Origin of the sequence: Methanooceanicella nereidis, assembly GCF_021023085.1 — an archaeon.
GTDB lineage: Archaea > Halobacteriota > Methanocellia > Methanocellales > Methanocellaceae > Methanooceanicella > Methanooceanicella nereidis.
In genome coordinates this window covers 57672-173014 of the sequence record NZ_PGCK01000004.1, presented here as the reverse complement: position 1 = coordinate 173014, position 115343 = coordinate 57672, and the positions used below count along the sequence as shown (strand labels likewise).

The following is a 115343-nucleotide window of genomic DNA, read 5'->3' as shown; positions in this document are numbered from 1 at the left end:
ATAACCGTCGAAGAAGTCGGCAGGATCATCTAAATATAGTATTCATTCAGGGGATGAAGGCCCTCAGGACTTAAAACACCTGAAGGGCAAGCATCCATCTGCGCGAATGTTTTATATACTACAAGCGTTATTTTAAGTCTGAAAACAGATAATTTGGGCTCTTAACTCAGGGGTAGAGTGCTACGTTCGCAACGTAGATGCCGCGGGTTCAATTCCCGCAGGGTCCACTGCTTATTTTTCATGTTTAAATCACTTTTTACGGAAGAGCTTATGGTCTTTGTCTGAGCGAATGGCGATATTCAATATATTCCCTATTTTAAATAAGCATACGATTATATTATAATAATATTTTTATATATTTATTGTTATATTATAGGTTATACTATTAATTATTCTAATACTGCCGGTTGTCCTGTTTAACCGTCAAACAAGATCAAGGTGTCGATATGTTTAAAACAAATCTTATGCTGCGGTTTATTGGTGATTTGAATTCTCAAGACAAAAAAATTGAGATCAATAATGGATCACAAAAGAACAGAGATATTTTTTTGAAGCGCGGGAACTTGCACAATATTCGAATCGTGCGGCCATGCATCATACTTTTTGTGATCGTTGCGATAATGTTTGCGTCTATCGCTCCGGTATCCGCAAAATCGATAAATAATGAAGTAAATTCAGGGAAGCATATTACTTATAATTTAAAAATGGCACCTATCAACCCTGATCTGGTAAACTATCAAAACAATATCGAATCACAGGGACTGACCGCTGATACGAAACAACCGGGACTTATCGGGCTGACACCGCCTCTTGTAGACTTGAGCCATTTGACAGGCATGCAGATCTCGTCTCCGGCAACATATCCGTCTTATTTTGATCTACGTGATCTCGGGAGAGTCACCAGCGTTGGCGATCAGAAGACTGCAGGGAGCTGCTGGGCATATGCGAGCCTTGCATCGCTTGAGTCCACGCTACTGCCGGAAGAGAACTGGAATTTCTCCGAGAATAACGTAAAAAACCTGCTCTCAAGGAACTACACATGGGGATTTGATCGCGATGCTAACAGAGGAGGAACTCATTTTTTATCAACGGCATATTTAGCCAGATGGACAGGCCCTGTAAAAGAAGTCGAGGATCCTTATGACCCAAATGGATGGTTATCCCCGCAGGACATACCTGAAAGTAAACACGTCCAGGACGTTCTTTTCATACCGGATATGGCGGATGCCCTGGACCTGGACAATATCAAATGGGCCGTGTATAATTATGGGGGGATCTATACCACAATGTACATTGACGTTAACCTGTTACTCCCATATTACAATATATCGGCACACTCATACTATTACGACGGCAGAGAAAACCGGAACTACGGGAACCATGCAGTCATCATAGTAGGATGGGATGATTCGTATAGCAAGAATAATTTTAGGATCATTCCCCCGGGAGACGGCGCTTTCATAGTTAAGAACAGCTTCGGAGCCGGCTGGGGGGAGGGCGGCTTTGTATACATTTCATATTATGATACATATATCGGGACTGAAAATGCACTATTCCTCGGCGAGCCGGCAGATAATTACGATAATATCTACCAGTACGATCCTTTAGGCTGGACATGCCCTGTAGGCTATGAAGTATCCGGCGGCGGCATGGGATATAGCTCCGATACTGCCTGGTTCGCAAATGTTTTCACAGCAGACCCGAACCCGCCTTTAAGAGAGCAGATAGCTGCCGTTAGCTTTTACACTCCTCAGGTGAATAGCGAATATGAAATATATGTATTCCGCGGACCGGAATTAGAGGCCTCTAATGGCATACCGGAAGTTACCGGTCATTCCGCAGAAAAATCGGGTACCATTACTGCACCGGGATACCATACGATAAAACTCGATTCACCGATACCGCTGGCATCCGGCGAGGAATTTTCGATCGTGGTAAAACTTTGGACTCCTGACTATTACTATCCGATAGCGGTAGAGCGCAGGATCACAACCGCCGAGATCCCTGACGGGTACAGCAGTAAAGCGACTGCCGACCCGGGGCAAAGCTACATAAGCCCGGATGGAAGCGACTGGACAGACCTTACAGATCACAGCGGTTATGAAGAGGCTAATGTATGCCTTAAAGCCTTTACAGAATATTCCGCCGTCCAGGTCGGAAAACTACAGTACAGCTCATCGGCTTACGCTGTAAACGAATCCGATCACAATGCGACGATCACTGTAGTGCGGACCGATGGCAGCAGCGGCAAGGTTTCGGTACAGTATGCTACTACGACCGGAACGGCGACCTCGAACTCTGATTATATTCCTGCAAGCGGAACATTGTACTTCGGGAACGGCGAAACGTCAAAAAGTTTTAACGTAACTATCGTCGATGACAATAAAAAAGAAGACAGCGAAACAATAGGACTGACTTTAAGCGATCCCTCCGGAGGAGCGGTTTTAGGGTTAAAAGAAGCTACCATTACTATCAATGACAATGACGGTTTGCAGCCTCATATCGTATATGGCTATATATCTTATGGGGGTACACCGGTGAACGGGGCCATAGTGAACGGGGGAGGCGCCAGTACGGTCACCTCGCATAACCCCGATACAGGTCTTGACGGGTTTTACCAGCTTAATGTGTTAAAGGACATGACCATGCAGGTAGTCGCGACCTACGACGGAAAAACTGCAATGTCAAATAATTTCACGACGACAGGCGATAAGACCCGCGTCGATCTAAATATCATAAAGGATAGCAGGTTTAACATTTCGATGAAGTCCGGCTGGAACATGATCTCCATTCCTCTCGAGAACAATACCATATGGGCAAGTAATTTATCCGGGACCGGTGTAAGCAGCGTAGCGTCGTATAACCGTACGACCGGTTCGTACGACATGTTTCTGGTAGGTATCAGCCCTCCTCAGTACGATATTAATTTGAAGACCGATCACGGGTATTTCCTGTATTGCGACAGGGATACATGGCTGAATGTCACAGGCAAATTACCGGCAGGCAGGAGTATAGACATCTATCCGGACTGGAACATGATCGGCTGGAGCAATATGACCGGTTCGAACGCGCAGGCTGTCTGTCAGGGTCTCACCGATCATCAGACCATCGCAAGATACAATACCAGTAAGGCCTCGTTTGATATTTATCTTGAAGGGATAAGCCCGCCGGAGTTTAATTTTAATGTTGTGCCAGGAGAAGGTTACTTCGTATACTCGGAAGCGTCTGCGGTTAAAAAATTAATATTTTAGGTGATACATGCCCGATATTAGCAGAATATTAAAATCGATGCCGGTATTATTCTTTATCGTTATAGCGATAGCCGGCATTATAATGCCCCTTGCATCATCGCAATTATCCCGGCCTCATGCCGTCTATGGTTACGTGACGGTGAATGGGGAACCCACTGACGGCATATCGGTATCAGGTGGAGGCATGACTGCGACAACATTCTCTAACGGATATTACCAGCTAAACCTCGCCGAAGGAGCTACTATACAGGTAGTCGCCGGGTATGACGGTCATGTCGCATCCTCGGATACATTCACAACGTCCGGGGATAGGACGCGCAGGGACTTAAATATTCTAACGACAGGCACGGATCCTGCTCCTACGCCTGTTCCCTCGCCGACATCAACTCCGGACCCCGCTCAATATCCTGCGATAACGCCAACGCCAACTTCTACTCCGACTCCCGCTCCGACTCTGACCCCGACTTCTACTCCAACGCCCACTCCAACACCTACACCCGCTCCGACTCCTACTCCTACTCCTACTCCTACTCCGACTCTGACTCCTACTCCTACTCCTACTCCTACTCCCACTCCGACCTCCATCCCATCTAATAATCCTATGCAATCGCCCGATTGTGAACTGAAGGTACTGGTATATGTTGATGGCAACAAAGATCACGGGTTCGATGTAAATGAAACGCGCATGGCGAACGTATCCATAAGGCTGTATGATGATAGGGAACATCTTCTGGGATTGAACTTTACAGACCATAACGGGTTTTATAAATTCACGGGCCTTTACCCGGGAACATATATGCTCGCCGAAGACATTCCCGGGAACTATTATAATACGACTCCGGCCATAAGGACGATCTACCTTGATCCCGGCTCGGTTCATGGCGTATGTTTCGGAAATGCTGCCAATGATAGTCAAAGATAACTTACACGTATACTTCTTTTAATTTAATAGGATCTGACTGATCGAATTCAATATTTTTATGTTTTTTTTATAAAAAAGCCATCATTGTCACTACTTCAAAAATAAATCCGTAAATATGGGCGTTTTGATTTAATTTAAATTGATAATCGGTTGGTTAACAATACAAAATATTATAAATGTTTAATATATAATTTATTTATATATAATTTACAAATTATTAATTGATTGGTACATATGGAGGAAAATAATGTTTAGCTTACAAAGTGGAAAAGCCACGTTTGCTCTATTGATCGCATTTATCATTATAGTCAGCGTAACAGCACCAAATGCGATATCCATAGATATACCTCATGCCATCGTAGGGGTAATATCTGTAAATGGCGTGCCTACAAATGGTATAACGGTGACAGCATATATTTCCGGCGAAAGCCCCGTATCCTCAGTGACTCAATATAATCCGACGATGAGCACGGACGGATTTTATCAACTATCAGTAGGAAAAAATAAAGATGTATATGTCGAAGCCTCTTATAATGGTCATTCTGTAGCATCTGACACTTTCAAGGCAAATGGCGTAATGACCACGGTCGACCTTAATATAATAATCGAAACACATCCGGGGCAACTGGAATTCAGTTCGGCGTCCTATTCTGTGAATGAGGGCGACGGTAGTGCCATTATCACTGTGAAGCGTGTAAGCGGGAGTGACGGTACCGTTACCGTAGGCTGTTTAACTAGCGACGGTACTGCTTTTATGGGCTCCGATTATACTTACTGGAGCGGTACTCTGACTTTCGCTGATGGCGAGATAAGTAAGACCTTCAGCGTGAATATTCATGACGACTCTGACGATGAGGTCGATGAAACTGTTAACCTCGCTTTGAGTAATCCGACCGGGGGCGCAATTTTAGGTCTTAGTAACGCCGTCCTGACTATTATTGACAACGACGAGTTTATACCGACTCCGACTCCGACGCCGACTCCAACACCGACTCCAACACCGACGCCAACACCAACTCCGACTCCAACACCAACTCCGACTCCAACACCGACACCGACTCCAACACCGACACCGACTCCAACTCCGACTCCAACACCGACACCGACTCCAACACCGACACCGACGCCAACACCGACACCGACTCCAACACCGACTCCAACACCAACACCGACGCCAACACCAACACCGACGCCAACACCGACACCGACTCCAACACCGACACCGACGCCAACACCGACGCCGACGCCAACACCAACACCGACTCCAACACCGACACCGACGCCAACACCGACACCAACTCCAACACCGACGCCAACACCAACACCGACGCCAACACCAACACCGACGCCAACACCAACACCGACGCCAACACCAACACCGACGCCAACACCGACACCAACTCCGACTCCGACGCCAACTCCGACGCCTACTATAAACCCGATAACTACGCCAACTCCAACACCAAAGCCCACCTGTACATATAAGCCAACATGTACTCCGACTCCGGTTCCAACATGTACATATAAGCCTACATGCACTCCGGTTCCAACTTGCACAACGTATGGTCAATGTCCTTCCGATAGTATACCAGAATGTACTACGGTAGATGAGGCAGATTGTATGAATACGCCTCTAGCGACAGATTCGGAGTATGTTTGTGACCTGGACATGCAGGAAGGTCCCATGGACTCTGTAGAATAGAAATAAATTTTAAAGTAAAGCTTTTGAAGTCAATGATAGGGGGTTCCCCTATCATCCCTATCTTTTAAGATGACATTATCTCTTTTAAAAATTCATTTTATAAAAATATAAATAGTTATATATAAAATTATTATATGATAATAGCCCGGCTAATTATCCTTCGTATACTCAGATTTTGATAGAGTTCGAGTATTCAGGTTTGGGGGTATATAATGAGTGATTTAACAAGACTATTTTCAAGGCTTATTGCGATACTATTAACATTTTTGACCGTAGCATCGATCGCTGCGCCGTTATCCGCAGCACAGGTAACAAGGCCACATGCCGTATATGGATATGTGACTGTTGACGGTATCCCGGCGAGCGGCGTAACGGTATCCGGAGACGGGATTACTGTAACAACTTTAGATAACGGCTATTATCAGATCAATGTCTTCGAGGGTATCACGATGAAAGTCGTGGCGGCCTACGAAGGCTATACTGCCGGATCAGACACGTTCACAACTTCCGGTGATAGGACTCAAAAGGATCTGGGCATTGTGACCTCGGGATGGTCTTCTACTCATATTTCTGCTTCCATAGACAATTCTCCCGGTACTATCACAGCGATCCCGACTGTTATGGGGACTACGACATCATCCCCAGGGCCGGCTTCTCAGGGGACCGGATCAATAACTCCTTCACCTGGTTCATCTCCAGCATGGACAAAGACGGAAAATACGGGGCTGTATATGGTATCGGGAGTCCTGATATTGATGTTAGGAGGAATTCTGGCTTTCTGGTCATTCCGAAAGAATAAATAAAAGATCATTTCAGTCCTTTTTTTAATTTTATTCAAAATACTTTTCACCTAATTATACAACACTCTCATAAAAAGTTTAGATACTATCGAGTATTTTTTAAAAAGTCCTGTCTTAATTTAAAACATTATATCCTAAGTATTATATCATAATACCCTTATTGTAATCAGATTGGTGAAAATTATTCCGGAAGGTCACTATCGTAAGATATTGGTCATTATGGCGGCCCTTGTATTATTGTCGCTCCTGGCGATTTATGCCTGCCCGGTATGGTTGGACCAGGACCCGTGTAAGAGCGGTAATTGTAAATGTGTACCTATATTCCTTATCGCCCAGCGTCTTGATAATGAATCATTAAAAGTATGGGTAGCGGATAGCAGCCATAAGATATGCCAGCTCAGCGATGAGCCTTTTATCATGAAAATGTCTAAGGATGGATCTAATGACTTTATAGAGTTCTCAAACATGAGCGACATTAAAAGTAAGGGTTATAATGTCACAATAACTCCCGAAGAAGGGCTCTTCGCAGCGAAGGATTCATCAGCGGTGATCAAAGGTGAGGATATAAGAGGTATCATTCATATAGCATGTATCGGGTCCTATAAGAATGCGGGTAATGTGTGTGTATTAGAAGCGACGATCTCAATGGATTGACTCCTTCAGGCATGCAGGTATATTCCCGGGATACTTAATATACACAGTCTATAGGGTATATTTATAAGTATAATCGGACTTATTATAAGACTCGCTAAAAAAGAAGAGTGCGTTAATATGGCAAAGAATGTTAAAAACTCGTCAAAAGGCTCTCCGAAGAAAGGCTCCAAATCCAACGGTAACTGGAAAAAGAAGGTCCTGCCGTTGTTCCTGGCAGCCATTATGCTCATATCTATATTTGCTTATGCCGGTTCATCTTTACTCCGTGGCAATGAAAGCCGGAATATTGTGCTTGAGAAAGATTTTAACAGTTTGACCGACGGCCTGAAACTGCTGCCCTCGAACGCCAAATATGTGCGCTATGTAGACCTCGGTGCCAATGAACCGATAGCAGCGTGGGCTTACCAAAACCTGTCCCAGAGCATGCCTTATCCCGGCGATTTTAACGCTTATCCTAAAAAGGACCTTGTCGCGGACTTCCCCAAGAACACGTTCGGTAACTTCACAGAACAGTTCGTTTCCATCACCGACTTCGGCCGCGGCGACCTGAAAATGACCTATAACATGACCGAATATGCCGGTATGCAGATATGCAAGGTCAATGAGAAGTATTACTTCACCCCGGGAACGAACCCTGTAGTGAGCGGCAGGATAGAGGTCGTGGATGACGTGCTGGACACGATGAACGGCGTTAGTCAAGGGTCTTCCTACGACAAATACTCGGACCTGTTCGAGCAGCTAAAAGGATACCCGGTAGACGTGAAGAAGGCAAAACTGGCAGCCGTAGGCACTGGCAGTAAGATCAATATCACGGATAAGTACTTTGCAGGCATAACCCCTGAGGGTGATACGTACCGTTACAACGTGGTCTTACACCTGTCACAGTCATTCAACGAGACCGAAAGATCTCAGATGAAGGACGCATGGGAAAAGTCGGCGTTATTCTACTACGGCTTCGACTATTTCAACGTGAACTTCAAGGATGACTACCTCGTCATAGACGCAAGCGGCTCGCTGGATACCTGCATCAGGGACATGACTGGCGTATGGGGATTCTTATACTCGTAAGATCCCTTTCCTTCTTTATTTTTCATATCCTGGTCTGTGGTTTATGCTGGCTGTTTTACACTTTTAGTGTTCTCAGTATGCCTTTCTGTCGCCGGCTATCAAATATGCCTGATAAGCAATTCACTATGCTCAGAAAAAAGAACTTTTTTAAATTAAAAGTAAAAGGGTAAAGGAGATTTACTCCTTCACTACTTTATGCGCCTTACCGTAGGTGAACCATATCCTGCATGCGCCTTCAGAGGACACCATGCATGCACCCACTGGCTTAAGGGGCTTACATGCCTTACCGAAAAGCTTGCAGTCTGTCGGGTCCCTTATTCCGCGCAGGATCTCGTTACAGAGGCATCCGGTCTCTTTCTTTACCTCTTTAAGCTCGATGTTGTACTTTTTAAGGGCGTCAAACTTCTCATACTGGGGCTTTAGCTTGTAGCCGGAGTCCGGTATGACCGGGAATCCTCTCCACATTATGTCGCAGACGTCGAATACCTCTTCCATCATCTTAAGTGCCTTCTGGTTACCCTGGCACCTGACGGCACGAGTATATGCGTTCTCGACCTCGGCTCTCCCTTCGACTACTTGCTTTACGAGCATGTACAGGCCGTAAAGTATTTCCAGCGGCTCGAATCCCGCGATGACCTGAGGCACCGGGAACTGCTCATAATCATGGCTTCCCGCGATAGTGCAGACATGTCCCGGAAGCAGGAAACCGTGAAGCTTTGCCTCTCCCTGCTGCATGAGCCACTTCATCGCCGGAGGGACAAGCCTGTGCGATACTATCATGGAAAAGTTCTCGGGCGGGCCGTCCAGGACTATGGCCGCAGTGGTAGGGGCGGTCGTCTCGAACCCTACTGCCATGAACACTACTTCTTTCGATGGGTTCTGCCTGGCGATGTCTACCGACTGAGATATGCTCTGCACGATGTGGATATCGCCTACAGTGTCATATAAGGACGATTTAGTCCCCGGGACTCTTAAAAGGTCTCCATATGTACAGATCACCTTTCCCTGTTCTGCGAGCTCCACTATGGCGTCGATCTCTGCCTGCGGCGTGACGCACACAGGGCATCCCGGCCCCATGACGACTTTCACGTTAGGCGGCAGCAGCGACCTTATGCCGCTCTTCGTTATGGCATACTCGTGAGTGCCGCAAACGTGCATGATCTTGATGTCTTTCCCTGCCGCCAGCTTATCTATCTTCGCGGCAAGGCTTTTGGCTATTTGCTCCTGGTCTACGGGCATATTACCTGTCTCCTCGTCCAACTTCTAACATTCTATCTAGGGCTCTTTTCGCTTTAATGCGAATATCTTCCGGAACTTTGATCACCGTTTTCATATCCCGCAGGCTGTCCCTTACCGTTTCCAGGGTGTTGACCTTCATGTTGGGGCAGACGACGAAATCCGATATCGGGTAAAAGTTCCGTCCGGGGTTTTCCTTTTTAAGGCGATGGATCATGCCGATCTCAGTACCGACTATTATATCCTTGCTCGTGGCGCGTGCATATTTTAGCATGCCGTCCGTCGAGAACGCTCCGTCGGCCAGTTCGATGACCTCTTTTCTGCATTCCGGATGCACGATCACATCGGCGCCGGGGTGCTTTGCCTTTGCCTCGAGCACATCGCCCGCGGTTATCTGGTGATGCGTGGGGCAAAAACCATGCCAGGGGTAGATCTTCTTTGATGTGAACCTCTGGGTATAGTTTGCCAGGTTCTGGTCCGGGACAAAAATGACCTCGTCCTCTTCCAGCGAGTTCACCACCTGTATCGAATTAGAGGAGGTGCAGCAAACATCGCTTTCCGCTTTTATCGCGGCGGACGAGTTCACATAGCAGACAACTGCGGCGTCAGGATGCTCTTTCTTGAACAATTGCAGCTCAAGCGGGGTTATCATATCCGCCATCGGGCAGCCTGCCTCAGGCCTTGGCAGCAGCACGGTCTTATCGGGATTAAGTATAGCGGCGGACTCTCCCATAAAGTCCACGCCGCAAAAAACGATAACATCGGCATCGACTTCGACGGCCTTCTTGCTCAGGCCAAGGGAATCTCCCGTATAGTCGGCGATGTCCTGAACTTCGCCCCTCTGGTAGTTATGGGCGAGTATCACGGCATTTCTCTCTTTTTTTAATGTTAATATCTCATCTATAAGGCTCATACAGCATCATTACTTTAATCCTTAAAATTGTGGAATATCCTTTTACGTTTTATTTATTAAAACTATCTCAAACGGTCATAATAAATTAAATATTTTTGGACAGCGCAGGTTATACGCCGCCAAATATCAGGTATAAAAGAGTCCCGGTTATGAACGTCTCGACGAAGGCCGCCACGAAAAGTAACGGCGCTACCCAGAAAATGAATATGAGGAAAGCCTTCTTTACCTCCTCCAGGATGTCCACGTCGCGCTTCATGATCAAGCCCACGAGGGCATATCCCAGCTTAAGGCCCATCGCTGTCGCGATAAATACCATCGTCAGTTCGATGATGCCGTGCGGTAATATGCCTACGGTGACGAATAACAGCCCTTTTTCCAGCGCGGTGGCTCCCACCACGATGCCGATACCGAACCCGTTAGCGATCATGAACAGTATGGGCGCTATGCCGAAAAAGATGCCGAACACCAGCACCAGGAAACATTTAACGGCGTTGTTCACGAATATCCCCCACATCAATCCCAGAGGCGTAAGCTCTTTCATGGGGGAGACCTGCTCTTCGAAACCGGAAACTAACTCTTCCGTGAATCCCGGCGATGTTACCGAAACAGCGTAACCTATCACCGCGAAGAACATGAAGATAATGATCGACGCGAATATGAACATCCTTATGTCATAGACATAGTTCAGGAAGTCCCTGAACCCCGGTATCTTGATATTTAATGCCATCCTTAAGCTTCTCCGCTATATGAACGTAAGCTCGAGCGTGTTCCTGATGCCCGGGCCGAAGCCCAGCACGAGCAGCGCGAACTTAAGCATATAGTACATTTGTTTATCATCATAAAAATATTTTTCAATTATATATATCACTGGTATGAATACCGCCAGCTTTAGAGCGTACATCACAAACGCGGTATTCGTAAACCCTATGAAGAATAGCGGCACGACGTGCTTCTCCGCAAACCCGGTAATGATATCTATCGCGGTGAACGTGGACGAGGCGTCGAACATGTGGGCGAACAGGATGGCTACGTTCAGCGGCATGGTCAGGAACTCAAGCTTAAAGTGCCTGGCTATGAGGTATACGATACCTGTAAACGTGAACGCGAGCGAGAATATGACTATCGGGACCCACCACCAGGCGTTCGCTTCTTTTGTGGATAGTATGCCTAGTATCAGCACGATGCCTGCGACACCCGCGGCGAAGAAAGGCTTTGCGTAGTCCTTTATTATGCCTTTCCTTTCCATCACTATGAAAGTGATAAGCAATCCCGCGGTGATAAAGAACGCCAGGAAGTATACGAGTGGCGTGATGAACATATAGCTCAGTGGCGGAGTCAAAATCTTAACATCTTCAACGACACGGAGTGAGGCTCCTAAAAGTATATAGGGGGATGTAGCGAAAACTAATCGTTCATCTATGTTGACCTTAAGTATCGCCATTAACTTTAATATCGCAAAAAGGCTAATACCTAGGATTAAAGCATAGGTAAGAGTATTAACTATATTATAACCGTCACCATATAGAATAGGGTCGATATAGTACCGGTTGATGAAAGAGCCAATGTCAAATTCCAAGTTTTTCACCTTGGGGTGTTATTACGAGCAATATGAACATAAATGTATCTAAACACAGCGAAAAATGGATGCAATTGCCCAGGAATGTCATCGCAGGCCCGGGCGCCATTGACAGCGTGGGCGGTATCTGCCAGAGTATGCGCCTCAAGGGGAGATCGTTGATAGTTACCGGTAAGAACACAAAAAAGATAGCCGGGGATATTGCCGCGGAGAGCCTCAGGGCCAGCGGCTATGATGTGGATTTCGTCATCGTAGAGAACGCTACTATCGATAACGTCGATAATGCTAAAGCCGTCGCGAAGGAAGTCAACGCTGACTTCCTTGTGGGAGTGGGCGGCGGAAAATCGATAGACATCGCCAAGCTCGCCTCGACTCAGCTGGACACTCATTTCCTGAGCCTTCCGACCGCGGCGTCCCACGATGGAATAGCCTCATCCCGCGCGTCCATCATCAAGAACGGGGAGACCGTTTCGATACAGGCCGAGGCTCCTTTATGTGTCATCGCGGACACCAGCATTATAATGAAATCCCCTTACAGGCTGCTGGCCGCAGGGTGCGGGGACATTATCTCAAACTATACAGCGGTAAAGGACTGGAGGCTCGCATCAAAGCTCAGGAACGTATACATATCCGAATATGCTATCGCCCTGTCCGAGATGACAGCACAGATGGTGCTGGAATCCGCGAGCCTGATAAAGCCGGGGCTTGAGGAGTCGGTAAGGCTTGTGGTAAAAGCCCTGGTCTCGTCAAGCGTCGCAATGAGCATAGCAGGCTCCTCGGCGCCGGCGAGCGGAAGCGAGCATAAGTTCTCGCACGTGCTCGACAGGATCGCCCCAAAGCCAGCGCTCCACGGAGAGCAGTGCGGCGTTGGAACCATCATGATGATGTACCTGCATGACGGCGACTGGCAGAGCATACGCGACGCGCTCAAAAAGATAGGCGCACCCACAACCGCAAAAGATCTCGGGATCGATGACGAGTATATCATCCGGGCTCTTACGGAGGCACACAATGTGAGGCCGGAGAGGTACACGATTCTTGGCGACACGGGCATAACCTACGAGGCAGCGGTCAACGTCGCGCTGGCCACAAAGGTTATCAGCTAATTCTTTTTACCGGCTTTCTTAAGCCTAGCCTTATTTTCAGGCGTCATTTTTTCTGTGGCATACTGGAAAATAAGTCTCGGCGAGGAATCTTTCCACACGAGCAGGAACGATTCTACCTGTACAGGATATTTTTTCCATGTCTCTCTCAGGAACCATCCAAGGCCTTGATGCACAACTCTCTCTTTATCCATCATCATAGGCCTGATGAAATCGAGGAGCTGCACCGGGTCTTCTACTGTCTTCAACAATTTTATCATGGCCACCGGGACCGCCCTTCTCTTCCATTTTGAAGCGTCATATCTCCATGACGACATGTCGGTGTAGGGCATTATACCGTCGGGGAAAACCTCGATAATACTTCGCTGCAGAGAACGTCCGTATGTCCCCAGTTCCTTATCCCTGATGAAAGCCATCCTCCCGGGCGCTGAAAAGTCTCCCCGGTATACTGCTCCCCGAACTGCTTCGCGAAATGTATCGAGAAAGAAGCCTCCTCGTATTTACCGCTTTCCAGCAGCAATTCCCCCAGGCTCAGGAACCCGTCCATGTCGAGTTTGTCACTATATTAGTCTAAAAAATTTGTCTTATATTCATCCCGGACACTCTGACTAATCCCGTAAGCGTCATAGCCTTCTTTGAAATATCTGGCGTACTTTGCTGCCTGCTCTCCATCGGCGTTCTCTCTGCAAAACGCCCTTATTTCCTCTAAAATGGCCTGCAGTTCATTATTATCGTTATTCTTTCCTTTCCCGCTCCCCGTCATATGGATCACCCTTGCTCGTCTACCCTGTCCAGCCATTCGTTCACCAGTTCCTCGAATAGTCTCTGCTGCTCTATCTGAAGATTATGTCCCGCCCTGTCCAGCACTGCGAAAGTGCCCCGGGGATAGTTCTCGATGATCTTCCACCCGTTGCGATATCCGACGGCCGAGTCCTGCCTTCCCATGAGTATGAGGGCCGGCTTCTCGAACGGCCGGGATATCCTGTCGACATCGAATGAAAATCCGTATCCTTGCTTCTGGAAAAAGGCCAGGAAGTCTTCGTCGGCGGATATGATCCCGGGCATGACGTCCCGCTTGAACTTTTCAAATATCCCGGGCGACTGTACTACGGCCATAGCGCAGAACTCTTTGGCTTCCAGGGGGTCCATATCCGCTATAAGTTCCGTATCTCTCACCAGCACGGTCCGCTGCGGAAGGTCCCGGTGAATACGAAGAGGCTCTATCAGGGGACATATCAATAACAGGCCGCCTATCCTGTCCATTGACTTATATACAAGGCCTCTTGACAGGTAGCCGCCGTATGACTCTCCGGCTACCAGAAAGTTTTGCCCTGGAATGATCCTGTCGATGAACTTCAAGACAATGTCCAGCATTATATCTGAATTCTTCACGCGAGGGTCACTCTTTGTCTCGCCCATGCCCGGAAGGTCAAAATAGATGCGCTTCCATCCCGGCCTGTTCTTAAATATGGGTTCCATGCACCCTTTCATGAGATGGCGGTCCACACCATATCCATGTATCATCAGAACGGGCTTTCCATCCCCATATATCTCGTAATGGACGGGTATCCCTTCTATCTCACAAAACATTTTATCATCCGGTCATAAGGTCATTCAATGCTCATGAAGTCCATGTCCATGGGACTTTTAGGGACGTCCTCGACGATTTCGATCTCCATATCGTCCCCGTTCTCGTCGACAAATTTCCATTCTCCGTCCTTTTCGATCAGGTTGTATCCGGGCTCCAGATCCTGGTCGTTTTTTGTTAAGACCTTACCATACCTGCGTATTCCCGCCGGCAGCATACTCGGCAGCATCCCGGCAGAAGTATCGAACTCCTCCTCCGAAGGGCTTATCATGATGTCCATTATAACGCCTCGCTCCCCGGTCAGTATCAACGGGACCTCCGACTCTTTCGCTGAGACTTTAGCCATTTCATAGGCTTCTCTGGTAATTTTCATAATGATCTTCCTATGGTGATATCTCTTTTAAGCGCTATTATATTATCGTTAGTAATTTATACTAATGTGTAAAAATATATTGTAATTTATCACTTAAGGATTAAATAATTATACAAAAAAGAAAAAAATAGTTTTTGAAGTGATTATTCAGTAACTTCGAAGACCTTTACATTTTTCATGACGTCGCCCTGCTTTATCTTGTTGACGACATCCATGCCTTTCTCGACCTTGCCGAAAACGGTGTGCGCTCCGTCAAGGTGAGGCTGAGGGGAATGTGTGATGAAGAACTGGCTTCCGCCCGTGTCCTTTCCGGCATGGGCCATGGAAAGGGCTCCTGTGCCGTGCTTATGCATGTTAATCTCGCACTTGATCGTGTATCCCGGGCCTCCGGTACCGTTGCCTTTGGGGCATCCGCCCTGTATGACGAAGTTGGGGATCACCCTGTGGAACTTAAGCCCGTTGTAGAACCCCGAGTTCGCCAGCTTTTCAAAGTTGGCCACGGTGTTAGGAGCGGCCTTATCAAAGAGAACGAGTTCTATGTTGCCTTTTTCAGTCTCTATTATCGCCTTCTTCATGTTATCACCAGGAATGAAAAGAAGTCTCATCGTATATATACGATGTGCAGTTACGTGCGGAACAATTTTATGCACTAAAGATAAATGAAAATTAGTATAATATGCAGAGGTATCATTCCCGGATCATTTCCATAGCTATCATGTTGCTGCTCTTTACGGGAGCACTGCCCGCCAGCAGCCTGTCCCAGGCTGACGGCTCCGATGACAGCTTCCTCGATCAGGTATTCACTAACGATTCTTTTTCAAAAAGGACGCTGGTCGTAGAATTGATCTCCAGCGACATCTATGATTTTAACGGTGCGAAGGCGAACAGGAATATTTCCCTGACGGTCACAAACCCGGAAAACTCCTATATGGATGTATATCTGGCGTATTATCGAAACGATAAATGGGTAGTGCTGGGAAAACTGGGCAGCATGGGCCCCGGTGAAATGAAGATTTTTAACTATCCAGTGGAATTCTCATATGCGGGCAGGACCACGGAGACGGACAGGTTCGGCGTCATCGGTAAGGTGAACGGAAAGTACCTGAGCAATGTCGTGTCCGTCGAGGAGAACTGGGTACAATATGAAAAAAGCTTAAAACAGACTCTGTCGGTGTTCGGTGTCATATCCGCGGGGACTCTTTTCGGGATATTGATCATAGTCATGGCCGGCGTATATGTTGTGGCAAGCCAGACAAAACATGAAGAGGTGGCGGGCCCCGGAGAATATACGCTCAAGACGCTTTTCATCCCGATCGCGGGGATGAGACCGCTGTCGGAGAAGATCGCGAATATCATAGTCAACCCGTTCTTCTGGGCGGTAGAGCTTGTCGGCGGCGGCATCCTTGTATTCCTGATACTGGCGTATGCCCTGACTGATATAAGGGCTGACATAGGGATACTTGTGTTCATCGTGGGCGGGATGGCAGCACTGTTCATGCCTATCATATTCCTTGTTATCGGATGGCTTGCCGATTACTATGAGCGCGAGCCTTTCAGGTTCATCATATCGATGTTCATGTGGGGCATCCTTGCAACTGTTATCGCATTCTTCATTAACACCGCGTTCTCGCTCTTCACGGGGATGATGGTGAGCGCAGGGCTGTCAGCCTTCCTGCTGGCGGTCTTCGTGGCGCCGGTCGTCGAGGAGATCGCGAAAGGCACGGGCCTGCTGATCATAGCCGGCCATCACGAGTTCGACGACACCTTCGACGGGATATTATACGGGTTCGCCGTCGGCATGGGATTCGCCGCTGTAGAGAACTGGCTATATTTTGCCTCGAACGCCAGCCCTGTGGCGGTCGGGGGCCTGACGGAGTGGACATACAATATCCTGTATCGCTCTTTCCTCTGCGCGCTCGCCCATGGTTGTTTCACGGCGGCCATAGGCGGTACCATAGGGTACCTGAAGGCGCGGACCAAAACAAGGGGCTACGCTTATATCGGGTTCTTTTTAGGTCTTCCGATCGCTATCATCCTCCATGCCACGTTTAACTTTACAGCATACCTGGACGCCATAATGCAGACAGCATTCGGATTGCCGGTACCGGTGTTCGATCCGATACTGACGATCGGCGCTACCCTGGTCTATGTCCTGGTAGGCATAAAGCTTCAAAAGAGAATAAAGTCGAGACGGAATAATGAAAACCCTCCCGGCCCTGAGGGTTAGCGGTATTATCAACATCTTATTCAAGTGACGCGCCGGCATTTTATTCATCGGTACTAAAAAATGCCATAATATTTGAGCCCGCCCGCGACCACAACCTAAATAAACATTCATCTATACTGAAAATATATAGATAAGGTCATTGAATAGGCCTGTTCAGGTGATATCATTTGACGATGAGCAAGAAGCAAATGGAGAGAAAGCAGAAAGAGGCTAAGGCCAAAGCCGAAGAACTGTCAAAGCTCGCGGCGTCGGGAAGCGACTCTGCTAAAAAGAAGCTAAAAAAACTGGAAAAGAAATTAAAATAGCTCGATAATTTCAAGATATATCTAATGAGAACCCTGTTCTCCTCCTTATTTTTTTATCTTTGTAGTCTACAAAAAAGATTACATATAGTGTTAACCATACATACTTAAGAATCGTTCATACAGGATGGTGACGATGCTACTGGCAGCTTTAAACGAGGAATCTCAGAGGGCGATAAAGGGCACTAATCCGCGCGATGTCCTGAAAGACGTCAAGAAGATGAAAAAGGAGTATGGCAGAAAAAGATACATCCCGAGCCCTCAGGAGATGTATCGCGGCGAGATCACGCCGGAGGGAGAGTTCAGCCAGCCGCCTCCGGGAAAGCGATTTATCACCCCGGACGAGAGAAGGCAGCTTGAGCTTAAGCTGCATCGCCTTCTTGTATGGGTAGGCGTAATGACGCCTGAAGAGTTTGAGATCGACCATAAGAAAATCCCCTTGCATGACATAGTATGGGACCTCCTTGAAAAAGAATGCCTGACCGAGGAGGAAAAAGAGCAGGTCAGAAAATTGATATGGAAGCTGAAAGCTCACGTTAAAGCCGACGAAGAGATACTGCATAATAACAAGCTGACGGTCGAAGAAGCCAGGGAGATATTCAGGGAGGCGGCAGGACTTATGCGCGCCATTCTTGACCTCAAGTCGGTTTTAGGCGAAAAGGACTACTGTACAATAAAGCACACAGCCAACAGGCGCAGGATAGAGGATGCGCAGAGCTGGCTGGGCTTCCTGAAGCAGATACTTTAATAGCTGTTTTATGTCCAAATGGCTGGCATAACAAGCAGTTAAATGCTTGTTACCGTTCTTTTTAAAATATTAAGCAAGCTTTTAAACGGTTTCTTCTTTTAAGGCTTTAAATCTGTGTGTTGAAACATTTGTAAAAAATAATATGTAACGGGGATAATACCCCGTAAAAAACTTAAGCCTTCTTTATGGCCTCTTCCGGACGGTCGTAAACGTCGCCCGTGAAGAACGTCATTAAAGAGCCGTCCTTAGCCTTCATTATGAAAGCGCCGTCATCATTGATGTCGATGGCAGTACCCTCGTAGAGGTTATCCTGGTCCTTGACGATGACTCTGCCTCCGAACGGGTACGTCAGGGATTTGTACTCGCCGAGTATAACGTCGTACTGCTCGTTGACGAAATTCGTGTACTGCCTCTCGAACTCCAGGAGAAGCGCGTCTATGAACTCACGCCTTAAGACGGTCTTACCCAGTTCCTCTTTTATCGACGTGGCAGTCTTCTGTATCTTGGTCGGGAACGATAGCATCTCCACGTTCACGTTGACGCCGAACCCGAGCACGATGTACTTTATCGAGTTAACGTCCATCGCCATATCGGTGAGTATGCCGCTCACTTTCTTGCCATGCAGGAGGACATCGTTAGGCCAGTTGATCTTGGCGTCCAGGCCGTAAAGGTCTCTGATAGTCTTGCATACTGCTGTGGCCGCGGCCAGGCTTATCTTCGAGGCATGCCTTGGCGAGACTTTCGGCCTCAGTATGACGGAGAAGCACACGCCTCCGAACGGCGATATCCATTCCCTGCCTATACGGCCTTTGATGCCTCCGCTCTGGGTCTCGGCGAGCACGATAGTGCCTTCCTCTGCGCCCGAGGCTGCCATCTCTTTCGCGATCTTATTAGTGGATGCAACCTCTTCGAAGTAGTGCATTTTCTGCCCTAACAGCTTTGTCTTCAGGCCTTTCTTTATCTCCTTCGGGATCAGCTTATCCTCGTTAAGGATACGCTTCGGAATGAAATTAGTGCTATATTCGCCTTTCCTGAAGTAGGCGTTGAACAGGATCATCTTATGGAACGGTATGGTCGTCTTTACGCCATCTATCGTGTACTCGTCAAGAGCCCTGCGCATACGGTTGATGGCGCCAGACCTGGTCGGGTCCCACACGATGAGCTTCGCGACCATCGAGTCATAATATGGCGGTATCTCGTATCCCTGGTATGATATGCCGTCCACGCGGACTCCCGGGCCTCCCGGCAGGTTATAGGTCGTTATCTTTCCCGGCGACGGGAAGAAGTTCTCCTGCGGGTCCTCGGCGTTTATACGGCATTCTATGGAGTGTCCGCTGATCTTGATGTCGCTCTGCCTGAACGGAAGCTCCTCTCCCGATGCTATCCTTATCTGCTCCTTTACGAGGTCCACGCCCGTGACCATCTCTGTTACGGGGTGTTCCACCTGGATACGGGTGTTGACCTCCATGAAATAGAAGTTGCCGTATTTGTCGAGAAGGAATTCAAACGTTCCCGCATTCTCGTACTTAACGGCCTTAGCTCCCTGGATCGCAGCGTTACCCATGGTCTCTCTCAACACCTGGGTCATTCTCGGTGACGGGGCCTCTTCCAGGAGTTTCTGGTGGCGGCGCTGTATGGAGCAGTCCCTCTCGCCGAGATGGACTACGTTGCCGTTCTTATCCGCGAGGATCTGGAACTCTATGTGCCTTGGCTCCTCAAGATATTTTTCCAAATAAACGTCAGGATTGCTAAAGAACGCCTCGGCCTCTCTCTTTGCGCTGTTGAACGCGTCAGGCACGTCGTCGTCGGAGAAGACCAGCCTCATGCCCCTGCCTCCTCCTCCGCCGGATGCCTTGATTATGCAAGGGTAACCGAACTGGTTGGCCAGGTCTATTGCCTCGCTCTCGCTCTTTAAGGTGGACGGGGAACCCGGTATGAGCGGAAGTCCCGCCTTCTTCATAGTGCTTCTTGCGACGGTCTTATCTCCCAGCTTTTTTATGACGCTGGCCGAGGGGCCTATGAACTCTATACCAGCCTTTCGCACAGAATCCACGAACTGCGCGTTCTCCGATAAAAACCCATAGCCGGGGTGTACTGCGTCGCAGCCCGAATCCTGCGCCACTTCCAGCAGCTCCTCCACGTTAAGATAGCTGCTCTTTGCCGGAGGCGGGCCTATGCAGTATGCCTCGTCAGCATACTTTACATGGAGCGACTTATCGTCAGCCTCAGAATATACTGAGACAGTGGATATGCCCAGCTCTTTACATGCTCTGATCACCCGGAGCGCGATCTCGCCCCGGTTGGCTATCATTATCTTGTTGAACATCTTCCCTCTCCAGGGTTCACTCTATGACTGCGAGGACCGCATTGGCGTCTACGTTCTTACCCTTCTGCATGTATACCGATTTTACTACGCCTGAGCTGTGAGCCACTATGTCGTTCTCCATCTTCATTGCCTCGAGAACAGCTACAACGTCGCCCTTCTTTACCGAGTCGCCCACCTTGACGTTGACCTTCAGGATAGTGCCCTGCATCGGGCTCGTAACAGCTCCGTCCACGTCCCCGGCCGGCTCTTCCTCTATCTGTGCAGCGGGCGCGGAGGCGGGAATGTCTAACGGCAGCCCTGCTCCTGCCGGGCCTCCTATGGCCTCGATACGCATCTCCATTACCTTCCCGTCAAGCTCCACCAGGAACTTGCGGGCGTTCGCCCCGAGCTTTGACTTTACAGGGGCTGCGGCGGATTTCTGCGGTATTTCTTCAGGCTTTATTTCTCCCTTCAGGAACTTTTCGGCGACCTGCGGGTAAAGCGCATAGGTCACGTAGTCCTCTTCCTTTACTTCCTTAAGGCCGAGCTCGTTGACCTTCTTTATTACCTCTTCCATCTCAGGCGGTAACAGGTCTGCTGGCCTTTCGGTTATGGGCTGCTCTTCCCCGATGATCTTCTTCTGGACCGCGGGGTCTATAGGTGCCGGGCTCCTTCCATAGAACCCTTTTACATAGTCCTTTACTTCTTTCGGGACTACCTTGTAGCGCTCTCCCAGGACTACATTGAGGACTGCCTGGGTGCCCACGATCTGGCTCGTAGGCGTCACAAGGGGCGGATAGCCCAGCTCGCGCCTTACTTCAGGCACCTCTTTTAACACGTCACCATACTTATCCATCTTGTTCTGCTGCTTTAGCTGGGAGACGAGGTTTGACAGCATGCCTCCCGGTATCTGGTATACAAGAACGTTAACGTCGATCCTTTCGGCTATCGGGTCGATGACGCCTGCATACTTCTCCTTTATCTTATAGAAGTACTCGGCTATCTCCGCCAGTAGTTTTAGATCGAGACCCGTGTCGTACGGGGTATTCATGAAAGCGCCGACCACGGACTCAGTGGCAGGCTGTGAAGTTCCGAAGCTGAACGGCGATATGGCCGTGTCGAGTATGTCCACTCCTGCCTGCGCCGCCGCATAATAGCTCATCGGCGCTATCCCGTTGGTGCAGTGGCAGTGAAGGTCGACAGGTATGGCGACCTCTTTCTTCAGCCTGGATACGAGCTCGTAGGATTCCTGCGGCATAATAAGCCCTGCCATATCCTTGACGCATATGGAGTCGCATTCCAGCGCAGCAAGCTCTTTTGCCATCTCTACGAATGTATCGTTAGTGTGGACCGGACTGATAGTATAGCATATAGTACCCTGGACGTGTTTGCCTTCTCTTTTTGCCACCTTTATGGACTTCTCCATGTTCCTGATATCGTTCACCGCGTCGAATACCCTGAAAATGTCTATGCCGTTCTTTGCCGCGAGAGTGACGAACTTCTCGACGACGTCGTCGGAATAGTGCCTGTAGCCCACGAGGTTCTGGCCTCTCAGGAGCATCTGTATCGGAGTGTTCTTAGCAGCTCCCTTTATCATCCTGAGCCTTTCCCACGGGTCCTCGTTCAGGTACCTGATACAGGAGTCAAATGTCGCTCCTCCCCACGCCTCCAGCGAGTAGAATCCCACCTGGTCGAGCTTTTCAACTATAGGGAGCATGTCCTCCGTCCTCATCCTCGTCGCCGCCAGCGACTGATGAGCGTCTCTTAGGATCGTGTCCGTTATTCTTACCATACTATCGTTCCTCTTTATAAGGCGGGACCGTCCAAATCCCGCAAGCTAACTTAATTTCGTCTCAACGTTATAGGTTATAAGATATAAGAGTTTCGTAGCCCTTTACAATCTAGCCGAATAATGCCAATTTAATGCCATATTTTCAAAAATTAACCAATAAATACTTATTGTATGTTCGCAACCCCTTAAATATTCTTACTATCGGTATAAAACGCCCTAAATTTAATTTATTCCATATGAAAAGCATCTTCGAATTTTATAGTATATTGTACATATATGTACATAGCACTGATATGAATTCTTGACGTATTATCCGGCCAATTTTCTGCGTGCAGAGAAAATTTACATAGCTTTATGCATATTAGCTTAGAGGTAACAACATGGTCAAAGCTTGTATCGTTTATTTTTCACAGACAGGTAACACGGAGAACGTGGCCTTCACTATCATGGGCAGGCTGACTTCGGCCGGAATAAATACCATATGCCTGCCGCTTAGCGACGTCGTGGACTTCCCCGAAGCTTTCGAAGGTATAGATATACTGGGGATCGGGTTCCCGACATTTTTCGGATATCCCCCACCCATGGTAATGGACCTTATAGACGACCTTAAGGATATCAAAGGTGAGAGCACTTTCGTATTCACCACCTATGGCGGTACTACCGCGGGCGACAGCCTTTATGATGCTGCCTGTGCACTTAGAAGAAAAGGCTTTGGCATACTCGGAGGGTTAAAGTTAGAAGGGGCTGACAGCTACCCGCAGAGCCTGAGCATTAAAAAGAACGCGGGAAGACCGAACTTCGAAGATCTGGCTATCGCCGAGGAGTTCACCGATAAGATCCTGGATGCCTTTAATTCAGGCAGGAGCATTGACCCTGAAAAGCTCGCAAGCTCCACGAAATACTTTGAAGACCGCAGGGAAGCTGACCGAAAATCCACCGTGGCAGAGATGAGAAAGCATGTCGAGGGCAAGATAAAGTTTAACCCGGAACTATGCCTGTTCTGCGAAAGCTGCAAAAAGTCATGCCCTACAAAAAGCATAACGACCGGAGATAAATTCCCGGAGTTCAGCTGGAGATGCATAGGCGGGATGAGATGCTACCAGTGCGTAAGGGTATGTCCGGGCAAAGCGCTGTCAGTGGATTACCCGGGGCCGATCGAGGAATACAAAAAGTTCATGGAGATCGCTGCGGACAGCGAAGAAGAAAAAAGAAGAGTGTATGTCGTGGCCTGAATATATCTAACTGACGTGTCCTGCCGACCAGTTGTTTCATGATATGAAAATAATACTGGTATCTCATTTTTTATCTCTATGGCTCAAAGGGCTTCTCCAAGCACTCAATGATCTTTTTAATTGTAAAGTTGATCAGTAGAATATAAATAAATCATTTCTACATATATCATTAAGGATCACCGGATAAAAAGTCCCGTTTTGCTTAAAGCCTGAAATCTTATTTATAATCGTAACACGTTCTTTTTATCAATATGATAGAGATCACATCCGCTATTATCATGCAGGCCATACTCATGTTCGTTCTGGCATGGATATTGCTCTTTGCGCTGTACTATTTCACGACGCCGTCATATCTCGAGTACGGGGACAAGAACTCGAGGTATATCTACTGTGCGATATATTCACTAGTCCTTGCGCTGGTGCTCGCCGTAGGTTTTGCCATCCTCCCTGAAATATCGCTGGAGTACGGGCTTGTACAGGCGCTTATAGTGGGCCTTGTAATGGTGTTCATCTTTACTTTTATCCAGGCATATATCATAAGGGAGCTTGCTAAGAGGGGCATGATCAGCATAAGGAGAAAGGCTCGCAAGTAAAGATTAAAAGAAATAAAAAATTTGGGAATACTTACTCTGTCTGAGGCAGATAGTAGTATTCACCGATCTTCTTTTGTTCCCTGTCGAGGTTAGATTCAGGCTTATTGACCCTCGGCCTCCTTGTCTCTTCGTCTCGCCTGAACGTGATATCAAGGCTTGACAGGAAGCGGTTCATTCCTTCTCTCATCTCGAACGGGCCGTGGACTTCTCCGCTTACACCAGGCTCGCCGTCGAAAACGAGCAGCCTGTCAGCGAGCAGGTCTATCATGTATATGTCGTGGTCTATGACCATTACTGTGACATCGTTGTTCTCCGCGAACCGTTTTATGACCTTCGTGGCCAGCGTCCTCTGCTCAACGTCCAGGTGCGCGGAGGGCTCGTCAAGGATGTAAATATCGGCTTCCCTTCCGATACAGGCCGCTATGGCGACACGCTGCAGTTCTCCGCCTGAGAGGTCGTTAACGTTACAGTCCATAAGGCGCTCTATCTGTAGCGGCAGCAATATCTCTGTCCTTACATAGCTGGTATCGAACTTTGGAGAGATGCTTCTCAGGAACATCCTTACGCTCATGTCTATGTCGGTCTTGATATACTGTGGCTTATAGGATATTTTTACTTTAAAGTCGAGTTTTCCGGCATCCGGATCCATCACTCCGGCCAGGAGCTTAGCGAACGTGCTCTTTCCTATACCGTTGGGGCCCACTATGCCCACCACTTCTCTCTTCCTTAGCTGGCCGCCTTTAACGTCAAGCCTGAATTTCTCAAAGGTCTTAGAGAACGAGCCGAAGTCTATTAGCTTTTCGACGTCCTTTTGCTCCTTCGGGGCCTTGACGTCGAACTCTATCGGCTGCGGCCTTATCCTGATATTCTCTTCCGGAAGGTATCCCTTAAGGTACTCGTTGATGCCGACACGCACTCCCTTGGGGTGCGTGATCACACCGTATCCTCCGGGCTCACCGTAGGCGACATGTACCATGTCTGCGAGCAGGTCAAGTATGGCAAGGTCGTGCTCGACGACCATGACGTTCTTTTCCTCGCCCATCTTCTTGATGATCTTGGCGACCTTAATGCGCTGGAAGATGTCAAGGTACGGCGTCACTTCGTCAAAGAAATAGAAACCGGCGTCTCTCATGATGCATGCCGCTATAGCGACACGCTGCAGCTCTCCTCCGGAAAGGTCCGATATCTCGCGGTCCAGTATGTTCGTAAGGTCGAGATCTGCGGCCATGCTGTCCAGCATGCCCCTCTCGTCAGCCCTTTTCAGGAGCTGGGAGACCTTCCCCTTGAAAGCTTTTGGTATGAGGTCTACGTACTGGGGTTTTTGAGATGTCTTTATGGATTTGCCGGACACTCTCTTGAGGTAGTCCTGAAGCTCCGACCCGGAGAAAAACTTATAGACGTCGTCCCACGTGGTAGTCTTGCTGCCCAGGTTGGGCATCATCTGGCCCGATAAGATCTTAACGGCGGTACTCTTACCTACACCGTTCGGACCAAGTATGCCGCTTACCCTTCCCGTAGAAGGTATCGGGAGGCCGTATAGCGCAAATCCGTTATCCCCGTACCGATGTGTAAGCTGGCCTTCCAGCTTGTCAGGTAATCCAATGATCATAATGGCCTTGGCAGGGCATTTCTTAATGCAGATGCCGCATCCTACGCAAAGCTCTTCCGATATGACGGGCTTTCCATCCTCTCCCATCACCACGGTCTCGTCCCCGCTTCTTACCTTGGGACAATATTTTATGCATTCTGTGCCGCAGTTCCTTGGCTTGCAGCGTTCTTTATCAAGTATGGCTATTCTCATTTTCATCCCCGGGAATGCTCCCGGTATCTTTTATCATATGTCTTGAAAGAGTGTGAATACTACATGTTAAAAACGTTCAAAAGATGTAAAAATAGCGTTCAGAAGAACGGTCCGAACGCCGGTGCGGGACCATTCAGTATGATGGTCCAGATCACGAACCAGTATGACAGGGACATGAATCCTACGAAGAACCAGTCCTTAAAACCGAATTCCGAGGACTTTATGCCTATCTGGGGGAATATGAATTTTTGAACGTATATCGCTAATGCAAGTATAAGGAATGAAAAATTCGCGTTGCCGGGGCTTAGAAAATACGGGCTGGAAATTATCCCTGCCAGCGATCCCATCAAAGCCGGCAAAAGTACCATCTTTATGCCTCTCTTATGATGCGCGATCCTCTCTTCCCTCGTCGGGGTATTGATCTCCACTATTAATCCTCCGATGGATAAACGACTTATCTTATTATTAATTCTATCGGTACTGATACTTTTCCCGAGTTCTTATGACATCTGTGAATATATTTTTTCGGAACTTAACATTATGCACATGATTTAAAACCTTTTCTTAAAAAAGAGGTTCACCGGCTTTGTCGGGATGATGTTTTCTTTGTGTTTACCTGCCATCCGAAAGGTATAATGAATAATTCCCAATAACTGCAGAAGAACCAAAAACAATGGTCAGGTCGTCCCCTGTTTACCACAATCAAATTTCGATATTCTTTTATAAAAAGCAGATAATCTACTATACGTTTACGGGCCATTTTTCGCCCGTGTTCGGGGTGATATCATTAAAATAGCTATTTTAGGCGGTACGGGCGATATCGGCGAAGGGCTGGCGCTGCGCCTGGCACAAAAGCATCAGGTCATAATCGGCTCCAGGGACGAGGAAAAATCCCGGGAGGCGGCGAAAAACTATAACGAGCGTCTCGTATCCAGGGGATTGAAAGACGAGATACTGGGCATGTCGAACCAGGATGCGGCTAAGGACGCAGAAGCCGTCATACTCGCGGTAAAATACCAGTATGCCATACAGACTCTACAGAGCGTCATCGATGTGCTGGATAATCAGGTCCTTATCTCTCCCATCGTCCCCATGTCAAAGACGAAGCTGTGCGCATACACTCCTCCGGAGACCGGAAGCGCGTCGAAGCAGATATGCTCGGTGCTGAGCCCTGATATTAAGCTCGTCTCGACTTTCCATACACTGCCGGCCGCGAGGCTCTCGGACCTTGACGATCCGCTGGGCTTTGACGTTATCGTGTGCGCCGACGATGAGGACGCCAAAAAGGTCGTAATGGGACTTGTCGAAGACCTCGGGGATGTAAGGGCGCTGGACGGCGGAGGCATCGAGGAATCAAGGCTGATAGAGGCACTGACTCCGTTACTTGTCAATCTCGCGATAAGAAATAAGTTGAAAAACCTCTCCATAAAGTTCGTATGATAAAAACGATCTACGAGCTGCTCGTCGAAGAGTTCGGAGAGGTACGATGGTGGCCTTCAGACAGTGACTTTGAGATGATCACAGGGGCCATTCTCACCCAGCGCACCCGGTGGGAAAACGTGGAGGCGGCCATCGCAGGGTTAAAGAGAGCGGGACTTATGTCCCCTGAAGCAATGTCCCGGGCTTCTTCAGGCAGTATCGAAGATGCCATAAGGCCTGTAGGTTTTTACAGGCAGAAGGCGAGATATATTAAAGGGATTGCCGGCTATTTTTCCGATCATCCTATGAAAGATGTATTCTCTCTTCCCGAAGGGCCGTTAAGGGCGGAGATGCTAAAGCTGAGGGGTGTGGGAAAAGAGACTGCGGATTGTATACTCCTGTATGCTGCACGGAAGCCAGTGTTCGTGATAGACGCTTATACGAAAAGGATGTTCGGGTGTCTCGGCATGGAAGGAGATTACGACGCTCTTCAGGATGCCTTTGAGGGCAGCATGGAAAAAGATCCTTACGTATATGGGCAGTACCATGGCCTGATAGTCGAGCACGGGAAGAGGTATTGCAACAAAAAACGCTGTGAGGATTGTGTCGTAAAAAGGTACAAAAATATCGCTGGCCATTAAAAGAATAAACTATTTAGATTAAAGCCTTCTATTAATTGTCACTTATGGCGAGCCGGGACGTCCATCGGCTATGAATGGAAAAGTTTTAAAGGTCATTGACACCCGGATCACGTGTCAGTAGCACTAGCAAGGAAATATTAAATTCAAATTCAGATCAGGTCGAATTATCATGTCATCAGCTAACGTTGAGGATAAAAAATCAGATTTAAAAGAGCAGGAAGACCCATGTAAATCCTGTTCCGAGAAGAAGGGATCAAGCAAATGCGACAACTGCCCGTCAGCACAATCGTCCGCCGATAAAGCGGCAAAAAAGGCTGAAAGGGACGAGCGCATCATGAAAAGGCTTGAAAGTATTAAATATAAGATCGCCATCGTTAGCGGAAAGGGCGGCGTCGGAAAAAGCACCATCACGGCCAGCCTTGCGCTTAATTTCTCCATGATGGGATACAGGGTCGGCGTGCTTGACGCCGATGTAAGCGGGCCTAACATCCCTCACCTGCTGGGTGTCGAGGGCCATAAGCTCACAGGCTCGGAACTCGGGATCGAACCGGCGATGTCGCGAAACGGCGTAAAGGCTGTCTCTTCCGAGATGGTGCTTTCTACCAGTGACACTCCGATGCTGTGGAGAGGCCCCATGAGGACGACCATGGTATACCAGTTCATCGCGGACGTTAACTGGGGAAGCCTTGATTTCTTGCTCGTCGACCTGCCTCCCGGCACCGGTGACGAGCCATTAAGCGTCATGCAGATGATACCGCTCGACGGCATAGTCATAGTCAGCACTTCTTCAAACCTGTCGGTGCTGGATGTCAGCAAGATAATAAACATGGCCAGGAACCTCGAAGTGCCCATACTTGGCCTCGTGGAGAACATGTCGTACCTGCAGTGCCCTGACTGCGATAAGCAGATAAGGCTGTTCGGCGAAAATAAGGTCGGCCAGCTTTCAAAACACTATGGAGTGGACTTAATAGGCCAGGTGCCTGTCGACCCGCAGAACAGCGGAGTTGACGAACTGCCGGCAGACGGAAGGTCCCTTATTGTGACTTCAGTGCGCGCGATCGCGGAAAAGATAGTATCGATACTAAAGGAAAAGGCATAACCTTTTCATTGCCATCGGGCTTATCGAGTATAAGCCTGATGTATCACTTTTATCTCTCTAAAAGTGATAATATCATTAATTTTAAGTTATTTTTACAAAAAAGCTATAATTTAATATTATTTTTTAATTAAATTTATTTATTTGTAGGTAAATCGTCTATAACGGGCGGAGGTCATGTGCACCATAAATCCTCCGTGAGGATGTTTTTAGGTGTCACGTGGCAAGATGCCCGGCCTCCGTCCGTTAGACAGTTTTTTCCGTTTATATTTTTTCCACCGGGCAGGTGTTTTTCCCGAGAAGCGCATATAGCACGCACCAGCCTGCGATAGATTCGTATACGCTGAAAAGGCCTGCCAGGATCAAAAGCATTCCCGGCAAGCCCCAGACATAGATGCCCATGGCTACTAGAATGAGTCCCAGGATCAATCTGATCATCCTGTCCGCGGTGCCTATGTTCCTTTTCAACGGTCCCCCTCCCTGGTTTTTCGGAAATAGCTGTTCTATGCCATCTTTTTAATAAAAGATAAATTGTAGTGTTTAAAAATAGAATTTTATATATAAAAATCATTACAAATTAAATCGCAGATATAATGAGTTTTACGCTCTTTGATTTTTAAGGATCAAAGTTTTTTTGATATTTGCATTATCTGACTGCTAATGATGTATAATTGCATGCAATTTATGCGCTAACTTAGAAGGATATCCAGAATATTGCGAATAAAATGTAAAAAAACTGTTTATCAGTATCATTTTTGGATTATTATCGTCAGGACGTCCTGGTCCTCAAGCGAATGGTCTATCCCGACCCTCTGGCCTGCATGCTTTGCGGATTCGCCCCATACCTTGGCATACCTGAACTTTCTCCTGAAGTCCTTGTGAAGGCGGTCGCATACGTCGCCCACAGTGCACCCTCTTCTCATGATAAGGGGCTCTTCCATATCTGCGGACTCTCCCTGCGGCTTAAGGTATACGTTAATAAAACCGAGCTGGTCGTATACCACATCCCTCAGGGTTTCAAGATTCAATTCCCTGTCGGCCGATATCTTTATGGAGTCCTTCGGGAACATCTTGATCTGCTCTTTATCCACAAGGTCGATCTTATTAATGACCATTATAGACGGTATATAGACCCTGTTACCGCGTATGACATCTATCATCTGGTCGATGTTGACGTCTTCCCTTATGTTGATCAGGGCATTATGCATCTTATACTCGCCCATGACGGTCTTTATGGTCTCTTCGTCTATGCTAAGCTCCACTGTCGAAGTGATAGTAATGCCGCCCTTGATCTGCTTCGTTATGGTGACGTCCGGAGGGGTCTGGTTAATGCGAATGCCGGCATCATAAAGCTCTTTCTCAAGGACCTGGATATGCTGATAGTTAAAAACGTCTATGATCATCAGGATAAGGTCACAGCTTCTTATGACGGATATGACCTCACGGCCTCTGCCCTTGCCTGATGCCGCGCCTTTTACCAGTCCGGGCAGGTCAAGTATCTGTATCTTGGCGTCTTTATACTCCATGACGCCGGGGATGACATCAAGGGTGGTGAACTCATAGGCTCCTATCTCTGATTTTGCATCCGTGAGCTTATTGATGAGCGTGGACTTTCCGACTGAAGGGAAACCTACGAGCGTGACTGTGGCGTCTCCGCTCTTCTTGACGCTGTAGCCTCCATCGCCGCCGCCTTTGGACATTGCCTTTTTGATAAGCTCATCCTTAAGGCGCGCCATCTTGGCTTTAAGCCTTCCCAGGTGGTGCATTGTAGCTTTGTTTTTCTGGGTTTTATCTATCTCTTCCTGGATTGTCCTTATCTCTTCCTCTATTGTCATCTGACACCTGTTAAGATATTATAAAAACGGGTTTTTCCATAAATACTTGACGAACACTATAATAATGAGGGCCGGGACCGGGATTCGAACCCGGCTCATGGGATCCACAGTCCCGTAGGATGGCCAACTACCCCATCCCGGCAAAAGCATCTCTTGTAAAGATGTTCATTTAAATATAGTTTATGGTCGGTGCAGTATAAAATCCTGTCTTTATCACCTTAAATAAAAACAGGGCTACATCATCCTGTATTCTGTATCCCGCCGAAAAAGCCCTGGATATATCACTAAGAATATGAATGCCATGAGACCTCTTTCGGCTTTACAAAAACAGCATCTTCCTTTACCGTTTACTTATAAATACAATCGCACACGCTCTTACCGCCACGGTATGGTCATTATTGATGCCAAATAATACTGTATATGTTAATAAAACGTTGTTATTTTGCTTTTTTTCTAGATAAAACCCGCATATCTGCTAAGTACCTACAGCTAAAATTTTTTAAGGGGGTAGAAAAGGCGTGGATGAGGAGACCGGGCCAAACATTAAAGACAACGAGGCTATGTATCACATTCTTAAGGCCGAGGTGTTGAGGGAATTCGGCCACCCGGAGCGCGCGGAAGAATCATACGTTAACGCCATAAGCATGGACCCGTGCAATACAAAAGTCAGGGTCAGGTATGGCACTCTTCTTTTATCAATGGGCAGGATCGATGCGGCGCTGGAGGAGCTTTCCGCCGCCGTGAACATTGACCCGTGCAACGTCCAGGCCAGGCTTAATTATTCCATCGCGCTCAGGGAAGCCGGTAAATTACCTGAGGCGGCATCGGAGCTTTACAGATCTTTATGCCTTGAGCCTAACAGTTCGGAGCTTTTATACCAGTATGCTGTGACCCTTGAGATCTCCGGAATGCCTCATGAGGCCGAAAAGGCTTATCTTGCCTCTATAGCGGCATATCCTGATAACCAAAAGGCCCATTACGACCTCGGACTGCTATTATGGCGTCTCGGATGCTATGAGGACGCCTTGAATGAGCTTCTGGAAGCGGTATTATTAGATCCGATGGACATGGCCGCCGCGTATAATTATGGCATGATGCTGGAGAACCTGGGGGTTTATGACGACGTCGAGTCCCGTCTCAGGGACTTTGCCAGATCTGAGCCGGAGAGCCCGACGGCAAGATATCGCTATGGCATCATACTTGAAAGGCTCGGGAGATTCGATGATGCGGAGCTTGAGTATGCAGCAGCCGTAAAGATCGACGGGTCAGGCCGGGACTTTGGTATTGCCTGTGCAGCTATGCTCAGAAGAAGGGGAAAAGAGGACGATATAGAGTCGTACATTGCGAAAGTTTCCGGAGGCGGGATAGACGAAGCTGCCATTGATGACATTGTTTACCTGTCGGGAAACCCCGAGCATCTCCTGAACGCGTACTATTATTCTTTTGAAAATTGCCCGTGAAAATCGGCCTTCCATTCGTGACGGCTAACAGAAGCTATCTTATTAAATTTCACGATCATAACATAAATTTTTGTTAAATGAGAATATTATATTTTTATGAAATAAAGTATATTATTTAATAAATTTTTATTATTATAATATGAAATAAACTATTATAAACTATTTTTATTAATTTATTTTTAATTATTCGTATTGTAATTTATCATATCATAATAAAATATGGATACTTTCAGAGATGCAGTGCAAAACTTACATAGTTTTTACAACCTGGCAAAAAATCCTCATTTTAGCAATATCGAGCAAGCTCTTCGCTAAAAAAACTAAAAATTATCATTAAAATAAAAAATCGCAATATTCCATACACACTTTATATTCAATATTTTGATAAAAAACCATATTTATTACAATATTGTGTAATTTTTTAATATTGTTGGTTATTTATTAAAAATATATGTAATCATCTTATATGTGCTGCGATAAATTATACTGATCGTATAGTATCATTGGGGTTTTAATTTTGCCATTATCCTACGCTGATCACGGGCTTTTAAGGCCGGAGTATTACATCTATCACGTACGCTAGATCAATCCGGTCCAGGATGATAAAATGCCAATATTATTGTCCGATAATCGTTCAGAAAATTATGGACAATGCCTAACATAGGCGAAATGACCATCCTATTTTTATGATTCGTTCAAATAATTAAAATTAAATACTATGTTGCTTAATAACCGTTTGTGGAGCCCGAAACTAAGAAAAGGATAATGGAATGCCCTATCAGCTATGAGCTATCAGACGGGAAGGGCAATACGATGGCAAACGGCGAGGCTACCGCTGCGCTGGAAGAAGATACAGTCACGATCCTTCCTCATCTCGGGGAACCCATACTTTTCTCGCCAAGGGAGATCACCCGGCTATCTGCGAAAGATTACCGGCTGTCATTGAGCCTTGGGGCCGATGAGCTATTATCCCTTTACGATCTCGGTTACGCATACGAGGATTTCACTAAGGCTTTATGCAGGCTGAGGAACGAGGTCCTGCTAAAGGACATGCTCATGCATGAAAAGGTAAGGGAAAAGGGTTTTGAGGCAGAGCACGTCCTTGTAGACGGGGCGGGCAATGAGATAAGCTCAGGGATATGCGAGCCGAGGTTTTTCGAAACGGCACTCGTCATATTGCCAGAGATCGGCGAGCCATTCAGAATGCCTTATAGCCACATCAGCGAGACGAAGGAAGAGAGCTACGCGATAGTCATAGGCACAGAGGACGGGAATAAGGTGCGGCTGTCAGCGATGGGCCACCAGTTCGATCCTTTTAAGTCGTCTCTTTCCAAAGCCATGGCCGAGCTATCTCAAAGGACACAGGCGTGGCTAAAAGAACTTGTACCGGGCCTCGACTCTTCCGGGATAAGGAAGGCCTCGAGGTTACTGAAGGACGGGAGGTCTGCCCGGAAATGTGACCTGGACAGCATATCTCCTCTGATATGGAAGTCGCTGGAAAAAAAGATATCTTCGGCCGGATTAAAGGATGAATATGATACTCTCAGGTCCATGGCAAGGCAGGACCACATCTCTATCGGGATAAAGCGCGGACTGTTCGGCGAAGTTACCGGCGAGTATATCTGGTATCTCATTCCCGTGTACGACACCGATGCAAAAAAGCCAGGTAACGCCGTGATAATGGGCTCTGCTCTGCTTGAGGATAAAGAGGGCGAAGACGAAGGGGAAATAGAGGCAGGCTCCGGGGCCGATGAGGCCGAAAATACCCTGGAAGGGGATGAAGGTAAGAGTGACGGTAAGGCCACCTATGTTTTCAGGATCATGGAAAGGAAAATATACAGTGAAATAAAGGACCTCGAGGAACTGGACCGGGCAGCGGACAGCATGATCAGGACCATTAACGATTCCATGGCCGCCATCAATTTCCGGAGAGAGCCAGTTTACCTCCCCGAGGAAAAGCTTTACGAACCTAAATACGTAAAATATCTTTATTCTATCCAGAGGCTTCCTCAGCTACGCACTTTAAGGAAAGCGTATGTGGGGAGAGTGGTGCATACGTCGCCGGAGCAATGGAAAAAAGGCATCTCCGCGCTATTAAGCTTTAACGTGAGCACCACGGACGATTCGAAGGTATGGAAAAACGGATAGGGATGCATCGTTAGCGTTCATGATTTCATGATAAGATCGAGGTAGATAAGAAATGGCCGGATATAAACATCCATGCGTATATTGTGATAAGCTAGTACCGCCTGACGCCAGAATATGCCCGTTTTGTGGAAAGGCGGATCCGGCAGGGCCGATAAGGTGTCCTGTATGCAGGAATCCTATTGAGAAGGGGTGGAAACTGTGCAGCCACTGCGGTCTTCCGCTGTGGATCACATGCCAGAAATGCGGGAAGGAAACCTTCCTCGAAATAAAATGTGAGAGTTGCGGTGCCCCGTTCATCGAGGTCTGCCCGAATCCAAAGTGTAAGATAGAGCAGCCTCCTTTCGGAGCGAAATGCGTCAAATGCGGAAAGCCGCTAAGATGATCATATTAATAAAACTAAGGTGATACATTATGGCAATTCAGGAATCATCCAGGTTACAGCCGTTTACGAGAAATTTTGAGGATAACAGCACAGAAGCAGGATTCCAGTTCACGTTCTACTGCGACATCTGCCAGGACGGCTATAAGACCAGGTTCATAGAGTCAAAGACATATAAGAAATCCGGGCTTTTCAATATGTTCGGAAAAGCCGTAGCAGTGGGTGCTGACCTCGCGGGTATGTACCGCGTCGGCGGAGCACTGGAGAGAGGTACCGACATCCTTAACGAGCGTCACGAGGGAATGTCTCCCGAATGGCGCAGGGAATGGGAACAGGCCTTCGAAATAGCCCAGAACGAGGCAAAAGGCCATTTCTACCGCTGCCCGAAGTGCAAGAAATACGTTTGCGAGTCTGACTGGAATGAGCAGGATGGCCTTTGTGTCGAATGCGCACCGCGCGAGAATGTGGAAGTCACAGCCGCCAGGGCAGAGAGGATGACCGAGGAGATCAAGGAGAAGGCCAGAGAGTCAAACGTATTCAAGGGCGACATAGAAAGAAGGCAGACGCTGTGCCCCGAGTGTGGAAAGCCGGCAGGAGAAGGCAAGTTCTGCAACAACTGCGGAGCAGCTCTGGGACTGAACAAATGCCCGAAGTGCGGTGCCAAGAACAACCCGGCATCAAGGTTCTGCGGCGAATGCGGCACCAAACTATAAGCTTAATATAAAACCAATTTTTTTATCTTTCTTTTTTGTTATGAATTTTTATGAACTTTTCTTAAATATTATTAAATAATTCTCTGTCCTACAATACTATTTACAGTAAAAAAGAAGCAGGTAGCGCCCTCTTTCAAAGAGGCACTAAGGCGCTTCCTGAGCGAAGAGGTGTAAAGATGAACGGGAATGATGAGCTATTGAGCAGAGAACCCTGCAGGTATTGTGACAAAATGATACCGGCGGATTCCGCGTTTTGCCCGGTATGCAAAAGGGTGAACCCGCTGGGCCCGATAAGATGCCCGATATGCAAGAACATCGTCGACGAGGACTGCAGGATATGCGCACACTGCGGCACTTCCATGGAAATGGACTGCCCGAAATGCGGCAGGACAGTGTTCTACGAAGAATACTGTGAATATTGCGGCGCAAAGCTCAGGGGAGTAAAGATCCCGGAGGAGCGGGCCAGCGTAGGCGTTTGCCTCGATTAGGGGCGATCCTGTAAAAAATCACCCGGGTTTGCGGGTAACCAGTATCATAGTGATCATTTCAGCACCTCATAAAAAATTATATATAAAGGAAAACGGAATCCGGCTCTTCAAATCGCATCGCTTCTTTTGAACATGATCTTGCTCCGGCCTCCCTTAACGACGGGCAAAAGATATCGTCCCTTATCAGCTTTTTATCTGTATACTTACCTGTGTAATAAGGGAACTTTTCACAAACGCGAGGCTTTACTCCGTGTATGGCACATACCTTGATCACATCATCATCGTCTGACAAAAACACGCAATGGCCGTCTTTTCTTTTAACGTATGCCACGTTTTCCAGCAGCATCGTCATATACGATAGCTCTAAGATATGGCCATAATGCACATTTTCTTGACCGGGGAATATACCTGCAGTGTCAAGAACCTTCCTCGCCTCCCATTTTGCCTCTTCTATCGCATCTTTTCCGCATGTGGCAATTAAGGGGGTGACCCTTCTATCGATAACGACCTGGCCAAGAATATCAAATCTATTTCCTGCCAGCCATTTTTTAATATCGCTTAGACATACGGGTATATACTTCACACGGGAACAGCATTCTCCGCAGCACATACAGTTAAAACCGATAAGCTCCACGGCATCAATATCCCTGAGCAGCCTCACCTTATCCGGGAACAGCCTCTGTATCCTTATAAGCTGTTCCAGGTCATCCGCACCGATATTACCGTAAAGCATCGGGTTCGAGCCGAAAAACAGCCTCAGCTCATCCGGAACGAACATCAGCATCACCTATCCGAGTAACGCCTGAAAATGGACAAATCAAATTATAAGACCTGCAATCTGAATAAAGGGCACTATCAAATATAAAAAGGTAGCGATATTTTATATAAGCGCTTATCTGACGACGACGACCGTACAACAGGCGTTACGCACCACATACTCGGACACGCTGCCTATTAGTACCCGGTCTATTACGGTCTTCCCTGACGTGCCGACGATGATAGCCTCGGCGCTGATGCGGTCCGCCGCTTTCAATATGGATTCGTAAGGGCTTCCGGCTTCAAGAAGAGTGGTCACGCTCACGCCATGTTCCATGGCCTTCATTTTAACCTCTTCAAGCACACCCTTGCCGTAAGTGATTATCGTCTCTTTATCCTCTCCGGTCTTGGGGCTGACTACAAAAACAATGAATAGCATCGCTTTATGGAGCATTGCATACTCAATGGCATAGTTCATCGCCTTTTCCGAATGGGGTTTGCCGTCCGTCGCAAGTAGTATGTTCAACAATATCACCCGTATGAATGATCTGCACTGATATTTACGGCGTAATTGGACATATATGTTTGTTAATATAAATGGGAAGTCATTGAGGATATTATGGTTAATTTCAATCTTTTAGTATATATTGTTTCCATACTTTAAATTAGGAAAGTAAAATATTGCTTAATAACCGATAACTTTATAAGCTCAAAACTGTTATTTTTATATATAAAAACAAAAGGGGATTGGATATAGTTTGATAGAATCGCAAATTGGTGCCATATTACTGATAGGCATAGCCATATCGGTAGTACTGTGGTATGTATACACGGAATCGTTAGCATATCACTAAACGCAAAGGATTTTCAGGAAAAATAAAAATTGGACTTTTTTCTTTTTAGTGTACTCGCTTTATAATTTCATTTCGTCTTTCCCGGACCATGCCCGATTTACAGGTTCACGGATATCGCTCGATCCTTCTTCGCGGCGCTAAAACCGTCTATAGCCCAATATTAATATCGCCGCCGCGACGAGATATAAGACCGCGGACTGCGCCGTAATGAAACTGCCCGTGTCAGTCATCCCACCTCATCAGGTAGCCTGACCAGGATATGATAAACGCAAGTAAATAGAAAGATGTGGCCGGATGCCGCTTAACTGCGGATATGATGTCCAGGGCTATCGCTCCTTATTATAATTATACAAGCTATTATCTAAGGATTCATATAATTTTAGAATTGCAAAAGTTACCCGGAATTACCAGTATCTGGTTAAAAATAGCCTGATCAACAGGTCTCAATAAAACAAGATTCAATAAGAAGCGGGCCCGATGGGATTTGAACCCATGACATGCGGATTAAGAGTCCGCCGCTCTGCCTGACTGAGCCACGGGCCCCACTGTAAATGCCGGCCGGTACGGATTCACTAATGTCCGTATGACGAGCATTCCATAAATACTACTCATAATATTTATATTTATTCCTGAGTGTCAGGCTATATCCATTAAGCGATTTTATAATATTTTTCAATAAAAAATCTATGAGTGCCGGTACTTATGCTATGGCTTATTCCCTTTTATGACCAGCATAAGTATCAGACTATAGTAACGAAGCGAAAACAAACGCGCTAAACATGACTTCATTCAAATCCTGATAGATGGATATTGTCTTAGAAGGCGAATAGTGGCTTTATTTCCAAATATATTGCATCGATAGGGATTACTTTTAAATTTTTATGCCTTCCATCGGGATAGAAATGATTATTTCTTAAATAATATAAATATAGTATAATATAAATATTAAACATCGGAGGGTTATGAATGGCCAACTCTATAGAAGCAAATCTTATCACGGGCAGAACTATCTGGCAGGGAGTCGCCATTGAAGGTCATAAACATGAAGAGGCGTACGCAAAGGCATGCGGGATCGTTGAGATGGATGTCAGCGATATGAAGAAAATAAGGGTATTCCCGGGACAGACAGTGAAAGTAAGGTCGGATCACGGAGAAGTCATCGTTAAAGCCGTTAAAACGACTCAGGGACCGCATCCCGGCCTGGTCTTTATTCCCATGGGCCCCTGGGCGAATCAGGTAATAAATCCAAAGACATATTCGACGGGTATGCCCCACTATAAGGGGGTAAAAGTCTCAATTGAGCCTGCGCCCGGTGAAAAGGTGATGAATGGAGTAGAATTGCTGCAAAAGACCACGCTGAAAGCTGTGAGTTGATACTTATGATGAAGACTGAGACTGAAACAAAGGCAGAATCAAAGAAACTACAGGTAGTAACGGATGTCGTTTGCCCCTTCTGCGGCACTCTTTGCGACGATATTAAAATAATCAAGGACGGTAACAGAATAATAGATACCCTTAACGCATGTGCCATAGGGAATGAGAAATTCAAGTCTGCCCAGGACGGCCACAGGATAATGACACCTCTTGAAAGAGGAGACAACTCTGCAGAGTTCACCCCTGTGAGCTACGATTACGCTATCGAGAAGGCTGCGCAGATCCTTGCGAATGCGAAGAGGCCGTTGTTCTATGGCTGGTCTTCCACCTCGTGTGAGGCCCAGGAAGTGGGTAACGAGCTTGCCGAGCTTTGCGGCGGAGTGACGGATAACACCGCTTCGGTATGTCACGGGCCCTCAGTCATCGCTATCCAGACTGTGGGAGCGCCGTGCTGCACTCTCGGTGAGGTCAAGAACAGGGCTGACCTCATTATTTACTGGGGCTGCAACCCGGTCCACGCTCACCCGAGGCACATGAGCAGGTACTCTACTTATCCGAGAGGATTTTTCACAGAGAGAGGCTTCAAGGACAGGACCGTGGTAGTAGTCGATCCAAGGCCTACCGACACCGCAAAACAGGCGGAGTACTTTGTACAGGTCGAGCAGGGCAAAGACTATGAATTACTGGATGCGCTCAGGACAGTGATAAGAGGCGAGGACATACCCGATGTTGTGGCCGGAATACCTAAAGAAAAAATAAAAGAGCTCGGAAACCTCTGCAAATCTAAAAAGTTCGGTTTGCTTTTCTTCGGTATGGGTGTTACTCAGACGACTGGTAAGCACAGGAACATAGACATTGCTATCAGCTTTGTCGCGGATATGAACAAGTACACCAAGTTCAACCTGATCCCCATGAGAGGCCACTACAACGTGTCAGGCTCCGGCCAGGTTATGAGCTGGCAGTCCGGGTTCCCGTTCGCGATGGACTTCTCCAGAGGATATCCAAGGTATAATCCTGGTGAGACTGCCGCCAACGATATTCTTGAAAGGCATGAATGCGATGCCGCATTAGTCATTGCCTCGGATCCCGGTGCTCACTTCCCGGTATCTTCCATGAAGTACTACGCGCAGATCCCGACTATCTGTATCGACCCTCATTACACGCCGACAACCGGTGTATCTAAGATCGTTATGCCATCCACAATAGTAGGTGTCGAGGAAGAAGGCACCGCATATCGTATGGACAACGTCCCGATACGCTGCAGGAAGGTCGTGGTTGCTCCGGAAGGCATACTGTCAGACCATGAGATACTCGAGAGGATATTGGAGAGAGTTAAGGAGCTAAAAGGGAAAGAAAATCAAGAATGATCCAGAAGTAGATATCACCCATATTTTTCTCGTAAACTGAGCTATGCATATCCGATTATCCTATAAATTTCAAAATTTACATTTCGCGTTCGGCGTAGGCTTTTAGGGTCTGCCCGGAGCGAGCGAACGAAGCGAGCGAGTGAAGGGATGCGTAGATGGCAGGGTAATGGACGCGGCGTTAGTCCGCGTCGCTTAGGGCTTGCGAGCGAGCATTCTGCGAAGCAGAAATGCGAGCGGGGTGCAAGCCCGGCCCTGACATCGAAGCACCCTAAAAGCCGAGTAGCGAGGCCGAAGGCCGAGCGTCGAACGGCGTGGATTAAAAAGTTATATGTTGTTATATAGAACGAGTGTCGAACGGCGTGGATTAAAAAGTTATATGTTGTTATATAGAACGAGCGTCGAACGGCGTGGATTAAAAAGTTATATGTTGTTATATAGAACGAGTGTCGAACGGCGTGGATTAAAAAGTTATATGTTGTTATATAGGCCGAGCGTCGAACTGCGTAAGGTCATAAGTACTAACACAATATCCTGATTTAAATCCCATAAAAACAGATCGTGTTCGTGATCATTGGCGGGCCCGATGGGATTTGAACCCATGGCATGCGGATTAAGAGTCCGCCGCTCTGCCTGACTGAGCCACGGGCCCAAATGATTACAACACTCGCGCCGCAGAAAATATGTATAATACTTACCCGCAGCGAACCTTTAATAAGTCATATCTCAGATATATACGTTGTGGTATAACTGACAACAGAAAGTTTATCCGCAATAGACCATTACAATAAAGGATCAACTTACCGGGGTTTTGAACATTCAATCAGAAAAGACCACAGAGAAGCCTTCCAAGAAACACCCGAAGAAGCAGAAGTACCCGTATGTGATACTCGGCGGGGGTAGCATAGGGCTTGCAATAGCCAAAGAAGTAGCAAAGCTAAAGAAAGGGTTTCTTATCGTAGATAGCGAACACACGCGTGTCGAAGCACTCAGGGATGAAAGCTATGAAGCGATAGAAGGCGACATAAACTCATTAAAATCATTAAAGGAGATGCCGCTCGTAGGCTCAGAAGGCGTCTTCATCATGAGCTCGGATTTTGACGCAAATGTGACGGCTCTCAAATATATAAAGAACGTCTCCCCCAAATCCTTTGTAATGGTGAGGGCTATCGACCTGATAACGATAGACGACCTGTATTCCGAAGGGGCGGACATAGTCCTTCACCCGCCGAGCATTGTGGCGGACGTGGCCCTTACGGAGCTCCAGAAGATCGAGATAAGGGGTGCTGCGTGGCAGCTAATGAACTATTTAAAGTCCATAGACCCGTCGCAAAAGATAGGCATCGTCATACACGATAACCCCGACCCGGATTCCATCGCCAGCGGACTTGCGCTGAAGAATATCGCCGACTCGCTGGGTAAGACGGCAGACATACTTTATTATGGCATGATCGGCCATGCAGAGAACCGGGCGTTCGTAAATCTTCTTGACATCCCGCTCATACAGGTAAGAGATCAGATGCTGTCAGAATACAGCATAATAGCGCTTGTGGACTCTAACACTCCCGGTAAGAATAACTCGCTTCCACCCGATACCCATGTGAACATAATCATCGACCATCATATGGCGCATGAAAATACCGAGATAAAGTCCGAATTCGTTGATATCAGGCCTGATGTGGGGGCTACGTCCACCATCATGACCAGGTATGTGCAGGAGCTTGATTTTGAGCTCTCCAGCCATCTCGCTACCGCATTGCTATACGGTATCAGGACCGACACTAACGAGTTTAAGCGCAACACTTCTACATTTGACCTTACAGCTGCCGCTTTCCTCTACTCTTTCGCGGAACACGACCTGCTCTCGCAGATCGAGACGCCGTCGATGTCAGCCGAGACTCTCGAGGTGCTGGGAGAGGCGATACGTAATAAAAAGATCGAGGGAAGCTACCTTCTTTCCAACGTGGGCTTCATATACGACCGCGACACTCTTCCGCAGGCAGCAGACCATCTATTAAAGCTTGAAGGGATTTCCACTGTGCTTGTCTACGGGCTTACGGATGAGAAAATATACGTCTCGGCAAGGAGCAAGGACATCCGTATCAACATAGGCGACATCATACAGAAATCCTTTGGAGACATCGGCTCGGCCGGAGGGCATCCAAAGACCGCGGCGGCGCAGATACCTCTGGGAGTGTTCAGCGGCGTAAAAGACCGTGACATGCTTTTAAAGTTGACAGAAGAGGCAGTGACCAGACGGTTCCTCTCGACAGTGGGAATAGAGACAGAGGACGAGTAAAGTCTATGTATCCCGCCTGAAAGTTCTTTCAATATACGTTCCTCTTTGATAAGATCAACCACAAAGGGCTCGAAGATACACTAGACTGTTAACCACGAAGCGCACGAAGGCGAGTAAGGTACACTAGACTGTTAACCACGAAGCGCACGAAGGCGAGTAAGGTACACTAGACTGTTAACCACGAAGCGCACGAAGGTGAGTAAGGTACACTAGACTGTTAACCACGAAGCGCACGAAGGCGAGTAAGGTACACTAGACTGTTAACCACGAAGCGCACGAAGGCGAATAAGGTACACTAAACTGTTAACCACGAAGCGCACGAAGGCGAATAAGGTACACTAATTTTTTTAAGTATATGATAGTCTTCTAAAAAAGTCCTTTGTGTTCCTTGTTCGCCTTCGTGCGCTTCGTGGTGAGAGCTAGTGTACCTTAGTGCACTTTTGTGGTAAGAGAAAATTGTATAAAATAAAAGAAGTTGAGAGACAGACTGATCAAAATATTAAAAATGGTTATTATTGTCTGTTTTTTCACTTTTTCCTGTATTTCAAGTATTCCAGGACGACTACCATCGATATTATTATCAGGCATCCTGTCAGGAAGAGCACTCCGCTGTGGTGGAGCGGGTCGGCATATGAGAGGCTCTGGCTTATCTGGTCCGTGATCGACGAAGTTACAGTTTCAGGAGCCGGGACCGGAGCGGCCTTAATCCCGATATCAGGGGCATAGCTAAGCCTGTTGGGATCGGCACCTGCTGCCAGCATTTCTTCTCCGCTGTCCATAAGCTGATCCTTGAGCGGGACAAAGTATTCGACTATGATAGACAGGACCGCTGCTATCGGCAGCAATACCAGGTATTTTTTTATGGCGTCTATTACGGCCTGGCTCGGAGTCTTTTCCGGGACCAGTACGATGTACCTCTTGGCCGCGGAATATAGCTTAACTTCTCTGCCTTTTTCGCTATATTTCGTCCTCTCTATCTTGACAAGGCCGGCCTCTATGAGCTTTTCGACATTGTACTGTGCCGTGGTCAGGGGTATATCAAGTTTCTTAGCTATGGCAGAGGTCGACATAGGGCTCTCAGCCAGGAGTTCCAGTATGCTCCTCGCAGTATCGTTAGATATGATCTGGGTAATGTTCTTGGATTCGCTGCCTAGCGGCACAACAAGAAGTTTATCATCGTCTGCCATATAATTTATCCTATATCATCATATCCTTAATCTCTTTTTCTATGACTACGAAACCATTTGCAGTCTTTTTAAAGGTATTTGCCAAATTTTTTGGCTAAAAATGGGAAATTGATGTAAGCGTTAAAAAGCTTACATCTTTCTGACAGTGTATGCCGCGCCTAAGAATGCCAGTAAGGCTGCGACAAGCTCAAATCCGGGCAATCCCGTGACACCCGAGCCTCCTGCGGGGGCGGTTGGTGTCGGGGTCGGCGTGGGGGCTTTTTCCGAGAGAATGATGTTTATGTTCGCGTCCTGTTTGTAAATGACGATGTCCCCCGTGCCTATCATGCCGTTCTTTTCAGCCTCGACTGTATAGTATCCGTAAGGGACTCCTGTGAGGACATATCCCCCGTCCCCTCCTGTCTGTATGGGATTATAGACATAGTTGACCTTGGTCTTTGTATCGTTCACTATGTCCCTTTCATAAAGAGTGACCTGTGCGGACTGCTCAGGATAGAGGTTATTGTTCTGTACGGTCCCGGTGAGGTCGCATTTCCAGGACTCCTGGCTGATGTCGATCTTGACCGGTGCAACTATCGGATCCTGGCTGTACGGGTCGATAATATATACAAGCACATATGCTGTCTTCCCGTCTTTTTCAGCCTTTATGCAAAAGTTAAAGGGTTTTGCGGGGTCGTAAAGCACGCCTGTGAACTTGAATGTTCCTTTGGCGCTCTTTTCTCCGTCACCTGTCTTCCCGCTGCTTACGGTCGCGCCGGGCCTCGAGCCATCCCAGTCGAGCAGGTAGACGTTTGCATCACCCACAGTGGTACCGTAATTATAAACAACTCCGGATATGGTGACCGTCTTTGGCATCTGTGCCGTCGCCTGGGATGCCTGAAGCGGAACGATAAAAGCCATTAGAACAATAGCCGCCATGATCAATTTAGTCAATTTCACACTTATTACCTCTTTTGACCGCATATTTCAATTACTGAAAACCTATCATAAAGTTTCTATCACAATCATAGAACTATATAGGCCTCTGATCATTACCCTTTGGATTGTATATCTAAATAAATTTTTAGGTATCATCGAAATTAATTTTGGCTAAAGGATGTCTTCGTTAATAGCCCCTGTAATGTCGGATATAGTACATGACTGCTTTCCGTTCTTGTTTAAAAACCTGGAAAATTGCTGCGAGTTACCCTGCTCCGGATGATAGACCAGCGTATAGTCGGGATCCATCGAATAGACCATTTCCCTGAGCCCGTTAAAATCAAGATGGTCGCTTATGCATATGGTCTGGTGCTCATAGTATTTCTGGCCCGTCAGCACATACTTTTTCATGTCATAGGGAAGCCTGTTAAGGCTCCACGGGGACGTGATACACATCCTCCCGTCATGTTCGCCAAGCTTCAGCAGTTCCCCGGCCTCGTCTCCCAGAAGGTGTTTTGTGAGCATCAGAGAATTTTTCTCCATCTCTATCGGGCCGTCGAACCCTGCCATCCTTATGAGGCTAACGGCACGCTGTGCCTTTCCGAACGAGTAGGCGCCGAACCCCACTCTTGCCTGGCTGACTGCAAAGTTGAAGGCCTCAAAGTCGTCCTCGAAAATGCATGAAGGGTCCTCAGGGTGGCCATAGGTGGCCTCAGTTATCAGCAGATCGCAATCCGGCAGGTCCTTACAGTCTTTAATGTCCCCCGTGACCAGTATCCTGACGCCGAGGTCATTCTCGAAGAGGAACGCCGTAGAGCCTATAGAGTGATGCGTGCTGAAAGTCTTGATCTTCACGCCTTCCACGTCTATTGTGTCGCCGACCTTGAAAGTCGTACCTTTAAAATACTTATTATGCCTTAGCTCAAGCGCCACCGCTGTCTTGTCCGAAGCGATCGCGTTCTCTGAAAGCATCGCAGAGCTCCCGTAATGGTCGCTGTGCGCGTGAGTGATCAAAAAATGATGCCCTTCATCCTTTGAACGCCCCATCCTTGTCGTGTCCACGCCAAATGTCCTGAGCCTGCCTTCGCACCTGAACGTCAGCGAGAAATGCGGCTTTAACGCTCCGCCGGAACTTTTCCTCCTGAAAGGCATGACACCCATGTCGACAAGTCGTTTAGTAGCGTCCATCCGGTCTTGCTATTCTCATAATACTATTTACCCTTTGTGATACATTGACTTATTTTATTAATGCAGAAAATAATTACGGGCTGATATATACCGTTTTATAATGGCATCATTAACATTTCGCGGGCTAAATTAAAGATCAGCTTACGCAGATTCTTATGATGCTCTGCATGAAAACTAAAACCGGTATGTTAAAAAAAATAGGCTTGAGTACGTGCCTCTACACGTACTCGTATGTGTATTTCTTCTGGACTTCCTTCGGGGTCCCGCCCTTGAAGTGCTCCTTGATGTTCGTATAGTAGTTCGTTACCATGTCGTTCATCGTGGGCTTGACCTTCTTCAGGGCATCCCTGAAGTGTCTCATCTCGACCTGCGTTGTTTCGAAGTTCTCCCTCAGGGCGAGCATAGCAGCCTCGCGGCATACGGACTCGATGTCACCGCCGACATATCCTTCGGACAGTGCTGACAGCTCCTTGAAATCCACGTCCTCGGCCAGCGGCATGCTCTTTGTGTGTATCTTGAAGATACTGACCCTTCCTTCCTGGTTCGGCGGGTTCACGTATACCAGCCTGTCGAACCTTCCCGGCCTCAACAGCGCGGGGTCTATGATGTCCGGGCGGTTAGTGGCCCCTATAACCACTACCCCTTCCATCTCGATGAGACCGTCCAGTTCCGTGAGCATCTGGTTCACGACACGTTCGGCGACCCTTGTGCCCTCGTCGCCTCCCCTGGCCGGGGCAAGCGCGTCAAGCTCGTCGAAGAATATTACGCTCGGAGCCACCTGGCGTGCCTTACGGAATGTCTCACGCACCGCCTTCTCCGACTCTCCGACCCACTTGGACAGCAGTTCAGGACCGCGAATATTGACGAAGTTCGCCTCGGACTCCGTGGCGACCGCCCTTGCCAGGAGAGTCTTGCCAGTACCTGGCGGACCGTATAAGAGGACTCCCTTTGGCGGCTTTATGCCCATTTCCTTGAACCTCTTCGGGTTCTTCAGGGGCCATTCTATGGTCTCTATGATCTCCATCCTGGCCTCGTCAATGCCGCCGACATCTGTCCATTTAGTGTTCGTGGGCTCCAGGAATATCTCCCTCATTGCGGAAGGCTGTATATCCTTCATAGCCGATACGAAATCGCTGTTGTAGACTCTCATCTTATCCAGGAATTCCTGGGGGATCTCCTTATCGAGGTCTATCTCCGGAAGATATCTTCTAAGGGCTTTCATGGCGGCTTCCTTGGCCAGTCCTGAAAGATCGGCTCCTACGAAACCGTGAGTGATCGCAGCAAGGCGATCCAGGTCTACTTCCTCGAGAGGCATACCTCTGGTGTGGATCTGCAGTATCTCGAGCCTGTCATGAGAGTCAGGCACGCCGATCTCAATCTCCCTGTCAAACCTGCCGCCTCTTCTCAGTGCGGGGTCGACGGCGTCGACACGGTTTGTAGCGCCTATCACTACGACCTGGCCTCTCTCCTCGAGACCGTCCATCATGGTCAGGAGCTGGGCGACCACCCTTCTTTCGACCTCTCCGGTCACGTCCTCACGCCTTGGGGCGATGGAGTCCAGCTCGTCTATGAATATTATGGACGGGGAGCTTTCACGAGCGTTCTCGAATATCTCCCTTAAACGCTGCTCGGACTCTCCGTAGTACTTGGACATGATCTCCGGCCCTGCTATGGAGAAGAACTCAGCGCCGCATTCATTGGCGACAGCCTTTGCAAGAAGCGTTTTACCTGTTCCCGGAGGCCCGTGGAGAAGCACGCCCTTTGGCGGGTCGATGCCCAGTCTCTGGAAAAGCTCCGGATGCTTCATCGGAAGCTCTATCATCTCGCGGACTCTCTGCACCTCTTCCCTCAGTCCGCCTATGTCCTCGTAAGTGATACCCGTGGCGCGAACCTGCTCATAGCCCCTTGCGGGCTTGTCGCGCAACTCTATCTCAGTATTCTCGTTGATTATGACAGGCCCTGCGGGGTCTACCTTTACCGCGATCAGCGGTATTGCCTGGTTAGACAGGGTCCTGCCCATGAACGGGTTTGTCATGCTGCTCATCAGGGGTACGACATCCCCCGGCATGATGGGGCGTTTTAAGAGCTGATGTTTTACCATCTCCACAGCGTTACCGCTAAACTGTATGGCCGTTCCTTCCGGCGGCGCGAGAACGATGTACTGTGCGTCTTTGACCGCGGCCTTGGTGACCTTAACGCGCTCCCCGATGCCCACGTCGGCGTTCTGCCTCGTGAAACCATCTATCCTTATCATCTCCTGGCCCCAGTCCTGCTTTTCTGCACGCCAGACTTTAGCGACCGTGGCGCGCTTTCCTTCTATCTCTATGATATCGCCCGGGGAAAGCTTCAATTCCAGGAGGGTGTTCGGGTCTATGCGTGCAATGCCTCGACCAAAGTCGCTCGGCAACGCTTTTGCAACCTTCAAATACAACTCTTTCATTTGATCCCTCGTGTTAAATTGATATGATCTTGATCAATGCCTGGATTCTGGCAAACGGCAAAATGCATTATAGCGTATAATAAGTCTATTAGGGTGTTTACTATTTAATATAACGCTAATGTAATACGGTCCCATCGCAACTTTTTATGACAATGGCCGGCCTGTTCACCGGAATGTAGAATTGTCCAATTAAACTATTCAAATGGATTTATTATTCTATGTACAAAAATTTTCTCTATGTTCAATGTTTATGGCGCTTAAGCCATTCCATACTAGAAGCGCGGGCTGTCCGGTCAATTTTCTAAAAACATAATTATAATTTGTGTTTAAATAATATTCTTACAGCCATATTATCCGTTGCTATGAAAATTAAGAAGGTATAAGGATAATAGCCGCTGATATTCTCAAGGAACGGTGAGATCTTGAAGTGCTTGATATTTGATCCTTATTGCGGGGCGAGCGAGAAGATGATACTGGGCGCGTTGCTCGGGTGCGGGGCAAATGACTGGAGAGTCAAGTCCGCGGTAGAATGGCTAAGCGAGGCACCTGTCCACATATCTGACGAGAACAGGAACGGCATGAAGGTAAAGAATATTTATATCAAGGAACAGGATGCCAAAGAATGGCCCGTTTTTTTATCACGCGAGGATGCCCTTTATAAGCTCAACATCATGCACGAAAAAGAACCCGTTCGTACGGACGCTATGAAAATAGTTAACATGATCCTTGATTCCCTGGATGAGATACACGGTAAAGGATCAAAGATACATATCGCTTCTGTGGCTATGATAGGCGGGATATGCACCGCGATCGATACTCTTGGCCGCCCCGTGATACAATCGACGCCGGCAGCCATGGGCGGGGGCATGGTAGATACCCGATGCGGGCCCATGCCGGTACCGCTGCCAGAGACATTTCAAGTCTTAAAGGGATCGAACGTCATTACCCAGGGCGGGCCCTTCGACGGGGAGCTTTTGACTCATGAGGCGGCAGCAGTCCTATCTTATTATACCCGGTCATCAAGCCGGTATTATCCGGAGCATAAACCGCTCGCTATCGGTTACGGTGCCGGGGATATAGACCTTCCGATACCTAACGTGCTTCGCGTGACTTACTGCGAGGTGGATGATGCGCTGATCGGGGACCGGATAGAGCTGCTGGAGACGAACGTCGATGATGTTACCGGCGAAGTGCTGGGTAACCTTGTGGAAGAGCTATTATCGATGGGCGCAAGGGATGTCAGCATCATACCTGCCATGATGAAAAAGGGGCGAAGCGGCCATCTTATCCGCGTCGTGGCTAAAGCAGACGACGGTCCGGCGATATCCAGGCGGATCATGCTCGAGACAGGCTCTCTCGGGGTTCGCGTGATCCCCGTAAAGCACAGGTACATAGCTAAAAGAGAAATTAACGTTTACAAGATCACAATAGGCGATAATTATTATGATATGCGCTTTAAGGTCTCGTCCGACATGTCCGGGAAGGTCATCGACGTGTCAGTGGAGTACGAGGACGCCAAACTGATATCCCAGGAAATGAAAGTCCCGCTCAAGTCAGTGATGAGAATGGCGGAAAAGCAGGCATGGGAGCGGTTCGAGAAGGGGTGACCTCTATCGTTTACTGTCCATGTCTTTTAAAGTTTAGACGCACAAGAGGCTTTTTTAATAGCTTTAATAGGTCCGGAACTAAAAATGCGCCACTTGAATTGATATTTAATAAAATAAAAAGCTGTAACGGTCAAGCCGTTGCCTGACCGCCCACACCTTTGCCTTTATCCTCATTTATTAGAATCCGCAGCTTCCCAGTCCGAAGCCTCCTAATCCGCAGCTTCCCAGTCCGAAGCCTCCTAATCCGCAGCTTCCCAGTCCGAATCCTCCGAATGGGTATCCGAACCCGCATCCGCCGAATGGTACTCCGCATCCGAATCCGACGCCACCAACAGTGCTAAATGAGCTGGTCGCCTGGAACGCAGCTGTGCTTGTGAACGAGCTTGTCCCGAACGGGAATCCGAACCCGCATCCGCCGAATGGTACTCCGCATCCTAATCCGCCGAACGGGGATCCGAAGAATGCATTTGCGGGCATTACGATCGCTGATATCGATACTGCGAGAACGAGGACTAAAACTAATTTAGATATTTTCACATTATCCCCTCCTTTACTCTTAATTTGAGCCCGGATTTATTTATATACTATTAAAAATAAAAACGCATGTCTGGTCGGCGCACCTAATATTTTACCGAGAATCTGTTAATATTGTCCTAATTTCATAATGCGTTATATTACTACTTAAAACGCTTAATAAAGGCTATTTTGCCATTATTTCAAAATAGCCTATAATATTATGCCGCCGATGAAGAAACAAGCCATTTTTTCTGATGAACGGATATTTTATAGAATTATCCAGTTAATGATGCCTGACAGCTTAAACAATAAAAATATCTGTGATCTCAAACTGGCCTGATATTGTTTTTATCAGTTTAAAATCTATTATAAACTATAAAAACTGTGAAATATGGATATATTTGTTATTTTTGAAGATTTTATCCTGTCCGCATATGACAATGTTTATAGCATAAAAGCTAGCTTTTTATTTTGTATGGCAACTTTGATTGGTAGCAGCGGGGCTGGAGACGACCTTATCCGCAAGTTGCACGACATGGGTGTCTCGCGAAGCTGTACCACCATCCGCGAAGTGATGGAGCGGCGGGAGGCCATAGACCAGTACATCAGTCTTGAGCGGTCAAGACAGGAAAGGCTCATCGAAAGAGAGCTGAGGACGTTAAAGAAGAACATGAGAAAAAGTCTCATCCTCGATTACCTGCTCTTCTTCAATAAGAACAAAAAAAGCGAAGAGTACATGATGAGAATAAACCATCTGCAGGTAAACAGGGAGGCCATCATCGAGAACGGCCTGCTGTACCTGTACCGCGAAAAAGAGGTGCTGGACAGACTGACGAGAGAGTACCGTAGCGAGCTGAAAGGATACTACGGTGAGCTGCTCGTAATGGACGCGCTTAAACAGCTGAGCGATGACTATTACGTGATAAGTGATGTCAAGATAGCCCGCGAGAACGGCCAAAAATTCGATGGCAAAATGCTGAAATCAGCCAGAGTTGACCACATCGTGGTGGGCAGAAAAGGTGTATACTGCGTCGAGACAAAGAACTGGAACTCGAAGTGGAAATACGAGGATAAGCCCACTCCCGGCGAGCAGGCGCGACGCGCCTCTCATCTACTGTATAAATACCTGAAGTACGCCTGTAACCTTAACGGCGTGAAGGTCATGAGCATCGTGCTCTATACGAACAGCACCATTAAGGGGAAGGAAGACTTTGTGCGGTTCCTGAAATATGATGATTTCCCGGAATACCTTTCGTCAAGGCCGGAAATACTGACGGACGATCATGTAAGCAGGATCGTTGATATCTTAAGGGACCGCGAAATAAGGTTTGACGACAGCCTGAAGGAACCCGTCCGGGTCGAACAGACCATTACAGCGGATGAAGACCTGAGGGAATTGGAGATGGATGTGATCACCTCCGGTGATTGAAAATGTGATACGGCATGTATCTTGAAAAAGAAACTGCCGTATCACGATATTTTTTTATGTTTTATCTTCAATGAGATCAAAGCTTATCGATCTTTAATGATTGTGATATTACTGGCAGTACATTACGCTCACGTGCAGCGTTAAATATAGCGATCATATAAGATCATCAGTCAATGACCATATAAATCGAAGAACTAATGGGACACACTACTTAGTCGCTCAGTTTTAGCTCGCCCTTATGTATCGCGATGGCCTCATCGATGGTCAGCTCTCCGCGAGCGACCTGTCTCGCAAGATACCTGGGGATGGTCGCGCGGCCTTCCGACATTGAACGGCTTGATTCCTGTATGACGCGGATCTCGCCCTTGGACGGCTCCACTTCCATTTTGCCTACGGGCACGCCTTTGATCCTGGCGATGTTTATGGCCGCTATTAAGTCCCTCACTGTGCTTGTGTGGATATTCTTGCCAATGTACGGGGTAGTGCCGCTTTCGTCAACCAGCTCGACCTTAAAGCCGCTCTGGAGAAGAGAGTTGATTATCTGTGTCGTGATAAGCCTGGCCCCATGGCCTATTCTCACAAGCGATACTCTTGCGCTATAGTCATGGGCTATTTTCTTAAGAAGGGGCTCGACCTCCGTCACGCCCACCTGATGGACAGCTATGACAATGTCCCCGGACAGCACGGCGATCCCGGGGCGTCTTCCCGGATCTATGCCCACAACAAGAGAAGCTGCATGTATCGTCCCGGTCAGCGCGTTTATAGCCCTGTCGACCGTGGCATGTGCCTCATCATAGACGATAAGGTGCTCGCCATCCCACATTATCTCTTTAGCCTCCGCGGTCGTTGTGATGACAACCTTGACATTAGAAGGGACCGGCTCATCCATCCTTAGCGTAATGAACGGCACGCGCCTGCTTTTCAATTCGAACACGACTTGCTCATATACTGTAAAATCCGACGTGATCAGGGCTACTATGTTTTTCCTTCAAGTCCCTCCTTATTATGTTCAAGAAAAACTATCTAATGATATCGGATATATTTGTCGCTTCAATATTTTATTCGATACAGCCTGTGGGACGGACTTATAATACCGATGGGGTTCCCGGAGGCATTTCATAGCCGGAATATCGGGCTTTCCAACAACGATATAAACAATCACGTTGCATAGGATAGAGGTTAAATCTCGATGAAAGAAACGGTCATTAAAAGGCTACCCACAGGCTCTAAAGCTCTCGACGAGCTCCTCGGGGGAGGATTTGAAGCAGGCACCATCTCCCAGCTTTACGGAGAGCCGGCGAGCGGTAAGACTAATATATGCTTACAATCTGCCATCAATACTTTAAGGTCAGGTAAAAAAGTCATCTATATCGACACCGAAGGCTTTTCCACAGATCGTTTCAGGCAGATAGCGGGTGATAACGCTTTAGATGTCGCAAGGCACATGATCGTTTTCTCGCCGACAAGCTTCGAAGAACAATACGTGGCCATTAAGGACACCGAAAAACTTGTCAGGGAAAATGTGGGATTGATCATCCTGGATTCCGCTACCGCACTGTACCGGATTGAGCTTGAGGCCAAAGACAGCATGCTATTAAAGAGAGAGCTCGCGAACCAGATGACGTTATTGCTGGGACTGGCGAGAAAGCACAACGTTGCTGTCATTATAACGAACCAGATCTACATGGATGTCGATAAGGAGGAGCTTCGCGCCGTGGGCGGCAACATGCTCGAACACCTTAGCAAGGTCATAGTCCAGCTGACAAGGACCGGGATCGGCAAGCGCATGGCGACACTGAAGAAGCACAGGTCTATGCCGGAGGGCGGTTGCGCCGAGTTCACAATAACAGAGAACGGCATAGTATAATTTTTTTATCAGACTAATAAGTGTTAATCATTTAGAGTTCTGTCCAGTAATATTTTTAATTTGAATGCGAGTCCCTCTTTGATCAAGTCCATCACAAAGGTAACTAAGGACCACTGTTTCTCACCACGAAGCGCACGAAGGCGAATAAGGACCACTAATTTTTTTTAAGTATATGATATAAATCTTCTAAAAAGTCCTTTGTGAACCCTCGAGCCCCTTGTGCGCTTCGTGGTGAGAAACAATGGTCCTTAGTTACCTTTGTGCGATATATAATGATAAAGAATATAGACAAAACAGGGATCAAAGGACTTATGACATTTAAGGACCGCTCCCGGACTTAAAATATTTCCAGCCTGTCTTTGCCAGTTTCATTCTATCTTCAGGCTTTTCTTCGATCCATTTAATGACTTCGCTGAAACGGTATCCGATGTCATGGGTCTCTTTCGGGTCGAAATATCTCTTATACCCCAGCGACTTTACATATTCCTTGAACCTTTTTTCCAGCTCGTCCTGCAATAGTCCTTTTATTTCGACCACGGTGACATCATATCCCTCTTCTCGGAGGGCTGTTCTTGACATAGTGTTCACATACCCCGTACATATCTCTATACGGGTATTCTCGGGGCTTGCGTTAAATCTGGATACGAGCTCTTTTGTGACTCGCGCTGTCTCATACAGGTAATCTTTTGACTCGAAACGCTCTCCCTGGAAATATTTTACTTCGACTATGCCGGTCTCTACCCGGGCTTCATCGGTGACGCCTATCATCACTCCCCCGAGCGGGAACCCCCAGCCGGCATCGTCCACCTTTAGCACTTTTTCTTTCTGGCGCCCCATGCCGCCGGATAACATATCCTCAAGAGTACTGAGGTCAACAGTGACCAGTTTAAGCTCGCCCTTACTATTCATGTATACCTTGGCGTTCCATTTTGGCGACGCCCGGATGCCGTCACCATATACGTGCAGCACGACATAAGGGCTGCTCTCTTTTCGCTCAGGCAGCTTAAGGCTCTTTATTTTTTCCAGCGTTTTCCTGTCAATGATCTTAATGTCCATTTTGTTTTTCCCTTTTATGAAATATTACGAATATACTCTACATATTTGCTGTGGATAGCTAATAATTTCTTAATATTATTATATTCACTAAAAAATGAAAATTTTCATAAACTTTTTTACAAATATTTTTAAAATATTTCAAACGGCCCAAAAAACCCTCTCACGCCGCTCAAATATTTTTTCGGCTTACGTATAAGCCATCAAAACCGATTTTAAATCCTTATGGGGTTAATTACGGACCGCATATTTATTTGTTCAATTGAAAAATCACTATTAATATAATTACTTACAAAATGTAAACATAACACTTATAACCTTGCAAGCAGTACAAGTAGTAAGTCATTATGTATTGGCTTTTTACAATATCGATAAGCAAGTATATGGTGATCGATAGCTTGAGATGGTAACATGACTTCTTACAAGATCATTCCGGGGGTGTCCGTATGGTTTCAATGAATTTCGAAAAGACACGCGGTGACGGTGACCTATACATCATAAAGTCTGACAACAGGATCGAACTCTTCGACCTGAACAAGGTAGTTGTCAGCCTCATAAAGTCAGGGATATCCTACAAGGTGGCATGCGATATAGCGGATGACCTCCAGTACAGGATACAGGACGGCATAACTACCAGATCTCTTCGCACTATACTTATCAACATGATAGACCAGAGGGACCCGGATGCGGCCCTGAAGTACAAGCAATCACATGAAATGTACGTCAGGACGTCGAGGGGGACTCTCGAGCCTTTTAACAGCAAGTTCATAGAGGAGTCTCTGGTCAAAGAGACTAACCTCCCTCAGGAAAGCGCCGCACACGTGGCAAGGGAAGTCGAGGCGAAGCTCAGGAAACTGAAAGTGAGCTACCTGACAGCACCCCTTATTCGTGAGATCACCACGGTACAGTTACTGGAGGAAGGGTTCGAAGAAGCCCGTTCACAATACACCAGGCTCGGTATGCCCGTGTACGACGTGACAAAGCTTATCGAACAGGGCAGCAAGGAGAACGCAAACCTGCACCATAACCCCGAGACCATCCACAAGTTCGCAGGCGACCAGATAATCAGGGAGTATCTTCTCGTAAAGATATTACCTAAGAACATCTCGGACGCCCACATGCGCGGTGACATCCATCTGCATGACGCGGACTATTTCGCCATAAGGCCAAACTGCCTTCAGCACGACCTTTCATGGTTCTTTAAGCATGGCTTGAGGGTCGACGGTACCGGAAATCATACGTCTGTCGCGGGGCCGCCGAAGCACGGCATGGTGGCAGCGCTCCATGCGGCGAAGATCCTCGCGTCAAGCCAGACCAATATGGCCGGCGGGCAGTCTTTCGATAACTTTAACATATTCATGGCGCCGTTCTTCACCGGCAAGTCTTACGACGACGTCAAGCAGGTGGCACAGGCGTTCGTCTATGAGATGAACATGCAGTACGTCGCTCGCGGCGGCCAGGTAGTGTTCTCAAACATGGATATTGACCTCACGGTGCCGAAATTCCTTCAGGACATCCCTGCCGTAGGCCCGAAGGGTAAGATATCCGGCACTTATGGCGACTATCATGATGAGCTTGTCATGTTTACGAAAGCACTGCTGGACGTTTTCCTCGAAGGCGACGCTCTCGGAAAACCACACCTCTTCCCGAATCTTATAGTGAAGGTCAGGGATAGCGCGTTCAAGGACAGGGAGCAGAATGATATGCTCTTTAAAGTCCATCAGCTGTTCTCAAAATACGGGACCCCGTACATACTGAACCTTCTTCCGGAATGGCAGCATGACGCGGTCAACAGCATGGGATGCAGGACCAGGCTTAGCGGCGACTGGGCCGATAAGCAGGGCTATGAGAACCCCATGATGAGCACAATGAGGACCGGCAACATTCACTATAACACGGTCAACCTGCCGCGCATAGCCCTTGAGGCAAACGGCGACGACAGCAAAGTGTTCGAGATACTGGATTCCAGGCTCGACCTTATCAAAGAGGCTCTTGTCATTAAACATGAGCTGATGGAAAAGAGGCTCTACCAGAACAAGCTCCTTCCGTTCCTGACGCAGAAGAACGCCGAAGGCGAGGAGTACTACAGGTTCAGGGACGTCACCCACACAGTAGGGTTCGTCGGCCTGAATGAGTTCGTGCAGGCGCACACAGGGACCAGCCTCCACGAATCCGTGGACGCATACGATTTCGGAATGGACGTGCTCAGGTACATGCGCGACTGGGCTGAAGTGCAGCAGGAGCTTACCGGATGGAGGTGGACGCTCACCCAGACCCCGGCAGAATCCACCGCGGGCAGGTTCGCCAAGCTCGACATGCGCCACTTCGGGGACCGCGCCATCGTCAACGGCGACAGGGAGAGCGGAGCCGTATACTATACAAACAGCTCTCACATAAAGGTCGACGCCGACATATCGCTGTTCGAAAGGGCAAAGCTCGAGGGCAACTATCACCCTGTATGTAACGGCGGCCACATAGCCCACTTATTCCTGGGCGAAGGCACCCCCGACCCCGCAGGCCTGATGAGCCTCACCGAAAAGCTCTGCCGCAACACGAGCATGGGACTTTTCGACTACACCCGCGACCTGACAACCTGCAAGAAATGTACGACCGTGTCAGGCGGGCTTTTAAATAAATGCCCGAACTGCGGCGCAAGCGGTAACGATCTTGAGTACTATTCCAGGATAACCGGCTACTGCCAGCGCATCGGAAGCGGCGACATCAACACCGGCGGCTGGAACGACGCGAAGATCGCAGAGCTCAGGGACAGAAAGAGATACTGCGTAAACTAGATCAAATGATGGCCGGGATTTCCGGCTATTTCCTTATTTTAGTTTTCATTTCAATATTTTCGCAGGTTAAGGTTGATCCTTACTGTCTGATCATAGTTATCCACGCCACAAAGGCGACTAAGGACCACTATTTTTCACCACGAAGCGCACAAGGGGCTCGAGGGTTCACAAAGGACTTTTTTGAAGATTTATCATATACTTAAAAAAAATTAGTGGTCCTTATTCGCCTTCGTGCGCTTTGTGGTGGAAACTGGTGTACCCTCGAGCCCTTCGAGCGCTTCGTGGTGAAAAAACCGTGCCCTTAGTTGCCTTCGTGGTGGAGGAATATGGTGTTTTTAAATCTTTTTCTATCATAATACAGGTCTTATTAGATCAGGAATTATAAGAAAAACCAATATATCATAGTCATTGACCTATGGTCTTTCATCATTCCATCACTATACTCATATCGCTCAGAAAATTAATTATGGTGTAAGCCCATATCTACAATATTCAATTGACATGAGGCATTCGATGAAAATTAACCTTGGCGACATAATACCGACGTCGACTCTGGACTGGCCCGGAAAGGTGGTCATGACCATATTTATGCGGGGATGTCCGCTGAAGTGCCCTTATTGCTCTAACTCGCAATTCATGGAGGTCGAAGACGACTACGAGCCCGCTGACATCGAAAAAGTAAAAGGCGAGATCGACAAGGCCAAAGATTTCATCGACGGTATAGTCCTTTCCGGCGGGGAGCCGTTCATGCAGATGGGAGCAGTCCGGGAGCTCGCAAAATATGCGAAAAGCTTCGGCCTGCTGGTAGGTATCCAGACCAATGGCATGTATCCCGACCGGATAAAAGAGCTGAACGACGAAGGATCACTGGATGCCGTATTCCTTGACGTCAAGGCCCCGTTGAAGCAGGGGCCCTACCTGTACGCGTCCGGATATGAAAACGGGGATGAGATACTGCAGTCCATTACCCGGTCTATCGAAATATGCGCAAGGCTGAGGTCAGAGGGAAAGCTTGTTTACTATGAGGCGCGGACCACTGTTTTAAAGGACATAGCGGACATGCCGGAAGACGTGGCGGGCATCGCCGGGTCCCTCGGATGCTGCGACTCTTATGTAATCCAGCAGGGAAGGCCCGAGCTTGCGTGGGAAGAAAAGATGAAGGGGACAGAAGCTATCCCGAGGAACGAATTGCTGGACCTTGCCAGGACATTGCGGGCAAGGCAGGGATTGAACATTAAAAAATTAGTGGTAAGGACTCGCGAGCTCGGAGACGAGACGGTCTGACCGTTTAATCCGTGAGCCTTTTTTGGCCGCCCAGATTCAGCCTGTATTCGCATTCCTTATGTATGGCCTTCCATGCATGGTTTTCTATCATATCGCGCCTGTACACCGGATCATAGCCGAGGTACGCGAACAGGAGCACCGATATTATGATCGCCGCCAGTATCAGAACGAACGTGAGGATCAGGTAAGGCATCTCAGTTATAATGCCCAGATATACCATGTATGCTTCGATTAGTATGACGATCAGTATTGGCAGGATCAGTCCCACGTAGGATAAAAGCACTTTAAGGGGCCTGTCCACTTTTTGCCCGGCCTTGAAAGCGGATATGCGTTCCATGATCACCAATGTCTCTTCATTGGGGCAGGTTGCCGTTACGAAGGCAGATATGTCTTTCATCTGGTCCTTCGAAAGCGCGTCGCTCGAAAGCCTGTATGCGATGTCTTCGAGTAACGGTATGCCATTGAACGGGTTCTTTTCCATGGCTCGCTTTTCCACTGCATGTCTTATTGAGTACACCTTTTTAATCGTCGATATGATCAGGTCCATATTATTCATATTATTCTCCGGGCTGTGGGTTACTCTATATCCTGTACTATACAGTAAGGAAGTATTTAAACGCTTATACAACAAAAATTTTCCCTTTTCAAGCACACTTATGTTCATTTTTCAGATAAAAATGTTGCGCGGAATCTATTTGCGTCAATGAATATTTCTCATACTATATGTCCGATTCTTCCATTATACGAACGCTGGTAAGGTGGACCACCTATCTGTTCGTTTTCGAGGCGTGTCTTCTGGTCTTTACTCAGTCAGATATCTCGCTGGTACAGAAGATCGGCGTCACTGCAGCGATAATGAGCTTTGCGGTCGTGTTCATCGGGGCGTTCAAAGATTGAATTTTTTAATATGCGGCTTTCTTATGCACGAATTTGTACGACCTTCCTGCTATCCGGGCCCTGAAAACCGTAATTGATATTATCATATGATTTTTGCACAAGTATTAATATGTTCAAATCAGTAAGACAAACAATCATAGTGAGGTATCATTTTCATGAAGGTCATAGCTTTCGTAGGGATGCCCGGAGCGGGAAAGAGTGAGGCGTCCGGCGTCGCTCGCGAGATGGGGCTCCCCGTCATAATAATGGGAGACGTGCTTCGCGAGGAAGTAAAGAACAGGGGGCTGGAGCCTACCGATGCCAACATCGGCTCGGTCGCGAACCAGTTGAGAAAGGATGAGGGAATGGACGCGATAGCTAAGAGGTGCATTCCGAAAATAGAGTCATTGGAAGGCAACGTGGTCGTTATCGACGGCATACGCGGCATCGCCGAGGTCGAGACGTTCAAGGAGAAGTTCGGGGAGAACTTCACGCTCGTCAAGATAGACGCTCCGTTCGAGCTCAGGCTGGAGAGGCTCACAAGACGTGCCCGCTCTGACGATAATGGCACGCCGGAGTGGCTCAGGCAGCGCGATGAAAGAGAGCTATCATGGGGCATGGGCAAGGCTATCGAGGTCGCTGATAAAGAAGTGGTCAATCTAGACCCTATAGAAAAATTCCGGGAGGAGATCGGGTCCATACTTACGAGGGAGAGCATCGAGACCACCGTGTCCGTTCTGGTGTTCCCGACCGAGGTAGAGGAAAACGTGGCCCGTGCCGTAGAGAACATTTTCCCGGGCACAAAGCTGAACATGATAAAGCAAAAAGGCTATGTGGACCGCTTTGAAGGCAAGCCCTCGGACCTTTCGCATTTCCACGATCTATTAAGAAAAGAGAAAATACTTGATACTGCACGAAATTTCTTCTATAAGGGCCTATCGAGAGAGGAGAAAGAAATATCGTTCGAGCTGAATAAACAGGCTGCCTTTATGGGTGAAGTGAACTTCCTGGACCACGATGTGGCCCTTGGGGGCATATACGTCACTATATCACACTTCGACCCTGAGATGATTATCGACTGGCTTGCGCCGGTAACGAAAGACGGCAGGCCTGTGATGGAGATAGAGCTTTGAGCCTGAAGGTCGGCTTTTCCGCATACAAGCTTGTAACTTACCCGTTCTCTTGGGCATATCGGCTAGAGGACATGGGCTTCCAGGGATGGGAGATAGTCAGCGAGGCTAAACAGCGAATAAGCAGGGAGACGCTTCCTGAAATAAAGGATATAATCAACTCCACGAACCTCAAGATCACCGTACACGGCCCGTTCTCCGACCTCAACTGCGCCACGCTCAACGACCCTATCTGGAATGAGACGATAGCGCAGTTCAAGCAGTGCATAGAGCTTTCTGCGGATTTTTCTGACACGATGGTCATACATCCGGGCGTACTGTCGCCACTGGGCAATCAGGTACCGGATAAGGCGTGGGACAGGAATATAGAGGCATTAAGGATCATTTGCGACCACGCAAAAGACTACGGCGTAAAGATCTGTCTTGAGAACATGCCTAACATGGATAAGCTCTTATGCAGGACGCCTCACGAGATATTCGGCATGATAGAGATGGTCGGCAGGGAAAACCTGGGCATGACCTTCGACGTCGGCCATGCGAACACCGTTAAGAACATACCCGGGTTCCTAAAAGAAAAACACCGGTTCTCCCATATCCATGCACACGATAACAGGGGGGCCCATGATGAGCATTTACAGATAGGGACGGGTATCATAGACTGGAAATATATCCTTAAAGAGATCAAGGATTTTGACGGCGTCGTCGTAATAGAGGGACGAAGCCTGGAAGAGGGCGAGAAGAGCCTGGAGTTCATAAGGGACTGGGAGAAAAACAACCAGTAGATGATAACATGGCCTTAGGCAAAGACGTTAATTTTGATAAGTTTCGTATTTTTATCCTGGCACTGGGACACTTCATAACTGACTGTTATGCGAACATGGTGCCTCCGCTGCTGCCTTTATTAAGGTCCGCTTACGACCTCTCGTATGCAGCGTCGGGAATGATCATGACAGTCTTTACGGTCACATCAAGCATAATACAGCCCGTGTTCGGATATTATGCCGATAAGCACGGAAAACGCTGGCTTGTGGCATTGAGCGTCATCTGGACAGCTTTTTTCATGTCACTCATTGGCGTGATAGGCTATCTGGGGCTGGATGTGCCTGCCACGTACATTATCTTACTTGTCATGGTCGCACTGGCCGGATTCGGCTCGGCGTCATACCACCCGCAGGCATCCACTATGGTCCCGAGGATCAGCGGCAGCCATAAGGGACTTGGTGTTTCGCTGTTCTCTGCCGGAGGCAACCTGGGCTATGCTGTCATGCCGTTGCTCGTGGTGCCGGTGACACATATATGGGGGCTGGAAGGGACATTATTGTTATTCATACCGGGCTTTTTCATGACACTCCTTCTGCTCAAATACGCTCCGGAGGCACCTTCGGAAGGGGCCCATCTCAGGTTTGAAGAGCTGCTGAGGGACATCAGGTCGGTCATCAGGCCGCTAGCGACCATTGTGGGAATAGTGTGTATGAGGGCTTGGCTTTTCTTCGGGCTTATCACTTTCCTGCCGTTATACTTCGCCTATAAGGGGGAGCCTCTGGAGTTCGCAAGCATTCACCTCTTCATACTATTATTCTTCGGCGCCATGGGAGGCCTTATCGGCGGGGATACATCCGATAAGTACGGCAGAAAGTTCGTCATCGTCACGTCACTGGTCCTTACCGGGCCGCTATTATTCCTGGCACTGTACACTCAGGGCTTACTTTCCCTTGCATTGACCGCGATCGCAGGCATGGCGCTGCTGGCGTCTTTCTCTCCGGCCATATTGATAGCGCAGGATCTCATACCGAAGAACCAGGGCATGGCGTCGGGCATAATACTTGGATTCGCGATGGGCGTAGGCGGCATTGGTGTCTCGGTCACCGGTGCCTTATCGGACCACTTTGGCATCGTCACCGGGATATTCTCTCTAGTGCTGCTGCCCCTGTTCGGCCTTATCCTGGCGTTAATGCTGCCGGGCATCATCAGGCCTCAAAGGGTAAAGTGATACCTTCTTTACCCATTTTCCGCGAATTGAAAACTTATTTATATGTCCTTAGCGAATTGTTGACAATCCTTTAGGGGATGAGTAAAACGTCAAAAGACGATAATGAAAGAAGCAGGTTTGACAAGTTCAGGGTATTTTTACTCGGGCTGGGGCATTTCACAGTGGACGTATACGCCAATATGCTGCCGCCTCTACTTCCTATATTTAAACAGTTATACGGGCTTAGCTATGCTGCGACCGCAGGCCTTACTTCCATCTTCTCTATCACTTCCACTCTCATACAGCCCATCTTCGGATACCTGGCGGACAGGTATGGTAAAAAGTGGATAGCTGCGTTCGGTGTGGCATGGTGTGCAGTGCTGATGTGCTGCCTGGGCATCGCCCCGAACTATGCGTCCATAGTCGTGCTGGTCGCACTGGCGGGGCTGGGCTCGTCCATGTTCCACCCGCAGGCGTCGGCCATGGTCCCAAAGGTAAGCGGCGACAGAAAAGGGTTTGGAGTGGCGATTTTCTCTGCAGGCGGCAGCATCGGGTACTCGATCATGCCGTTGATAGCCGTAATAATCGTCGGGATGTTCGGCATCGAGTCCCTGGTCTGGCTTATGGGCCCGGGCATCATCGTCGCTCTGCTGATGTATATCTACTCCCCCGATATGGAAGAGGAGTGTAAGGACCCCTCCAAGATCATTAACCTCGGGACGCTGGCAAAGAGCATGAGGGAAGTCCTCGGCCCACTGACGACACTGATCACTGTCGTGTCTCTGAGGAACTGGGTGACGATAGGTATGATCACGTTTATCCCGCTGTTCTATGCAGGCAGGTTCGCGGGATGGGAAGTCGCGGGATACGACGTAACCTACCTTGCCCCCGCCATCACGTTATTCCTGTTCATATTCTCGAACGCCATAGGCGGCATAGTGGGCGGATGGGCTTCCGACAGGTACGGTAAGAAGAACGTCCTGGTGTCATCCCTGTTCGCGTCCGTGCCTTTCTTTTACCTGGCTTTCAACTGCCCGGACATACTCGTATGGCCTTTCATGGCAATTGCCGGAGGGCTGATATACGCCTCGTTCTCCCCTATGATGCTGCAGGCTCAGGAATTATTGCCGAAAAGCCAGGGTATGGCCGGAGGCCTTATACTGGGGTTCTCAAACGGTATAGGCGGCCTTCTGGTACTTCTCACGGGCGTCATATCTGACCATAGTGACGTTTACGCCGGTGTCATGTCGCTGATAGTGATACTGGTATTGACGGGCTTTATGGCACTGTTATTGCCGGGGGACAGGATCTTAAAGACCGAGGTCAGCTATCCTGTTGCAGGTCAGACGCCTCGTTAAGCTTATCGGTGATCCTTTTAAGTGTCTCGGCCATCATTACCTGCACATCGGTGCTAACATCCCCGGGTTCCGATCCCTCTGTCCTTTTTAAGGCCTCGATGTTCCTGATGATGCCCTGTACCATCTCGATCATCTCCTCAAAAGATATGAGGCCTGAATAATAAGCATAAAAGAAAGTAGTGCCGGAGCGCAACACCTTCCTCTTGAAAGCGGCTTCCGCAGACGCGACATCCTGGCGCTCATAGGGCTCGTTCATAAAGGGAACAAGTTCGGGAAGGTTCTCGCCTATCCATGTCATCTGGGACCTTCCATGGTCCTTGAAATCGGCGCAAAGCCTGGCGATAGCCCATTCCCTGGCGGTCAGATGTGTCTTAGACTTCAAGGCATCGTTGACCTCTTCGTAAGTTTTCTTATCGAACTTCTGGAAGCGGCTGTATTTACCCGTATCCTTGCCCGCGCCGTCGTCGCTCATAATAATCAAAACATATCCGGTATATGATAAATGTTCTCCAATCTTTCACTCTTTCATGGGTACGTCGATTTCCATGAGATCATCCGCGACGATGACGTTCTCAAAATGTTTTTTAGCATCCTCTACGAGCTGTGTCGTATCCTGGGAATATCTTGAGCTGATATGCGTGAGTATGAGATTCTCCACATTCGCGGCCCTGGCGAGCCTTGCCACGCCGCCTGCGGATGAATGAAGCGTCTCCTCGGCCTTATCTATCATATCGTCAGAAAAAGTGCTCTCAGAGATCCAGATGTCAGCGTTCTTCAGGTATGGCAGGAACGCATCCGAAGGCACTGTATCTCCTGTATAGACTATAAGTCGGCCGGGGCGCGGCTCTCCTACGACGTCGGAGCTCTTTATCTCTTTTCCGTTAATGATGACGGGTTCGCCTCTGTGAAGCTTCGAGAACATGGGGCCTTCGGGGACGCCCAGTTCAAGCGCCTTTTGCTTATTGAACCTTCCCGGCCTTGAGTTTTCCCTTAGCGCATACCCGAGCCCAGGAACGCTGTGGAACGTCCTGAAAGCCTCTATGCGATACCCGCTCTTCTCAATGACATCGCCATGCTTTAGCTCATGTGTGATGATGTCAAAAGACGTTTTAAGGTATCCCAGGATGTTCAGCGCTTCAAAATATTCGTCGACGAAGGCCGGACCGTATACGTGTAAAGGCTCGGTCCTTCCCTGAAAGTTCATGGTCTGGATCAATCCCGGTATTCCGAGGGTATGATCGGCATGGAAATGGGTTATGAAAATCGAGCTTATGTCCATGAACCCGCACCTTGCGCACATCATCTGGCGCTGTGTGCCTTCCCCGCAGTCAAAAAGCATACGCTCGCCATTTCGTAGGATCATTATCGAAGGCATACCCCTTTTAGGTGTGGGGACCGCCCCTGCCGTGCCAAGGAATATTATCTTTAACATAACCGACCGTTATCTTATCCTCACATTATATTAAATTTTATACTGCTCTCATATTTTCTTTCTCTTTCTTACGATGGAGAGGGCGAATAACATGGCTATAGCAAAGGCTAAAATATCCGGGCCCGACGTCCTCGTTATAGTCGGCTCCGGAGGCGTCCTGTTTATAATTACCGGTACATACGTGAAATATTGCCTTTCAGGCGGCTCATACGGCCCAAGACCGGCAGGGTATTCCGAGGCCACATATTCCGGTATGACGATATTTGCCGTAGTGGTGCCTTCCGTTACCACGGCTTCCGTGAAGAACCAGTACCCGTCCTTTTCCGCGGTGATATTATACACGCCGGACGGCACGTTGAAAAATGAATATAGCCCGACAACAGGGCTTGTCTGGTTTGTGGTGTACTGGGGATTGTCTTCGATCTCAAGTAATCCTGTGATCACGTCCCCGTCCATCATCCAGAGTGCTACGGTCGCATCGGGTATGGCCGCGTTATCGCCGGACGTGACCATTCCGCTTATGCTTCCCATGCTAATACAATGTATTGGAATAGCGGCTAAATAAAGGATAACAAAAACCACTGTTATTGCTCGCAGCACCTTCATTAAGATACTATATATAAATAATAATATATAAATCTCTCAATAAAATAGAAAAAATGGAAAAATAGCTTACTTGAGGCTTATGAAATACGACCTCATCGAGTTCGTGGCTACCACGACCACGCTGGTGATGATCATAAGCGAGGCGATCTGTATGTCGATCACTCCAAGAGAAGCCGCGATGACCGCAAAAGTATTGAAATAGAACCCGAAGTTCAAACCTTCGTTCGCGCGCTTCAGGCTCTTCTTCGCCAGCGATATCAGGCCCGGAACCACCGCAAAAGAGTCGCACCTGGCATCGTCAAGGCCCTCGAAACCCGGCATGGCGTTCCCGATCACCACTGATCCGGAGTTTCCGGCAAACCTTGTTAAGTCGCCTCTTTTTGACACGACAACGACTTCTTTTTTATTCTCTACCATCTTTTTGACCAGTTCCAGCCTTTCCCTGTCGTCCATCCTGGACTTTATGTTAGTTATGCCGGCCTTCCTTCCGATGACCTCGGATAAACCTGCAGGGTTCCTGGAGATCAGCACGACCTCTTTGGCTTTTGCTTTGTCTTTGCCAAGGCTTTCCACGGCTTTCTTTGTCTCCTCGCTGACCTCAAGATCAAACGCGACAATGCCCATGAACTCGCGCCCTTTGAGAGCATATCTGACAAGCTTACCTTCATTCTCAAGCGCGTTTGCACGCTTATGGGAATCCGCGGGGATCTGCACTACCCTTGAGGCCTCTGCAAGGCTCTTGAGCGAATATTCCTCCGATGGGGCCACCCCTGAGGCATATTCCCTGGCCGCTTTGACCAGCGGGTCATTCTCATCGCCGCCGTAAGCCGCTATGGCGGACTTCATATCATTCTCAGTGTATCCCTGCACAGGTATAACGTCAGAGACCGTGGACTTATTGACGAGCGACTCGATGCCGCTTATGACGACAGTGTCCGCAAGGCTCATTCTCTCTATTGAGCCGTGTGATGAGAAATCAGCCCCGGCATTGGATGCTGCCAGTTTTCCCGTGACTATGGACACGGGCCATGCAATGAACATGGCAAGAGGCGTGGCCACTAATAATATCGCCACTGCCGAGACAGTGCTGTTAAAGAAGAAATATACGAATATCGACCCGAATAATGATACGAACAGCAGCACTCTCTCGACGGACTTCGGGTATCCTTTATTGAATTCCCTGGGCTTTCTTGCCTCCCTGAAAGCATCTGCTGCAGGCCTGAGTACCGAGTCGATAGCTTTTTTTGCCGCCTTGACAGTGACGTCGCCTTCCAGAAGTATATCGCCCGCATTGACCCGGACACCCTTTCTTACCTTCTCGTTATCTCCCCCGATAACCGTCACTAAGGTGCCTTCGCCATCGTCGACCGTGCCGTCCACAGGTATCCTGTAGCCGGACTTGACCGTGACAACGTCTCCCGGATTGATGTCTTCGGCATTTATCCATGCCTCTTTTCCGTCCGTGACGCTAAGAGCGACCGAAGGCAGGAAGAAATCCATCTGCTCATAGCGGTCCTGGACGGACCTTTTAAATATGCTGGCAGATAAAACGACGAATATGATGATGCCCGAGGCATAGTACACTGGCTCCATGACGCCGTAAGAATAGAACAGGGGCGATATGACCGCCACGGATACTAATATGTCCAGGCTGATCTTTCTATCTAGCAAAGCGCTGATGGCTTTTTTATGTACCGGGTAGCCGCAGATGAATATGATGAACATCCCTAAAATCTCGGCTGCAGGGCCTGTTAAGAGGTTCATGCTCGTGCCGGCGAAAGAGATGATAGTCGCTATGGCCGTTATTGCCAGCAATACCGGCTCCAGTATCCCTCCTATGCTGAACAGCGGCGACCTGGCCTCCTGTACCGCATACCCTATCTCCGCCGCCATCTCCTCGACCTCCCACGGATATGTGTTCTGCATCAGGTTGGCGACAAGCGTTTTCATATCACTGCTTATTTCTGCTGAGTATACTCCGTCCTTTGACTCGAGATACTCCTTGATCGCGGATGCGATCGACATGTTTGTGACACCATGGACATTGAATATGTAAGTCCTGTATGGTTTTGAATTTCGGGAACTAATATTTGCCATATAACCCGTAACTTATAATGCCGGGACTATTTTAAGGTTTTGAACAATCTCGAAAACAAAAAGGACGTCAATCGTTTGATCACTAAAAGGATGAAATCCGTTCATACCTCGCATCGTAAAATGCAAAAATTTTATATGCATGCCGTGATGCACGAATTTAATAATAAATATGGGAGCATCGAAATCCAAGATTTTGAGAGATCATTATGGAAAGGATCGATAAAACGTTCATAATCATGGCGAAGCCCGGCTATTATACAAATTATGCCCGGTTGATCGATAAGATACTCCCGGACTCTGAATATAATATTTGAAAATAAAATTGAATAAAAAGTTTATAAGGCTACTTTACAGGTAGCCTTTCTTCTTTAACAGTTCCGCGTTAAGGATGCTCGCGCCCGCAGCGCCTCTTATGGTGTTGTGGCCCATGCAAACATATTTTATTGCGTTATCGTGGCCGGACCTGATCCTGCCTATCGAGACGCTCATGCCTCTTCCCTGATCGCGGTCCATCCTCGGCTGCGGCCTGTCAGGCTCCTCCCTGACTATAAGGGCCTTCTTTGGCGATGTCGGAAGGTCTGACAGCCCGGAGTCGAACTTCAGGAAAGCATCCTTGACCTCTTCAGCGGTCGGGTTCTTCTCCGACCTCAGCCATATGGACATCGTGTGGCCGTCCATGACCATGACCCTGTGGCAGGCAGCGCTCACCCAGAACGGGGCGTTCTTAACACCGCTGCCGTCGAAAGTACCAAGGAGCTTTAAAGCCTCGGACTCCATCTTCTCTTCTTCCTTCCCTATGTACGGTATGACATTATCAAGTATGGCCATTGACGGGATACCATCGTAACCAGCACCTGAAATGGCCTGGAGAGTGGCCACATGGATATTCTTGATGCCGAACTGCATGAGCGGCTTTAGCGTCATGACCATCATGATCGTCGAACAGTTGGGATTCGTGACGATACACCCGTCCCATCCCCTGTTCTTTTTCTGGATGTCGATAAGTGCCAGATGCTCCGGATTGACCTCCGGTATCATCAGCGGGACATCTTTCTCCATGCGGTGAGAGCTCGCGTTCGAGCAAACGACAACGCCTGCTTTCGCAAAGTCGCTCTCTATGCCCGTAGCCAGTTCCGCAGGGAGCGCCGAAAATACTATATCAGCGTCTACCTTTTTCGGGTCAGTGGGGACCACGGTAAGGTCTTTGACACTTTCAGGGAGATCGGTCTCAAGCTTCCACTTGGCCACTTCGCCATACGGCTTGCCCGCGCTTCTCTCGGACGCTGCCAGGGCTGTTATCTCGAACCACGGGTGGTCCGCCAGCAATTGCACGAACCTCTGCCCCACATTCCCCGTGGCACCCAGTATTCCGGCTTTTATCATATACTTCACCAATTTTATAAGTCTCTATATGATAGGACTTCTTTTTATATCAACTTATTTTTCCAGTTTTATAGCTTCTGTCGGACATGACTCAACGCATGTTCCGCACTCGTTGCAAAGGCTCTCGTCTACCTTTGCGAACTCCTCTTCCATCTCGATAGCTGCCTCAGGGCAGGCGTCTACACAAGTTCCACATCCAACACATTCATCCTTGTTAATTTTTGCTGGCATTCAATGTACCTCCAGTTAAATGTTGTATGTTAGTAATTGCTTAATACTTAAAATTTTTCTAGAAAAGCTTTGTGTAATCGTTTTATATTGATTTATTTTATTATTTTAGCTGCTTGATTTTCTGTGTTTTCTTATTGGTTTACGTTGTTCGACGGTTTTTTGTTCTTTCACGTTGTTCGATGGTTTTTTGTTCTTTTACGCGGTTCGATGGTTTTTTGTTCTTTCACGTTGTTCGATGGTTTTTTGTTCTTTCACGTTGTTCGATGGTTTTTTGTTCTTTTACGCGGTTCGACGGTTTTTTGTTCTTTTACGCGGTTCGACGGTTTTTTGTTCTTTTACGCGGTTCGATGGTTTTTTGTTCTTTTACGCGGTTCGACGGTTTTTTGTTCTTTTACGCGGTTCGATGGTTTTTTGTTCTTTTACGCGGTTCGACGGTTTTTTGTTCTTTTACGCGGTTCGACGGTTTTTTGTTCTTTTACGCGGTTCGACGGTTTTTTGTTCTTTTACGCGGTTCGACGGTTTTTTGTTCTTTTACGCGGTTCGACGCTCGGCCTTCGGCCTCGCTACTCGGCTTTTAGGGTGCTTCGATGTCAGGGCCGGGCTTGCACCCCGCTCGCATGGCAGCTTCGCTGCATGCTCGCTCGCAAGCCCTAAGCGACGCCGACTGAGGCGGCGTCCATTACCCTGCCATCTACGCATCCCTCGCTACGCTCGGGCAGACCCTAAAAGCCTCGCCGAACGCGATAGATTGAAACTGAATAATGAGTTAATAGAAAAAATTAAAAAAGAAGATCGTGTCTTGATGACACGCTAAGCCTTAGAATATTCTAGGCTTTACTCTTTGAACATGTCTTCCATCGAGTAAAGTCCCGGCTTCTGCGAGGCTATCCATCTGGCTGCCTTTACTGCACCCGATGCGAATGCCATCCTGGAATGTGCCTGATGTTTTATCTCGATGCGCTCGCCTTCGCATGCGAATAGGACAGTGTGGTCGCCGACGATGTCTCCGCCGCGGACAGCATGGATGCCTATCTCTTTGCCTCTGGGCGCGACGCCTTCGCGGCCGTAGACATATCCGGGCTTTTCGCTGAGCGTTTCGGCTATGACGTCCGCTGCTTTTAACGCGGTACCGCTCGGGGCATCCTTTTTCTTGTTGTGATGGGCCTCGATGATCTCGATGTCGCAGCCTTCAAGGTTCCTGGTCGCTTCTTTTAGCAGCTTAAGGAAGACCTGTACTCCGACAGAATAGTTAGGGGAGATTAAGGCAGCGACCTTTCCGTTGTGGATGGCGCTTCGCATCTCTTCCTTCTGGGCCGCGTCAAAGCCGGTCGTGCCTACGACGAGGTTTACGCCGCTGGCTGCTGCGGTCTTGACGTTCTGGACTGCGGCCTGGGCTATCGTGAAGTCGATAAGCGCGTCAGGTTTTTTCTCCTTCAGCACCTTATCCATATCATCGACGTGTGATACCGTGATCTTGCCGATCTGCCTGCCGACGCCGCCGAGGTCGAAGCCTGCGACGAGTTCCATGTCTGGCTGGGAGAGGACGATCTCAGTTATCATCGTCCCCATCCTGCCGTTAATGCCTGTTATAGCGATCTTGACCATGTTAGCACCGGGCTTACTTCTTTGCCTTTGCTTTTGACTTTGGCTTTGCCTTTACTGCCTTTGGTTTTGCTGCCGGTTTGGCTTTCGGTGCCGCCTTTGGCTTTGCGGCTTTCTTCACCGGTAGCTTTCCAAGCGCCGTAAGCATGCCTTCCAGTACCTTCTGGTTTTCAGGGGCCAGCGTGGTCAATGGCGGCCTTAGCTCGCCTGCAGCAAGACCGAGCATGTTCGCAGCGGCCTTTACGGGTATCGGGTTTGTCTCGATGAAAATACCTCTCATGATCGGCGCAAGCCTGTAGTACAGGTCAAGGGCTTTCCTGGTGTTACCCTCTGCCTGGTACTTGATCATGTCCGAAACCTCTTTCGGGAGTATGTTCGCCGCGACGGATACCACGCCCTCTCCGCCCAATGACATTATTGGTATGGTGAGATTGTCGTCGCCTGACAGGACCGTGAAGTGCCTCTTATAGTCCCTGGTAAGCTCTATGATCTCGGCTACCTGGGGCAGGCTTCCGCTCGCCTCTTTGATACCCACGATGTTATCGACTTTCGCGAGCTCGGCGATGATCTTCGGCTTCATGTTGACGCCTGTCCTTGACGGGACATTGTAGAGTATGATAGGTATATCCACTTTCTCCGCGATGGTCTTATAGTGAAGTAGCTGGCCGGCGTCTCCCGGCTTGTTATAATAAGGAGTGATAAGCATCGCGCCGTCTGCCCCGGCTTCCAGGGCGAACTTAGTAAGATCGACCGCTTCGCGGGTGTTGTTAGAACCTGAGCCTCCTATGACCGGGACCCTGCCGTTGGCCTGGTCGACGGCTATCTCAAGAAGTCTCTTCTGCTCATTAAAATTCAATGTCGCGGCCTCGCCTGTGCAGCCGCAAGGAACAATTCCTGTTACACCGCCCTTGATAACGAAATCGATGTTGCTCCTGAATCCTTCTTCATCGATCTCGCCATTCTTTTTAAAAGGAGTAATAAGGGCAGGGTAAACGCCCTTGAAATTCATTATCTCTTCCTGCCTTTGGTGGATAGCTTTCTCGTTACATATCCTGCGAGACGGTTTCTCATTTCCTTTGTCTGAGCGCTCGAGAGCTTTTCGATCTTTTCCTTGTTAGCGTTAAAGTCTGAGCTAAACTCGTTGGGGTACTGCCTTAATAGCGCGTCAACCGTGCTTTTGATATAGGTCTGTCTTATGGATCCCATCCTTCAACCTCCTGTCGTTTTATTTTTTATATATGATATTCATAGTCAGCATATATGCGCTTACACATGGATTACAGGTGCATAGGGCTTATATGATGATATCGAACCTACTTATGTACTCATGGTATTTAATATGTTACTATTAGCTACAGTAACTATAGTTAAATTCGCACGCCTGTATCCAGGGTGCAAATCCCCTTAATCCTTTCTAATTAAAATAATTTTGCTTTAGTGGCTGTTTTATTGATTCTACATTTTATGATGTCCGTATGACCCGGTCATATCCGTAATCTCGAATGGCTCAACACTTAAAACACTCAAAGCTCTCGTATTAAAAACCTTGAGTTCTTTGAGATGACCTTTGATCATTTTAGATAAAAATACAAGATGTCAATGCACAGGATATTAGATCACTATCGTCTGGCTCAATATCCGGCAATAATATGAACGACGTAAGGGTACGCACCACTTAATGATGTTTCTAGCCTTTCAGCGCGTACAGTTTACCGCCGTAGGTCTTGGCATATATCATATTACCTTTAATGTATACCTGCTCCCATGCCCGGCCGTCCTCTGAGTGATAAGTATATTTCAGGTCACCATCCTCGTCTATAACATAGATGACCGGCAAAACCTGATTATTCTTCTTAATTTCAGTGGTGACGCAGATAACGCTCCCTTCAGCATAGACCTTTGCGGGGCCTGTGCAGTTTATCTGTGTCTTCCATTTTCCTGAGCCGTCCATATTTAGCGCGTACAGTACGGCGGTATCCTCGGGGATAGCCTCCCCTATCATGTAAATGGTATCGTTGTTGATAGCTGGCTGGTGCGTCGTATTCGAGCCTGTCACAGCGTCGTGGTTGAATTTGCTTACCAGATTGCCATCCTTATCCAGGACATGCACTGTGCCGCGGAGATATAAAAGATAAAGCCTGTCCTCATCGTCGACCAGCAAACGATACTGGCCAAGATATGGCTTATAGTATTGCCATTTAAGGTTGCCGCTATGGTCAATGCGGTATATCTCGCCTGAAATGTCGTTATAGACATATATGCCGTCATGTCCGGCTGACATGATCACCGTGTTAGAATAGTATTTTTCGAACAGGGCGCTCCATACTGACATGCTGTCAGGCGATTTACAGTACAGGTAAACTTCCGAAAGGTGCTCCGGCGGTCTCTGGAAATAATATACATAGCCTTCCAGATCCGTGACCGGGTCTGATATCACTCCCGGGACATTCCATAGCTCGTCACCCGACTGGCTTACAGCCGACATCATGCCCCAGGACCTTAGATATAACGTGCCATCGGTCCCGATCACGGGATCGCCTGTCATGTCAGTCTTTATGACAGGCTTTTCCGTGCCGTCCGGGTAAAATATCACGAGCCCCTGGTCCCTGGAATAGGCATATAGCTCTCCATTATCGCCTGTCTCAGAGTATTGTGTGTTAGCGAAGGGCTTTGTCCATATCGCGCTGCCAGTGGAATTGACAAGAGATATATTAGATGCTCCTATGACATACAGCGAATTGTTGGCGGGGAAAAATTTCAGTACAGGGTCGTCGTCGCCAAGCTGCCATATCAGGGCAGCTCCTCCCGACCTGTAGGTCATAAGTGCAAATGCAGACAGGCACATAATGACGGCGATCACTGCTATGGCCTTTAAGGCTGTGGAACTTTGCATCTTACCCCTCTACCCTGTCCTTAAAATTCATTATATTTTAGTTTTATGGCTTTATATTATTCTTATTATGTAAGCGATAGATAAATCTTATTGTGGCGGCTCACTTTGACCTTGAGAATATCGGGCGCTGGCTCAGGAGCTTCGGGAACGGGAGCGGCCTGTATGGCTTTCCTGCGCACTTCAGCCTTATCTCCTTCGACAGCTCTTCCCTGGTCATGGTGACTATCTTGCCTGTCTCCCTTATGCTGACGGAGAATAGGCCCGACTCGACCTCTCTGTCCCCGACGACCGCGACATACGGGATCCACTCCATGTTCGCCCTTGCGATCTTCTTTGACAGGGTCTCGTCGCTGTCATCGACATCGCATCTGACCCCGTCGATATCTATGTACCTGCAATAATCCAGGTATTTTTCCGATACCGGTATCACGCGGACCTGGATAGGTGATAGCCAGACAGGCAGCGTCGGCGTCTCTCTCTTTAATGCTTCCTCAAGCAGCATATAGTACCATCTTTCTATGCTGCCGATGCTGGAGTGGCAGATGATACAGCCTTTCTTTTTACCGTCGCGGTCAGTATATGTTATACCGTAGACCTGCGCGTCCTTAACGTCCAGCTGTACGGTCGATAGCTGCACACAGCTTCCCGTAGAGTCCACTCCCTGGAACTCGTTCTTGACCGCCCAGTAGTGTTTCATATCGGAGAGCACCTCTATGAACGCGGGCTTATTGGAATACTTTACAAGGTCAAGTATCTTTGACTTGTGTTCCGCGAAGAACGGCTCGTATATCCTGAAGACCACGGCATACTCGACTCCCGAGGCGTCCGCAAGGTCTGAATAGTTTCGGTAAAGCTCCTGGTACTCCAGCCATCCCTCGTCGATGTCCCTGCAGAAACAGTGTATGTCCGGCATGTGAAAGGCCCTTAGCCTCTTTAAGCCTGATAGTTCCCCGTTACGCTCATACCTGAAGCTCTTGGTGAACTCATAGATCCTTAACGGGAGGTTGCGGTAGCTTATGATCGCGTCCTTCATTATCTTAAAGAGCCCGAAGTCTCCCGCGAACCTTAATATGAAATCTTTTTCCGGGTCGTCCGGCACCTTAACTGTATAGTGACGCTGGTGGAACGTGTCAGCCTGTTCATGGATCGCAGTATCGTCCCAGCTGTATATCAGCGGGGTGTCGATCTGTAACGCCTTGAACCTGTTCACGGCTATGTCATATGACCAGTCGCGAAGGAGCTGGAATATGAGGAACCCTTTCGGGTAAAATCGTAAATTGCCCGAGTCCGATGCAGGCTCGTGTCCTACAAGCTCGTGCGACTGCATGATCTTTATGGAGGGGGGCTCTTTGTTGGGCGGCATATTCAGCTCTTCGGACTTCACGTAAGACTCCAGGGCTTTACATCCGACCTCCTCGAGTACCTTGATTACCTCTTCGGGCTTCGAAACGTCGACGGGCAGCTCGGTGCCGTCCGGCCTGATTATTAAATATCTGCTATGTATGTCCTTCAGAACATCCTCTCTACTTTTTTGCTCGCTTATCAATCCAAAACCCTCCATGATCAATTGTGGCGAAGTGATTAAAATTATAAGGCGAAAATGACATGCGACCTCATTAAACGGTAGTTGCGGTGGTTTCATCTAATGAGACCCGGATCTGACAAACAGGATTAACTAAAGAGTAATTCGCCATGTTACCACCTGATATATAAGTACCAATCCACACTATAAAAACATTACCAAGGCCAACAAGCGGATAGTAGATACCGGCAGCCATCGACGATATTTCTTAACTGTGGGTGCTGAAAACTATGTTCCATCCGGCTTCCGGTCATACGGGGATGTACTGCTGAGCATCTTAAATTCGACGGTTTATAATTTTATCACCGTATAGATCTTCAAAGATAGCGATCTTACAGGTAGTAAATTGGTACGATACATTCTTTTGTCAAAGGCTCAAAGCTCTTATAAAAGGAAACGTTGAGACCTTTAAGATGTCCTTTGTGTCTTTGAGATGAAAATACATTACATCAGCGTACAGCATACCGCTCGCCATCATATCCGAATATGATCCTATAAACAAACGAGCTAATAGCAGGCTAAGCTAAGCCTGTCATGCGAAGCCTATCCTATGCTTCCCCTTTCATTGCCGAATAGTCTATCGCCTCAGGGTTTATGATGTTTTTTGGCTTTCCCGATAAGAACGCTTCGATGTTCTCTATCGTGATCCGGGTACATTTTTCCATAGCTTCGACCGTGTTGTAGCCGCTGTGCGGAGTGAGGATGACATTATCCATTTTTAATAGCGGGTTATTTATCCGGGGCGGCTCTATGGCGAAGACGTCAAGGCATGCCCCCGCGATCTTCCTGTTCCGCAATGCCCGTATGAGAGCATCTTCGTCGATGATCCTCCCTCTGGCTGTATTGACGATGACGCAGTTTCGCTTCATTTTATTAAAAGCCTCATCATCGATCAGGCTTTCAGTGTCGAAAGTCAGAGGTAAATGGATGGATATGAAGTCGCTATATTTGTAAAGCTCGTCGAGGCTGACGTTTTTATACCCCATCTTCCGGGCTCTCTCCCCGGAAGGATTATAGTCGTATGCCAGCACTTCCATGCCGAAACATTTTGATAGCTCTATCACCCGGGTGCCTATCCTTCCGGTCCCCATTATGCCCATGGTCTTTCCCTGAAGCTCCCTTCCTTTGAACCTGAAACAATCAAAGCGGCCTTCCCTCATCCACCTGTCCGCCTCGGTGACACGCCTTATGTATGCGAGGAGTAGGGCGAAAACATGCTCCGATACGGCCTCGTTCGAATATCCGGGCGCGTTGGCCACCGCAACCCCTGCCCTGGTCGCGGCCTCGATGTCAACGTCATCGTAACCAGTCCTCTCCAGCGTTATGAATTTTAAGTCCGGAGCGGCCAGAAAGATATCTTCAGGTATGGCACAGTGGCTGACCACTGCTATATCGGCATCGAGAACTCTCGATTTTAACTCTTCCAGCGATCCGGGAGGTGTATCATATATCCTGACATTTCCCAGCTTTTCAAGCCTTTCCTGATAATTTTCGGGCAGATAGATCGGATCGGCCACAACTATACGCGTGTTCGTGCCTCCTTTTCTATTTTAAGAATTGGCTGATTATGTAAATGTGGTTTTGCCGCGATAAAAACAAATATACTGATTAAAAATCCGCGGACAGGAAGGTGAGTGAAAACCTGTATCACAGATATTCCGCATAGCCAAAATTTAATGATTTACATATTGCTCTGCGCCCTGCGCCTCATGGCCGGGTCAGAGTCAAGCATTTCCTGGAAAACCTGCTCGACGCTCTCATCCGGTGCCAGAGGTCTCTCCATATATATGCCAGTGCGCCCTATATCCGCCCTGCGCTCCAGCACCCTCATCCTCTCCTCGACTATCTTCTGGCTAACGCCAAGCTTCTTAGCCACGAGGCCGGGGGACATGTCGGATAGCGGGGTCTCTATATGGCCTTCGGGCGTGGGCTCGATGAACATAAGGCGCTTATCCACGCCGCAGACGCGCTTCTCCTTTAGTATTCCCTGCAGGTCTATCTCTCCGCCAAAAAGGTAGAATTCTATCTCGCTCTCCCTCGGCGTAATAAGGGGAAATGTGACTGTGATATTATCTTCGAGCTCGATATGGGATTTTATGAGTGCCCTGGGTGTCGCCTGCACGATCGACCTGCCTAAGATAAAATATCCTTCCAGGGCAAGGCCTGCGCGCATAGAGCTTATTACCTGCGGGATAAAAATATCAATGTCACTGGTCGGCTTAACATCCCCGCGTGCTACGCTTCCGAACACAACGCCGTCAATGTCAAATTTTTTTAACGATGTCAAAACTTCGGCTGCCTTCGCCCGCAGATGTTTTAAGTTCTCCCAAACATCCTCGCCATAGACGACCTCTTTTCGAGGCCCCATCTCAGCAGTCTTACGCCTCATCCTGTAAAGTTCCCGCTTTTTTATTAAGTCTCTTTCTTAACCCATTCCAGGTAACCCGGATATCCTTCATCGATCTTCCAGGATGTTATGCAGGGTACCTCATAGCTGTGAAGCTGCTTTACGCGGTCTATGATATCGTGTACTTTTTCGGTGGTTGTCTTACAGATAATAGCCACCTCATTATCTTCCTCGATGTCCCCCTCCCATCTGAAAGTCGATGATATGGGATAATAGTTCGCGCATGCGATGAGCCTCTCCTCTACCAGCGTCTTCGCTATCATTTTTGCTTCGTTCATATCTCTGGAAGATATATATACTACGGAAAACATTAACTAACTCAAACTTAACTTGATTTATGCTTATAAAACATTTACGGAGTGTACTTCCTTGGTAGATTTTATCTGGGCGATAGTGATCATCGGCTTTGCATTGTGGTGGATAGGGGTAGACTACCTGAAAAGGGCCGGGATACTTGAAAAGTATAATATCAGTACCATGGGTCCCATACTCATGTGCAGGACGTTCAGGGGCCAGGGATTGCTGGATCTATTGTCCAGGCCTAAGACTTTATGGAAAGCGATCATAACCCTGTGTATACCTTTCATAGTCTTTTCCATGATATTCATGCTATTCATGATCATCACCGTGGATGTCCTGATGATCATCGATACGCCCGAGCCCGGGATGGCGAACGCGCCTCAGAATATCCTGGCGATACCGGGCGTTAACGAGTTCATCCCGTTCCTGTGGGGCTGGATAGCGCTGTTCGTCGCGATGGTAGTGCATGAGTTCGGCCATGCCATATTGTCCAAGGTGGAGAACATTAAGGTAAAATCACTGGGACTGCTGCTCGCCCCGATCCCTGTCGGCGCTTTTGCCGAGCTGGACGAGGAAGAGCTGTTCGGCACTAAGACCGAGGGCGCGAAAGGGGAAATATTAGGCCCTATGGACACCGCATCGGCAAAGAGCGGTAAACGTAAGGCCAACAGCATGCAGCTCATCAGGATACTCGGGGCAGGGGTCATAACGAACTTTTTAGTCGCTATCATTGCCTTCCTGCTATTATTCTACCCGGTGCTGGGGGCTATTGCAGCCACAAACACTGACATGGTTGTCGTCAACGTGGCGGCGGACTCGCCGGCCGGCCTTGCCGGAATGCAAAAGAACATGATCATACAGTCCGTGGACGGCAAAAACATCACCAGCTCGGCCGAGTTCAACGAATATGTGAGGTCCATGGAAGGCAGCACTATCTCTATCGCCGGTTTGCAGGGTAAAAAACCTGTGAGCTACGAAGTGCCAGTGGGCAATACCAGCGGAGTATATATTTTAGGGGTCCTTGACGGCTATCCGGGCAAAGAGGCGGGTCTTCAGCCTAACATGAGGCTTATCGCGATCAACGGTACGCCGATAGCGGATTCTGCCGCATATACGGATTACATGGCGAACACGACAGCCGGGCAGACGGTCACTCTGACCGTTGTGGACAAGGACGGTAATGTGAAAGACATCTCACTGTCTCTTGCAGGAGGCACGGAGCCTAAGGGGTACATTGGCTTCAGCGGCGCCGACCTTTCTGACAATCCTCTTGGTATAGCTGTCGGCAAGTTCATGGCCGAGAACCACCTCAACATGCTGAGAGAGCTTCCGAACTCTATAGGCGGATGGCTCCTCGTTCTATTCCTGCCGGTATGGGAAGTAAGCGGCGACATCGTGGGATTCGGAGTATTCCAGAGCGATCTGGCGAGCCTCTATCACCCTGTGGGATGGGCGGAGCCGTTCGGGAACGGCGTGTTCTATCTCGCGCTCAGCCTGTTCTGGATAGGCTGGCTTAACCTTAACATAGGCCTGTTCAATTGTCTCCCGATGGTGCCACTGGACGGCGGCCACATATTCAGGGAGGCCACGCGCATTGTCGTGGGAAGGTTCGTTAAGGACGACGGCAAAGTAGAGAGAATATCCAGGACCATCGTTAACGGCTTTGCCATAACGCTGTTCACGTCCATTATCTTCATGATAGTGGCGCCATACATCGTGCATGGCTTAATGTAAATTTTCATCATTGTGACACAAAGGCTTTTACCGGCCTTTGTGTTATGTTCTTGTTTTAAAAATCGGCATGAGATGCTGAATATTGGATCTTTTAATATTATGTTATGTCTAAATTACTGAAAAATATTAGACTGTACTGGAAAAGGATGAAGTAAAAAATTAATTAAAAAGAAGAGCAGGGGATATTATCCCCACCCTACCAGTTCTCCGGTGTTTATGCCTTCAGGGCTCTCGGATACTACCTTTATCGGGACCGGCACGCCAGGGGCCATCCAGATATATTCTTTTCCCTTCTCGCTGTCTATCGTGTATTTGGTGCAAACATACGTGCCTGCAGGGACCGTGATGGTCTCTGTCTCTCCGGGTATCAACTGTTCGTCCGAATCAGAGCCATATGAAAATGCAGGGTTTTGTTTAGCATAGTTTTCGCCCTGGTCAGGCTTGATGTCCTCATCGACTATTGTCTGGCCTGCTATGGTCATTTTTACATGGCCACCGAGCACACTTTCATCCGCAGGGTCAGTATATACGTCAAAGTACATCGACGTATCCTGCTCCATGACCATATCCATCTTAAAACGCTTTGCTGGGATGCCATTATAAGAGTCGTCCTTATAATCGACCCTGAGCGTCATATATGATGTCTTACCGTTAGCGACCACGGTATATTTGTATTCGAACCAGTCGAAGCTGTTCATGTCGAATATTGAACTTGCAGTCAGCGGTCCCTGGGATGGCGACGGTGCAGGAGTTGCTGTTCCTGTGGGCTCAGGGCTTGCGGCTGAAGTTGCCGCGGGAGTAGCTTCACCCGCCGTCGGAGTTGCCGGTACGCTCTCCGAAGGCCCCGAACAGCCTGAAAATGCGACCCCGATTAATGCGATCAGTATGAGTGCTATTATCCAGTGTTTTTGTCTCAACTTATTCCACCTCAAGTATGGTTACATGTTACCTGATAAAAACAATAAATTATTACTTAAGCCATATGTAAAGCTTACCGCCCGAATGAAAATAGATATTTTGTTTAAACCTGGAAAATAAGATCCTGACCAATATTTGCCTATTAAAGAAAAATAAAAAAGCGAGCCGGGTTTAAGCCCAGCTTACAAGTTCCATGGTGGTCGAAGTGCCCTCGCCCGCGATCACTGACTTTACGGGTACGGGGATGTTCGATGCTATCCACCAGGTCTCCTGGATGCCGCCTACGTTCACCGAGTACTTGTTGCATGTAAAAGTGCCTGCCGGGACTGTAACGGTTTCCGTGCCTGCCATCGAGTTGAACAGGTCATTCTCAAAGTCTTCATCTACACCGTACGTCGGGTCAGAATTAGTGTATTCCGATGCGTCGTCCGCCGGTATGTCGCTTTCCCATAAGACTTCGTTGTTCATCATCATCTTCATGTGGCCGCCAAGAGTCTGGTCACCGCCGGGGGTTGTGTACAGGTCCACTACTGTCAGTGCGCCCTCGCTTGAGGTCATCGTCATCTTGGTGTGCTTGGCTGGAGCTCCCTCGTAATTATCGTTCGAGTACTCCAGTCTGTAATTCGTGACGGTGGTCATGCCTTCGGCCGTCATCGTATACTTATACTCAAGGACTTTGAACTTGTCAAAGTCAAAAAGAGCATTGGTCGATGTGCCGGCTCCGCTGCCCGAGCCCGGATCTGCTGTTGCGGTCGGACCAGGATTGTCCGATGAGCCACTGCAGCCTGCCATGGTTACCGCTGCGAGTATAACTAAAACGAATATTATCGAATATTTCTTATTCAATTGTTACCCTCCTTTATTAAACCACAATACAATTTCCTTCCTCTATGATATACTCTGGAAGGGTGATCTGTCTTGAGTAGGATATGTTATTTGTTAAGAATATAAATAACTACTTATTTATCTGTTATTTTAGAGAAGCTTGCAGGTTTTCAGGTTGATTTCAAAAAACTAGTATTTAGAATTTAATATCTATGCCTGCCGGACAATGGTCAGATCCCGGTATTTCCGGCATTAAGAAAGCAGAAGCCAGGTCCCGGATGAGCCCTTCGTCTATGAAGAAATAATCTATCCTCCATCCGACATTCCTTTCCCTCGCCCTCGTCTTCATGTCCCAGTAAGAGTAATGTCCGGGGTCCTTATTGAATACTCTAAAAGTGTCAATATACCCGTGCGAGACGAACTTATCTATCCATGCCCTTTCCCCTGGTAGAAAGCCGGATGTCTTTTCGTTTTCTTTGGGCCTTGCCAGGTCTATGTCCATGTGAGCGGTATTCAGGTCCCCGCATACGACGATATTTTTTCCCTCCGCCTTTAATCCGTCGGCATATTCCAGGAAAGCTTCGTAGAAATCCATTTTATAGTCGAGCCTTTCCTTTGACATCTTGCCATTTGGGAAATAAATGTTCATAAGGATGAACCTGCCGTAGTCAGCGATTATTGCCCTGCCCTCATCGTCGAACCTCTTTATGCCAAAACCGTGCCATACCGACAAAGGCTTCTCTTTCGTGAATAATGCCACTCCGCTATATCCCTTTTTAACCGCGGAGGAAAAATATGCGTGATAGCCATTGTGATATTTAATGTCTTCAGGAACCTGCTCTTCAACTGCTTTGGTCTCCTGGATACAAAGGATATCGGGGCTTTTTGCCATAAGTTGCTGTAGCGTGCCTTTTTTCAACACCGCTCTAATGCCGTTAACGTTCCAGGACAGCAGTCTCATGATAACATGGTAGGCCTTCAAATGATAAAAAGTTTTGATATAACGCTTTAAGGCTTATAGTCTACAAGCATCATGGTTATCTGGAAATTCTTTTCGGAAAGCACTATCTTCACCGGAACGGGTATGTCAGGATGCACCCAGTAGCTGACGGTGAAATTTTTATTATCCGTCGCAGAATAATACATCACTTTTCCAGGGTTACCGTTAGGGTCCACGACTGTTATGTTACCTGTATGCATGAACGGCACGATGATATATGCAAGACCCACGTCCGGCAGGGTATATATCTGAAGCTTCGAGACCTCCCTCTCCTGATGATAGTCTCCTATATTGCCCTTTGCGTACATCCTCTCAATATTATAGCTGGATATGTTGCTCCAGATATCATATTGAATATCCATACCGTTACCCACTGTGTCAACTACCATGTGGCGCAGTTTTTCGCCGTCTATCATCGGATAGTCGACCTGTACAGTCATATCCCATGTCGAATTGACCCCGCTGGCGGCCATGGTGACGTTATACTTCCAGTACTGCAGCTTATCGACATTGTATAGCTTATAGCCGGGAGTGATGTTCTTGCCGGAGTACATGGGATTTCCCTGTAATCCCGAACAGCATCCGGATAATATCACGAATATCATGATCATCGCTAAGAACAATGCATGAGAGCTTTTCAACAGCACCCCTCAAGCATATTATAAACATACTAATATAAAATATTATTAGGCGATTATAACGGTGTCTTATTGCTTAATAGCTCCTTCAAGCTTTAACAGGGCTATCTTAACGTTGATGTCGCCTGTGAAACCCCCTATGCTATTTTTAGCTACGACCCTGTGACAGGGTATTATCACCGGGAAAGGGTTTTTTGCCAGCACATTGCCGACGGCGCGTGCAGCCCCCGGATTACCGGCAGCCTTCGCGACCTCTGAATAAGCCATGGTCTTTCCAGGCGGAATATCCGAAGTCGCCTTCAGCACTCTTTTCTCGAACTCGGTCAATCCGGACAGGTCAGTCCTGTACTTTGACATGTCGATCTTTCCAGTGTCGAAATACTCCTCGAGGTCCTTTACCACTTCAGATGACGTTCTCCTTATATTCGGCTTTTCGCTTTGAAAGCTCAATTTTTTTATTACATCGCCTTCAAGTTCCAGGACCATATACAGATCCAGTGTTTTTGAATATGCATAGTCTTTCAATACTACCCCTCTTTTCTTTAGATGATATTATTGACTGCCGCCGTCCTGTGCAGACAACGATACATAGAACATCCGATATATTAATAATAAATAAGTTTATTTCTATATCTTCTTGGTAGGTCTGATAAATGCTTGTAAGAAACGCTTTCGAGTACGATTTCCTGGAGGTAACTAACAAATCACGCGAGTGGGGCGACCTTGTCATCGAAAGGGAAGGAGTATACCATATCTTGATGGCCCATTTCAGAAAAACATGCTTTATCGCAGAAGATAGGGGAAAAATGATAGGATATCTCCTCGGTTTCAGGTCTCAGGTCAATCCGGATCAGGCGTTTTTACATTTGATACAGGTAGACCCTGCCATGCGAGGCCACGGGATCGGGAAAAGGCTCTTCAAACAGTTCCAGGCAGAAGTGAAGAAAATGGGCTGTACGGAGATACATACTATAGCAAGGCCGGAGAACAAGGTCGGAATGGGGTTCCATAAAGGCATGGGGTTCGAGATCGTAAAGCCCGAAAACTCTATAGACATCCAGGGTGTCCCCGCAGCAAAGGATTACAATGGTCCCGGCAAGCATATGGTGCTATTCGTAAAAAAGATATAATATTTTTTAAGTATCTCTTATGATTTTAAACGGCCAGAACTCGCAGAGCATCAGATACTATAGAACCTTATGAACTTGATCTAGATCAGGTACCAGTCAGTATCGTTCAATGACTCTTCGGTCACGCCGACAGTCCTTTTTGAAACTCCTTTGATCGATGTGAGGGCATCGCTGAAGTCCTGTAGATACGGCCGCCTGGAAAGGCTTCCGTACTTGAAAGGCTTATCGGGCTGTATGCAGGCCTCCATCGTCTCCCATTTCGGTACGATGGTCACAGGGATGTCAGTCATGGTGAGAGCTTTTTCCATGGCCTTTCTAAAGTCTCCCATGCAATACGCTATCCTGTGCCTGTAGTTGTGCCTTGTCTTTTCAAGATAGCGCGCCAGCTTTTTACTCTCGTTCCTGACGAACTCGTCCTTCACTGAGACGACGTCGCACCTTCCCAGCATGAACTCGTAATTCATGAATGGATATTCCTCATCCAGTTCTCTGGGGGTAACTCCGCATGTGCCGAAAACGACGATGTGTGCTTCTTTTGGCTCAAGTATGCCGAATATTATCCTGTCATATATTTTATGCGAAGGGCTGAGATGATACGGCTTATGCTTTGCGCACGGGACGAATATGCAAAAGTCGCGTACGGGAGGTTCATATTTTTCCGACAGTATCCACTCGCTGGCTTTTATCATGTCCGGGTGGCTCAGCACCCTCTCGCCTTTTATGGGCTCTCCTGATCGCTCGTCTTCCGGTATTATCATATCAGTACAGATGCCTTACCTGCTTCAGAGATAAAATAGTTTTCTTTATCAAGTAGCTTATATATAAAGAACATTTACCTATTAAGGGTAAGTTTATATTTTAACCGATCAATAAATAAAAATAAACTTATTATTATAATCGCATAACCAGCCGGTCAAATAATCTACTCAAGGGATTTATGGACGATGATAATAATAAAAAACAGGGGATCCGACATAGTATAAAACAGCCGGAAGATCAGATCCAGGGCTCAGAAGGCTCCCTGGACCAGTATCTGCATGGTATTGATGACACGAAGGACGCGCTATCAAGGTTCGAAGCTATTTTTGAGAACACCCCTCTGGTCGCGATCCAGGGATTTAATAAAGAAGGCATTATATTCCACTGGAACAACGCCAGCGAAATGCTATACGGCTACCGGTCAGACGAAGCCATCGGAAAAAATATACTGGAAATTTTGATATCTCCCGGGCATAGCAAGGAGTTTGAAGATGCCATAAAATATGTATGGGAGTGCGGTAAGGCCGTACCCGGAAGAGAATGGGACGTGCGTACTAAAGACGGAAGGCATCTGCAGGTTTATTCTACAGTTTTTCCAGTTTCATCGCGAGGCTCAATATCGGAAGCTTTTTGTATGGACGTCAATGTTACGGACTATAAGCGCGCTGAAGAAGAGCTTCGTAAAGCGCGGGATGAGCTGGAAATAAGGGTAAAAGAGAGGACTTTAGAGCTTACTGAAGCTAACAGGTCCCTTTTATCCGAGATCGAGGAAAGGAAACAAGTCGAAGCCGCTTTGCTTGAAAGCCTGACGGACCTTGAATGGGTACAGCAGATAGCGCATATAGGGATCTGGACGTACTATCCCGGTGAAGGGACCATCGAATGGTCGGACGAGACATATCGTATTTTTGGGTTGAGGCCGCAAGAATATAAGATCACATTTGAAAGGTTTTTAGATTTTGTGTACAGGGATGACGTTGAAGCTTTAAAAAATGCTATTGATGAAGGATTAAAAAACAGGCGGCCAAGGATGACGGAAATACGTATCGTCAGGCCGGACGGCTCCGAACGTTTTATAGATCTCCGCGGAGAGTTCGTTTTTGATGAAAAGGGGGATATAGTCAGCATTTATGGCACTGCCCAGGATGTAACGGAGCGAAAGTCGGCACAGGAGAACTTAAAGCTTGACGAGTCCAGGCTTGAGGCGCTGCTTGAACTGTCCCGTATCACAGATGCCACCATGCATGAGATCTGTGACTTCACCCTTGAGGAAGGGGTAAAGCTGACCGGCAGTAAGATCGGGTATCTTGCTTTTTTAAGCGAGGATGAGTCCGTGCTTACGATGTATGCATGGTCAAGGCAAGGGCTAAAAGAGTGTGAAGTGACAGATAAACCGATCCTGTACCCGGTTAAAGGCACGGGGCTCTGGGGCGAGGCCGTAAGGCAGAGAAAACCAATAGTGACCAATGACTACAGTGCACCCAGTCCTTACAAAAAGGGAGTACCTGACGGCCATGTAAATCTTTTCAGGCATATGAACGTCCCTATATTCGACGGGGACCGTATCGTGATCGTCGCGGGCGTGGCCAATAAGGAAAGAGCATACGATAGTTCTGACATCAGGCAGTTAACGCTCTTGATGAGCGGCATGTGGAACATACTCCAGAGAAAAAGGTACTACGAAGAGCTGTTAGAGGCCAAGGAACAGGCAGAGCTTTACGTTGACCTTATGGGGCACGACATCAATAACATGAACCAGATAGCCATCGGCTATCTTGAATATGTGCTCGACAGCCCGGGCATCGACGAGACGTCCCGGTCGATGATCTTGAAATCCATAGGAAGCATAATGAACTGCAATGACCTGATAGAGAACGTTGAAAAGCTTCAGCGCGTAAAGTCGGACGATCTACATAACAAGCCGATCGACATATCAGTGATCTTGAATGAATCGATATCCCGGTACTTGAGCATACCTGACCGGAAAGTCTCCATTAATTTCCTTCAACATGGCGGGTGCACAGTACTGGCCAACGAACTTGTAAAGGATATATTTTCCAACATCCTCGGCAACTCGATTAAACATGCCGGCGGCCCTATTAATATAGATATAAGGGCGGACATGGTAAGCGAAGATGAAAGAGAGTTCTGCCGGATCACGATCGAAGACAACGGGCCCGGGATCCCCGATGACCTGAAATCAAAGCTATTCACACGCAGTTCCCGGGGTAATACGTTCGTGAGCGGCAGGGGGCTTGGCCTGTATCTGGTCAGGGCGCTGGTAGAGACCTATCATGGAAAAGTATGGGTGGAAGACCGGATAAAAGGGGACCATACAAAAGGCTGCAAGTTCATCGTAATGTTGCCCGCGTCCGGGAAATAAATACGATTTCTATAAACTTTTCAGGATCCTGCTGATCATACCCGATCAGTTATCGGCGGCAGGCAGCTCTATAATGAACTTACTGCCCATATCGCTGTTACCCGGCACTCTATCCTCGATCCATACCTTGCCATGGAAATCGTTCACGAGAGTCCTGACGAGATAAAGGCCCAGACCTCTGCCTTTAGCTTTTGTGTTCCCCCGCTTAAAACGATCGAATATTGTCTTTTTCATCTCATCAGTTATGCCCGGTCCGTTATCACTTATGGATATCCTGTAAAATACCTTATCCTGATAACATACTTTTGTTATCGTGATCTCTATTTGTATTTCCAAAGGCTCACACGAGTGTTTTATCGCGTTCTCCACAATATTGGCGAACACATCCTTTAGAAGCTCGTTGGCCTGTACTGCACACCCGTAAACGGGTGTGTAATGAATGTTGACATATTTTCCCGGGATGCTGGAGTATTCCATCGCTACTTCACCGAGCATCTTCCCAACATCTATCATTTCCTGCTCAAGTTGCCCGTTTTTAGCCTGCTGGATCTTCCTGACATTGTTGATCAAAGTAGAGCTATTATTTAATATGTTAAGGGATTTTGAGATCATCGACCTGGCGTTTTCATCAAAGTTAAACGTCTCAAGAGCCATCTCTATATATCCAATGCCTATCTGGTTCATGTTATTGATGTCGTGCCCCATAAGGTCAATGTACATTTCGGCCTGCATCCTGGCCTCGCTTAACGCTTCTTCCGCCCTGGTGCGTTCGGCTATCTCATCCATTAGTTTTTCATTCGCTTTCCTGATCTCCGCCGTTCGCTCCTGGACCTTTTTTTCAAGTTCGTCCCTGGACTTCCTGAGCTCTTCTTCCGCATACTTTATGTCCGTGATGTCCCTGATCGATTCGATGGCTCCGGCCAGGCTCCCGTCCGTGTCATATAGCGGCGAAGCTTTTCCCCATAAATAGGCTCCTTTTCCCTCAAAGGTTTGAATATAGGTCTCTCCGTAGATCATATTCCCGCATCTTTTAAGGTAATTATAATTTGACTCGATAGACGTGTCACTGTTAAAGATAATGTCTATCAATATCGGCCTTCTCTCTCCATAGAACGGGATGGAGTAAAAGTAGTCACCTTTACCGATTATGTCTTTCTTTTCGACCCCTACCATGTTTTCCATCGCTTTATTCCATGCGATCACTTTTTTGTCCTTGTCAATGACAAATGTGGGGTCGGGTAAAAACTCGATTATGTCCATTAATCTTTGATAGACCGCCCAGATCTCTTTCTCGGCCAGTTTACGTTTTGTTATGTCAAGGACAAAACTATAATAGAACAGGAGATTTCCATCAGCGTCACACGCCCTGTGCATAAATAGCTCGACGGGGACTCTTTTCCCATCTTTCCTCTGGTATTCTTTTTCATATCTCTGTGTCCGCCCCGTCAGGCGTAGCACCCTTCTCAATTCCTCGTCCTGTTCATGCCATTCCTCGGGCGTAAAATCCCCGGACAACCTTAACTTACTTAATTCCTCTTTTGTATAGCCGGTAAGGGCGGAGAACGCATTGTTACATAGCACTAATCTCCCGTCAGGATATACGGCGGCAAAAGGAAGTGATATGTTTTCGAGCAGGTCAGCTAGTATTATAATGCCTTTCTGATGAAAAATTTCTTCCACTAATCTTGCATTATCTATCGTATCTTAAGGCCCCCGACCTCACAATATTTTTCTCTCTGGCTATCGATCGATTTCGGCGTCAAGGCTTATGATAATACTCTCAATATACTATCTGACGTATATTTAAGCCCCGAAACTATAACTTTTTGTGTGTTATATGATAGCATATAGCTCTGTATATATAAATCTATTCATAATGTTCATAATGTAATATTTACAACAGAACTGTCTTTAAAAAACGGGATATTAATGAGCTATGATCCGGCATGCTTCCGGGCGGCTATAAAATAATAAAAGAAAAAGAAAATATGAAAGCCTTAGATCAGCGCAAGGCCTTCTAATTCCCTTACGATCCTGTCGACGGCTTCCTCTGCGTCCTTAGGCTTCTTGCCGCCTGTGACGACCAGCTTGCCGGAGCCGAATAAGAGTACGACCACTTTCGGGACATCTAAACGATAGACAAGACCCGGGAACTGCTCGGGTTCATATTCTATGTTCTCGAGGCCCAGGCCGATAGCGATGGCGTTAAGGTTAAGAACTGAGCCGAGGTCCGCTGATGCGACTATGTTCTGGACGGTGATCTCCGGGTTCGGGTCGACCTTTATTCCTACACTGTCCATCTTTTTGAAGACCTTTTTAAGTCCGCGATCCACATCCTCTATGCTTTTTGCGCCCGTGCATACGATCTTACCGCTCCTGAATATGAGGGCTGCCGTCTTCGGGTCCTTTGTCCTGTATACCAGTCCCGGGAACTGTTCCGGGTCATAGTCTGCTCCTTCCAGCGCGAGCGTGACGGACTTGAGGTCGATCTCCTGTCCGATAGCGGTGGATGCTACGACATTTTCGATTGTTATCGTCTTCTTCGCTTCTTCAGCTTTGCTCATAAGTTTGACCTCTTTTATAGCTTCACTTATAAGAGTATTTATACTATTTAAGGTATGCGTATTTATACTGCATCAAAATTTGATACCTTTTTATTTACGATACCCGTTAACGCGAGGCTATATCCGTGGATATGGCGCCTATCCCGCGGCTCGCAATAACTCTTACCTTTATATTTAAATATAAATTAAGAGACCATTCAGTATATAAAGCTTTATATACCCTTTATAAATTTTTCCAAAATTTTTACGTGAAAAGTAGGAAAAATAGTAAAAATTATCCCCGATATATTAAAGGAAACAAAAAAATTGAAGCAGGCAGACCGTATCGTTCCTTACCTGCATCCATTGCTGTGCTCTACATTTTCCATGGCTTCGTCCACGATGAAGTATTTTATATGGGACAGGCTTTCGTCACCCATGCCCCAGTTAAAGACTATTATCCATACGGGCTTACCGTTATATTTAGCGTACACGGCCTCACTGGGCAGGGCTTTCGTATTATCGTCATATATGCCTGTGGCATTTATGCACGAGATCAGTTTTTTCGGGTCAAGGCCCTTTGCCCATGCCTTATATTGCATCTGGCTGATCATTTCGTCCTTTAACCCGTCGTTATACGATGAAGTCGTATATGCGTTGCCGAATGCTTTCTGCACTGCCGGGTCCATGAACACGCCATCGGCCGCTTCACTGTCATAGTTGGTATCTTCATGGTCAACTAGCGGGACATCCGGCGAGATCCGGAAGTTCGTCATAAACCTGTTATCCACAACGACCCGGTATTCTCCGAAAGGAGCCATGCTGCCGTCATCCAGCTTCTGGTCCCATGACCATTCCTTGAATGATCCTTCTGCCAGCGGCGTTATCACCTGTGCCGCTATCGGGCTGAAAATGGTCTTCCATGACCCGTCCTTCATGAACTGTATCTCCCACGGAGCGGCGTTCTTTAGCTCTATTTTCCCTCCGCGATCATTATACACGCCGAAGCCTACCGACTCGTTCGTATTGTATGCCCCGTAAAGCGTGTAAGCGTATACCGGCGGCCTATCCGATAGCTTATAGGCGGAATAGCTCCCATCGTCGTTCTTTAAAAAGATAATGTCCGGAACTCTTTCTTTATTTTCGCTGCAAAGCGCGGAGACATATATTTTTTTCCCGTCAAAGGACTGTCCCGTGTAATACAGTTCTCCCTCACATAGCAGAGCTGCGTTAAAGGGCTCATATGAAAATCCGAGGTAATTTGCCACACCTCTAAGACCGAGCTCTGAGGCGCTATCATTCGATGTCCATTTGAATACCGACCCCTGTTCAGGGAAATTCGGGTATCCCTCGAAATCACGGTTGTTACCGATCCTGGAAAATGGGTTATTATTGTATTCAAAAGGGTATTTTTTAAAACCTGATATGTCCGGGCTATAGACGCCAGTGTCAAGAAGGTCAAAACTTATCTTAAATAATTTTATTTCCTTTGTCGGCATATCCTGATCCCTTATGAGGCGTATCTGATCTTTCCAGTCAGGCGTATTGCCGATAAATACCGTAATGTTGTTTCCTTCCAGCCTGTATTCATCCACGCCTACTATGGCGCCTCTTACAAAATCATCAAGGAAATTCTCTGTAAATCCGGGAGGCTCCGGAGCCGTATAGTAATTAATGATAAGGCTGTATGAGCGGTATTTCTCTATTTCCGGGTCATCGGAGTACATTGTCACTACCCTCGCGGACTTTTGTAAAGGCTTTTCAGGTATGACAAACTCCCCGGATGGCTTTATGGTATGGGTATTGCCGATCACTTTCAGGACAACGTTCGCTTTCTCTTCATAGTATATAGCGCCCCTGGGAAATATGAATCCCATAGTCAGGACCGCAATTATCAAAATTATTGCAAATAACACTTTCAGCCTCATACAATACGCCAAAAATATTATAGTACTCCATATTTATATTAATTACATAAAATAAAACGATATTATCCTGTTAAAAAAGGATTATTTTCCGATTAATCCCTCCTGCATATTAACCAAAAAACGCTCACCGATTATATATCATCCTCATCCTAGCAAGGCAGGGAAAGCCCCGCTAAGGCCGCCGATGACCATTTCCGTAGCTATCGCCGCAAGGATTATACCCATCACCTTTGTCAGCACCCTGGTCCCATCCTTACGGAATATGCTGAACAGGAAGTCACAGTTCACAAGTATGATCCATGATACCAGAATGGCCAGGACAATGGCGGCCAGGATGAATATCTTATCAAAACCTATCGCCTCATTCATGTATACCATTGTGACGGTCATCGCTCCCGGGCCTGCGATCAAGGGTGTCGCCATGGGTGTGATCGCCACTGAGCCGTACTCCTCGTCCACTTCCGGCGGCGAAGAGTCCGTCTTTTTAGCCCTGGTCTCTTTCCCCATGAGCATGTCGAACGCTATGATGAGCAGAAGGATACCTCCGGCTATACGCAGCGAATTGATCGATACGGCAAGAATATCCATGAACTCTTTTCCGATCAATGCGAACACTATGAGTATGATGCCTGCGACGACTGAAGCCTTGGTGATCACATACCTTCTCTCAGTACCGCTCATAAAATTCGTAAGCGAAAGGAATATGGGAATATTACCGAACGGGTCCGCCATAACGAATATCGCTATCGTCGCGCTGAGAAAAAATTCTATGTTCATGGGTCATCTCTCCTTAAATTATACTATGAAGACCCTATAATAGATAAACACTATATCTGAAAGATCAAGCGCTATATTTTTCCTTCAGCAATGGTTTGAATAATGCTATACACTGCGACAAATGTTTTTGCGTATGTACAATTTCATCGCAAGTATTTATTCTTCCTGCCGGCATAAGAGGATCTACTGTGTCATCTATTCTCTGTCCTGTGAGCTTTTATGTGTATCCATCAATTCATAATTGATCAAACTTAACACAAAGGCCAAGAGGGGACACCAATATTTTAACCACGAAGCGCACGAAGGCGAACAAGGACCACTAATTTTTTTAGATATATACCGAATTTCTAAAAAAAGTCCTTTGTGTACCCTTGTGTCCCTTTGTGCGCTTTGTGGTGGAAACTGGTGTACTTATTTGCCTTCGTGCGCTTCGTGGTTAAAAAGCCGTGTTCTTAGTTGCCTTTGTGGTTAACTTACGTAATCTTTTTTGTCGTCTTGTAAAAAATTATCATGAAGAAAAATAACGGGCGATCCGGCATTATGCTTATACCGGCAGCGCCGAGTCCCATTCGACCTCGGCAAAATGCTTGAATACGGATATCATACTGTCCATGCGTGTATATACTGCCGTGATGTCCTTGCCCTCTCCCTGTACCATTTTATCCAGGATGCTTATCATAACTTCGGCGTTGTCCACCATGAGGACACCTCCCCTGAAATCCAGTTTGGATGAGGGTTTAGACGGGTCGATGACCCTTATCTCGACTTTTGGTATCTCGGACCTGATCAGGTCCACATCCGATCCCTGGGTGCATACTACCCGGACCCTGACTCCCTCTTCGATCCTTCTGTTGATGATCGGCCTGATATTCCCGAATATGGAGTAGTGTTTTTCTAATTCTACGAATATGGGGTCGGTCGCAATGAGTATGATGTCCTTTTCCGCGTCGCATAGCGTATCTGACAGCTTATTATACAGGTTTTTAACGCCCCTTATGGTCCAAACGGCTTCGGAAGCTTCGTCGTTCTCGCCCCTTGCATGGGCCTCTTCCAGGTAGTTCAGGACCTTATCGCGCTCATCGTCGATGGCGCTCTTTATCTTATTCATTGCCTTTGAAGGGATTATACTCCTGTAACGCATCGGTTTACCGTGCTCTACCTCTATCAGCCCTTTCTCTTCAAGTTTCGTAAGCGCACCGTAGATGGCTGATCGAGGTATTCCGGACGCCACATGTATGTCTGAGACAGTTCCTGCCTTGATCCGGTTCAAAGCCATATATGCCCGGGCTTCATATTCCGTTAGCCCAAGGCGCTTAAAGGAGTCCACAACCCATTCGTCGCTCATGTATTTTTGAATGGTGCGTAAACTTTATATAAATTTCTATTATTATAGTAACAATACAGTTAGTATTAAAATAACAACAAATTAGTTATGTTTCATTTGATATTGTATTAGAAAAATTTCGGATAATGTAAACCCATCATAACGAACGTGATAAAAAATAAAGGTATAAGAGGGAAAATTATTATGGCTGTGACAAGATCGGTGTCTTACCCTGAATTAAAAGACGGTAAGATACAGGATGAGACTTTAATAACTAAGATATCGGATACGAAGTCCTTATGTCCTGAGTGTCTGGCGGTGGTGGATGCCGAGATCCTGGACGACGGGACAAAAGTGATCCTATCAAAAGAATGTAAGGCGCACGGAGTGTTCAGCGATATCTACTATTCTGATAGCCGGATATATGGCAGGTTCCTGAATTATCGTGCCATCGGCAACGGCCTCAGCGATCCTATGACAACAATCTCCAGGGGCTGTCCTTATGATTGCGGCATATGCCCCGGTCACAGGTCGCATACGCTTCTTGCCAATATAGACGTTACCAACAGATGCAACCTATCATGTCCGATATGCTTCGCCAACGCAAAGAAAAGCGGTTATGTGTACGAGCCGTCGTTCGAAGAGATCCGGCACATGATGACGGTGCTTCGCAACGAAAAGCCCGTCCCGTGCTATGCCGTACAGTTCGCTGGCGGAGAGCCTACTATGAGGGAAGACCTTCCCGAAATAATCAAGATGGCAAAGGAAATGGGATTCATACAGATACAGATCGCCACGAATGGCGTTAAGCTTGCCGCGAGCAAGGATTATTGCCGGGAGTTGAGAAAGTCCCCTCTGTCAACCGTATACCTGCAATTTGATGGGGTCACGGAAGAGCCTTATGTCCGGGCCAGAGGCTTTAACGCTCTTCCCCTTAAGCTGAAAGCCATATCAAACATGAGGGAGACGGGCCTCGATAACATTGTGCTAGTCCCGACGCTCGTCAAAGATGTCAACAGCGGCCAGGTAGGCGACATAGTGCGGTTCGCGATAGAGAACCTTGACGTCGTGAGGGGGGTTAATTTCCAGCCTGTGTCCTTTACCGGAAGGATCGAAAGCTCCGAGCTTCAAAGGCAAAGGATCACCATACCGGACTTTATGGGATTACTGGAAGATCAGACATCCGGGGAGATCACGAAGGACGATTTCTATCCTGTGCCATGCGTGACCCCGATCTCAGACCTGGCAGAAACATGGTCACATGAAAGCCAGGTCAGGTTCACGGTCCATCCCCATTGCGGGTGCGGAACGTATGTGTTCATCGAAGGGAATAAGATGATACCGGTCACAAGGTTCGTGGATGTCAGCGGTCTCTTAAACACCCTGGAAAGTATCAGCATAGAATTTAAGAACTCAAGGTTCTCGAAAGTGATGGTCACAGAAAGGCTGCTCAAGGAAGTCCCGAAGTATGTAGACCGGGAGAAGATGCCCGGAAACCTGGACTATCATGGCATAATCAGGAGCTTCATAAGGGGCAGGTCCATCGACGCGCTTTGCCAGTTCCATGATAACGCGCTATTCATCGGGGCGATGCATTTCCAGGACCCGTATAACATCGACCTGGAAAGGCTCAGGAGCTGCGGCATACACTATGCGCTTCCCGACGGCAGGGTAATACCTTTCTGTTCCTATAATATGCTATACAGGGAGGCGCTTGAAAAGAAATTTTCCAGGCCATCAGAAGAACATAAATAAAATCGATGCCTATCCGGGCGCGATCCATTATAAATTATCTTTTTATATTTTATTATCTTATTTTATATTAATGAAATTCAGCGACATCAGCATGGACATGATAGACTTTACGCCTGATGGTTTCATCAAGATAGGCGACGATAGGTTCATTCTTACCAGTGCAGAGTCGCTGGGTAACCTGAGAAAGCAGCTAATAGGCACTATCGGAAAGCGGCTGGCAATGGGGGTCCTTATGAGATATGGCTATGCCAGCGGCTACCGGGATGCCCTTGACCTGAAGAAAAAATATGACTGGGATTCTGAAGAGGACTGGATGAAGGCAGGGCCGATGCTTCACTCAATCGAGGGAGTGGCCAGGGTCAGGACGAAAAAGCTGACCTTTGACCGTGAAGCCGGGCTTTTTTATATGGAAGGTATATGGACCGACTCGTATGAGGCCCTGGAGCATAAAAAATATTTCGGGGAGTCCGACGAGCCGGTCTGCTGGACTCTAATGGGGTATGCCAGCGGCTATTGCTCCGCATTCCTCGGGCATGAAGCCATATGCCTGGAGCGGTCGTGCGAGGCGATGGGTGACAATATATGCTCTTTTACGGTAAAGACCAGGGACCAGTGGGGCTCGGAGGCGGATGAGATCATCGAAGCGCTAAAGCCTACGACCATCGGGGAAGACCTGAGCTACATGGAGAAGCTTATAAGGGATAAGACCGCGGCACTGGAAGAATATTCAAAAGGCCTTGAAGCTATGGTCCAGAACAGGACAAGGGAGCTTACAAGAGAGAAGGAGCTTGCAAGAAGTATAATTGAGACCTCTAACGTCTTTATCGTCGCGACAGACGTCAGGGGCAGGATCACCCTGTTCAACCGCGGGGCGCAAATGATATCCGGCTACGATAAGGATGAGGTACTTGGAAAGGACTTTTATGAGCTATTTCATCCCGCGGAACCGTCAAAGAAGCGGGAAGAATATGTGGAACTGATGATAAAGAACGCTTATCCGAGGACCGTGGATGAGCCTATAAAGATAAAAAACGATGGTGAACGCACTATCTCATGGACAGAGACCGCCCTAAGGAACGAGTACGGGAGCGTCATCGGTGTTATACGTTTCGGTATGGACGTCACTCTAAGAAAGCAGCTTGAAAAAGAGCTTATCGAATCCCGTAATGAGGCGGAGCTATACCTCGATCTGCTGGCGCATGATGTCAATAATATGAACCAGGTCAGCCTTGGAAACCTGGAGATGACCGAGATAAAGCTTCAGGACGCGAGCGAGGACATAATCGGTCCCATAAGACAGGCCATAGATGCCATAGCGAAGAGCTCTAGCCTGATCGATAACGTAAAAAAGCTTCAGCGGATAAAATATTTCGAAGAGGCTTTCAGCAGGGTAGACCTGAATGACGCGATACTTGAATCGATCAAATATTACAAAAAGATCGCCAACAAAAAGGTGGAAATAAACTATGAGCCGGCTCCCGGATCGTACATTCTCGCGACACCGCTCATAGGTGAGATTTTCGCGAACCTTCTGGACAATTCCGTGAAATACTCAAGAGACGAAGTGACCATATGGATAAGGGTCGAGAAAATAAAGTCAGGTAAAAAGGATTGTTACCGTATAATCTATGAAGATGACGGGACCGGTATAGATGACGACTTTAAAAAGAGACTGTTTTATATATTTAAGCGCGGGTCAAGAAAAGGGCTGGGGCTACATATAGTAAAAAACCTCGTGGAAAAATATGGCGGCGAAATACGCGTCGATGACCGCGTACCCGGGGATTATAAAAAGGGCGCCAAGTTCCTGATAACCCTGCCTGCTGCCGATCAAAACAAGCTGCGGCATTAAATCAGCTCCCGGCCGCATTCAACATAAAGTATTCGTGTATTGATGTTATCAGATATTATCATGTATGTCGTCATCGACCGGCGTATCACGTCAAGGGGCCTGATACGTTATGCCTTACTTTCATAATATGGCAACGCGGTCATGATTATTACCAGCAATTATAAATAGTCATAAGTATTATTACTGCTGTGTAGATTTAGTAGTGGTAGCAATGGTAAAGAGGACAATTGAAGAAATAAACGAAAAAATAAGAGACGGTTCCGTACACGTGATAACGGCAGAAGAGATGACATCTCTTGTCCAGGAAGTCGGCGTGGAAGAGGCGGCCCGGCAGGTGGATGTAGTTACTACCGGTACTTTCGGCGCTATGTGCTCGTCAGGAGCGTTCCTCAATTTCGGGCATTCAGACCCTCCCATAAAAATGCAAAAAGTATGGCTTAACGATGTGGAGGCATATACGGGCATAGCCGCTATCGACGCATATATCGGCGCGACCCAGATCTCCGAAACTAAAGGGATAGAGTACGGAGGCTCACATGTCATCGAAGACCTCATCTCAGGAAAAGAGGTGACATTAAAGGCTACTGCATACGGGACGGATTGCTACCCGAGAAAATATGTCGAGACATCTATCACTATCAATGACATCAACCAGGCAATGATGGTAAACCCGCGTAACGGGTACCAGAACTATAACTCGGCCACTAATGGCTCAGGCAAGGCGATCTATACATATATGGGCACGCTTTTGCCGCATTATGGTAATATAACCTACTCCGGAGCGGGAGTTTTATCCCCGCTGTCAAACGATCCCGAATATCGCACGATAGGGGTCGGCACGAGGATATTCCTCGGAGGAGCCCCGGGCTATATAATATCGGAAGGGACCCAGCATAATCCCGGCAGCGGCTTCGGTACGCTTGCAGTGACCGGGGACCTTAAAAAGATGAGCAGGGACTATATCAGGGCCGCTTCCATCTATAAGTACGGCACGTCGATGTTCGTTGGCCTCGGCATACCCATACCCATTCTTAACGATGACATGGCAAAGTTCACGGCAGTCAGCGACGCGGACATTAAGACCACCATATATGATTACTCAGTTCCGAGAAGGTCCAAGCCGGCTCTCAGGGAAGTATCCTACGAGGAGCTAAAAAGCGGCATGGTAGACCTTAACGGGAAGGAGGTCAAAACATCATCGCTGTCAAGCTTCTATAACGCAAGAAAGGTAGCTGCGGAGCTAAAGAGCTGGATCAAAGGAGGAAAGTTCTTCCTTTCATCTCCGGCAGAGAACCTGACTCGCCAGTCGCTGTCTAAGCCCATGAAGGAGTCGCAAGTCATGCCTCTGGTAAAAGACATAATGGTGCGAAACGTCGCCACCATAAGGCGCGGGTTCAGCGTTGACGAGGCCGCAAAAAAGATCATACAGGACAGGTTCAACCACCTGCCGGTCGTCGACGACGGCGGAAAGCTGGTGGGTATAGTCACCGCATGGGACGTATCGAAAGCCGTGGCGCTATCAAAGCGTGACAGCCTCGAACCCATCATGACAAAGAACGTCATAACCATAGGGCCTGACGATCCCGTGGACCTGGCCGTAAGGCTGCTGGAGCGGTATAATATCTCGGCACTTCCCGTGATCGACGGCGATAAAAAGGTCATCGGCATCGTAACGGGCGAAGGACTGAGTAAGCTTCTTGCAAGAGGTGTCCAAAAATGAAGCTGCTGTTAAGGTTCAACTCAGAGATCATAAGGAAGCCGATCATAGCCGAGACCGTCCTGGAGACAGGTGTCATGCTCGAGATCGAGCGTGCCAAGGTAGAAAGCTCCATGGGCGAACTGGTCGTGAACGTCCCCGAAGAGAACTGCAGGATGGTCGTAGAGCACCTCAGGAAAAAGATGGTGGACGTCACAAGGCTTGACGTGCCTATAACAAGGGACGAAGTGAACTGCGTGCACTGCGGAGCATGTGTTTCGGTGTGCCCTGTTGGCGCGATATCCTATGAATATGACTGGCGCGTAAAGTTTGACGAGTCCGAATGCGTTCAGTGCGGGACATGTGTCAATACATGCCCTGTGGGTGTCATCAAGCTCCCGGAAAACTGATACGCCCATTTTATTATTTTTCGCCTCACGCGAGGTATACCGGATGCGAAAGACCGCGAAGTACCAAATAAAAGAGACTATCGTCACAGTTATTGCCGCGGAAAAGTACCATGATGTCTGCATGGCTTCCATCCGCCGTTCAAGGGCCGAACTTGAGCAGTATATACTGAAAGACCCCTATTTTAAGGTAACTTTCGACCCCTATCATTGCGATGCCGGAGCACCGGAAGTCGTGAAGCGAATGGCGGACGCATCGCGGATCGCTGGCGTAGGGCCCATGGCCGCCGTGGCCGGCACCATAGCCTGGATAGCCGTAGAGGATATGGTAAAGGCCGGAGCTTCGTTCGCGCTGGTTGATAACGGGGGCGACATTGCCGTGATAAACGACGAGCCAGTACTGGCAGGCATATATGCCGGAGAATCGCCGATAAAAGGGCTTGCCCTGGAGATACCCGGAAGGGACACAATACTGGGAATATGCACGTCCGCCGGGACCGTAGGCCCCTCTATCAGCCTGGGGAACTCGGACGCGGCCATGGTCATATCGGAAAACGTGTCACTGGCCGACGCATCCGCCACCGCTCTCGGGAACAGGATCGTTGACAGTACCTCTCTTGAATCCGCTTTTGACTTTTTAAAAGGAATGCCCGAAATACAGGGGGCACTCGGGATCATCGGCGATAAGATGGCAACGTACGGGCGGCTTCCAAAGATAGTCCGCGCCAGGGTAGACTATGAAAAAATAACCAGAGGAGATTAAGTTCATTAATTTGCGTCATGGAAATTTGTGTGCTGCCTTTATGATGTAAGTGGACAACATCAACTTACAACACTATCAGATCACCGTTCTATAAGGCGATGATCACATTATTGTAGTACCATAATTTTTGGATTAAAAAAGTTAAATATTTTTTAGTGCCTTTATCAACGGATCGCATCATAGTCTGTACGGGGCTTGCCGAACGTGTGGGTGAGGATAGTGTTGCTCGTGTAATGCGAAATCATCTTTAAATATCCCCATTCTCTTACACGCCTGGTCGAGACATATACGAGGGCGTCCGGATTATATACGAACTTACCGAGTTTCTTTATCCTGGCACAGATATCGACATCTTCCCCTGTGACCAGCTTTGTGTTGAAACCGCCTACCCTGTCGAAAGCCCATTTTCTGACCGCGAAATTAGAGCCGGGGACAGAGGGCTTGTTGATATGGACCATAAATTTTGAATAAGGCGGGATGATGTATTTGCAAAAGTCTTCCTCTATGCGATTTCCGTCAAGCGGCAATAGCTTACCGTGCACGCCAACTACCTTCTCATCGCTCATGCTTGCTGCGATGTTGCTTAGCCAGTCCGACGGTATGTGCGTGTCTGCGTCGGTGTATGCAAGTATAGAATATTTTGCCGCAAGGGAGCCTGTCTGTCTTCCATATGCTATGGTAGACTTGGCATCAATGATCACCTGGTCAGCATATCTCCTGGCTATCTTCACTGTCTTATCAGTGCTGCTACCATCGGATACGATGATCTCGTAATTCCCTTTGAAGTCTTGCCTGGAAAGAGACTTCAGGCACTTCTCGATATATTTCTCTTCGTTGTACGCTGGTATTACAACCGAAATGTCCATGTTTTCACCATAAACGATAGCGACTTGATAATCACATGCTACTCGTTTGAAATCCGCATTTTAACATCAGGGCATTATCTGCCTTTTATTAATGCCAATTGGCTATAATCACGTTTCAACTTAATAAATTTACCTCTATATATGACATATTTCTGTATTATTTGAGCTATTTTCCTGTTTTTTATATTTTTTATAATTTATTTTAAATTTTTAGCCGCATAAAATCCCTTATCGTATCCCCAAAACCTAGAACAGGTATATATCAAAGCGAAGCGTTAATCAAATGTAGTTTTAGAAGGAAGTCTTAAGAGATGGAACGTAAACAGATCATCGTTTATGCAGGCATCGCAATTGTCATCATAATACTCCTGCTCATGAACATATCGAGCTATTATGCTCTACGCTCGGTAAATGATGAGCTTGAAACATATAAGGATCAGCAGAGGCAGATAGCGAAGCTCATAATATCGGAGTATCTGCCTGACATGGATGCCGCAGAAAGGGCATGGAAGTCAGCCAACCCGGGGGAGTTCATGGACCTTCAATACGAGGGCATAACGGTGAAAGCTGATACGATCATGACCCCGGATCTTTCGGCCGTGCTGGACCCTGCGGACCCTTACAGCATCAGCCTGGACGCTCGCCCGGGAATGATGGACGAGGACGAGGTGCTGATCGGGCTGGGTAAGTATTATTCGGAAAACATGACCAGAGTATCAGGCTGGATAAACATATATCGCATCAATAAGACCGACCATAAGGTAAAAGGCATCACTTCAACGACAGTACAGACAATCGCCTATGATCATTATGTAAATAACCTGCATCCGAACATACACTATGACCTCGGAGTCTCGAAGGATTCTATAATGGGATTCGCATCCAAAACCATGGACACCAGTATGATACCAGGAACAGATACCTGGCTGGACGTCACGGAATACAAGTATGACCTGAGGAACACAGGCGTATCTTCGTACTTGCAGATAAAGACCTATGTCAACGCCACTGACCAGACCGTAAAAGGGGTTGAAGTGTCCCGCCCGTACTTTGAAAGCCAGGCCGGGATGATAGGCTCCATATGATGATCTTATCGTTAAGGCTCTACCGGTTAGTATCTAGAAACGCGATAATAAGTGCCTTAGCGACCAAAAGACCTTCGGGACAGAGTACTAAACCTGTCCCGCCTTTCTGAACTCTTTCTTGCGCTGCACCTTGTACTCGTTCACGATGCCATGGAACCACTCTTCGCTCTTCTTTTTCTCCCTTTCCTTCAGCATCTCCCCCCACTTCTCCATGGCGGACTCGAGGCGCTTCGGGTCAAGCACGGCGAAATCATCCACTATCTTTAGGCTCACTTCTTCCCTGGATATTACGGGCAGTTTTGCCTCTGTGAACTTTTCTTCTGCAAGGTGCGACATATCAGTTCCTTTGATAACGGCTTTAATCCCTCTCTCTATGAGCAATGATGCCGCCTGAACGCCGCCTCCGGCATCCCTGACGAATATGATGTCACCGGGCTTTAATCCCAGTCTCTTATCGCATGCGATGATCGCGTCCTTGGAGAGGTTCTCTATGATCTTGACGGGCGACTTATCTCCCCTGAACTCCAGGACCCTTATCTGCTTTAGCCTGTCGATATTAGACCTGAGGTCCGAGTTGCGTTTTTTAGTATCCGTAAGCTCTTTTTTAAGGCGTGCGATCTCCTGGTCCCTTATGGTGACCTCCTTGCTTCTTCTGGCATCATCGATGCCCTTGTTTTTAAGGCTGGAGATGACCTTCTCCTGTGAGACCATCCGGTTCTCCAGGCGGGATATATCGCCTTTCAGGTCATTTACGTACGACCTTAAGTTAGCGAGCTGCTCATCCTTTTTACTTAACTGCTCTCTAAGCTCTGCTATCTTTTCATCGGCCGGAGTGACCTCGACAGGCTCATGTATGCCCGGAGTATTGTTCGGAACGGTCGGCGCGGGCTTCAATATGTTAAGGGCCACGTCTATGGACTTGCCTTCGAGGGCCAGCGCTTTTACATCGTCCGAGTTCATATGGGAAGGTGTTTTCTTTTCTATACGGGCGAACTTGTTCTTATAAGTCTTAAAGGCTTTTGCAGCTGCCGATAACGCGTCCCTTTCATGGCTGTTCGAATACCCGTATGGGCTTGCCAGCCTTATCTTTTCATCAACCGGTATCCTTTCGTTAGGCACAAAAAGAACGGCGTTGAACGCTCTCTTGATCTTTTCGACGGTATTAGGCGGCGGTACGACGTCCGTAGCGACTACGACCGGCCTTCCCCTGTCCCTGATGTATTCGATGATGTCCGGGACAGACATCACCCGGGAGCTGACGACGTCTATGAGCTTACCGTTGAGGTCCAGTATCGATACGCCTATGGTGGTGCCCGGGTCTATCCCTACGATTATGTATTCGCGGCGCTTTCTTTCAAGCGGGATGAACTCGATGGTGTCCTTCTCGACGCTCGTCACCGTCACCTGGACATCCTCCTCCCTTGAGTTATGGATGCCGAGCTCAGAGCGCTTTGCATTTACTACGAATGTCCCGTTCACCAGGCCTCCGAAGCCCTCGGTGACAGAAAGCTCAAACTCTTTTCCCTTCAGCTTACTCTCTATGTCTCTCACCTTTTCCCTTACCATTCCCTGTACTTTTCTTCTGTACCTGTTCTGGCTCCATCCTCCCCTGCCCGGAGAGCGTCCCCTGCTGACCTTGATCACGGTCCTGTCCTCGAACACCGATACGACATACCCCACGCCAATGGATGCGAGATATGCGCATACAAAGGCTTCTTCTTCCGGTATCAGCGGATTAAAGGATATTCCCGCATCATGGCCGAGCTTGGTCAGCGGTATCTGTCTCTCGTTACCGGTCACCTGGACCAGCTTAACTTCAGGAGGAAGCCTTTTGAGAAAATTCACGAGATCTTTACGGTTTTCCGCTAATTCGGTTATGCTGTCCACAGCGAGTATCGCGGGGCGATACTGCTTGATCATTCTTAAAAGTTTGAAACGGCTGACGGACGGGAATTTTAACATGTCCCCATTCAGGATGACCACCGCATATCGCGGAGATTCCCTCGATCTGCTTGAGCCTTTAACGATGTCTACGCCAAATATAATGCTTTGTACTGGCATTTCTACCCTGTAATGATTTTTATTTGGTTTCCGCAGTTCAAAAAGTTTCTCATGCCCGAGATCAGGCAAATGATACGGGCCTTACCGACCCGTCAGCAAACGGGTAAGTCAGCGCGGAGATCGTGTATCGCATAGAAAAACGTTTGACACACTGATACCGCAGTCATATGACACCCTCCTGTATAAGAATTCCCGGTCCTTATAGATTCTAATCACTATATATGCGCTAAAATAAATTAAACCTATCTCAAAAAATTATGTAGAGTAATATAAGTTCGTAAATTATAGTTCCTAAATTCGAGGGTTTATTTCCTCTTCTCTATCACCACAAAGGACACACAAAGGGCACGGTTTCCAACCACAAAACGCACGAAGGCGAGAAAGGTACACTAATTTTTTAAGTATAGGACACCTTCAAAAAAGTCCTTTTTGTACCCTTGAGCTCCTTGTGCGTTCCCATGAAAAACTTATGGATGGTCTTTTTAAAAATTAGTATATAACATCCGTTATGAGATCGATGTTCTAGTGTTGTGCCTTTCGGATGGCAGGTAGACACATAACCTCACAAAAACACAGAAACACAAAAATTTTTTTATATGATTTTTAAGGTCACGAAAAGCACTAAGAATTTACTCACCAAACCACAAAGGGCTCAAGTATCACCGTCAACGCACAAACAGCCCTAACGCTCGGCTCAACGCACCAACCTGCTCTAAGTCACTAACGCTAAAACAAGACCCGAACATTCCCCAAAGCACGAAAGTTTAATATCCCGGTTTGTGTTCCCCTTGACCTATAACAGATATAATAGTCTTTTAAACGTCAACCGTGCAGTTAAGATTTCGTGTTTTTGGAGAATGTTCGGGTCTTGTTTTAGAGTTGGTGACTTAGAGGGGTTAGTGCGTTGAGCCGGGCGTTAGAGGTGTTAGTGCGTTGACGGTGATACTAGAGCATTCGTGATTTATTGAGTAAATTCTTAGGGTTTTCGTGACCTTAAAAAATCATATAAAATATTTTTGTGTTTTTGTGTTTCTGTGAGGTTATGTGTCTACCTGCCATCCGACAGGCACAACCATAAAAACTTCATCTCAAAGACCGGTAGTTACGACACGTTCTTTCATTATTAAAATCTGAGCAAGAACCCGCTCATCAAAGATTTAGTGGTGAAAGATTGTGGGCCTTAGTTTGACTTTGTGGTAGAATGTTGTGGGCCAGGGTTACCATTTTGCTCCCTATGATGTGAGAGCATCCTGCAACATTCAATATTCATCTGGAACGGGAATCAACGGGTAAAAATAAGAACCACTTATAGCGAACTTTTCCGCATTCTGGCAATCAGGGCTGCCGTGGCACCTGCGTTGAAGCCGTTATCGATGTTGACCACCACAAGCCCGGGAGCACATGATTGCAGCATCGTGGTCAAAGCACCTATGCCTCCTGCTCCAAGCCCGTAACCTACGCTGGTGGGGACGCCTATCACGGGGACTCCGACCATTCCGGCTACTACCGAGGGTAAAGCGCCTTCCATTCCGGCCACGACTATGACGCATGCGACATCCTCGGATATCATTGTCTTCAGAGGCTCGAGCACGCGGTGAATGCCTGCCACGCCCACGTCATATCCTCTTATCACGTCGCAGCCCATTATCTCAGCTACGCATGCAGCTTCTTCTGCTATGGGAATGTCCGACGTGCCTGCGGTGAGCACTCCTATCCTGCCGACATTAGATGGCTTATCCTTTCGCCTGTCAACGATTATCATCCTGGCTTCCCGGTTGTGCACGACGCCTTCGGTACCTATCCTGTGGATGATCTCGGCGTGGTCCGCCTCCGATGCTCTTGATACCGCTATCATGCCCTTTTGGGATACTACTCTTTCTACGATGTCAGACACTTTCCGGGGGGTCTTTCCCTCAGCATATATGACCTCCGGTATGCCGGACCTTGATTCGCGAGTCATGTCGAAGACTGTATGGTTGCCTATCCTTTCCACATAGTCAAGCTTTAAAAGTCTCTGGGCTGTTTCAATGTCTATCTCTCCTGCAGAGAGTTTTTCAAGCACTTCACGAACGCTCACTGTTTTTCCTCTCTTAATCCTCGTATTTATTATTATATATATCTATGATATTGATCGTCTCTGCGATGTACAAAAGATCAGATATCAAAACAGTCACATGATTAAAATATCTTTTTACGGTGATAATATAAAAGTAGTGAGGGGTTTTCAACCCCTGTCAGTGCTAATAGTCTCTTTCGACCAGGAATTTTCCGATCTCATGGAGCTTCTTCATGGGCTCGCTACCCGGATACAGGCCTTCCAGCCGGGACATCGCCTCATCCTTGTATCTGTTTGCCATACTCTGGGTGTACTCAAGGGATCCTGCAGCTGTTAAAATATCATAGATCCTTGATATGTCATCCTCGGTAAGGGTTTCCTTCCTGTACAGGTTTTTCAGCTCTTCCTTTTCCGCCGAGGTTTGCATTGCATACAGGACCGGCAGCGATTTTTTCTTGTTGCGGATGTCATTCTTGGCCGATTTACCGGTCGTCGCGGGGTCTCCCCATATTCCCAGGATGTCGTCCTGTATCTGGAATGCGATACCGATTTTGAATCCGAATGTCTTGAAGCGGTCTATGATGTCCGCATCTTCGGTGGCGATCATTGCGCCTATCCCGGTCGATGCCTCTATGAGCGCCGCTGTCTTGCCGGATATCATCTCAATATACTCGTCCACGGTGACCTCTTCCCTGGTCTGGAAATCCATGTCCAGGTACTGGCCTTCGCAGAGCCTGATGACCATGTCGTTAAAGACCTTCATTATCGACACGAGCACCTTCGGCTTTACCGTGTCCTCGAGGCTTAGTATCGCGATGTTCGCTATGACATCCATCGCGTCCCCGGTGTTTATCGCCTGGGGCACGCCCCATACTTTCCAGAGCGTGTCGCGATGCCTTCTCTTTTCGTCACCGTCCTCTATGTCGTCATGGATGAGTGAGAAATTATGGATAAGTTCCAGGCCTGCAGCCGCCGGCAGTGCTTTGTTGAAGTCACCGCTGATAGCCTCGCAAGATAAGAGGCACATAGTGGAGCGGAGCTGCTTACCTCCGCTGGCCCTGGACAGATTAAAGTTTTCATCCATCCAGCCGAGATGATACTTCATCATATCATACAGGTGGCCGACGCGTTTTCGGCTCTCTACTATCTCATTCATTTTATTATCGGTATGGACGGAGTACTCCTTTAAAATGCTAGTGACTTGATCGACCATATTGTTCAATTGCCTTAAGACTTTTTAATATTAAAAGTCTTCGCAGAAATAGCTCCGAACTTCCCTATGCCATATAATTTACCCGGAAAACATTATATGCAATAAAATGAAAATAAGTATAGTTAGTATGGAAGACATGATAAAAATCACCAATGCCGACACCGGGCTTGAGATAATAAAGCACTGGGACGATGTCAATGAAAGAATGATAATCTTTCTGAAGAACGGGGAAAATAGCTTTAAGGACGTGACAGTCGAGGACCTTTATCCGGTATCACTTTCCGGCATGATATGCTTCGCGAGATCAGGAGGCGTGGCGCCTATGGCAACAGCCTCCGGAGGCAAAATTACCTGGAGGATACCTAACGTCAACCCGGGTGACGTGAAGGAACTCATATACACTTCACTTACCAGGGAAACGCTCAATAATCATTATATGAAAAAACGACCGTCACAGGGAGATGCAGGCCTTCTGGCCGGGATGGCGTCCGTGAAGCCTTCCTTAAGGTCGGAACAACATGCGGATGTAGATGGGCCAGTAGAAATACGACCTGAAGTGGAGCAAGGATCCCCTGATAATTGTAAAAGCCTGTCTGTCTTACCACAGTCATCACCCATAGCGAATCCGGGAAAACGCGGCACGGTCATCTCGGTAGGCGCGGGTAAAGGCGGTACCGGGAAGACGACTTTTTCCATAAATCTTGGCGTGGCGCTGTCCGAGATGGGATCCAGGACGGTCATCATGGACGCAGACGCCAGCATGAGCAATCTTGCCACATACATCGGCATCGATCCTCAAAACATGAAAGCAACCCTGCACGAGGTCCTGTCAGGGGAGGCAGAGCCTGATAAAGCCGCGTATAAGGTCTTTAACGATAACCTCCTGATAGTGCCCAGCGGATTATCCATCGAAGGATTCTTAAAAATGGACAGGGACCTTCTCAATGACGTCATCGAATATTTCTCAAGTGACGCTGACTTTATAGTCATAGATACTCCCGCAGGATATAACAAAGAGGTCGCGCTATCCCTTCTCGCCTCTGACCATCTGATACTCGTGCTTAACCCTGACGAAGGAAGCATGACTGACGGAATAAAGGTGCAGGAGATGGCTCGCATACTGGGAGTGAATGTCATAGGCATAGTGCTGAACCGATTTGACATGAAAAACCCCCAGTTCACACGTTCCCAGGTCGAGGAATATTTCGGGACGCCTGTCATCGCGATGCTGCCCGAAGACCCCGGGACGAGGCGCAAGGATAAAGTGCCGGTCGTGCTGGCCAGTCCGAACTCGCGAATAGCGTCCGAGTTCTACAGCGTGGCACGATCGCTCGCCGGCAGGAATGATTTTGTCCCCGCAGGGTCCCCGTCGTTCGTCACAAAACTAATGGATGCGCTATTCAGGTCTTGAACCATCAGGCTTTTAACAGGACAGGATGATAATTTATTGATGCCTGTCCTTATCGGTACTTCCGGCTGGTCATATGATGACTGGGTGGGAACGTTTTACCCTCCCCATCTTAAAAAAGAAGAATGGTTATCCTATTATGCCAGGTTCTTCAAGACCACGGAAATAAACAGCACATATTACAGCTTTCCTACCGCCGCGGTGGTCAATAGCTGGATATCGAAGGCATCTGGATTTTCCGGATTTGAATATTCCGTGAAGTTCCCAAAGCGCGTCACTCACGATAGCCTGCTTTCTGACGTCAGTCACGCTCTCGAGTTCGAGGAAAAAGTTTTGTCGCCTTTATCCGATTCAGGGTATCTTGGCGGGGTATTGATACAGCTATCGCCTTACTTTAAGATGATCGACGAAGAAAGAACTACGGACCATCTTAGCCGCCTTCAAAGTTTACTTGAAAGCCTGGACACTAAAAAATTCGATTACGCTATAGAGTTCCGTCACCGCTCATGGCTCGAGGATAAGGGCCTGAACGCCGGGGTCAGGGATCTGCTCCAAAGGTCGGGCGTCGCAGTATGCGCCGTCGACGGGCCGTCCATGCCGGGCATGATCGAGGATACGGCAGATCATGCTTACATCAGGTTCCATGGCCGCAACCCTGACATATGGTACGGTAAGGACAGGGACATGAAGGGAAGGATGAACCGCTACGATTATGTTTACCGGGAAGAGGAGCTTGCCCCGTGGAAAGGCCGCTTAGGAAGCCTGAAGGCTAAAGGCGCCGTCAGGGTATACTTTAATAATCACCCGAGGGCGAATGCGGTAAAAAATGCGATGATGTTCGAGACGATGCTGGGATTAAAGGAAAAACAGGAAGTTCCCCACATTGCCGCACAGTCGAGCCTCTCAAGTTATTTTGATCAGTGAGAAGCTGATCTTTGTATACTAAGTCATTTTTTTGTGATTCAGCGCCTCGAGGAAGCTTTGGATTATTAGAGTTTTAGAAAACTTAGAGCCTTAACGACATGAAAATATTACATAATACTAAGCTACATTTGCCCTTGAAGGCTTTACCGTGAACCTTAAAAGGAACAGGCTCAGCTCGTAGAATATTATCAGGGGCACGCCTACCATTATCTGGGTTATCACGTCAGGGCTGGTGACCAGGGCAGCCACTATGAGGATCACTATGTACATGTGCCTTCTGTATCTCTTGAATATCTCCACGGGAACGATACCGGACCGCGCAAGTATCGTCATGACGAGCGGGAGCTCGAACACGAGCCCGAACACGAACGTCGTCATTATGGCGAAATTTATGAACTCGGTCACTTTCCAGTGGTTTGCGACTCCGACATCGACGGCGCTCTGGAGCAAGTACTGGAAGACGAAGGGCAGCATCAGGTAGTATGAGTATGCGCATCCCACCGTAAACAACGCCAGGGCGGAGATCAGCCATAAAGCAAGCTTTAACTTGCTTATCTTAAGCCGGTGCCCCAGTTTTCTTTCTTTCACCTGCTTATAGGCAAGATAGAACAATACCGGCAGCGCTGCGATAATGCCTATGATTATGGACATCTTCAGCTGCAGCATCATTAGTTCAAGCGGCTGTGTCTGTATGAGAATATACTGGCCTACCAGCAGGTCGTCTCTCATGCGGAGAATTATATTGCCCGTAAAGGGGAATGATATGGAAGACACTACCAGCACGTAAAGTAAAAGGTATATTATCGTGTTCTTAAATTTCACAATTATGGCGCCTATGTCCTTGACAGAGATCAAGTTCGATGCTCCTTTCAGCCGGTTTCATGTCTCACGGAAAGATCACTATCCTGCATATCTACGATAAAATATATACTTAGGGGTGAGCGAGAGCCGCCATAAAATGATCGCCCCTAGTTTTTAGACCTTTCCTTCAATAAGTCCTCGTACACTTTTTTAGTGCTAGCAGCTATGAGCTTCCAGTCAAACTCTTCCTCGGCACGTTTTCTGCTTGCATGCCCCATGCTTTTCATTCTTTCCGGGTCGGATAGCATAAGATTGATCTTATCGGCCAGAGCTTTCGGGTCCCTCGACGGGACTACGTAGCCGTTAAGGCCGTCCTCCACAAGCTCCTTATTGCCTCCTGCGTCCGTACACGCGATAGGCCTTCCCGCTGACATTGCCTCCAGGATGGCTATGGGCAGCACTTCCCAGACAGACGGCAATACAAAAAGATCACATGTCCCGTAAGCCTCTTTCAGCATCTCTTCCGACATGTACCCGGAGAATATCACGCTATCTTCAAGGCCCATTGCCTTGACTTTCGACTTAAGGGTTTCCAGCAGGTTCCCTCTACCTATGAGCAATATCTTTGCGTTAGGGTATTCCTTCAGGACCATCGGCATAGCATCGATCAGGTATGTTAAACCCTTCTGTGTGATCATCCTTCCGACAAAAAGAAGCATAGGGTCATCGTTTATGTCATATTTCTTCCTGACGTTATTTTCAGATGACGGCCTGAACTCTCCGACATTGATGCCGTTGTGTACTGCGACCATCTTGTTGATGTCTATGCGGTACCTGGAAATGTCATACCTTACCCAGTCCGATACAGCTATGATACGGTCCGCCATCGCGAACGGCCACCTTCCTATCAGCAGGTCATAGGCGGTCCCGAAGATCGTTATCGGCAGGGATATTCCCACAGGGCGGGCATTGTGTATGGTCATCATGAACGGCTTTCCTTTGAGCTTCGCGTAAATGGCCGCTGTGTCAAAGTCTACGAAAAACCTGTTCTGAAGGTGGATGATGTCAAAATCATACCTGTCGTCTAACTTTTTAAGGTGCCTGATAAAAAACGGTGATAATACAAGAGGGGGCGGATAGAATCCCGGCACCTTGATGTCCAGGCACGGTACCCTGTGCACTTTTACTCCGTCAATCTCCTCATACTCCTCAGTGCCTGATATCCTGGCCGTAACAATGGTGACGTCAACGCCTTGCTTAACAAGTTCCCGGGAAAGCTCGAACATGTGCTTTTCGACTCCTCCCGAAAATGGATGGAATAGGGCGTTCACGAGACAAATTTTCATGGATAATGACTAATAACAGGTTAATAATAAGTTTTTTGGAGGTCCGATCCATAGTTCGTTGTTATATAATGTGAATTGTGTCTTGTCATATTTTTTTATCAAAGAATCAACGTATCACAAAAAAGGCGTTAAGCCTTTGAGATGAAAATACATCATGACCATGTGCAGCCTTTCACGTCACCATAATAAACGATGGACTGTGAGCTATTGACTCAATGCTCTAAGCATTGATATTCCAGGTTTTTATATGTCAGGCGACTTAATTTAATATATCCCGAAAAATATAACGTGTTTAAGTATAAGATATTGGTTATCATGAGCGCAGGTACTCTCTCCGGGGATGGGTATGAGATCGGGATGTCGATCTCCGCAGGCGTTATGGATGTGCTGGAAGAGGCCATAAGGACGCTATTTGTCGATACCGGGAATTCGGAACGGGCGTATGTTAGCGGCCTCGTTAAGCGAATGGAGCGGGGGGAGATCAGCGCATTTACATTGTCACACCAGGGGAAGACGATAGGCGTAATATTTTATCGCATGCTGGAACAGGAGGCGGAGCTGATCTTCGGATATCTGCTGGCAGAGTATCGCGGAGCAGAGAGGTACTTTTTATCTAACATCGTCAACGGGCTCCAGACTTTCGGCATACACATAGTAAGAAGCAGCTTTACATGGCCGGATAGCGAGGGATTTATCCGAGCCGCCGCGGACATGGGCTTCGTGATGATCGAAAGAAAGAGCATGGCATTGAACACTAGAAAAATACCTTTATTCTCGATAGGGGTGTATAATGATGTAAAAGTCTGTCACTGGAACTCTAAATATTTCGATGACGTGTCCCGCATCATGTGCGATGAGGCCGCCCCCGCGGATAAGGTCGTATACCCCCTCTTCGCCTCGTATGAAGGCTCAAAAGTGCTTTTACAAAGTATCATCGAGAATAAACATGGCACGTTCATGCCGGAATTATCCATGGTCGCGGTGTCCGGCAATAAAACGGCGGGCTTTCTTCTTTCCTCTGTTCTTGTGGACGGGAGCGTCCTTATACTCGACATCGCCGTTTCAAGAAAATACCGTAAAATGGGCATTGGCAGCCTGATGCTCGATCATCTCATCAATAAGTGTATCGCCACGGGGATAGGACAGATAGTACTTGCGGTAACATCTGTCAACACAGACGCCATCCAGCTTTATGTCCGTAAGGGCTTTAAGGAAATGTCCACGTTCAAACAATATGTGCTGTGCGATAGTGCAAAGGTGTCAGGCAAAAATTTCGAGTTTTAAAAGTTTAATAGTTGGTCCCATATTTTCTATAATTCATATTCATCTTTGATCTAGTACCACAAAGGCAACAAAGGTCCACTATTTTTCACCACCAAGGGCACTAAGGGCTCGAAGGTACCCGATTTTTTTAAGTATAAGATAATCTTCTGAAAAAGTCCTTTGTGTACCTTATTCGCCTTCGTGCGCTTTGTGGTGAGAATTAGTGGTCCTTATTTGCCTTCGTGCGCTTTGTGGTGAAAGTTAGTGACCTTTGTGTACCTTTGTGGCAGAAAAACGATATAGTACATTACAAACCAGATGCACTACTTTGAGTTTTTCGTATTTTAAGATCACTTGTCTTTTAGCACATATTCGGCGTCGACTATCTCTCTGATCTTTCTTGCGGTCTTCACGCCTACTTTATCCACTGCCATAAGCTCCTCCTCGGAAGCCTCCATGATACCCCTTACCGAGCCGAAATGCTTCAGCAGGTTTTTGGCGATGACCGGCCCGACCTCGGATATGGCGGATACCAGATATTCCTGTCTCTCTGTCATGGTCTGGGATGATTTTTGCGCATGAGGGTTAACGGTCCTTTTTCTTTCAAGCTGCTCGCGCCTCGCAATGGTATACAGGAATGACGCTGTCTCGGACTCGCTTGCAGTGAACATGACGGGCATCCCGAAATCGATGGCTATTGAGGATATGATCCCCCGGATGACGTTCGGG

General features: G+C 47.8%; 106 protein-coding genes and 4 tRNA genes (2 of these 110 cut by a window edge). 48 read left to right on the top strand and 62 right to left on the bottom strand.

All coding sequences use genetic code 11. From position 1 onward, the window contains the following. From CUJ83_RS06505 to CUJ83_RS06470, 8 genes are all read left to right on the top strand, one after another. Nucleotides 1–33 carry the 3' portion of an elongation factor 1-beta gene (locus CUJ83_RS06505; RefSeq protein ID WP_230741478.1) on the top strand. It extends 237 nt beyond the left edge of the window, so 33 of the gene's 270 nt are visible here — the last part of the coding sequence; the start codon falls outside the window, past its left edge; it ends in the stop codon at nucleotides 31–33. Nucleotides 34–155: 122 nt separating this feature from the next. Continuing rightward, nucleotides 156–227: transfer RNA gene (locus CUJ83_RS06500), tRNA-Ala, on the top strand. 477 nt (nucleotides 228–704) lie between these two features. Then, complete coding sequence (locus CUJ83_RS06495) at nucleotides 705–3251, top strand: lectin like domain-containing protein (protein WP_230741477.1); 2547 nt, start codon at nucleotides 705–707, stop codon at nucleotides 3249–3251. A 7-nt stretch (nucleotides 3252–3258) separates the two neighbouring features. After that, nucleotides 3259–4173 (top strand): SdrD B-like domain-containing protein, encoded by a 915-nt coding sequence (locus tag CUJ83_RS15830; RefSeq protein WP_305067644.1) that lies wholly within the window; start codon nucleotides 3259–3261, stop codon nucleotides 4171–4173. A 247-nt stretch (nucleotides 4174–4420) separates the two neighbouring features. After that, the gene (locus CUJ83_RS06485; protein WP_230741476.1) at nucleotides 4421–5875 is read left to right on the top strand and encodes a Calx-beta domain-containing protein; all 1455 of its coding nucleotides are present in this window, start codon (nucleotides 4421–4423) and stop codon (nucleotides 5873–5875) included. Nucleotides 5876–6087: 212 nt separating this feature from the next. Next, a complete protein-coding gene (locus CUJ83_RS06480) occupies nucleotides 6088–6678 on the top strand; it encodes a hypothetical protein (RefSeq protein ID WP_230741475.1) in 591 nt (196 codons plus the stop codon). A 168-nt stretch (nucleotides 6679–6846) separates the two neighbouring features. Beyond that, nucleotides 6847–7329: a hypothetical protein gene (locus CUJ83_RS06475; protein WP_230741474.1), complete on the top strand. Its 483-nt coding sequence runs from the start codon at nucleotides 6847–6849 to the stop codon at nucleotides 7327–7329. 117 nt (nucleotides 7330–7446) lie between these two features. Further along, a complete protein-coding gene (locus CUJ83_RS06470; RefSeq protein ID WP_230741473.1) occupies nucleotides 7447–8397 on the top strand; it encodes a hypothetical protein in 951 nt (316 codons plus the stop codon). Between the two features lie 177 nt (nucleotides 8398–8574). Here CUJ83_RS06470 and hypD read toward each other — a convergent pair whose 3' ends face one another. The 4 genes from hypD to CUJ83_RS06450 form a co-directional block, all read right to left on the bottom strand. Beyond that, on the bottom strand, nucleotides 8575–9636 hold the full coding sequence (hypD, locus tag CUJ83_RS06465; RefSeq protein WP_369423889.1) for a hydrogenase formation protein HypD: 1062 nt from the start codon (nucleotides 9634–9636) through the stop codon (nucleotides 8575–8577). A 1-nt stretch (nucleotide 9637) separates the two neighbouring features. Next, nucleotides 9638–10546: a quinolinate synthase NadA gene (gene nadA, locus CUJ83_RS06460; protein WP_230741471.1), complete on the bottom strand. Its 909-nt coding sequence runs from the start codon at nucleotides 10544–10546 to the stop codon at nucleotides 9638–9640. Between the two features lie 109 nt (nucleotides 10547–10655). Further along, nucleotides 10656–11273, bottom strand: a complete 618-nt coding sequence (locus tag CUJ83_RS06455) for a stage II sporulation protein M (RefSeq protein WP_230741470.1) — start codon at nucleotides 11271–11273, stop codon at nucleotides 10656–10658. Nucleotides 11274–11288: 15 nt separating this feature from the next. Continuing rightward, nucleotides 11289–12131, bottom strand: coding sequence for a DUF63 family protein (locus CUJ83_RS06450; RefSeq protein ID WP_230741469.1), 843 nt, complete (start codon nucleotides 12129–12131; stop codon nucleotides 11289–11291). 23 nt (nucleotides 12132–12154) lie between these two features. Here CUJ83_RS06450 and CUJ83_RS06445 point away from each other — a divergent pair, with 23 nt between their 5' ends. Further along, nucleotides 12155–13228: an NAD(P)-dependent glycerol-1-phosphate dehydrogenase gene (locus tag CUJ83_RS06445; protein WP_230741468.1), complete on the top strand. Its 1074-nt coding sequence runs from the start codon at nucleotides 12155–12157 to the stop codon at nucleotides 13226–13228. Here the strand turns inward: CUJ83_RS06445 and CUJ83_RS06440 are convergent. The 6 genes from CUJ83_RS06440 to CUJ83_RS06415 all read right to left on the bottom strand — a co-directional run bounded on the left by CUJ83_RS06440 (nucleotide 13225) and on the right by CUJ83_RS06415 (nucleotide 15761). Beyond that, nucleotides 13225–13557 carry a DNA alkylation repair protein gene (locus CUJ83_RS06440; protein WP_230741467.1) on the bottom strand — a complete coding sequence of 111 codons (333 nt, stop codon included), beginning with the start codon at nucleotides 13555–13557 and terminating at the stop codon, nucleotides 13225–13227. The genes CUJ83_RS06445 and CUJ83_RS06440 overlap by 4 nt on opposite strands. Next, nucleotides 13557–13772, bottom strand: a complete 216-nt coding sequence (locus tag CUJ83_RS06435) for a hypothetical protein (protein ID WP_230741466.1) — start codon at nucleotides 13770–13772, stop codon at nucleotides 13557–13559. The genes CUJ83_RS06440 and CUJ83_RS06435 overlap by 1 nt, the downstream gene beginning before the upstream one ends. An 18-nt stretch (nucleotides 13773–13790) precedes the next feature. Further along, nucleotides 13791–13988 carry a DNA alkylation repair protein gene (locus CUJ83_RS06430; RefSeq protein WP_230741465.1) on the bottom strand — a complete coding sequence of 66 codons (198 nt, stop codon included), beginning with the start codon at nucleotides 13986–13988 and terminating at the stop codon, nucleotides 13791–13793. Nucleotides 13989–13993: 5 nt separating this feature from the next. Further along, nucleotides 13994–14815, bottom strand: a complete 822-nt coding sequence (locus tag CUJ83_RS06425; protein ID WP_230741464.1) for an alpha/beta fold hydrolase — start codon at nucleotides 14813–14815, stop codon at nucleotides 13994–13996. Between the two features lie 20 nt (nucleotides 14816–14835). Beyond that, nucleotides 14836–15186 (bottom strand): MPN domain-containing protein, encoded by a 351-nt coding sequence (locus CUJ83_RS06420; RefSeq protein ID WP_230741463.1) that lies wholly within the window; start codon nucleotides 15184–15186, stop codon nucleotides 14836–14838. A 143-nt stretch (nucleotides 15187–15329) separates the two neighbouring features. After that, nucleotides 15330–15761: a peptidylprolyl isomerase gene (locus CUJ83_RS06415; RefSeq protein WP_230741462.1), complete on the bottom strand. Its 432-nt coding sequence runs from the start codon at nucleotides 15759–15761 to the stop codon at nucleotides 15330–15332. A 101-nt stretch (nucleotides 15762–15862) separates the two neighbouring features. On the opposite strand from CUJ83_RS06415, the gene CUJ83_RS06410 reads away from it, so the two are divergent. The 3 genes from CUJ83_RS06410 to CUJ83_RS06405 all read left to right on the top strand — a co-directional run bounded on the left by CUJ83_RS06410 (nucleotide 15863) and on the right by CUJ83_RS06405 (nucleotide 18463). Further along, complete coding sequence (locus tag CUJ83_RS06410) at nucleotides 15863–17413, top strand: PrsW family intramembrane metalloprotease (RefSeq protein WP_230741461.1); 1551 nt, start codon at nucleotides 15863–15865, stop codon at nucleotides 17411–17413. Nucleotides 17414–17586: 173 nt separating this feature from the next. Further along, a complete protein-coding gene (locus CUJ83_RS15670) occupies nucleotides 17587–17718 on the top strand; it encodes a hypothetical protein (RefSeq protein ID WP_255668391.1) in 132 nt (43 codons plus the stop codon). A 124-nt stretch (nucleotides 17719–17842) separates the two neighbouring features. Further along, nucleotides 17843–18463: a DUF5788 family protein gene (locus tag CUJ83_RS06405; protein WP_230741460.1), complete on the top strand. Its 621-nt coding sequence runs from the start codon at nucleotides 17843–17845 to the stop codon at nucleotides 18461–18463. Between the two features lie 172 nt (nucleotides 18464–18635). On the opposite strand, the gene accC is transcribed toward CUJ83_RS06405, so the two are convergent. Next, a complete protein-coding gene (accC, locus tag CUJ83_RS15995) occupies nucleotides 18636–20789 on the bottom strand; it encodes an acetyl-CoA carboxylase biotin carboxylase subunit (protein ID WP_230741459.1) in 2154 nt (717 codons plus the stop codon). Nucleotides 20790–20805: 16 nt separating this feature from the next. Further along, complete coding sequence (oadA, locus tag CUJ83_RS06395) at nucleotides 20806–22560, bottom strand: sodium-extruding oxaloacetate decarboxylase subunit alpha (RefSeq protein WP_230741458.1); 1755 nt, start codon at nucleotides 22558–22560, stop codon at nucleotides 20806–20808. A gap of 380 nt (nucleotides 22561–22940) precedes the next feature. Between oadA and CUJ83_RS06390 the strand changes: the two genes are divergently transcribed. Beyond that, the gene (locus CUJ83_RS06390; RefSeq protein ID WP_230741457.1) at nucleotides 22941–23792 is read left to right on the top strand and encodes an EFR1 family ferrodoxin; all 852 of its coding nucleotides are present in this window, start codon (nucleotides 22941–22943) and stop codon (nucleotides 23790–23792) included. Between the two features lie 251 nt (nucleotides 23793–24043). Next, on the top strand, nucleotides 24044–24385 hold the full coding sequence (locus CUJ83_RS06385; protein WP_230741456.1) for a hypothetical protein: 342 nt from the start codon (nucleotides 24044–24046) through the stop codon (nucleotides 24383–24385). 31 nt (nucleotides 24386–24416) lie between these two features. Here CUJ83_RS06385 and CUJ83_RS06380 read toward each other — a convergent pair whose 3' ends face one another. Together CUJ83_RS06380 and CUJ83_RS06375 are read right to left on the bottom strand one after the other, a co-directional pair. Continuing rightward, a complete protein-coding gene (locus CUJ83_RS06380; protein ID WP_230741455.1) occupies nucleotides 24417–26186 on the bottom strand; it encodes a ribosome biogenesis/translation initiation ATPase RLI in 1770 nt (589 codons plus the stop codon). A 98-nt stretch (nucleotides 26187–26284) separates the two neighbouring features. Next, complete coding sequence (locus CUJ83_RS06375; RefSeq protein WP_230741454.1) at nucleotides 26285–26614, bottom strand: EMC6-like membrane protein; 330 nt, start codon at nucleotides 26612–26614, stop codon at nucleotides 26285–26287. 355 nt (nucleotides 26615–26969) lie between these two features. Between CUJ83_RS06375 and npdG the strand changes: the two genes are divergently transcribed. From npdG to CUJ83_RS06360, 3 genes are all read left to right on the top strand, one after another. Continuing rightward, entirely contained in the window at nucleotides 26970–27626 is a 657-nt protein-coding gene (npdG, locus tag CUJ83_RS06370; protein ID WP_369423887.1) for an NADPH-dependent F420 reductase, read from the top strand. After that, the gene (locus tag CUJ83_RS06365) at nucleotides 27623–28246 is read left to right on the top strand and encodes an endonuclease III domain-containing protein (protein WP_230741453.1); all 624 of its coding nucleotides are present in this window, start codon (nucleotides 27623–27625) and stop codon (nucleotides 28244–28246) included. The genes npdG and CUJ83_RS06365 overlap by 4 nt, the downstream gene beginning before the upstream one ends. A 169-nt stretch (nucleotides 28247–28415) precedes the next feature. Further along, entirely contained in the window at nucleotides 28416–29345 is a 930-nt protein-coding gene (locus CUJ83_RS06360; RefSeq protein WP_230741452.1) for an Mrp/NBP35 family ATP-binding protein, read from the top strand. Between the two features lie 261 nt (nucleotides 29346–29606). Here the strand turns inward: CUJ83_RS06360 and CUJ83_RS06355 are convergent, their stop codons facing one another. From CUJ83_RS06355 to CUJ83_RS06345, 3 genes are all read right to left on the bottom strand, one after another. Next, nucleotides 29607–29810, bottom strand: a complete 204-nt coding sequence (locus CUJ83_RS06355; RefSeq protein ID WP_230741451.1) for a YgaP family membrane protein — start codon at nucleotides 29808–29810, stop codon at nucleotides 29607–29609. A 281-nt stretch (nucleotides 29811–30091) separates the two neighbouring features. Next, nucleotides 30092–31177: an OBG GTPase family GTP-binding protein gene (locus CUJ83_RS06350; RefSeq protein ID WP_230741450.1), complete on the bottom strand. Its 1086-nt coding sequence runs from the start codon at nucleotides 31175–31177 to the stop codon at nucleotides 30092–30094. Between the two features lie 69 nt (nucleotides 31178–31246). Continuing rightward, nucleotides 31247–31319, bottom strand: a tRNA-His gene (locus tag CUJ83_RS06345). Nucleotides 31320–31695: 376 nt separating this feature from the next. On the opposite strand from CUJ83_RS06345, the gene CUJ83_RS06340 reads away from it, so the two are divergent. The 5 genes from CUJ83_RS06340 (at nucleotide 31696) to CUJ83_RS06320 (ending at nucleotide 36365) form a co-directional block, all read left to right on the top strand. Beyond that, on the top strand, nucleotides 31696–32637 hold the full coding sequence (locus tag CUJ83_RS06340; RefSeq protein ID WP_230741449.1) for a tetratricopeptide repeat protein: 942 nt from the start codon (nucleotides 31696–31698) through the stop codon (nucleotides 32635–32637). A gap of 738 nt (nucleotides 32638–33375) precedes the next feature. Continuing rightward, nucleotides 33376–34785, top strand: coding sequence for a hypothetical protein (locus tag CUJ83_RS06335; protein WP_230741448.1), 1410 nt, complete (start codon nucleotides 33376–33378; stop codon nucleotides 34783–34785). Between the two features lie 52 nt (nucleotides 34786–34837). After that, nucleotides 34838–35167 carry a double zinc ribbon domain-containing protein gene (locus CUJ83_RS06330; RefSeq protein WP_230741447.1) on the top strand — a complete coding sequence of 110 codons (330 nt, stop codon included), beginning with the start codon at nucleotides 34838–34840 and terminating at the stop codon, nucleotides 35165–35167. Nucleotides 35168–35196: 29 nt separating this feature from the next. Continuing rightward, nucleotides 35197–35877, top strand: a complete 681-nt coding sequence (locus tag CUJ83_RS06325; RefSeq protein WP_230741446.1) for a zinc ribbon domain-containing protein — start codon at nucleotides 35197–35199, stop codon at nucleotides 35875–35877. A 176-nt stretch (nucleotides 35878–36053) separates the two neighbouring features. Beyond that, a complete protein-coding gene (locus CUJ83_RS06320; protein WP_230741445.1) occupies nucleotides 36054–36365 on the top strand; it encodes a double zinc ribbon domain-containing protein in 312 nt (103 codons plus the stop codon). Between the two features lie 76 nt (nucleotides 36366–36441). Here the strand turns inward: CUJ83_RS06320 and CUJ83_RS06315 are convergent, their stop codons facing one another. The 3 genes from CUJ83_RS06315 to CUJ83_RS06305 form a co-directional block, all read right to left on the bottom strand. After that, the gene (locus tag CUJ83_RS06315; RefSeq protein WP_230741444.1) at nucleotides 36442–37143 is read right to left on the bottom strand and encodes a YkgJ family cysteine cluster protein; all 702 of its coding nucleotides are present in this window, start codon (nucleotides 37141–37143) and stop codon (nucleotides 36442–36444) included. A gap of 114 nt (nucleotides 37144–37257) precedes the next feature. Further along, entirely contained in the window at nucleotides 37258–37656 is a 399-nt protein-coding gene (locus CUJ83_RS06310) for a universal stress protein (RefSeq protein ID WP_230741443.1), read from the bottom strand. 788 nt (nucleotides 37657–38444) lie between these two features. Beyond that, a tRNA-Lys gene (locus tag CUJ83_RS06305) sits at nucleotides 38445–38518 on the bottom strand. 423 nt (nucleotides 38519–38941) lie between these two features. Between CUJ83_RS06305 and CUJ83_RS06300 the strand changes: the two genes are divergently transcribed. The 3 genes from CUJ83_RS06300 to CUJ83_RS06290 all read left to right on the top strand — a co-directional run bounded on the left by CUJ83_RS06300 (nucleotide 38942) and on the right by CUJ83_RS06290 (nucleotide 41058). Then, nucleotides 38942–39349, top strand: a complete 408-nt coding sequence (locus CUJ83_RS06300; protein ID WP_230741442.1) for a molybdopterin dinucleotide binding domain-containing protein — start codon at nucleotides 38942–38944, stop codon at nucleotides 39347–39349. A gap of 5 nt (nucleotides 39350–39354) precedes the next feature. Then, nucleotides 39355–40716, top strand: a complete 1362-nt coding sequence (locus CUJ83_RS06295) for a formylmethanofuran dehydrogenase subunit B (RefSeq protein ID WP_230741441.1) — start codon at nucleotides 39355–39357, stop codon at nucleotides 40714–40716. Nucleotides 40717–40863: 147 nt separating this feature from the next. Then, nucleotides 40864–41058, top strand: coding sequence for a hypothetical protein (locus CUJ83_RS06290; RefSeq protein WP_230741440.1), 195 nt, complete (start codon nucleotides 40864–40866; stop codon nucleotides 41056–41058). 230 nt (nucleotides 41059–41288) lie between these two features. On the opposite strand, the gene CUJ83_RS06285 is transcribed toward CUJ83_RS06290, so the two are convergent. Further along, nucleotides 41289–41365, bottom strand: a tRNA-Lys gene (locus CUJ83_RS06285). 159 nt (nucleotides 41366–41524) lie between these two features. Here CUJ83_RS06285 and CUJ83_RS06280 point away from each other — a divergent pair. Further along, entirely contained in the window at nucleotides 41525–43012 is a 1488-nt protein-coding gene (locus CUJ83_RS06280; RefSeq protein ID WP_230741439.1) for a DHH family phosphoesterase, read from the top strand. Nucleotides 43013–43539: 527 nt separating this feature from the next. Here the strand turns inward: CUJ83_RS06280 and CUJ83_RS06275 are convergent. The 4 genes from CUJ83_RS06275 to CUJ83_RS06260 form a co-directional block, all read right to left on the bottom strand. Then, entirely contained in the window at nucleotides 43540–44199 is a 660-nt protein-coding gene (locus CUJ83_RS06275; RefSeq protein ID WP_230741438.1) for an ArsR/SmtB family transcription factor, read from the bottom strand. A gap of 129 nt (nucleotides 44200–44328) precedes the next feature. After that, entirely contained in the window at nucleotides 44329–45138 is an 810-nt protein-coding gene (locus tag CUJ83_RS06270; protein ID WP_230741437.1) for a carboxypeptidase-like regulatory domain-containing protein, read from the bottom strand. 150 nt (nucleotides 45139–45288) lie between these two features. Continuing rightward, nucleotides 45289–46305 (bottom strand): MBL fold metallo-hydrolase, encoded by a 1017-nt coding sequence (locus CUJ83_RS06265; protein WP_230741436.1) that lies wholly within the window; start codon nucleotides 46303–46305, stop codon nucleotides 45289–45291. Nucleotides 46306–46522: 217 nt separating this feature from the next. Then, entirely contained in the window at nucleotides 46523–48745 is a 2223-nt protein-coding gene (locus CUJ83_RS06260; protein ID WP_230741435.1) for a CDC48 family AAA ATPase, read from the bottom strand. Nucleotides 48746–49167: 422 nt separating this feature from the next. Between CUJ83_RS06260 and larC2 the strand changes: the two genes are divergently transcribed. Further along, a complete protein-coding gene (gene larC2, locus CUJ83_RS06255) occupies nucleotides 49168–50352 on the top strand; it encodes a nickel pincer cofactor biosynthesis protein LarC2 (RefSeq protein ID WP_230741434.1) in 1185 nt (394 codons plus the stop codon). 177 nt (nucleotides 50353–50529) lie between these two features. Here larC2 and CUJ83_RS15825 read toward each other — a convergent pair whose 3' ends face one another. Continuing rightward, complete coding sequence (locus CUJ83_RS15825) at nucleotides 50530–50889, bottom strand: hypothetical protein (protein ID WP_305067643.1); 360 nt, start codon at nucleotides 50887–50889, stop codon at nucleotides 50530–50532. A gap of 454 nt (nucleotides 50890–51343) precedes the next feature. On the opposite strand from CUJ83_RS15825, the gene CUJ83_RS06245 reads away from it, so the two are divergent. After that, nucleotides 51344–52297 carry a nuclease-related domain-containing protein gene (locus CUJ83_RS06245; protein WP_230741433.1) on the top strand — a complete coding sequence of 318 codons (954 nt, stop codon included), beginning with the start codon at nucleotides 51344–51346 and terminating at the stop codon, nucleotides 52295–52297. A 211-nt stretch (nucleotides 52298–52508) separates the two neighbouring features. On the opposite strand, the gene CUJ83_RS06240 is transcribed toward CUJ83_RS06245, so the two are convergent. Further along, nucleotides 52509–53264, bottom strand: a complete 756-nt coding sequence (locus tag CUJ83_RS06240) for a hypothetical protein (protein WP_500796487.1) — start codon at nucleotides 53262–53264, stop codon at nucleotides 52509–52511. Between the two features lie 222 nt (nucleotides 53265–53486). Here CUJ83_RS06240 and radB point away from each other — a divergent pair, with 222 nt between their 5' ends. Continuing rightward, nucleotides 53487–54164, top strand: coding sequence for a DNA repair and recombination protein RadB (gene radB / locus CUJ83_RS06235; RefSeq protein WP_230741431.1), 678 nt, complete (start codon nucleotides 53487–53489; stop codon nucleotides 54162–54164). A gap of 318 nt (nucleotides 54165–54482) precedes the next feature. On the opposite strand, the gene CUJ83_RS06230 is transcribed toward radB, so the two are convergent. Next, on the bottom strand, nucleotides 54483–55220 hold the full coding sequence (locus CUJ83_RS06230; RefSeq protein ID WP_230741430.1) for a hypothetical protein: 738 nt from the start codon (nucleotides 55218–55220) through the stop codon (nucleotides 54483–54485). Between the two features lie 443 nt (nucleotides 55221–55663). On the opposite strand from CUJ83_RS06230, the gene nrdD reads away from it, so the two are divergent. Both nrdD and CUJ83_RS06220 read left to right on the top strand, forming a co-directional pair. Further along, a complete protein-coding gene (gene nrdD, locus CUJ83_RS06225) occupies nucleotides 55664–58009 on the top strand; it encodes an anaerobic ribonucleoside-triphosphate reductase (RefSeq protein WP_230741429.1) in 2346 nt (781 codons plus the stop codon). Between the two features lie 513 nt (nucleotides 58010–58522). Further along, nucleotides 58523–59293 carry an anaerobic ribonucleoside-triphosphate reductase activating protein gene (locus tag CUJ83_RS06220; RefSeq protein ID WP_230741428.1) on the top strand — a complete coding sequence of 257 codons (771 nt, stop codon included), beginning with the start codon at nucleotides 58523–58525 and terminating at the stop codon, nucleotides 59291–59293. 4 nt (nucleotides 59294–59297) lie between these two features. On the opposite strand, the gene CUJ83_RS06215 is transcribed toward CUJ83_RS06220, so the two are convergent. After that, nucleotides 59298–59849 carry a hypothetical protein gene (locus tag CUJ83_RS06215; protein ID WP_230741427.1) on the bottom strand — a complete coding sequence of 184 codons (552 nt, stop codon included), beginning with the start codon at nucleotides 59847–59849 and terminating at the stop codon, nucleotides 59298–59300. A 167-nt stretch (nucleotides 59850–60016) separates the two neighbouring features. Here CUJ83_RS06215 and CUJ83_RS06210 point away from each other — a divergent pair, with 167 nt between their 5' ends. The 5 genes from CUJ83_RS06210 to CUJ83_RS06190 all read left to right on the top strand — a co-directional run bounded on the left by CUJ83_RS06210 (nucleotide 60017) and on the right by CUJ83_RS06190 (nucleotide 64626). Continuing rightward, entirely contained in the window at nucleotides 60017–60190 is a 174-nt protein-coding gene (locus tag CUJ83_RS06210) for a hypothetical protein (RefSeq protein ID WP_230741426.1), read from the top strand. 155 nt (nucleotides 60191–60345) lie between these two features. After that, complete coding sequence (locus CUJ83_RS06205; RefSeq protein WP_230741425.1) at nucleotides 60346–61302, top strand: AAA family ATPase; 957 nt, start codon at nucleotides 60346–60348, stop codon at nucleotides 61300–61302. Beyond that, nucleotides 61299–62081: a sugar phosphate isomerase/epimerase family protein gene (locus CUJ83_RS06200; RefSeq protein WP_230741424.1), complete on the top strand. Its 783-nt coding sequence runs from the start codon at nucleotides 61299–61301 to the stop codon at nucleotides 62079–62081. The genes CUJ83_RS06205 and CUJ83_RS06200 overlap by 4 nt, the downstream gene beginning before the upstream one ends. A gap of 8 nt (nucleotides 62082–62089) precedes the next feature. Next, nucleotides 62090–63289, top strand: a complete 1200-nt coding sequence (locus CUJ83_RS06195) for an MFS transporter (RefSeq protein ID WP_230741423.1) — start codon at nucleotides 62090–62092, stop codon at nucleotides 63287–63289. 77 nt (nucleotides 63290–63366) lie between these two features. Further along, nucleotides 63367–64626 (top strand): MFS transporter, encoded by a 1260-nt coding sequence (locus tag CUJ83_RS06190; protein ID WP_230741422.1) that lies wholly within the window; start codon nucleotides 63367–63369, stop codon nucleotides 64624–64626. On the opposite strand, the gene CUJ83_RS06185 is transcribed toward CUJ83_RS06190, so the two are convergent. From CUJ83_RS06185 to cutA, 15 genes are all read right to left on the bottom strand, one after another. Further along, nucleotides 64592–65098: a DUF5806 family protein gene (locus CUJ83_RS06185; protein WP_230741421.1), complete on the bottom strand. Its 507-nt coding sequence runs from the start codon at nucleotides 65096–65098 to the stop codon at nucleotides 64592–64594. The two genes, CUJ83_RS06190 and CUJ83_RS06185, sit on opposite strands and share 35 nt — an antisense overlap. Nucleotides 65099–65143: 45 nt before the next feature. Then, the gene (locus CUJ83_RS06180) at nucleotides 65144–66058 is read right to left on the bottom strand and encodes a ribonuclease Z (protein ID WP_230741420.1); all 915 of its coding nucleotides are present in this window, start codon (nucleotides 66056–66058) and stop codon (nucleotides 65144–65146) included. A 48-nt stretch (nucleotides 66059–66106) separates the two neighbouring features. After that, nucleotides 66107–66589, bottom strand: coding sequence for a carboxypeptidase-like regulatory domain-containing protein (locus tag CUJ83_RS06175; RefSeq protein WP_230741419.1), 483 nt, complete (start codon nucleotides 66587–66589; stop codon nucleotides 66107–66109). Nucleotides 66590–66730: 141 nt separating this feature from the next. Next, nucleotides 66731–68689 carry a P-type ATPase actuator domain-containing protein gene (locus CUJ83_RS06170; RefSeq protein ID WP_230741418.1) on the bottom strand — a complete coding sequence of 653 codons (1959 nt, stop codon included), beginning with the start codon at nucleotides 68687–68689 and terminating at the stop codon, nucleotides 66731–66733. 420 nt (nucleotides 68690–69109) lie between these two features. Then, the gene (asd, locus tag CUJ83_RS06165) at nucleotides 69110–70144 is read right to left on the bottom strand and encodes an aspartate-semialdehyde dehydrogenase (protein WP_230741417.1); all 1035 of its coding nucleotides are present in this window, start codon (nucleotides 70142–70144) and stop codon (nucleotides 69110–69112) included. Between the two features lie 54 nt (nucleotides 70145–70198). Beyond that, a complete protein-coding gene (locus CUJ83_RS06160) occupies nucleotides 70199–70375 on the bottom strand; it encodes a 4Fe-4S binding protein (RefSeq protein ID WP_230741416.1) in 177 nt (58 codons plus the stop codon). Nucleotides 70376–70906: 531 nt separating this feature from the next. Continuing rightward, complete coding sequence (locus CUJ83_RS06155; protein ID WP_230741415.1) at nucleotides 70907–71074, bottom strand: hypothetical protein; 168 nt, start codon at nucleotides 71072–71074, stop codon at nucleotides 70907–70909. A gap of 135 nt (nucleotides 71075–71209) precedes the next feature. Continuing rightward, complete coding sequence (dapB, locus tag CUJ83_RS06150) at nucleotides 71210–71980, bottom strand: 4-hydroxy-tetrahydrodipicolinate reductase (RefSeq protein WP_230741414.1); 771 nt, start codon at nucleotides 71978–71980, stop codon at nucleotides 71210–71212. A gap of 13 nt (nucleotides 71981–71993) precedes the next feature. After that, a complete protein-coding gene (gene dapA, locus CUJ83_RS06145) occupies nucleotides 71994–72986 on the bottom strand; it encodes a 4-hydroxy-tetrahydrodipicolinate synthase (RefSeq protein ID WP_230741413.1) in 993 nt (330 codons plus the stop codon). After that, on the bottom strand, nucleotides 72986–73183 hold the full coding sequence (locus CUJ83_RS06140; protein ID WP_230741412.1) for a 30S ribosomal protein S17e: 198 nt from the start codon (nucleotides 73181–73183) through the stop codon (nucleotides 72986–72988). Before CUJ83_RS06140 ends, dapA begins: the two co-directional genes overlap by 1 nt. Nucleotides 73184–73664: 481 nt before the next feature. Then, entirely contained in the window at nucleotides 73665–74870 is a 1206-nt protein-coding gene (locus CUJ83_RS06135) for an outer membrane protein assembly factor BamB family protein (protein ID WP_230741411.1), read from the bottom strand. 100 nt (nucleotides 74871–74970) lie between these two features. After that, nucleotides 74971–76431: an aminoacyl--tRNA ligase-related protein gene (locus tag CUJ83_RS06130; protein ID WP_230741410.1), complete on the bottom strand. Its 1461-nt coding sequence runs from the start codon at nucleotides 76429–76431 to the stop codon at nucleotides 74971–74973. Nucleotides 76432–77000: 569 nt separating this feature from the next. After that, nucleotides 77001–77969 carry a 2-hydroxyacid dehydrogenase gene (locus CUJ83_RS06125; protein ID WP_230741409.1) on the bottom strand — a complete coding sequence of 323 codons (969 nt, stop codon included), beginning with the start codon at nucleotides 77967–77969 and terminating at the stop codon, nucleotides 77001–77003. Between the two features lie 164 nt (nucleotides 77970–78133). Next, nucleotides 78134–78841: a nucleotidyltransferase domain-containing protein gene (locus tag CUJ83_RS06120; RefSeq protein ID WP_230741408.1), complete on the bottom strand. Its 708-nt coding sequence runs from the start codon at nucleotides 78839–78841 to the stop codon at nucleotides 78134–78136. Nucleotides 78842–78864: 23 nt separating this feature from the next. Next, the gene (gene cutA, locus CUJ83_RS06115; RefSeq protein ID WP_255668381.1) at nucleotides 78865–79170 is read right to left on the bottom strand and encodes a divalent-cation tolerance protein CutA; all 306 of its coding nucleotides are present in this window, start codon (nucleotides 79168–79170) and stop codon (nucleotides 78865–78867) included. Between the two features lie 58 nt (nucleotides 79171–79228). On the opposite strand from cutA, the gene CUJ83_RS06110 reads away from it, so the two are divergent. After that, nucleotides 79229–80893 carry a site-2 protease family protein gene (locus CUJ83_RS06110; protein WP_230741406.1) on the top strand — a complete coding sequence of 555 codons (1665 nt, stop codon included), beginning with the start codon at nucleotides 79229–79231 and terminating at the stop codon, nucleotides 80891–80893. A 185-nt stretch (nucleotides 80894–81078) separates the two neighbouring features. On the opposite strand, the gene CUJ83_RS06105 is transcribed toward CUJ83_RS06110, so the two are convergent. From CUJ83_RS06105 to CUJ83_RS06085, 5 genes are all read right to left on the bottom strand, one after another. Continuing rightward, entirely contained in the window at nucleotides 81079–81810 is a 732-nt protein-coding gene (locus CUJ83_RS06105) for a DUF3108 domain-containing protein (RefSeq protein WP_230741405.1), read from the bottom strand. 172 nt (nucleotides 81811–81982) lie between these two features. Further along, nucleotides 81983–82657, bottom strand: a complete 675-nt coding sequence (locus CUJ83_RS06100) for a hypothetical protein (RefSeq protein ID WP_230741404.1) — start codon at nucleotides 82655–82657, stop codon at nucleotides 81983–81985. A gap of 175 nt (nucleotides 82658–82832) precedes the next feature. Beyond that, the gene (xth, locus tag CUJ83_RS06095; RefSeq protein ID WP_230741403.1) at nucleotides 82833–83597 is read right to left on the bottom strand and encodes an exodeoxyribonuclease III; all 765 of its coding nucleotides are present in this window, start codon (nucleotides 83595–83597) and stop codon (nucleotides 82833–82835) included. Between the two features lie 47 nt (nucleotides 83598–83644). After that, the gene (locus CUJ83_RS06090; RefSeq protein ID WP_230741402.1) at nucleotides 83645–84277 is read right to left on the bottom strand and encodes a hypothetical protein; all 633 of its coding nucleotides are present in this window, start codon (nucleotides 84275–84277) and stop codon (nucleotides 83645–83647) included. Between the two features lie 66 nt (nucleotides 84278–84343). Next, nucleotides 84344–84799, bottom strand: a complete 456-nt coding sequence (locus tag CUJ83_RS06085) for a methylated-DNA--[protein]-cysteine S-methyltransferase (protein WP_230741401.1) — start codon at nucleotides 84797–84799, stop codon at nucleotides 84344–84346. Between the two features lie 128 nt (nucleotides 84800–84927). On the opposite strand from CUJ83_RS06085, the gene CUJ83_RS06080 reads away from it, so the two are divergent. Beyond that, the gene (locus tag CUJ83_RS06080) at nucleotides 84928–85404 is read left to right on the top strand and encodes a GNAT family N-acetyltransferase (protein WP_230741400.1); all 477 of its coding nucleotides are present in this window, start codon (nucleotides 84928–84930) and stop codon (nucleotides 85402–85404) included. Nucleotides 85405–85484: 80 nt separating this feature from the next. On the opposite strand, the gene CUJ83_RS06075 is transcribed toward CUJ83_RS06080, so the two are convergent. Beyond that, nucleotides 85485–86162 carry a DUF5591 domain-containing protein gene (locus tag CUJ83_RS06075; RefSeq protein ID WP_230741399.1) on the bottom strand — a complete coding sequence of 226 codons (678 nt, stop codon included), beginning with the start codon at nucleotides 86160–86162 and terminating at the stop codon, nucleotides 85485–85487. A 179-nt stretch (nucleotides 86163–86341) separates the two neighbouring features. On the opposite strand from CUJ83_RS06075, the gene CUJ83_RS06070 reads away from it, so the two are divergent. Continuing rightward, nucleotides 86342–88546, top strand: coding sequence for a sensor histidine kinase (locus CUJ83_RS06070; protein WP_230741398.1), 2205 nt, complete (start codon nucleotides 86342–86344; stop codon nucleotides 88544–88546). A gap of 45 nt (nucleotides 88547–88591) precedes the next feature. On the opposite strand, the gene CUJ83_RS06065 is transcribed toward CUJ83_RS06070, so the two are convergent. The 5 genes from CUJ83_RS06065 to CUJ83_RS06045 all read right to left on the bottom strand — a co-directional run bounded on the left by CUJ83_RS06065 (nucleotide 88592) and on the right by CUJ83_RS06045 (nucleotide 95139). Further along, nucleotides 88592–90226 (bottom strand): PAS domain S-box protein, encoded by a 1635-nt coding sequence (locus CUJ83_RS06065; protein WP_230741397.1) that lies wholly within the window; start codon nucleotides 90224–90226, stop codon nucleotides 88592–88594. A gap of 317 nt (nucleotides 90227–90543) precedes the next feature. Then, complete coding sequence (locus CUJ83_RS06060) at nucleotides 90544–91110, bottom strand: TATA-box-binding protein (RefSeq protein WP_230741396.1); 567 nt, start codon at nucleotides 91108–91110, stop codon at nucleotides 90544–90546. Between the two features lie 332 nt (nucleotides 91111–91442). Next, nucleotides 91443–93017, bottom strand: a complete 1575-nt coding sequence (locus CUJ83_RS06055) for a hypothetical protein (RefSeq protein WP_230741395.1) — start codon at nucleotides 93015–93017, stop codon at nucleotides 91443–91445. Between the two features lie 144 nt (nucleotides 93018–93161). Further along, complete coding sequence (locus CUJ83_RS06050) at nucleotides 93162–93794, bottom strand: MarC family protein (protein WP_230741394.1); 633 nt, start codon at nucleotides 93792–93794, stop codon at nucleotides 93162–93164. A 544-nt stretch (nucleotides 93795–94338) separates the two neighbouring features. After that, complete coding sequence (locus tag CUJ83_RS06045) at nucleotides 94339–95139, bottom strand: TrmB family transcriptional regulator (protein WP_230741393.1); 801 nt, start codon at nucleotides 95137–95139, stop codon at nucleotides 94339–94341. 183 nt (nucleotides 95140–95322) lie between these two features. On the opposite strand from CUJ83_RS06045, the gene tes reads away from it, so the two are divergent. The 5 genes from tes (at nucleotide 95323) to CUJ83_RS06020 (ending at nucleotide 101591) form a co-directional block, all read left to right on the top strand. After that, nucleotides 95323–96873: a tetraether lipid synthase Tes gene (gene tes / locus CUJ83_RS06040; RefSeq protein ID WP_230741392.1), complete on the top strand. Its 1551-nt coding sequence runs from the start codon at nucleotides 95323–95325 to the stop codon at nucleotides 96871–96873. A 70-nt stretch (nucleotides 96874–96943) separates the two neighbouring features. After that, entirely contained in the window at nucleotides 96944–98725 is a 1782-nt protein-coding gene (locus tag CUJ83_RS06035; RefSeq protein ID WP_230741391.1) for a XylR N-terminal domain-containing protein, read from the top strand. Between the two features lie 211 nt (nucleotides 98726–98936). Further along, nucleotides 98937–100445, top strand: coding sequence for a homocysteine biosynthesis protein (locus tag CUJ83_RS06030; protein WP_230741390.1), 1509 nt, complete (start codon nucleotides 98937–98939; stop codon nucleotides 100443–100445). Further along, nucleotides 100442–100831 (top strand): 4Fe-4S binding protein, encoded by a 390-nt coding sequence (locus CUJ83_RS06025; protein WP_230741389.1) that lies wholly within the window; start codon nucleotides 100442–100444, stop codon nucleotides 100829–100831. Before CUJ83_RS06030 ends, CUJ83_RS06025 begins: the two co-directional genes overlap by 4 nt. Before the next feature lie 43 nt (nucleotides 100832–100874). Beyond that, nucleotides 100875–101591: a UPF0280 family protein gene (locus CUJ83_RS06020; protein WP_230741388.1), complete on the top strand. Its 717-nt coding sequence runs from the start codon at nucleotides 100875–100877 to the stop codon at nucleotides 101589–101591. A 164-nt stretch (nucleotides 101592–101755) separates the two neighbouring features. Here CUJ83_RS06020 and CUJ83_RS06015 read toward each other — a convergent pair whose 3' ends face one another. Next, entirely contained in the window at nucleotides 101756–102457 is a 702-nt protein-coding gene (locus tag CUJ83_RS06015) for a glycosyltransferase family 2 protein (RefSeq protein WP_230741387.1), read from the bottom strand. Between the two features lie 311 nt (nucleotides 102458–102768). Between CUJ83_RS06015 and CUJ83_RS06010 the strand changes: the two genes are divergently transcribed. After that, nucleotides 102769–103542 (top strand): hypothetical protein, encoded by a 774-nt coding sequence (locus tag CUJ83_RS06010; RefSeq protein ID WP_230741386.1) that lies wholly within the window; start codon nucleotides 102769–102771, stop codon nucleotides 103540–103542. Between the two features lie 87 nt (nucleotides 103543–103629). On the opposite strand, the gene CUJ83_RS06005 is transcribed toward CUJ83_RS06010, so the two are convergent. The 3 genes from CUJ83_RS06005 to CUJ83_RS05995 all read right to left on the bottom strand — a co-directional run bounded on the left by CUJ83_RS06005 (nucleotide 103630) and on the right by CUJ83_RS05995 (nucleotide 108872). Further along, complete coding sequence (locus CUJ83_RS06005; RefSeq protein WP_230741385.1) at nucleotides 103630–105603, bottom strand: DUF460 domain-containing protein; 1974 nt, start codon at nucleotides 105601–105603, stop codon at nucleotides 103630–103632. Nucleotides 105604–106909: 1306 nt separating this feature from the next. Beyond that, nucleotides 106910–107680 (bottom strand): nickel pincer cofactor biosynthesis protein LarB, encoded by a 771-nt coding sequence (gene larB / locus CUJ83_RS06000; RefSeq protein ID WP_230741384.1) that lies wholly within the window; start codon nucleotides 107678–107680, stop codon nucleotides 106910–106912. A 163-nt stretch (nucleotides 107681–107843) separates the two neighbouring features. Further along, on the bottom strand, nucleotides 107844–108872 hold the full coding sequence (locus CUJ83_RS05995; RefSeq protein ID WP_230741383.1) for a polyprenyl synthetase family protein: 1029 nt from the start codon (nucleotides 108870–108872) through the stop codon (nucleotides 107844–107846). Between the two features lie 106 nt (nucleotides 108873–108978). Between CUJ83_RS05995 and minD the strand changes: the two genes are divergently transcribed. After that, nucleotides 108979–110283 (top strand): cell division ATPase MinD, encoded by a 1305-nt coding sequence (gene minD, locus CUJ83_RS05990; protein ID WP_230741382.1) that lies wholly within the window; start codon nucleotides 108979–108981, stop codon nucleotides 110281–110283. 39 nt (nucleotides 110284–110322) lie between these two features. Continuing rightward, the gene (locus tag CUJ83_RS05985) at nucleotides 110323–111204 is read left to right on the top strand and encodes a DUF72 domain-containing protein (RefSeq protein ID WP_230741381.1); all 882 of its coding nucleotides are present in this window, start codon (nucleotides 110323–110325) and stop codon (nucleotides 111202–111204) included. Between the two features lie 117 nt (nucleotides 111205–111321). Here the strand turns inward: CUJ83_RS05985 and tatC are convergent, their stop codons facing one another. Both tatC and CUJ83_RS05975 read right to left on the bottom strand, forming a co-directional pair. Next, nucleotides 111322–112059, bottom strand: coding sequence for a twin-arginine translocase subunit TatC (gene tatC, locus CUJ83_RS05980; RefSeq protein ID WP_230741380.1), 738 nt, complete (start codon nucleotides 112057–112059; stop codon nucleotides 111322–111324). 113 nt (nucleotides 112060–112172) lie between these two features. Beyond that, nucleotides 112173–113351: a glycosyltransferase family 4 protein gene (locus tag CUJ83_RS05975; protein ID WP_230741379.1), complete on the bottom strand. Its 1179-nt coding sequence runs from the start codon at nucleotides 113349–113351 to the stop codon at nucleotides 112173–112175. A gap of 315 nt (nucleotides 113352–113666) precedes the next feature. Here CUJ83_RS05975 and CUJ83_RS05970 point away from each other — a divergent pair, with 315 nt between their 5' ends. Further along, nucleotides 113667–114635, top strand: coding sequence for a GNAT family N-acetyltransferase (locus tag CUJ83_RS05970; protein WP_230741378.1), 969 nt, complete (start codon nucleotides 113667–113669; stop codon nucleotides 114633–114635). Nucleotides 114636–114964: 329 nt separating this feature from the next. Here the strand turns inward: CUJ83_RS05970 and CUJ83_RS05965 are convergent, their stop codons facing one another. Further along, nucleotides 114965–115343: the final stretch of a DEAD/DEAH box helicase gene (locus CUJ83_RS05965; RefSeq protein ID WP_230741377.1), read on the bottom strand. 1985 nt of this gene lie beyond the right edge of the window; the window shows 379 of its 2364 coding nt (coding positions 1986–2364); the start codon falls outside the window, past its right edge; it ends in the stop codon at nucleotides 114965–114967.

Excerpts from the sequence above, each read along its gene's own strand:
- CUJ83_RS06495 (WP_230741477.1), top strand. The coding sequence starts at position 705 with ATGGCACCTATCAACCCTGATCTGGTAAACTATCAAAACAATATCGAA.
- CUJ83_RS15830 (WP_305067644.1), top strand. The coding sequence starts at position 3,259 with ATGCCCGATATTAGCAGAATATTAAAATCGATGCCGGTATTATTCTTT.
- CUJ83_RS06485 (WP_230741476.1), top strand. The coding sequence starts at position 4,421 with ATGTTTAGCTTACAAAGTGGAAAAGCCACGTTTGCTCTATTGATCGCA.
- CUJ83_RS06480 (WP_230741475.1), top strand. The coding sequence starts at position 6,088 with ATGAGTGATTTAACAAGACTATTTTCAAGGCTTATTGCGATACTATTA.
- CUJ83_RS06470 (WP_230741473.1), top strand. The coding sequence starts at position 7,447 with ATGGCAAAGAATGTTAAAAACTCGTCAAAAGGCTCTCCGAAGAAAGGC.
- hypD (WP_369423889.1), bottom strand. The coding sequence starts at position 9,636 with ATGCCCGTAGACCAGGAGCAAATAGCCAAAAGCCTTGCCGCGAAGATA.
- nadA (WP_230741471.1), bottom strand. The coding sequence starts at position 10,546 with ATGAGCCTTATAGATGAGATATTAACATTAAAAAAAGAGAGAAATGCC.
- CUJ83_RS06455 (WP_230741470.1), bottom strand. The coding sequence starts at position 11,273 with ATGGCATTAAATATCAAGATACCGGGGTTCAGGGACTTCCTGAACTAT.
- CUJ83_RS06445 (WP_230741468.1), top strand. The coding sequence starts at position 12,155 with ATGAACATAAATGTATCTAAACACAGCGAAAAATGGATGCAATTGCCC.
- CUJ83_RS06440 (WP_230741467.1), bottom strand. The coding sequence starts at position 13,557 with ATGCCCTACACCGACATGTCGTCATGGAGATATGACGCTTCAAAATGG.
- CUJ83_RS06435 (WP_230741466.1), bottom strand. The coding sequence starts at position 13,772 with ATGGACGGGTTCCTGAGCCTGGGGGAATTGCTGCTGGAAAGCGGTAAA.
- CUJ83_RS06430 (WP_230741465.1), bottom strand. The coding sequence starts at position 13,988 with ATGACGGGGAGCGGGAAAGGAAAGAATAACGATAATAATGAACTGCAG.
- CUJ83_RS06425 (WP_230741464.1), bottom strand. The coding sequence starts at position 14,815 with ATGTTTTGTGAGATAGAAGGGATACCCGTCCATTACGAGATATATGGG.
- CUJ83_RS06420 (WP_230741463.1), bottom strand. The coding sequence starts at position 15,186 with ATGAAAATTACCAGAGAAGCCTATGAAATGGCTAAAGTCTCAGCGAAA.
- CUJ83_RS06415 (WP_230741462.1), bottom strand. The coding sequence starts at position 15,761 with ATGAAGAAGGCGATAATAGAGACTGAAAAAGGCAACATAGAACTCGTT.
- CUJ83_RS06410 (WP_230741461.1), top strand. The coding sequence starts at position 15,863 with ATGCAGAGGTATCATTCCCGGATCATTTCCATAGCTATCATGTTGCTG.
- CUJ83_RS15670 (WP_255668391.1), top strand. The coding sequence starts at position 17,587 with ATGAGCAAGAAGCAAATGGAGAGAAAGCAGAAAGAGGCTAAGGCCAAA.
- CUJ83_RS06405 (WP_230741460.1), top strand. The coding sequence starts at position 17,843 with ATGGTGACGATGCTACTGGCAGCTTTAAACGAGGAATCTCAGAGGGCG.
- accC (WP_230741459.1), bottom strand. The coding sequence starts at position 20,789 with ATGTTCAACAAGATAATGATAGCCAACCGGGGCGAGATCGCGCTCCGG.
- oadA (WP_230741458.1), bottom strand. The coding sequence starts at position 22,560 with ATGGTAAGAATAACGGACACGATCCTAAGAGACGCTCATCAGTCGCTG.
- CUJ83_RS06390 (WP_230741457.1), top strand. The coding sequence starts at position 22,941 with ATGGTCAAAGCTTGTATCGTTTATTTTTCACAGACAGGTAACACGGAG.
- CUJ83_RS06385 (WP_230741456.1), top strand. The coding sequence starts at position 24,044 with ATGATAGAGATCACATCCGCTATTATCATGCAGGCCATACTCATGTTC.
- CUJ83_RS06380 (WP_230741455.1), bottom strand. The coding sequence starts at position 26,186 with ATGAGAATAGCCATACTTGATAAAGAACGCTGCAAGCCAAGGAACTGC.
- CUJ83_RS06365 (WP_230741453.1), top strand. The coding sequence starts at position 27,623 with ATGATAAAAACGATCTACGAGCTGCTCGTCGAAGAGTTCGGAGAGGTA.
- CUJ83_RS06360 (WP_230741452.1), top strand. The coding sequence starts at position 28,416 with ATGTCATCAGCTAACGTTGAGGATAAAAAATCAGATTTAAAAGAGCAG.
- CUJ83_RS06350 (WP_230741450.1), bottom strand. The coding sequence starts at position 31,177 with ATGACAATAGAGGAAGAGATAAGGACAATCCAGGAAGAGATAGATAAA.
- CUJ83_RS06330 (WP_230741447.1), top strand. The coding sequence starts at position 34,838 with ATGGCCGGATATAAACATCCATGCGTATATTGTGATAAGCTAGTACCG.
- CUJ83_RS06325 (WP_230741446.1), top strand. The coding sequence starts at position 35,197 with ATGGCAATTCAGGAATCATCCAGGTTACAGCCGTTTACGAGAAATTTT.
- CUJ83_RS06320 (WP_230741445.1), top strand. The coding sequence starts at position 36,054 with ATGAACGGGAATGATGAGCTATTGAGCAGAGAACCCTGCAGGTATTGT.
- CUJ83_RS06315 (WP_230741444.1), bottom strand. The coding sequence starts at position 37,143 with ATGTTCGTTCCGGATGAGCTGAGGCTGTTTTTCGGCTCGAACCCGATG.
- CUJ83_RS06300 (WP_230741442.1), top strand. The coding sequence starts at position 38,942 with ATGGCCAACTCTATAGAAGCAAATCTTATCACGGGCAGAACTATCTGG.
- CUJ83_RS06295 (WP_230741441.1), top strand. The coding sequence starts at position 39,355 with ATGATGAAGACTGAGACTGAAACAAAGGCAGAATCAAAGAAACTACAG.
- CUJ83_RS06290 (WP_230741440.1), top strand. The coding sequence starts at position 40,864 with ATGCGTAGATGGCAGGGTAATGGACGCGGCGTTAGTCCGCGTCGCTTA.
- CUJ83_RS06275 (WP_230741438.1), bottom strand. The coding sequence starts at position 44,199 with ATGGCAGACGATGATAAACTTCTTGTTGTGCCGCTAGGCAGCGAATCC.
- CUJ83_RS06265 (WP_230741436.1), bottom strand. The coding sequence starts at position 46,305 with ATGGACGCTACTAAACGACTTGTCGACATGGGTGTCATGCCTTTCAGG.
- CUJ83_RS06260 (WP_230741435.1), bottom strand. The coding sequence starts at position 48,745 with ATGAAAGAGTTGTATTTGAAGGTTGCAAAAGCGTTGCCGAGCGACTTT.
- CUJ83_RS06245 (WP_230741433.1), top strand. The coding sequence starts at position 51,344 with ATGGCAACTTTGATTGGTAGCAGCGGGGCTGGAGACGACCTTATCCGC.
- radB (WP_230741431.1), top strand. The coding sequence starts at position 53,487 with ATGAAAGAAACGGTCATTAAAAGGCTACCCACAGGCTCTAAAGCTCTC.
- CUJ83_RS06230 (WP_230741430.1), bottom strand. The coding sequence starts at position 55,220 with ATGGACATTAAGATCATTGACAGGAAAACGCTGGAAAAAATAAAGAGC.
- nrdD (WP_230741429.1), top strand. The coding sequence starts at position 55,664 with ATGGTTTCAATGAATTTCGAAAAGACACGCGGTGACGGTGACCTATAC.
- CUJ83_RS06220 (WP_230741428.1), top strand. The coding sequence starts at position 58,523 with ATGAAAATTAACCTTGGCGACATAATACCGACGTCGACTCTGGACTGG.
- CUJ83_RS06215 (WP_230741427.1), bottom strand. The coding sequence starts at position 59,849 with ATGAATAATATGGACCTGATCATATCGACGATTAAAAAGGTGTACTCA.
- CUJ83_RS06210 (WP_230741426.1), top strand. The coding sequence starts at position 60,017 with ATGTCCGATTCTTCCATTATACGAACGCTGGTAAGGTGGACCACCTAT.
- CUJ83_RS06205 (WP_230741425.1), top strand. The coding sequence starts at position 60,346 with ATGAAGGTCATAGCTTTCGTAGGGATGCCCGGAGCGGGAAAGAGTGAG.
- CUJ83_RS06195 (WP_230741423.1), top strand. The coding sequence starts at position 62,090 with ATGGCCTTAGGCAAAGACGTTAATTTTGATAAGTTTCGTATTTTTATC.
- CUJ83_RS06190 (WP_230741422.1), top strand. The coding sequence starts at position 63,367 with ATGAGTAAAACGTCAAAAGACGATAATGAAAGAAGCAGGTTTGACAAG.
- CUJ83_RS06185 (WP_230741421.1), bottom strand. The coding sequence starts at position 65,098 with ATGAGCGACGACGGCGCGGGCAAGGATACGGGTAAATACAGCCGCTTC.
- CUJ83_RS06180 (WP_230741420.1), bottom strand. The coding sequence starts at position 66,058 with ATGTTAAAGATAATATTCCTTGGCACGGCAGGGGCGGTCCCCACACCT.
- CUJ83_RS06175 (WP_230741419.1), bottom strand. The coding sequence starts at position 66,589 with ATGGGAAGCATAAGCGGAATGGTCACGTCCGGCGATAACGCGGCCATA.
- CUJ83_RS06170 (WP_230741418.1), bottom strand. The coding sequence starts at position 68,689 with ATGTCGATCGCATCCGCGATCAAGGAGTATCTCGAGTCAAAGGACGGA.
- asd (WP_230741417.1), bottom strand. The coding sequence starts at position 70,144 with ATGATAAAAGCCGGAATACTGGGTGCCACGGGGAATGTGGGGCAGAGG.
- CUJ83_RS06160 (WP_230741416.1), bottom strand. The coding sequence starts at position 70,375 with ATGCCAGCAAAAATTAACAAGGATGAATGTGTTGGATGTGGAACTTGT.
- CUJ83_RS06155 (WP_230741415.1), bottom strand. The coding sequence starts at position 71,074 with ATGCGTAGATGGCAGGGTAATGGACGCCGCCTCAGTCGGCGTCGCTTA.
- dapB (WP_230741414.1), bottom strand. The coding sequence starts at position 71,980 with ATGGTCAAGATCGCTATAACAGGCATTAACGGCAGGATGGGGACGATG.
- dapA (WP_230741413.1), bottom strand. The coding sequence starts at position 72,986 with ATGAATTTCAAGGGCGTTTACCCTGCCCTTATTACTCCTTTTAAAAAG.
- CUJ83_RS06140 (WP_230741412.1), bottom strand. The coding sequence starts at position 73,183 with ATGGGATCCATAAGACAGACCTATATCAAAAGCACGGTTGACGCGCTA.
- CUJ83_RS06135 (WP_230741411.1), bottom strand. The coding sequence starts at position 74,870 with ATGCAAAGTTCCACAGCCTTAAAGGCCATAGCAGTGATCGCCGTCATT.
- CUJ83_RS06130 (WP_230741410.1), bottom strand. The coding sequence starts at position 76,431 with ATGGAGGGTTTTGGATTGATAAGCGAGCAAAAAAGTAGAGAGGATGTT.
- CUJ83_RS06120 (WP_230741408.1), bottom strand. The coding sequence starts at position 78,841 with ATGAGGCGTAAGACTGCTGAGATGGGGCCTCGAAAAGAGGTCGTCTAT.
- cutA (WP_255668381.1), bottom strand. The coding sequence starts at position 79,170 with ATGTTTTCCGTAGTATATATATCTTCCAGAGATATGAACGAAGCAAAA.
- xth (WP_230741403.1), bottom strand. The coding sequence starts at position 83,597 with ATGAGACTGCTGTCCTGGAACGTTAACGGCATTAGAGCGGTGTTGAAA.
- CUJ83_RS06080 (WP_230741400.1), top strand. The coding sequence starts at position 84,928 with ATGCTTGTAAGAAACGCTTTCGAGTACGATTTCCTGGAGGTAACTAAC.
- CUJ83_RS06075 (WP_230741399.1), bottom strand. The coding sequence starts at position 86,162 with ATGATAATACCGGAAGACGAGCGATCAGGAGAGCCCATAAAAGGCGAG.
- CUJ83_RS06070 (WP_230741398.1), top strand. The coding sequence starts at position 86,342 with ATGGACGATGATAATAATAAAAAACAGGGGATCCGACATAGTATAAAA.
- CUJ83_RS06060 (WP_230741396.1), bottom strand. The coding sequence starts at position 91,110 with ATGAGCAAAGCTGAAGAAGCGAAGAAGACGATAACAATCGAAAATGTC.
- CUJ83_RS06055 (WP_230741395.1), bottom strand. The coding sequence starts at position 93,017 with ATGAGGCTGAAAGTGTTATTTGCAATAATTTTGATAATTGCGGTCCTG.
- CUJ83_RS06050 (WP_230741394.1), bottom strand. The coding sequence starts at position 93,794 with ATGAACATAGAATTTTTTCTCAGCGCGACGATAGCGATATTCGTTATG.
- CUJ83_RS06045 (WP_230741393.1), bottom strand. The coding sequence starts at position 95,139 with ATGAGCGACGAATGGGTTGTGGACTCCTTTAAGCGCCTTGGGCTAACG.
- tes (WP_230741392.1), top strand. The coding sequence starts at position 95,323 with ATGGCTGTGACAAGATCGGTGTCTTACCCTGAATTAAAAGACGGTAAG.
- CUJ83_RS06035 (WP_230741391.1), top strand. The coding sequence starts at position 96,944 with ATGAAATTCAGCGACATCAGCATGGACATGATAGACTTTACGCCTGAT.
- CUJ83_RS06030 (WP_230741390.1), top strand. The coding sequence starts at position 98,937 with ATGGTAAAGAGGACAATTGAAGAAATAAACGAAAAAATAAGAGACGGT.
- CUJ83_RS06025 (WP_230741389.1), top strand. The coding sequence starts at position 100,442 with ATGAAGCTGCTGTTAAGGTTCAACTCAGAGATCATAAGGAAGCCGATC.
- CUJ83_RS06020 (WP_230741388.1), top strand. The coding sequence starts at position 100,875 with ATGCGAAAGACCGCGAAGTACCAAATAAAAGAGACTATCGTCACAGTT.
- CUJ83_RS06015 (WP_230741387.1), bottom strand. The coding sequence starts at position 102,457 with ATGGACATTTCGGTTGTAATACCAGCGTACAACGAAGAGAAATATATC.
- CUJ83_RS06010 (WP_230741386.1), top strand. The coding sequence starts at position 102,769 with ATGGAACGTAAACAGATCATCGTTTATGCAGGCATCGCAATTGTCATC.
- CUJ83_RS06005 (WP_230741385.1), bottom strand. The coding sequence starts at position 105,603 with ATGCCAGTACAAAGCATTATATTTGGCGTAGACATCGTTAAAGGCTCA.
- CUJ83_RS05995 (WP_230741383.1), bottom strand. The coding sequence starts at position 108,872 with ATGGTCGATCAAGTCACTAGCATTTTAAAGGAGTACTCCGTCCATACC.
- minD (WP_230741382.1), top strand. The coding sequence starts at position 108,979 with ATGAAAATAAGTATAGTTAGTATGGAAGACATGATAAAAATCACCAAT.
- CUJ83_RS05985 (WP_230741381.1), top strand. The coding sequence starts at position 110,323 with ATGCCTGTCCTTATCGGTACTTCCGGCTGGTCATATGATGACTGGGTG.
- CUJ83_RS05975 (WP_230741379.1), bottom strand. The coding sequence starts at position 113,351 with ATGAAAATTTGTCTCGTGAACGCCCTATTCCATCCATTTTCGGGAGGA.
- CUJ83_RS05970 (WP_230741378.1), top strand. The coding sequence starts at position 113,667 with ATGAGCGCAGGTACTCTCTCCGGGGATGGGTATGAGATCGGGATGTCG.